We start from the raw sequence: 107,549 nt of genomic DNA, 5'->3' as shown, positions 1-107,549 counted from the left end.
AATCAATACTATTAACTTATAGTATAGTATACATAATTTGTGTCATTTTGACTATGTTATTCTATTTTACTTTTACATTTTACATTCCACACTGTACCATTAACTACTCTTGCGTTTCGAAATATGTATAAAGAGGAAATTTATACTATTACCCTTTTTTCGAAAATAGTTAGTCTAATAATTGACGTCTATGTAATAAGCCGTTACAATGGAGTTTGTGTAAAATAAACGCAGCAGTGGTATAAGCTTATTACTGTATTTTATTCCTCTATTCTATTTAGTATAACTAAACAAATAGATGGTGTATTGCGTAACCTAAAGGCTGCATAGGCGAAAATACATGAAAATAAAATGCGTATAAGAATGGGTACTACTGGTTTTTGTTTTACAACAAAAAAACCAAATTTAAAGGAGGAGACAACACTATGTCTCGTTATACAGGTCCATCTTGGAAATTATCACGTCGTCTTGGTATCTCACTAAGCGGTACAGGTAAAGAAATCGAAAAACGCCCTTACGCACCAGGTCAACACGGTCCAAACCAACGTAAAAAATTATCAGAATACGGTTTACAACTTCAAGAAAAACAAAAACTTCGTCACATGTACGGCATGAACGAACGTCAATTCCGTACTCTATTTGACCGCGCTGGTAAAATGAAAGGTGTACACGGTGAAAACTTCATGATCCTTCTTGAAACTCGCCTTGACAACCTAGTTTACCGTTTAGGTTTAGCTCGTACTCGTCGTGGATCTCGTCAATTAGTAAACCACGGCCACATCTTAGTAGATGGCAAACGCGTTGATATCCCATCATACAGCGTAAAACCAGGTCAAACGATTTCTCTTCGTGAAAAATCTCAAAACCTTGCTGTAGTAGCAGAAGCAATCGAAGTAAACAACTTCGTACCTGACTACTTAACATTTGATGCAGACAAAAAAGAAGGTACATTCACTCGCCTACCAGAGCGTTCTGAATTATCAGCTGAAATCAACGAAGCATTCATCGTAGAGTACTACTCTCGTTAATTAAATTGCTCTGCAAAGAGTAGTTTAGAAAACCCTAGAAAGCCTTTTACATTAAGGTTCTCTAGGGTTTTTGCTTTTTATCGACGATGCTAAATATTATGGTTGCTCCTTTATAAACAACTTATATTCATCCACAAATCTCTCTGATTCCTCCAAGAACGGATAATGGTTACTTTTTTCAAAAATAACTAATTTTGAGTTCGTTATTTTATCATGCATTTCAATAGAATATATTACAGGACACTGTACATCATATCTACCACACATTATTAAAGTTGGCGTTACTATAAATCCTAACTTTTTCGACACATCATATACTTGCAATTCTCGACTAAAAAAGTTCAAACGAATTGCAGATATTTCCTTACTTATACTTAGAGAAAAAAGTTCATCATATTTATCAGGCTCAAATAAAGATAGCTTCGTCCTTTCAGCTTTTAGTTTATTTCTTTTTTCTGTTAGTAAATCTGGGCGTTTTAAGATTTCAATCAGTTCTTGCATTCTGTTGAATTTAGGGTGTTCGGGATTATAAATACAATCTTTTGAAAATGTCATATATTCTCTTGCAGCTGCTCCGACAATTACATTGAAATCTAGGCTATTTGAAAAATATATTCCGTAAATTATTCCTAACATACCTCCAGTTGAATGCCCTGCAAATCCCCATTTAACAAATCCTAATTTTTCACGTATAGCTTCTAAATCGAATATCGATTCCAACATACTCAGTTGATAAGGCTCTACTGCTTTTTCTGAATGTCCTGCCTCTCTTAAATTTACTAAAAATACTTTGTTTGTTTTTGTAAATGTCTCCGCAAAATAATCTCCTGTCCGATTAAATACAGAGTAATGATGGGTCATACAAAGTGGTTTCCCTTCTCCCTTGATAAATATTTCAAAGGTCCCACGTGATGTATTAAGTAATTCCTTTTCCCAATATCCCACTGTTATCTCCCTTTCTTATTAAACTATCCTGCACCTGCATCGTTAGTTTAATAATACTCAAATTGAACCAAACTGGAAATTTTTATCTGGTTCCACCATTTCAACAGCTCTGAGAGAAAACGTCGTTCTAACGTAGTGGTAGTAACAATAATTGCTATAGACAAAATTAATTCGGTGCCAAAAAAATTCAAATTTTCACGATAACAGCCGTAGTTGATTTTGATACAATTTCCCTCTCCAGCTTTTTTCGTTTAGTTCGCAATAAAAGCCCTACCATTAGGTAAAGAATTGTAGTAATAATGCCTGCCGTTGGGGAAACAAGGAATTCTCTCCCTTGGGCAATTTTAATATAGCCATTAAGAATAAGCGGATTTACAAGTGCATCTTCTGTCGTATGCATAAGGACAAGTGGCCATATACTTTTCGTCATTAAATAAATTTCTGTATACATTACTGTCCAGCAAATCATCGTCACTATACCTATTAACGCAAATAGCCATCTATCTACAGGAAGTACACTGAAGATATCACTTTCTGATAGGAACACTAAAAAGTACGGAATATGCCACGCTCCCCAAACACCACCAACAATACAATATAACCGAAAATCACTTACTTTTAACGTTAAAAGTTTACTTGTCAAATACCCTCTCCAAACGGATTCCTCAAAAAAGTTTTTAATAAATTGAATAAGTAAACCACCAACGAAAACTGAAACTAGTTCAACTAAATTAAAATCCGAAAAATCCATCCAGCCAAATAGATCGCTTACTAACAATACTATAGAAGTGACGCCAGGAAAGACTAGGAGCGAGACAATATACCATTTTATGTTCCCTTTCAAATTAGGTAATAAGCCAATATCTCGCCAACCATCTCCCGCAAAGGCACGTAATAGTATAGTTGTCAACAGCGGAAACACTAGCCAAATGCCCATTCCAAGCGTGTCGCCTCTAGGCTGTTCAGGGATGAAGCGATCTACAAAAACACCAAGCCAACCACATAGCAAAACAACAACTATAAAAATTATTAAGTTGCGTTTTGTTTTCATTTTTCAATCCACCTCCCTGTTTTCAAGGATTGAAATAACCCACATCGTATTTGGACAAGGAGTTTCGGGATGCAGCGCAATGTATTGAGCGATTCCTTGAATAGAACACCAAAATGCTACGGCAAGGGCTTCAGCTTTACCCTGTTTAATTTCACCTAGCATTTGCCCTTTCTCTATTAATGGAACACTCTTTCTTATTACTTTATCTGCCTCCATAAGCATTTCTTTTAAATCTTCCGACAAGGAATCAAGATGTTGTGCATTTTCCATTAGGACAAACATTTTTGCTGCAGATGGGTTTGTACGAATCATGTCAAACAACTCCTCAGCAGCGGCTGTAAAAATAGCTAATGGGGATTCATTCGTAAAACTAAAATCCATTTGAAGCCTTTCACACCCTATACGAATAAGCTCTTCATAAAGCTTTTCCTTAGAGTCAAAATAATGAAAAAGCAACCCCATGCTCATATTAGCAGCTTTAGCAATATCAGCAACTTTCGTTTCACCATACCCCTTCCGAATAAACAAATCTAATGCAGATTGTAAAATCAATGCCCTTCGTTGTTCTTTTTGTTCATGTCTAATTGACATCTCCCCACCCCTTTATTGAATATACTTTCATTGAAATAGTATTCAATAAAAGGGCAAATATTCCTGCAAAGTGCCCAGAAAATAAAAACTTTAATAAGTTTTCATTCCAGTTTGTAAATATTAATTAATATTTACAAATGAAAAAGGAATTCTTTTATCTTTACGGAAGTCTAAATAGGAAAGATTAAAAATTCAAAGGAAGAAATATTGGGGGTTTCTGAACTTACTGTGCTCGATATAGTGGCATTATGTTTTTTTAGTTCCCTTGAAAAAAGCTTTAAAGCGTCCAATTATAAGCAGGAGGTATATCATTTTAATGCTCACAGCGGTTATCCTCCTATCTGTTTGGATTCAACGGCAATTTTCTATATGTGCACATTACTCGGATATACGGTCATTCTTTATGTAACTCTCGCATTATAGATTTCCTTAAACAATTTAAAAAGGAGGGTCAAATAATTTTGAATATACCTATAAATTATGACCAAAATAGTAATTACACAATAAAAAAACAACTTAACCACTACTATTATAGTAAAAACAAAATATCAATTATTTACTATTCTATTCTCCTTTAAAATAGAACACATTTCCAAAAAATATATTTTATTTTCATAGGAAAACAATTTTTAAATCTTTTTAAAATCAATACCCTTAGACAATTAAACCTTCTATCACCCAAAAACAAGACTAACTTTTTTGCAAAATAATAACACAACTAAAATTAACAATTTTAATAAAAATACGAGTTGAACTTTAACAAAGAATAGAATACTATGAATTTCGAAAGGTGGTTCGCCATCATTCAAGCAATAACAATTTTTTAAAAGGGGTTGGAAATATGTCAGACGTTCTAAAGCAATTTGTTATGCCGAAAACAAACTTATTTGGACCTGGAGCAATTCAAGAAGTTGGTAAACGCTTAAATGATTTAGAAGTGAAAAAGACATTAATCGTAACAGATGAGGGCTTACACAAACTAGGTCTCTCTGAACAAATTGCTAACATCATTATAGCTGCTGGAATTGATGTAGCAATTTTCCCGAAAGCAGAACCAAATCCAACAGATCAAAACATTGAGGATGGGATTACAGTGTATCATGCTGAAAACTGTGACTCGATTGTTTCTCTTGGAGGAGGTAGCGCACACGATGCAGCGAAAGGTATCGGACTTATTGCTTCGAACGGTGGACGCATTCATGATTACGAGGGCGTTGACAAATCACAAAACCCATTAGTGCCATTAATCGCTATTAACACAACTGCTGGTACAGCAAGTGAAATGACTCGCTTCACGATTATCACGGATACAGCTCGTAAAGTGAAGATGGCTATTGTGGACAAACATGTTACTCCACTACTATCAATTAATGACCCCGAGCTAATGATTGGCTTACCTCCTGCTCTAACAGCAGCAACTGGTTTAGATGCATTAACACATGCAATCGAATCATTTGTATCGACAAACGCAACACCAATTACTGACGCTTGCGCTGAAAAGGTACTTCAGTTAGTTCCTGAATATTTACCACGTGCCTATGCAAACGGTGCTGATTTAGAAGCACGTGAGCAAATGGTTTACGCACAATTTTTAGCAGGTATGGCGTTTAATAACGCTTCACTTGGCTACGTACATGCCATTGCTCATCAATTAGGTGGCTTCTATAATCTACCACATGGTGTATGTAATGCTATTTTATTGCCTCATGTTTGCCGCTTTAACTTAACAGCACGTACTGAGCGTTTTGCAAAAATTGCTGAATTGTTAGGTGAAAACGTTGAAGGATTAAGTAAACGTGATGCTGCGGAGAAGGCAATTGTAGCAATTGAAAATCTTTCTAGCGATTTGAACATTCCAAGTGGCTTCCGCGAACTAGGTGCGAAGGATGAGGATATTGAAATTTTAGCGAAAAATGCAATGTTAGATGTATGTGCTGCAACAAACCCACGTAAAGCTATTTTAGAAGACATTAAACAAATTATTACAAATGCGATGGGCCCTGTAGCGAAAGAAGAAGAATCACTCGAAGCTATCGCACTTTCTTAATAAGTCAGAAGGCATGTCTCTTGGCATGCCCTTTTTATTGAGAAAAACATTCTGTCATTGTATGTGATTCCAACACTAGCTATACTTTTCTTAAAAAGAATTGGAGATAAGAAGATGCGTTTAATATCAATTTGTCCTAGTAATACCGAGCTTGTTGCTTATTTAGGCCTGACTGATCAGCTTGTTGGAGTCGATGATTTTTCGGATTGGCCATTAACAGTAAAAAACTTACCTCAGCTTGGCCCAGATTTATCAATTGATATGGATGCATTAGAGGCGTTGCAGCCTGATCTTGTACTCGCATCCTTAAGTGTCCCTGGCATGGAAAAAAATATTGAAGCGTTACAATCTAGAAATATTCCCCATATTGTTTTTAATGCTAATTCATTGGAGGAAATCGCACAGGATCTCCATACTTTAGGTAAAGCCTGCGGAGTGGAAGGACGTGCACAAGAAATTTCTGAGGAATATTTACAATGTATCGATTGTCTTCGCACAGTTGCTCAAACGATTCCTAAAAAACCAACCCTCTATTGGGAGTGGTGGCCAAACCCTATCTTTACACCAGGTAACATAAATTGGCTAACTGAAATAAGTGCCATTGCTGGTGGGCAAAATCTGTTTCAAGATGTAGAACTAGCAAGCGTGCAAACTGATTGGGCTGATGTTGTAAGGCGCGACCCAGACTATATTATGATGGCTTGGGTAGGGGTTGCATTTGAGCGTATTCAACCAGCTAATTTATTAAAGCGTGCACAAGCGCAGGAGCTTCAAGCTGTTAAAATGAAACAGCTTCACGTAATGGAGGAATGGCTTTATTGTCGCCCATCACCACGCCTCATAGAGGGTGCATTAAAGCTAGCGAATATGCTCCACCCTGAAGAATATAAGCACGTTAAGCTTCCTAGTTTTTTTAACTAGCAAATTGTCAGTGGCATTGTCTTACTAAACAAAGTGCGGCTGTTCAGCAAAGTAAGGGGGTTATTTAGCGTGTATTTTCTGGCATATTACTTATTTATAGTGATAAAATGCAGCATCAGCGCATGCAAAGCTAGGATAGCAGCTAAATGTTCGCCCATAGAAGAGCGCTCCTTGACCATTTTTCAACCAAAAGAAAGAAACATCCCCTCAAATTTCGAGGGGATGTTTGACATGTTTGTTCGGATTAAACAAACTTCACCATATGGTATTTTTTCTTGCCGCGACGAACAATGCTGAATGCATCTTCTAAACGATCTTTGCCGTCAATTACATATTCTAATGCAGTGACTTTTTCACCATTCACGCTAATCGCACCATTTGTTACGTCTTCACGAGCTTGACGTTTGGAAGGTGAAATACCCGCTTCCACTAATAATTCCACAATGTTTTTATCTTCTTTCGCCAATTCAATAGAAGGAACATCTTTAAACGCATCCTTCATTTCATCAGCAGAAAGTGCTTTTAAGTCTCCAGAGAATAAAGCAGCTGTAATGCGGATTGCTTGGTCTAAAGCTTCTTGACCATGAATTAAGCGAGTCATTTCTTCGGCTAGTGCTTTTTGCGCCTTACGTAAATGTGGTTCCTCTTCTACAGATACTGCTAAAGCTTCAATTTCTTCACGAGAAAGGAATGTGAAGATTTTTAAGTATTTTACAACGTCAGCATCTGCAGCATTAATCCAGAATTGGTAGAACTCGTATGGAGAAGTTTTCTTACTATCTAACCATACAGCACCACCTGCTGTTTTACCAAATTTCGTACCGTCTGCTTTCGTTACTAAAGGAATTGTTATACCAAAAGCTTTCGTTTCTTCCTCATGTGTTTTGCGAATAACTTCTAAACCTGTTGTAATATTCCCCCACTGGTCAGAGCCACCTACTTGAATACGACAGTTGTAATGATTGTATAAATGATTGTAATCAATACCTTGAATTAAAGTATACGCAAACTCAGTAAATGAAATCCCTGTATCAAGGCGTGATGCAATCGTATCCTTTGCTAACATGTAATTCACGTTAATTAATTTCCCATAATCTCGTAAAAACTCAATCGTATTTATATTGCCAATCCAGTCACGGTTATTCACTAATTGTGCACCATTACCATCTTCTGCGAAGTCAAAAATACGCTCTAATTGACTACGGATACCTTGAACATTTTTATCAATTTGCTCAACAGTTTGTAATTGGCGTTCTTCCGAGCGACCAGATGGATCACCAATCATACCAGTCGCACCACCTACTAATAAAATCGGACGGTGGCCTGCTTTTTGGAATCGACGTAGCGTTAAAAGTGGCACAATATGCCCAATATGCATAGAATCCGCAGTTGGATCAACACCACAGTATAAAGAAACAGATTGATCATCTAATAATTTTTTCATACCTTCAGCATCAGTTTGTTGGTATAACAATCCGCGCCATTCTAAGTCTTGTAATAATTCGTTCGTCATTTTTATTCCTCCTAAGTGTTTAATATGTTGTGTAGGGAGAATTATTTTAGAAACAAAAAAGTCCCTACACGCAAAACATTGCATGCAGGGACGTTAATAACTAACGCGGTACCACCCGGCTTGAAGATGTCATCCATCTTCCTCTTCATTCAACCGCCTTTATCGCAGGCGCGCACGTCTAAGCTCCAAGCACGTAATTCGTCTCTACATTATGACCAGCTTTCACCAACCGCTGGCTCTCTAAACAGGGAATATAGACACTACTGCAAGCTCTTCATCACTAGAAAACTATAAGCATTATTCTATACGATTCTTTTTCATTGTCAATAACTATGTTCGACCTAAATCAATATGTGCTATAATAGACAAGATTTTAGGAGGTCGATACATTGAAAGATTGGATTGAGAAAATCAATGCAAAGATCGATGAATTAATTCAACAAAAATGGATGAAGAAATTACGTATTTCAGGAAGTGTTACCTGGAACTTATTTTTACTATTTTTAGTCTTTGCATTGGTAGGTACTGTATTTGCCGGGTCAGTTGGCGCTGGCTATTTTGCGTCACTTGTAAAAGAAGAGCCACTACGCTCAAAGCAAGAATTACGAAATGAAATTTTCAACTACGATTCAACAAGTGAGATTTATTTTGCCAATGATATTTATATCGGAAAATTACGGACAGATTTAGACCGTCGGGCAACAACATTAAACAATATCGCACCTGATGTTATAAATGCGGTATTAGCGACAGAGGATGAATATTTCCGTGAACATAACGGAATAGTTCCGAAAGCTGTCATCCGCGGGCTACTTCAAGACGTCACAAACTCTTCCACTCAAACTGGTGGTTCTACACTAACACAACAACTTATAAAAAACCAAGTATTAACAAACGAAGTATCTTATGAGCGAAAAGCAAAAGAACTTTTACTTGCTATGCGTTTAGAGCACTTTATGAAAAAGGAAGAGATTTTAGAGGCCTATTTAAACATAATTCCTTACGGTCGTAACTCTTCCGGTCGAAACATTGCAGGAGTTGAAACAGCTGCTGAAGGTATTTTCAATGTAAAAGCAAAGGATTTAACGCTTCCTCAAGCAGCGTATATAGCTGGAATTCCTCAAGCACCTTTTACTTACACACCTTTTACGAATACGGGTGCACTTAAAAGTAAAGAAGCTCTTCAACAGGGTATTGACCGTATGAAAACTGTACTTTATCGCATGAAAGACGCAGGTTACATTAACGAAGCTCAATATAAAGAAGCACTCGCTTATGATATTACCGCTGACTTCCGTTCACCAGAGATGCGCACAGAGGATCGCTACCCATGGCTAACATATGAGCTTGAAAGCCGCGCTACAGAAATTATTGCTGAAAAACTAGCAGTAGCAGATGGTATTGATCCAGAACGCTTAAAAAATGAAAAAAAATTAAAAGATAAGTATACGATCCTAGCAGATCGTGATGTCCGTTCAAAAGGTTATCGCATCTATTCAACTATAAATAAGGATATGTACGATGCGATGCAAAAAGCAGCGGAAAACTTCAAAAATTACGGTCATACTTACACCGTTAAAGACAAGGATCCTGCAACAGGTGAAGCAGTGGAAACTCAAATGCCTGTACAGGTCGGCAGTATTTTAATTGAAAATAATACTGGACGTATTTTAAGCTTTGTCGGTGGTCGTGACTTTGAATTGAAAAATTATAACTATGCTACACAGGCAAAACGCTCAAATGGCTCAACAATGAAGCCTTTACTCGTATATGCACCTGCAATAGAATACGGTGTAATCGGTGCAGGTAGTCCATTAGTCGACGTAAAATTCTCTGTTGGCAGTTGGAGTCCGAGCAACTATATTAGTAGCGATGAACGAGGACTTATACCTGCACGTGAAGCTTTAGCTAGTTCACAAAACTTATCTGCTTTACGTCTATATTATGATATTCTTAACAGACGTCCTGCCGATTATTTAGTAAAAATGGGGATCTCAACTTTACAACCTGATGACTTTACAAACCTTGCAGCTGGGATTGGGGGAGTAAAAGATGGTATTACTGTTGAAGAGAATACCAACGCCTATGCAACTTTCGCAAACGGCGGTCAATTCATCGACGCTTATATGATTGATAGAATTGAAGACCAAAATGGAAATATCATATATAAACACGAAGTTAAACCTGAACAAGTGTTTAGTCCTGAAACTTCTTATATCGTTACAGATATGTTACGAGATGTGTTAACACAAGGAACAGGTACAGTTGCAAGAAATTCACTTAAATTCTCTGCTGACTTTGCTGCTAAGACAGGTACTTCACAAAATTATAAAGACGTTTGGCTAGTTGGCTATAACCCGAATGTTTCTCTTGGTGTATGGATGGGTTATGATAACAATCAATCACTGTATACATTTAATAATACGTATCAACAGCCTAGTGTGCGAATTAACAAGCTATGGGGATCATTAATGAATTCTGTGTATGATGTCGATCCACAATTAATCTCCCCTAAAACTAGATTTAAGCAACCGAAAAACGTTGTTACTGCATCATTTTGTGGTATTTCTGGTTTAGCACCATCAGCAGCATGTGCTAATGCTGGTCTCGTACGCTCTGATTTGTTTAACGCGAAAGTATTTTTACCTTCGCAGCCTGATGATAGCTTAGCTTCCTCAAAGGTTGTGACGATTAAAGGTAAAACGTATAATGCACTCCCTAACACACCACCAGAATTTGTAAAACCAGGTGGCGCAGGTATTAATCAAGCATTTATTAAACGAATGTTAGGCAGACTTGGCGGTAACCCAGCAAGCTTATTACCAAAAAATTCAACATTATCGAATTCATCGGTATCAGCTGTTGATTTCCCGGCAGATCACAATTCGCCAGCAGCAGTAACCGCTTCAGTTAATGGCAATACATTATCTTGGACAGGCTCTTCAAATGATGTTGTCGGTTATCGAATATATAAAGTAACAAACGGTGGTAAAACACTTGTCGGATCAGTGCTTGAGTCATCACAAAGTATGACAGTAGCAAGTGGTCAAGCCTATGTTGTTGTCGCTGTCGATATTACAGGTTTAACTTCAGCGCAATCAAATGTCGTTTCTACTGGTGGTAGTGCGAATGAAAACCAGCCTGAAAAAGACAAGGAAGAAAAAGATCCCTCAACGACCCCACCGACTAACGGTAATGACCCGAACCATAACGGAAACGGTTCGGAAAATGGCAATGGGTCAGATGGTAGTAATAGCAACGGCTCAAACAACGGCAATGGTTCTGGAAATAACGGAAACGGCTCGAATAACGGCAGTGGTTCCGGAAATAACGGAAACGGCTCGAATAACGGCAGTGGTTCCGGAAATAACGGAAACGGCTCAAATAACGGCAGTGGTTCCGGAAATAACGGCAATGGCTCAAATAACGGCAATGGTTCCGGAAACACCGGGAATGGCTCTAACGGAGGAGACAACGGAAAACCAACTCCACCGACTAATCCACCGACTACCCAATAATCATCTTACACGGCATACTACAATTAAAAGTAATTGTAGTATGCCTGTTTTTTTGTCATTATAAAGGGGACTACTAATTTGAAGGGGTGGAAATAATTGAACATTTTAGTTTTAGGAGGCACTCGTTTTTTTGGTAAAAAGCTTGTTGAACTCTTTATTCAAAACGGTCATAGCGTAACTATTTTAACACGTGGACAAAGCGGGAATCCTTTTGGCACAAAGGTGAAGCAGCTAATCGTTAATCGAGATGATGCCGATTCGTTGTCACAGGCACTATCCAATACAACATGGGATATTGTCTATGATAATATTTGCTATTCTCCTAACGAAGCTCATAAAATATGTGAAATTTTGGAAGGTAAAACGAAAAAGTTCGTTTTTACATCTACTCTATCAACCTACGAAATAGACGGCATTGTCAAAACAGAAGAAGATTTTAATCCATATGATTATGAAGTTCGGATGGGGAACCGTGAAGATTTTTCATATGGAGAGGGTAAGCGTCAAGCAGAGGCAGTACTTTTCAAAGAAGCCACATTCCCTGTTGTCGCTGTACGTTTCCCGATTGTTATGGGGGAGAACGACTATACACGCCGTTTACATTTTCATGTTGAACGAGTTTTACAGGAACAGCCTATTTCATTACCAAATATCGAAGCAAAGATGAGCTTTATTACAGATGATGAAGCAGCTGCATTTTTATATTTTGCTGGCATTACACCAATTGAAGGACCTTATAATGCCACAGCTGCAGGTGCAATTTCGTTAAAGGATTTGCTCGGGCTTATTGAAGAAACAACTGGAAAGTCTGCAAAAATTTCTCTGGTAGGTAACGATGAAATGTCGCAGTCACCATATGGAGTTCCGGCAGATTGGTATATGTCTACTACAAAGGCAGAAGCGGCAGGCTTTACATTTAGTCACCTTCATGATTGGCTCCCTACTCTAGTGAAAACTTTAGTAAAAGAGCTACAATAGGATTTTACTAAACTACCCAAAAGTTGCGGATGACATTTTTTATAAAGTATTCTGATTGGAATGGAGGCTGAGCGACCCCTTGGGGATTAGCTGAGACTTTGGAGCGATGAAGCGCCCCAGGAAGCGTTGCTCTGTGTGAAAGCGCAGTGGCAGCAACATTTTTTCTGTGCGAAAGCGTAGTGTAAACGAAGCGGCAGAAACAATTTTTCCTGTACGAAAGCGTAGTGTAACGCAGCGGCAGCCACAACAAAGCGCCCAGCCAGAACGGAAATCAACCTCATTGTTAAGTCTTTTTTGATAAGCATTAAAACAATCTGCTAGATTTCTTACAAAGAAAGTCTAGCAGATTCATTTTTATCGTTTTAATAGTCCAGATACTATAACAGTATCGTTTTTAAAATCGCAATTGCCTCATCTATTTCCTCTTTTGAAACGGTCAATGGTGGTAGTAGACGAATAACATTTGGTCCCGCCCCTACTAATAATAAGCCATTTTCCTCTGCTGCAGCTATATACGAGGCTACCTCAGTATCGCCACAACCAATGCCAAGAAGTAAGCCTTGGCCTTGTACCGTATATGTAGACGGTAGATTCTCCTTCAACTGCTTAACAAAATACGAAGATCGCTCCTGCACATTTTGTAAAAAAGCTGGCTCAAAAACATGATTAAGCACGGTTTCAGCAACACTCATCGCAAGTGGGTTTCCACCGAATGTTGTCCCATGTGTGCCAGGACTAAATGTATCAAATAGCTCGGCTGTTCCTAGCATTCCACCAACCGGGAATCCTCCACCTAGCCCTTTTGCCAATGTCACGATATTTGGCTTTAAAATCGTTTGTTCATAGGCATATCTTGTACCTGTTCGTCCAATACCTGTTTGAACTTCATCGATTATTAGTAATATTCCTTTGTCGTCACAGGCTTTAGCGATTGCTGCAGCAAATTCTGGTGATACACTATTAACTCCGCCCTCACCTTGAATCATTTCAAGCATAATTGCTGCCACAGAATCGTCAATCGTTGCTTCAAGTGCTGCCACATCATTAAAAGGAAGAATCGTAAATTTTTCAACAAGCGGTCCGAAGCCATTATGTACACTGTCCTGACCTGTTGCGGACATCGCTCCAAAAGTTCGCCCATGAAAGGATTTTTCAAAAGTAATAATATGATTTTTTCCGGTATGCTTGCGTGCGAGTTTGATGGCCGCTTCATTTGCTTCCGCCCCACTATTACAGAAAAATGCATAAGAAAAATGTGTATCTGCTATTAATTTTTGCGCAACCTTTCCCTGACCGGGAATATCAAATAAATTAGAAATATGCCAAAGTTTTTTACTTTGATCATGAATAGCCTTCACGATTGCAGGGTGTGCATGACCAAGACTTACTACAGCGATTCCACTTGTAAAATCTAAATACTTTTTCCCAGCCGAATCTTCTACAACAGTTCCTTGCCCTTTGACAATTTGGGCGCGGCGCTTGCCATAGTTTCCAAATAAAGCACTCATTTTATCAACTCCTACTGAGTTTGCTATAACAATCATTTTCCCTAAACAACTATACTGCTCCTTATATACCACCTATCTATGAATTATTCGGATTTTCTTCAACTCCCGGATAAAATCGTCGTACCCACTAAGGATTCTCCAACAATTTGCACGGATGGAATACCTGCACTTAAGCATTCGAGAGCTCCTTGAACTTTAGGTATCATCCCACCATAAATATGCCCCTCCTCAATCCATTGATTGATAGAGGAGCGTGTTGCTTTCGGTTGATATTCATCATTAATTCGAATACCACTTACATCGGTTACTAGTAATAGGCTATCCGCATCTATCGCTAATGCTATTTCACTTGCTATCGTATCTCCATTAATATTTAATGCCTGACCATGTTCATCTGATCCCACGCAAGCAATAACCGGTACAACCCCGGCACTCATTATTGCTTCTAGCAAAGATGTATTGATGGCTTTCACTTCACCAACAAAACCGTATACATCTTTATCAAGAAAATCTGCTAAAATTAACTGACCATCAAAGCCGTTTAACCCAATTGCAGAAACTCCAGAAATTGTCAATTCATGAACAAGCGTAGGATTGACCTTCCCTATTAACGTTGACTGTACAATATCCATTGCAGCTTTGCTCGTGACACGAATACCATTTAAAGCATGTGATTCTATTCCGCGCACCGCTAGTTCACGGTTAATGGCTGGGCCACCACCATGGGTAATAATAAGCTCTATGCCGCTTTCTTGGAGTTTTTTAAAATTCTCAAAAAACGACTCATTTAAGCCATCTAACGTACTTCCACCAAGCTTAATGACCATTCGTTTACGAGCGGTATGAGGCATTGATTTGAACGTAGTCATAAGTGAGATCACATCCCCAAGCATGCCCTTTGCCTTCCCCAATACCAAGAGACACATAAATTTTCACTTCATGCATTTTTAAAATTTGAATTAACTCATCTTCCGAAAATGGCACTGGCTCACCATTTTCAACCATTGTTACACCGCCAATTTGAATCGTAATTTTTTCCGGATCAACCGTTGCACCACTATAGCCTACAGCGGCAATAATACGTCCCCAGTTTGCATCACAGCCAAATACAGCCGTTTTCACAAGTGGTGAACCAACTACTGTTTTAGCAATTTTACGTCCTTCTTCATCCGAAAATGCCCCTTCAACTTCAACCTCAATCAACTTCGTAGCACCCTCGCCATCTTTAGCAATCATTTTCGCTAAGTCCTCAGCTACTGTTTTTAACGTATAGTAGAAGTTTTGCCAATCTGGGTGGTCAGGAGTTAAAGCCGCGTTTCCTGCTAAACCGTTTGCCATGACAACTACTGTGTCATTTGTCGATGTATCCCCATCCACTGTAATTGCATTAAACGTCATATTTGTTATATCAGATAATGTAGTCTGTAGGACATCTGATTCAATATTTGCATCTGTCGTAATAAAACCTAGCATTGTTGCCATATTCGGTTCAATCATACCTGACCCTTTTGCTACGCCAGCGATAATAACCTCTTTACCATCAACAATAGTACTGTAACTTGTGTTTTTCATAACCGTATCTGTTGTCATAATCGCTTGTGCAAAATCAATAGCACTTTCTAAATTATCCTTTGGCTCTAACTGATTAATCCCATTTGCCAGTGGCTCCATATTCATCATTTCACCGATGACACCAGTTGAGCAAACACCCACTAAATTTGCCCCAATACCTAGCTTTTCTGCTATGAGGGCCTGCATTGTTTGGGCGTCTTTTGCACCTTGTTTTCCTGTACATGCATTAGCATTTCCAGAGTTAACAATCATCGCCTGCATTTTCTTCGTTGTGTACACAACCTCTTTCGTTACTTTTAATGGTGCTGCCTGTACAGCGTTCGTTGTAAAGACACCTGCTACACTTGCGGGTACTTCACTAACTAACACAGCTAAATCTTTTTTCTTATGCTTTAAACCACAATGTAAACCCGCAGCTTTAAAGCCCTTTGGTGAAACAATATTTTTACTCGATAATTTTTTCATAATACTTGTGGATGCCACTAATGTCATAAAATCTCCTCCTTAGTTAGTCAATTTCACAAAAATTCACTCCAAATAATTTACAAAAAGAACGGCACGACATCTAATCCTGTCGTTTGTGGTAAATCAAATTGAACGTTCATATTTTGAATGGCTTGCCCTGCAGCACCTTTGACTAAATTATCGATGACGCCAACGATTGTGGCACGATTCGTACGGCTATCAACCTTCACTAAAATGTCACAATAGTTCGAACCTTTCACACGGTTTGTTCCTAGACTATTTACATCTGTGACGATCCGTACAAACGGATGCTTTTCATAGGCATGCTGTAAGCAAGCTACTAGCTGATGCTCTGTAACACCAGACATAACAGGTGCATAAGAAGTAGATAAAATCCCTCTAGTCATTGGCACTAAATGCGTATTAAAAGAAATAGTTGTATTAATCCCTGCAAACATTGTAATAGCCTGCTCGATTTCCGGTATATGCTGATGTGTATTCATTTTATAGATTGAAAAGTTTTCGTTTACCTCACTAAAATGCGTTGTTTGCGATGGTTTATTTCCAGCCCCTGAAATCCCACTTTTCGCATCAATCACTAAAAAGCTTGAATCAATCAATCGTTCTTTTAGCAATGGTAACAGCGAAAGTAAAACGGCTGTTGGATAACACCCTGGATTTGCGATAAGAGAAGCATGTTGAATATTTTCTGCATTCCATTCAGTTAAGCCATAAACACTTTGTTGAATAAATTTTAACGGCGCCGCTTTTTTACCGTACCATGCTTCATAGCATGCTGGATCTTGTATACGGAAATCACCAGACAAGTCTATTAATTTAGGACCTTTCCCCACCAATGGCGGTAATAGCTCACTTGTCACTCCTGAAGGTGTACTTGTAAAAACAACATCAAATTCCTCCAAAGTCCTATAATCAATTTTTTGTAAAGGTGTATCGGCAATATGGACGAGATGACCAAACTTAGAAGAAAAAATGACGCCTTCTTCTGAAGATGTGAATAAATCGATCCGTTCCACCGCTTTATGATTATGTAAAAATCGAATAAGCTCTAATCCACCGTATCCGGTTGCACCAACAATCCCTACTTTCAATGCACTCACCTCTGAATTAAGTTAAAATTAGTATACGTCTGCATATTTATTAAGTCAACTGAATTTTTATTTATTTACTTAATTTTCACAAACTTCATTCAATAAATGATTTTAAAAAAGTTTGGATAACCCTATTCTTTCCGTCCCTCGAATTTCTTTCCGTCACTTCGACTCTTCCTTCCGTCGTTCTGGCTCTTCTTTCCGTCGCTTCGACTCTTCTTTCCGTCGCTTCGACTCTTCCTTCCGTCGCTCTGGCTCTACTTTCCGTCACTTCGACTCTTCCTTTCGTCGCTCGGATTTCTTTCCGTCGCTTTGACTCTTCTTTCCGTCGCTCGGATTTCTTTCCGTCGCTCTGGCTCTTCCTTCCGTCGCTCGGATTTCTTTCCGTCGCTTCGACTCTTCCTTCCGTCGCTCTGGCTCTTCTTTCCGTCGCTTTGACTCTTCTTTCCGTCGCTTCGACTCTTCCTTCCGTCGCTCTGGCTCTTCTTTCCGTCGCTTTGACTCTTTCTTCCGTCGCTCGGATTTCTTTCCGTCGCTTCGACTCTTCCTTCCGTCGCTCTGGCTCTTCTTTCCGTCGCTTTGACTCTTCTTTCCGTCGCTCGGATTTCTTTCCGTCGCTCTGGCTCTTCCTTCCGTCGCTCGGATTTCTTTCCGTCGCTTCGCCTCTTCCTTCCGTCGCTCTGGCTCTTCTTTCCGTCGCTTCGACTCTTCCTTCCGTCGCTCTGGCTCTTCTTTCCGTCGCTTCGACTCTTCCTTCCGTCGCTCGGATTTCTTTCCGTCGCTTCGACTCTTCCTTCCGTCGCTCTGGCTCTTCCTTCCGTCGCTCTGGCTCTTCTTTCCGTCGCTCTGGCTCTTCTTTCCGTCGCTCTGGCTCTTCTTTCCGTCGCTCGGATTTCTTTCCGTCGCTCTGGCTCTTCTTTCCGCCGCTTCGCCTAAAAACTATTCTTAAAGAAGATCCTCAAGCAGATATTTTACAAATTGATCAATTAATCTATATAAAAGCATCCGATCAAGAATCTCTAAAAAAGGGTGATTTTATAAAAGAAGACAAAATTGGAGAAATAAAAAAACGAGGACATCCACTCTATTTTTCAAAGATTTTTATGCTACTAAACTGCCAGCTGGATCTGAAATTTTCGCTACAAATGCTCATGACACTTACACGATTATTGTCGAAATAGATGGTAAGTAAACATTATATACGGCGCTAGTAGAGGCCTAATGCTCCCCTACATATAAAAAAACAAAGCAGGAATTTTTCGTCCGCCGAATAAATTCCTGCTTCTTATAATTAATCTTCCATCGTAGATAAATCACCAGTTGGTAAATTTAACTCCCATGCCTTTAACACACGACGCATAATCTTACCACTGCGTGTTTTTGGTAGCTTATCCTTAAATTCGATTTCACGTGGTGCTGCATGTGCAGATAAACCTTTCTTAACAAAATTACGAATATCCTCTATCAATGTATCTGAAGGTTCAACACCTTCACGTAATGATACAAAAGCTTTAATAATTTCACCTCGGACAGGATCTGGTTTTCCAATCACCCCTGCCTCTACTATGTCGGGATGCTCTAGTAGCTTACTTTCTACCTCGAAAGGACCTACCCGCTCACCAGCTGTCATAATAACATCATCAACACGCCCCTGGAACCAGAAGTAACCATCATCATCCATATAGGCAGAGTCCCCAGACACATACCATTCACCTTTTAAGAAATAGGATTCATAACGCTGTGGATTCCCCCAAATTTGACGCATCATTGCAGGCCAACCACGTCGAACCGCTAAATTCCCCATTGTAAAGGGTGGTACTTCATTACCAGCATCATCAACAATTGTCGCATGAATACCTGGTAATGGTTTACCCATTGAGCCTGGCTTAATATCCATAGAAGGATAATTACAAATCATATGCGCACCGGTTTCTGTCATCCACCACGTATCATGTATACGGTGACCTAGCTCATCAGTCCCCCAACGAATTACCTCTGGATTTAACGGTTCACCAACAGATAAAATATGGCGTACCGAAGATAGATCATAGTTCTCAAGCATACCACTACCAGCACCCATTAACATTCTGAAAGCAGTTGGTGCACTATACCAAACTGTTACACTATAATCCTCAATAGCTTGGTACCAAGCTTGTGGTGAAAATCTTCCACCAACAATTAGCATTGTGACACCATTTAACCATGGACCAAAAATGCCATATGCTGTACCTGTCACCCATCCTGGATCAGCCGTACACCAGTAAATATCGTCTTCACGCAAATCTAATACCCATTGTGTAGATTGATATTGTTGAAGCATTGCATTATGAACATGCAATACGCCCTTTGGAGCTCCAGTTGATCCAGAAGTATAATGAAGAATCATACCGTCCTCTCTGTCCACCCATTCAATATCAAATTGAGAAGGTGCTTCTTTCAAGCGTCTATTGAAATCTAAAATTTGTGGTGTTTCCTCTATATCAGATCCTACTAAAAAGACGTGCTGCAAATGCGGTAGCTTCGCTAAAGGTACGCGTTCAAGTAACTCTGGTGTTGTCACTAATACTTTAGCCTCGCTATCTACAAGTCTGTCATAAACTGCACCTTCCATAAATGCCTCGAATAGTGGACCTACAATTACACCCATTTTCAATGCGCCTAATAAAGAAAAATAAAGCTCCGGTGAACGCGGCATAAAAATAAATAATCGATCACCTTTTTCTAAATTTGTTGCTGCTTTAAAAACATTTGCTGCTTTATTCGTCAGCTTTTTCATTTCATTGAAAGAATAAGTCTCTTTACGGTTTCCATCATTAAAATAAAGTGCAACTTTGTTTTTTCGATGCGTTTCTGTATGACGATCAATTGCCTCATATGCCATGTTTACAAGCCCTGTTTCATACCAACTAAACCCCTTTTCTGTCTCTTTCCAATCATGAGTTGCCGCAGCTTTCTCATAATCAAGTAAATTATATTGCCCAGGTAAAGCATTCAACTTCTCCAACATTTTCATCCCCATGAAAATACCCCTCTCTTTGCTATTGCCTTAGTACATTAGTAAGCAAATTTCAAATCGTCGTAATGTCATTATTTTTCCCTTCAAAATCCACCACCTTCTCCAAAGACAACTACGTTATGTAGCATTTTGTTATACAACAGTTTAAGCAGTGTAAAAATAGTGAATGCCTATTCACACTACATTCATCTGTTGAATAACAGATGCGATATACAACTATTTTACACGAATTCATTAATAATGTCTTAATATTTATATTTTTCCGAAAACGCAGGTATATTTTGCAAAAGATAGCGTTTTTCCGCAGGAAATCAGCTATAATGAAACTATTAAACTCAGGTGGTGTCATTATGGAACACAAAAAAACTTTTTTTTCTGTCACAAAGGAAACAAAGCATGGTACTGTGTATGTGGAAGGACCTGTTCCTCCAGAAAAATTAGCTACATATTCATTCCACGAAGGCTTGGTTGCTTTTAGACCTCCAAAGCAACAGCAGCAAGCCATTATAGAAATTGCAGGACTTCCTGAAGGACGAATTATTATTATTCGAAATGAAAACATTATTGTAGGCTACGTCACTTATCTATATCCCGATCCACTCGAACGCTGGGCGGAGGATCAAATTGATAACATGATTGAATTAGGTGCTATTGAAGTCATTCCAGACTATCGTGGTTCAGGTGCTGGTAAAGCACTACTAGCCGTATCTTTTATGGGAGATGAAATGGAAGACTATCTTGTTATCACTACCGAGTATTATTGGCATTGGGATTTAAAAGGGACTGGTTTAAACGTTTGGGATTATCGAAAAATGATGGAGAAAATGATGGGCTCTGCCAACTTCGAATATTTTGCGACAGATGACCCTGAAATTACATCACATCCCGCTAACTGCCTGATGGCACGTGAAGGCAAACGCGTGCCTCCTGAGACAATGGAAAGATTCGATAGACTTCGCTTTAGAAATCGCTTCATGTATTAAAACCAACACAAAGGGGATGAGTATATGATCGTAGAAGAAATTATGAATGATGAGCCATACACGCTGGCTCCGACAAACACAGTGGTTGAAGCGCTGAAGTTCATGCGTGAGAAAAAAGTACGTCATTTACCAGTTGTAGATGAGGAGTATCATGTTCTTGGGGTGATCACTGAAAGAGATATTAAAGAGGCATTGCCTTCCTCGTTACGGGATGAGCCTAATTCTCCAGTTTTTAATGCAAAAGTGGAAGAGATTATGATTAAAAATCCAATTGTCGGTCATCCACTTGATTTCGTGGAGGAAGTAGCGCTTACCTTTTATGAATCTAAAATAGGCTGTTTACCAATTGTCTCCGGAGGAAAATTAGTTGGGATTGTCACTACTACCGATTTACTCTATACATACTTAGAGTTAACAGGTGCCACTGAACCTGGCTCAAAAATAGAAATTCGTGTATCCGATACACCAGGAATATTATTTGAGATTACTAAAATTTTTCGTAAACACCATGCAAATGTCCAAAGCGTCTTAGTTTATCCCGACTCTGAAAATACGCAAAATAAAATTTTAAGTATCCGAGTAAAAACTCTCAATCCATTAGCTATGATTGAAGAACTTCGTAAAGAGGGCTTTGATGTACTATGGCCTAATTTGCCAGGTGTTTCATTACAATGAAAAAAGCAGTATTTATATACTCACCAGAGCAACTCGGATATAAATTTTCAGATACCCATCCTTTCAATCATAAACGCTTGACGCTTACAATGGATTTGTTAAAAAATATTGATGCTCTTGATGATTTAAATATCGTGCCAGCTCGTGTCGCAACAGAGGAAGAACTTTTACTTGCACATGATCCAAAATATATTGAAATCGTTAAAAGAGCAGGACATGGTGAGCTTTCAGAGGCACAATGTGAAAGCTATGGCATAGGCACCGAAGATACACCCATTTTTGAAAATATGCACGAAGCAAGTGCACAGCTTGTCGGTGGAACATTAACAGCTGTCGATTATGTTATGGAAGGAAAAGCCGAGCACGCTCTCAATTTAGGGGGAGGGCTACACCATGGCTTCCGTGGCCGTGCATCAGGTTTTTGTATTTATAACGATAGTACAGTAGCTATTCGTTATTTACAGGAAAAATACAATGCTCGTGTACTTTATGTAGATACCGATGCCCATCATGGAGATGGGGTGCAATGGAGTTTTTACGAGGATCCAGATGTTTGCACATTATCTATTCATGAAACAGGGCGCTACCTTTTCCCCGGAACTGGGAATATTACGGAACGCGGAAATGGGCAGGGCTATGGCACTTCTTTTAATTTTCCAATTGACGCTTTTACAGAAGATGAGAGTTTTCTAGAAATCTATGAAAAAGCTATGCGAGAAGTCTTTGAATTTTTCAAGCCAGATGTTGTGTTAACGCAAAACGGCGCAGATGCACATTATTTTGATCCACTAACACATTTATATGGAACAATGAACATTTATAGAGAAATCCCAAAACTTGCGCATAAATTAGCACATGAATATTGTGGGGGGAAATGGATTGCCGTTGGCGGTGGAGGCTATGACATTTGGCGTGTTGTGCCTCGCGCATGGTCGATGCTATGGCTTGAAATGACAGATCAGCAATTACCAACAGGACCTCTACCTCAAGCTTGGTTAGATCGTTGGCAGCCTGAAGCACCTGTGCCTTTTATTCCAACTTGGGAGGATCCAAATCCATTGTATGAGCCAATCCCTCGCAAGGCAGAGATTGAAGAAAAAAATGCGCAAATGCTAACTAAAGCGCTTCATATTATTCGCAATGAAAAACACGGTTAACACTATGCCTCACGACAATCGTGAGGCTTTTTATTTTTACGTTAGTCCTCTATCTTCTGGCGCTTTCAAACCGTCTATAAAAAAACACGCAAATCCATTATCAGATTTACGTGTTAATTACTGTTATTTACTTTTGACAGATTGTCGATGTTCAATACGATGAGGCAAAATAACCGCTTCGTCCTCAACAGGCTCTTTGTTCATCAATTTAGTCAGCAAACGCATTGCAACAGCTCCGATATCGTACAGTGGTAACGCGACACTTGTTAGCTGTGGACGAACCATACGTGCTAATTTTGAATTTTCAAAGCTGATTACTTCGATATCCTCAGGTACATCTTTACCTGCATCCTGTGCACCATGAATCAAGCCAATTGCTAATTCATCACTACCTGCAAAATAAGCAGTTGGAGGATTTTCCAGTGAAGATAATGATTCCCACGCCTCTAAGCCCATATCATAGCTCGATTCTTCAGCAGCGATAAGTGATTCATCTATAGGTAAACCTGCGTCTTGTAAAGCTTTTTTATAAGCTTCAAGTTTGAATTTTCCATTAATAGTATACGTAAGTGGACCTGTTACGAAAGCGATTCGCTTATGGCCATTTTGAATGAGTAATGTAATCGCCTCATAAGCTGCTTGGAAATAATCAATGTTAACAGTCGCAATTGTTTGCGATTCATCTACTGAACCTGCAAGCACAATTGGTACAGGTGAATGATCCATAGTTTGTTGCATTTTTTCAGTTACTTCATCACTCATCATAACAATACCGTCAACCTGTTTTCCTAACATTGTATCCAGTAACTGAAGCTCTTTATCTTCATGTTGGTCTGAGTTGGCTAAAATAATATTGTAACGATACATTGTTGCAATATCCTCTACACCACGTGCCAGCTCCGCATAAACATTGTTTGCAATATCCGGGATAATCACGCCAACTGTTGTTGTTTTCTTACTTGCTAATCCACGCGCTACTGCGTTTGGACGGTACTCTAATCGTTCAATTACTTCTAATACTTTTTTCCGTGTTGCCGGTTTTACGTTTTGATTACCATTGACTACACGAGAGACCGTTGCCATCGAAACATTTGCTTCTCTTGCAACATCATAAATTGTAACAGTCATCGCACGTGCCTCCCTTTTTTCCTTTTATAGCCTTATCATACGATAATTTTCATATTCTTTTCAAGAAGCAGTATGTACATGAAAAGAAAAACCAAGTACAAATAGTACTTTTCTAGTCATTATTTTGTCACTATATAGTAAACACCGCCTGCGATTAAAGCAAGCGGTGTTTATCAACACATTCATTATGTCCCGGCATAATTGCGTCTGGCATCGGCTTTGTGCTTAAGCCTGCTAATGTTTTTTAAGAGAAAGCGTAGTGCTAACGCAGCGGCACAGCAACGTGTTTTTTGCCTGCGCGAAAGCGAAGCGGCAGCGACAACAACACCGATGTTGGTCACTCAGTCGTTGCCACAGGACGTGGCGTTGTTAGACTAAGTTCCTCTATTTCAGCGGGACACCCTTGAAATAAATTAAGCATTGATTTCATGGCTCTTCATGAATTTTTGTAATGTTTCGTAGAAAGCATCAAATGTTGGGATATCCATTTGTTGTTGTGAATCAGAAAGTGCTACAGATGGATCTGGATGCACCTCTGCCATTACGCCATCAGCTCCAATAGCAATTGCTGCCTTAGCACATGGTAAAAGTAAATCACGACGACCTGTTGAATGTGTTACGTCTACAAATACTGGTAAATGCGTTTCTTGTTTTAAAATTGGTACAGCAGAAATATCTAATGTGTTACGAGTTGCTTTTTCGTAAGTACGAATACCACGCTCACAAAGAATGATGTTCTCATTTCCTTTAGACATAATGTATTCTGCTGCGTGAATGAATTCATCAATTGTCGCTGCTAAGCCTCTTTTTAAAAGTACAGGTTTATTTGTTGCACCCGCTGCTTTTAATAATTCGAAGTTTTGCATATTACGTGCTCCAATTTGGATAACATCAATGTAATCTAAAGCTTCCTCTAAATGACCTGGTGTAACGATTTCCGTAATAACGCCTAAACCATATTCCTCTGACACACGTTTCAAAATTTTAAGTCCTTCTAATCCAAGACCTTGGAAGTCATATGGAGAAGTACGTGGTTTATAAGCGCCGCCACGAATTAACTTTTCACCTTTTGCTTTAATAGATGCTGCTACTGCTGCTACTTGCTCGTATGATTCTACAGCACAAGGTCCAAATACGAAAGATGGTTTTCCTTGGCCAATTAGCTCACCATTCACATTAATGACAGTATCTTCTGATTTTTTCTTACGAGAAACAAGTAATTCTTTTTTCTTATCCGCTTCAAGTTGTTTTAAAGCTGTTTTAAAGATTTGCTTAAATATATAGTCAACCGTCATTTGGTTTAACGGACCTTGATTGTGCTCTTTAATAAGATCAAGCATATGGCGTTCACGTAATGGATCATAGCGATTTACACCTTGTTTTTCTTTAATCTTACCGATTTCATCAACTACTGCTGCACGTTCGTTAATTAGACGAAGAATTTCTAAGTTTAAACCGTCTATTTGACTACGTAAGCTTTCTAAATCTTTTTGGCTCATGTTTCTTGCTCCTCTCCTCACGACAGACACTTTCAGAACTCTGAAATGTATGTTACATTTTTAGATATTAGCAACATTATAATCAATGTTGCACTGAATGTCACGCATTTTTAATTTAGCGCTTCAACTCGCTAAATTATCTTAACATATTACGAGAAAGGAAGCGAGTATAAAGACTCCTTTCCGCTTCGTGACATCCACCAGAGGCTTTATGCCAACACGATATTGGTCACTCAGTCGTTTTCACAGGATGTGTTTTTAGCCTGAGTTCCTCTATGCCAGTTGTATTTACTGAAAGCAAGTTAATATATTACGAGAAAGGAAGCGAATACATTGAGTTCAAAATTATTTGCACTTGATATCGGTACACGTTCTGTAGTAGGCATTATTTTAGCTGAAGATAATGACCATTTTCACGTGGAAGACATCTTGGTAAAAGAACATAAAGAACGGGCCATGGTTGATGGTCAAATACATAATGTCATGTATGTGGCAGATTTAATCAATGAAATTAAACATGAACTTGAAGAGAAGCATGGTCCTTTAAAAAAAGTGAGCGTCGCTGCGGCTGGTCGCTCCTTAAAAACAGAACAAGCAAGCGTGACGATCAATATACGTAATCGACCAATCTTTACGGAGGAAGATATAAGTCGTTTAGAACTGCAAGCTGTTCAACAGGCACAGCAACAGCTTCTTCAACATAAAGAAGACGCTAAAATAAGCCACTATTATTGCGTTGGTTATTCAGTTTTATACTACCGTTTAGATGGCGAAGAAATTGGTAGCCTACTCGATCAGCAAGGTGATGAAGCACAAATTGAAGTTATTGCTACGTTCTTGCCACGAGTTGTCGTAGAATCACTTATCGCGGCTCTTAAACGCGCGGAATTAGAGATGGATGCACTAACTTTAGAACCTATTGCAGCTATTAATGTACTTATTCCCCCAACAATGCGTCGTTTAAATGTGGCACTTGTTGATATTGGTGCTGGTACATCAGATATTGCCATTACCGATAAAAGTACTGTTGTCGCATATGGCATGGTACCAACAGCTGGTGATGAAATAACAGAGGCTTTAAGTGACCATTACTTACTCGATTTCCCTGTTGCTGAAGAAGCGAAACGTCAACTGCAAACAGAAGAAAACATTTTAATTCAGGATATTTTAGGCTTTGATCAATATTATCCGAAACAAGAGGTTCTTCAAGCAATCGAGTCTGCTGTTAAGCAACTCGCAAAAGCTATTGGGGAAGAAATTTTACGCCTGAATAATCAGACTGCTCCTAAAGCGGTAATGCTAGTTGGTGGAGGAAGCTTAACGCCAAATCTTCCAACTGAACTTGGACTAGTACTAGATTTACCTGCCAATCGCATTGCCGTTCGAGGGATTGACGCCATTCAAAACTTAACGAGGGAAGATCATATTAAAGCATCTCCTGAATTGGTGACCCCAATTGGTATTGCCATTGCAGCAAAAAAAATGCCTATTCAATATATGAGTCTAACTGTCAATGAACAAGTAGTTCGCCTTTTTGAATTAAAGGAAATGACCGTTGCAGATGCATTTTTAGCAGCCAATATTCGAGCAAAGCAATTATATGGAAAACCGGGTCATGGATTATCAGTGAATGTTAATGGACAAGATATTTTCATCCCTGGCGGTCACGGTCAACCGGCAGAAATTTTAGTGAATAGTCATCCGGCATCCACAAAAACGATGATTAAAACAGGCGATGCCATCCAGCTAATTGAAGGCCAAGACGGTCAGCCAGCTAATGCTACGGTGAGAGATATTGTAGATGATGCTGCCATTAAAACAATTACAATTCAACATACGAAATATGTCATCGAACCACAAATAACTGTTAATGGTTCTCCGACATCACTCGATAGCGCATTAAATGATCGAGATGTTGTGATGTTTGAAATAGCTGAAACAGTCGAGGATGTATTTAAGCTCACAAATAATTTGGAGTTATTAAAACAATTTGAGTCATTTTATATTCAAGTGGACGGAAAACCACTGTATTTACCTGAGTTTTCAGCTCAATTAATGATTAATGGTAAACCAGCTAAAATGTCATATGCTGTCCAAGACGGTGATGTACTTACTTTTCAGCAACAAACATTCCCTACTGTTCAACGGATTGCTGACCAAATGAATGTTTTACTTGAGGATAAAATTGTCATCCATTTTCAAAACGAGGTGTTAGAGCTGAAAAAGATGGCCAACGAAGTTCTCGTTAATCATGTAGTGGTTTCACCTCTTTCAACTGTTCCAAATGGAGCAATAATTTCGTTTAAAGAAAAAGATCGAAGTCGTTGGATATACCAGGATGTGTTCCGTTTTTCTAATTGGCAACTACCTACTACATTTAAAGGTAATTTTACAATTTTACGAAATGGCCAACCAGCAAGCTTTGATATGGAGATTTTCGGCGGGGATAAATTAGAGATTTTACTAGAAAAAGCGCCAATATCTTAAAAAAGGGATACGTTACATCTTATCTACGATGTAACGTATCCCTTTTAGCTATTAAGCGCGAACTTCTTCACTTTTTTCTTCAGCTTGTTCCTTTTTTTCACTAGCATCCTCTGCTTTAGGTTCTTCACTAGGAATGAAATCTTCCAGTGGTTCTTCCCCCTCAAAAGAAACAGTACCATCGTCAAAAACAGTTGGTGCTTTTGCTGATTTTAATGTTTTTACTTTCTCTACTAATTGTGTAGATTGTTCTTGAATTTGTTTAGATAATTGAACCGTTTTATCTTTAGCAGTTGTCGAGAAATCTGCACTCTTATCTTTTAAGTTAACAGCTTGTACTGCTACATCGCTACGTAAATCTTTTCCTGATTTTGGAGCTAGCAATAAGCCTGCAGCTGCCCCTACTATACCCCCAACTAATGCGCCAATAACAAAATCCTTCATGTTCACTCGCTCCTCTTCATAGATCGACTCTTGCGGTTGATAAAGCTGTGGCAATGAACTTTCAAGTTGTTGTTCCTTCACTTCATTATAATTTGGCTTTTGAGTTGTCATGCAACAATTCCTCCCCATCTTATTATTTAATTTGTTTAGACTAGTTGTCCATCTGCTTTCGCGGATGCATTCTACAACATATGCCTAAATTTTATTTTTATTCCGGTGACATTTAATGCCTACCGAATAATTATTATTTTTTACGGCCCCATTTTCTTCTCGATTTTTCCGACTGCTCTGATTCAGAAGAATAAACATCTTCTTGAATTACCTCATTGGCCTGATCAATAATTTTGCGTTTCTTCCACTTATCTGCAATGCCCATTGCAACATTACTCCATTGAACAACTTGTGCAATTTTCTCTTCATTTTGTTCCACAGTTTTAGAAATTGAAGAAGTAATTTGCTGTACAGATGTATTTAATCCATTCACAGAGTCGCCAATTCCTTTAACTGCATGAACAACGGAATTTAACTGTTCAGATTTTTCTTGAATATCCTCTGCCAAGCTATTTGTTTTGGATAGTAAGGAAGTCGTTTCACGTGTAATACCTTCCATTTGTCCTTCAATACCTGATAATGTTCCAGCTAAACTGTTAAGAATTGGTTTGAGCGAAAATAATGTCATCCCAACGCTCACACAAAAAATTAAAAAACCAATTGCTGCAATGATTGCTGCAATATACAAAATAACTTCCATAACTAGACCTCCTGCAAGTAAAAGTTCTCTTTACTATTACTTTCCTTATATTCGACAAAAAAAACTGAATTCCTCCTCATTTTGAGAAAAACAGCTTATTCCTTGCGGATTAAGCTGTTTCGTTATTCTTTAGCACGTCTTCAAAAGCATCCTGGAATTTGTGAACATCGCCAGCGCCCATAAATAAAAATACTGCGTCCTTATGCTTTGTTAACACTTCAATTCCCTCAGTGGTAATCACTGCACTGCCTTCAATTAAAGACGCTAAATCTTGGATTGAAAGTGCGCCTTGTGTTTCCCTTGCAGAGCCAAAAATATCACATAAATATGCTGTATCCGCAAGACTTAGACTATCTGCAAAATCCTGTAAAAAAGCTTGTGTACGTGTAAATGTATGTGGTTGGAAAATAGCTACTAGCTCACGATCCGGAAACTTTTGTCGTGCTGATTGAATCGTTGCACGGATTTCAGTTGGATGATGCGCATAGTCATCTATTAAAACATTATTCCCAATATTCGTTTCTGTAAAACGTCTTTTTACACCTTTGTATGTGTTTAAACGTTCTTGAACGATGTCTGGTGAAATACCTTCATATTGGCAAAGTGTAATAACAGATAACGTATTTAATACCGCATGATCCCCAAATAATGGGATAAAGAATGTGCTATAAAATTCATTGCGGACAAATACATCAAATTTTGTACCCTTAGTTGTTTTTTCAACATTACGAGCCTCAAAATCATTTTCAGCCCCAAAACCGTAATAAACAACAGGCACCTTCGCTTGAATACGTTGTAGATGTTCATCATCACCGCAAGCAATAATTGCTTTTTTAACCTGTAGTGCTAATGATTGAAATGCTGAATAAACATCCTCTATGTTTGCAAAGTAGTCTGGATGGTCAAAATCAATATTTGTCATTACAGCGTAATCGGGATTATACGCTAAAAAGTGTCGACGGTATTCACATGCTTCCATCACAAAGAAGTCAGCATTTTCATGTCCAGCTCCTGTCCCATCACCGATTAAATAAGAAGTTGGTTTATACCCACCTACAACATGAGCCATCAAGCCTGTTGTAGATGTTTTACCATGTGCACCAGTAATAGCAATCGACGTATAATTACCGATATATTCACCTAAAAATTTATGGTAGCGAATAATCTCTACACCGATTTCACGAGCACGCTCTAATTCAGGATGGTCATCAGGAAATGCGTTCCCTGCAATAACTGTCATACCTTCTTTAATATTATCTGCATTAAATGTAAAAATTGGAATATTACGATCACGTAACGGCTGTTCCGTGAAAAAATATTTATCAACATCTGAGCCCTGTACTTGTTCACCAGCATCAAATAAGATTTGTGCAAGTGAACTCATGCCAGAACCTTTAATGCCTGTGAAATGAAAAACTGTCATCAATTAAACCCCCCGGGAATTCAATATCCCTTCTATCATCTATTAGGTGTATCGTATTTTCCACCAATTATTAGGTATTAATACCTTTGTAAGTACTAAAAAATACGTACTAATCTTCATATCTCGTCTATTATAGCACTATTTATGCATAAGGATAAATGTGTAACTTTTCTAAAAATACTAATTTCGACGTTAATAAGATAATCTATACGAAAACAATGTAATTCTTATTCAAACATAGCAATTAAATCTTCTTCTGTAATATAACTTTCTCGTGGTTTACTGCCCCGTGCCTCGGACACAAAGCCATGTGATTCCAACATATCGATTAAACGAGCAGCACGATTATAGCCAATATGGTATTTGCGCTGAATTAAGGAAGTAGAGGCTCCTCCTTGCTCATAAACAAATCTACATACATCCTCGAACAGTTCATCTTGCTCAGCGGAAACCTCAGTCTTCTTTAAAAGTTCCTCTTGATCGAATATATAATCAGGCTCTCCTTGCTCACGAACATGCTCAATAATTGCTTCAATTTCATCATCTGTCACAAATGTCCCCTGCAAACGAACAGGAGCAGACATACCATTACCTAAATATAACATATCGCCTCGTCCAAGCAATCTTTCTGCACCTTGTGCATCTAAAATTGTACGTGAATCGATTTGTGAAGATACCGCAAAAGCAATACGTGTAGGAATATTTGATTTAATAAGCCCTGTAATAACGTCAACAGACGGTCTTTGCGTTGCAACTATTAAATGGATACCACAAGCACGTGCCTTTTGGGCAATACGACAAATCGCCTCCTCTACATCTGCAGGAGACATCATCATTAAATCTGCCAATTCATCAATGACAATTAAAATATACGGTAATTTTAAGCTATGTTCATTATTTTTATCCGCAATTGCATTATAACGTGTAATATCACGTGCGCCTGCATGCGCAAATAACTGATAACGACGTTCCATTTCCTCCACTGCCCATTTCAGTGCAGCTGTAGCAGCCTTTACATCGGTGATGACCGGGCTAACTAAATGCGGAATATGATTAAACGGTGCTAATTCTACCATTTTAGGATCGATAAGCATTAGCTTTAATTCATGTGGAGCAGCTTTATATAATAAACTAACCAAAATTGAATTAATACAAACTGATTTACCAGAACCTGTGGCTCCGGCAATTAATCCATGTGGCATTTTTCGCAAATCAATAGTTACAGGCTTCCCTGTTAAATCCAGACCCAATGCTGCTTCTAACGGTGAATCTGACTCGAGGAAAGAAGCACTATTTGTCACTTCCGATAATCGAACAGCGCGAGATACACGGTTCGGTATCTCAATGCCAATTGAGCTCTTCCCAGGAATCGGTGCTTGGATGCGGATGTCTTTCGCTGCCAATGCAAGCTTCAAATCATCTGAAAGATTGCGGATTTTACTAACCTTTGTACCATGACTCACAGTTATTTCAAATTGTGTCACGGCAGGCCCTTGCATAATGGATTCTATTTGAGCTGAGACTTGGAAATAAGACAAAGCCTCGACCAATGTATCTCCCTGTTGCTCCATCCACTCAGTATCTTGTGTTTTTTCCTCAGGTGGCTCTAAAAACTCATCATCTGGCTTTTGATACACATGAACAGGCTTCCGAGGCGTTTCCTGTACTTGATCTTCCACAAATGTTTCAGCTAAAATGGAAGGTTGCTCAAAATACTTCTCATTATCAATAGAATGTTCCTCAGGAATATCTAAATTCTCAGTAGTAACCTTCTGTTCAGTAGCCGTTGCTACTTCCATTTCGGTAGTCGCTGAAATTTCATCGAAGCTCTCTACATCAATCACTGTTTTTTCTAATGTCGAAACGTTAGACATTGATGTGACTGGTGCCATTGTAATGACTGATACACTCTCTGTTGCAGCATTGAATGGAACAGTATTTTCAATAGACACCTCGTTTTCTTCTGTCGACTGTGTAGCTGTTTTATTGTCCATCTCTACCTCGCTAATCCCTAAATCTATAGATTGTGGATTTTGTGCTTTTTCGGATGGAGTAGTATTTTCAATAGAAACCTTGGGTTCCTTCGTCAACTGTGTAGCTGTATTATTGTCCATCTCTAACTCACTAATTTCTAAACCTATAGATTGTGGATTTTGTGCTTTTTCGGATGGAATAATATTTTCAATAGAAACCTCGTGTTCCTTCGTCAACTGTGTAGCTGTTTTATTGTCCATCGCTACCTCGCTAATCCCTAAATCTATAGATTGTGGATTTTGTGCATTTTCGGATGGAGTAGTATTTTCAATAGAAACCTCGGGTTCCTTCGTCAACTGTGTAGCTTTATTATTGTACATCTCTAACTCACTAATTTCTAAACCTATAGATTGTGGATTTTGTGCTTTTTCGGATGTCACTATGTGCTGTTCTACTTCCGAATGATTAAGCTCAGATGAAGGCTCCTGTTTTGCTTGATTTTTGTCAACAATTGTTGATGTCGACTTCATATTTTTAAATTGCTGTTGGATTCTCCATTTCTCTTTGTCAGTTTTTAGCATTAAAACATTAAATGGAATGCCACTTTTTTCTTTCTTTTCTACCGATTGCTCTTCTAAAGGTAGTTCTTCTATAGACTGTTCTTGCAACACGTCTTGCTTTTCATCTTCCTTCATTGGTGGCTGGACTACTGTAACTTCACCAATGTGGATGGTCGAATTTTCGATTTGTACTTGTTCTACAACTACTTCTTTCACATGGATTTCTGATTGGTCAGATGAAAGTTGTTCAATATTCAGCTCCTGTTGAACGGCTTCTTTCATTTGATTTTCAAATTCTACAGCAAAAGAAGTTGTTTGCGGTACAGGTAATTCCGTTGTCGTTTTATGATGATGATTTGTTTCGTCCGTTAATTTATCTTCAAAAGTAATCGGTTGCTTAGCAGGTACTTCGATTTTTTCATTGATGTCAAGCTGTTCAGATTCATCTTTCCGAACTACGCTAATAGGCTCTTTTTCTTCTAGTATATTTTCAATAGCCTCATTTGTTGTCGTTTCTTTTAAAGCCTTAGAAGCTGTAGGTATTGCTAACTCTTTCTTGTCGTGCTCTTCCTTCCGTTTCTCTAATAATTGCTCAATTGGACTTGGCCTAGAAAAACCATAAACTGGTGACGGAACATCACTTGGTACAAAACGCTTGCGATTTTCAATTAAAGCACTTTCATCTGCTTTTTCTACTTGATAATTCGTAACTTTAGGTGAAGTCGGTAAATCATTTTGCGCATCTCGAAAAACAAGACTTGCTTTTGAACGATTCTCCTGTTCAGGCCGACTTCGTGTAATCGTTGTTCTACCAGTTCTCTTCGTCCGATTTGCTAATAAATCTCGAATACCTGAAACCTCAACATCGTAAACACTCGAATCCACAATATGATTATTTAAATGCTTCGGTAGCGATAAATCTTCAATTTGTCCGGAGTAAGTATCATCCATTTGATTAAATGCTGCCTTTGATGATGGTGATGGTGAAGCTGAAAATTCCTCATCCTCAATTAACGGAAAACGAAAAGTTTTTTGTTTTGCTTTAGGTGTTTCTTTATATGAATCCAACTGCTGTGATTGTTCTTCTTCATAGTCTTCATAAAACTCTTCATATTCGTAATCATTGTCATCTTTATTTAAAAATTTATTCATTTGTTTTTTTAACCAATTCACATTGTTCACTCATTTCTCTTACACTTCATTTATAGCATTAACTAAATCAATTATGCCTCGGCATTATTACGGCCAGAGGCTTTGCCAATAGATTTTTTTTGCGCGAAAGCGTAGTGTTAACGTTTAACGTCTGCCGCATGATGTTTGCCACTCGGTCGTTGCCACAGGACGTGGCGTTCCTAGACTGAGGTCTTCTATTTCAGCGGATATTTAGACCCCTGCTGAAAAGTAGCATAAATCTGCATTCATCTCACCACCTATAAAGGTAGAAGACTTCTGTAGCTGTAGCTACAGAAAATACTTGCTGAAAAAAGTTAAATGTCTATAACAAAAAGCATACCATAAAAGTGTAATAGAAACTTGCATTAAGAGGCTCATTCTAGATAAAAAAATCGTTATGTTACTAGCATAATAGTAGCATAACGATTTTAAGTACATATAATCAATTTTCACTTAGCAAATTGTTGCTGTCGCTGCGCTTTCGCACAGCTAAACAGCTTTCGAAGGCTTTATCTTGTTGGTGCCTCAAACGCACTACCAGTTATCGCATCTTCCGGTAATACTAAAATTCCTTTTTCAGAAGGTGCATTTGGTATTGCTAATTCGCGTGCTGAACATAACATACCGTATGATTCAACACCACGTAAATTACCTTCTTTAATAAGCATTCCAGAAGGCATTACTGCACCAATTTTTGCAACAACAACCTTTTGACCTGCTTCCACATTTGGGGCGCCACATACAATTTGTAATGTTTCTTCACCTACGTTTACAGAACAAATACTTAATTTATCAGCATTTGGATGCTTGTCCTTCGTTTCTACATAACCTACAACAAATTTTGGAGAAAAATCTACATCAAGGCTGATTACAGCTCCATTTTTTGATATAGCTGCCTCTAGTTGTTCTACTAATGCTGGCGTAACTTCAACTAGACCTTTTGCATCAGTTTGAATATAGTTGCTAGCATTAAATAAATTAAATGCTTTAATTTCTCCCGTTTGTGCTTCCTTTAAAATAGCGATATCACCCGCACGTTCTAACTCTGTCTTCACGATCGATTCTGTTGCTAATTGTACTAGCAATACATCTCCTACATGCTCTTTGTTGTAAAATACATTCATTGTTTCTCTTGCTCCTTTTTAACTCTGTTTTTTGCTAAAATAAAGATCGGTTCTAGCTCCCCGTCTTCATAAATAAAAGATAATGACGTAATCGGTACAGTACCGACAGCGAAGAAATGCATTGTCATCTGCGCTAATACATCATACCCTGTTTCATTACGAATATCACCTACTATTAATACATCCTGATGTGGTACAGATAACGTCATGTCACCTTCAATGTTAGTCTGCATTTCTTTCAAAAAGCTTTCATTTAAAATACGACTTGCATCGTAGCCATCATTAGCATTAACAAAATAAAAAATATTCCCTGCAACTTCATCTTTTTTATAAACGGTTGGCAGTTGCTTTACGGAAAATCGTGCCATTTCACGAATTTGCTCTACTGTTAATTGTAGTACCTCTAACATGGATTCATCAATAAAACGATAGGTTTTTCCTAAATCAAGCGCATAAAAAATACGTGTTTCGGCTGTATGTTCAGTAGTAATGAATGCATGCCCCTCCTTTGAGGCTTTAGGGTAGGATGTTGCGCGAATAACTGGATAAATTTTTGTAATAGCTTGGAATCCTTGTTCCATTTCTTGTTCCATTGCATTAAAGGTTTGCTCGATTGTATAAACAACTTCATCGATTGCAGCCCCTTGCTTATCATTATATTTTGCTAAAATGCCTGGTAAAGATAGCTCCATCCCTTTACCAATTTTTTTATGGTTAAGGCGTAATTTATCGTGCTTTTTATCAAATTCAAAATCAAACTTTTCCTCATTCAAATGTTGTTTTAATAGGGTCACAAGTTGTTCTGATTTAATTTGTTTCACCTAGCTCACATCCTTTCTTTTAAATTAATTTATTTTTGCGTAATGACCGCTGTCGCGCAGAAATAAATTGTCACAGGTTGTGACGTTTTACTCCAGCAAATCCGGGTATCCTTTCCCCTGATTTAGCGTTTTGAGTACAGAAAATAATTGCTGTAAGAAGTTTAATGAAGAGAAAACGGCTCACATGTTTGTGAACCGTTCTGTTCAAAACTATCCAATTATTTAATCTTAACCGAATGAACGATTTTCGTCATCTCATGTAAATTATCTTATATTTTTCTATTTTAAAAAAATTATTTTAAAGTTGCAACTTCATCATTCCAGTATCACTAATCAATAGAAACTAGTCATGTGCTAATGTGAATAAATATTGGCCAATAAGAAGCGAAACTATATGCTCGAACATCATCTGACGACTTACTAATCCTTGTGTGAAAACGCCTACAGCTCCCGCACCTTGTCGGATATCTCGACGTTGTGTATAGTGCTCCATTACAGGACCAAGTTCCTTCCCAGCTCTTATTTCCTGGGCAATTTCTTCTGGTAATATAATTTGTGCGCCAGCAGCTGTATAAGTTGTGCCATTTGATACTGTAAGTGCTCCCCAGTTACAAACGTACATAACACCATCAATTTCAGTCACTCCACCCTCTAATCCAAACGATAATTGAGCACCCGTCTCTTTGATTGCGTTTTTCGCACGGTTTATTGCGCCCAATCGTGTTTCTTCATGAGTCATCGGTTGATCGGATACTTGTGAAGCAGCCTTTACGTAAGTAAAATTTGGTTTATCAAAATATTTTCTAGCAATAACTTCAACCGCCTCTGTTTTTGCCTTGTTTGTTGTTCCAATAGTTATGTTCATTTTCTAATCCCTCTTTCTTTGCATAGAAAAAGATGCCCCTAAAGGCATCTTTTAACTTCTTTCAGCGGAATCACTTTACACATTAGCGCGAATCGTTGCTAATGTCGAACGATCTGCTTTTTTCACTAGTTCCACAATTAAAGCTTTTGCAGCTGCATAGTCATCAATATGAATAATTGAAGCTGATGTATGAATATAGCGTGAGCAAACACCAATTACTGCACTAGGAATGCCGTCATTTGCCGTGTGTACACGTCCTGCATCTGTACCACCTTGTGATACAAAATATTGATAAGGGATATTATTCGTTTCCGCAGTATCTAAGATGAATTCACGCATGCCTCTATGTGTAACCATCGTACGGTCAAGAATACGTAATAATGTCCCTTTTCCAAGCTGACCAAATTGATTTTTTTCTCCTGACATATCATTTGCAGGTGAAGCATCTAGAGCAAAGAATAAATCCGGTTTAATCATATTTGCGGACACTTGAGCACCTCGCAGACCAACCTCTTCCATTACATTGGCACCTGAATATAAATGCGAGGCTAACTTTTCACCTTTCACTTCTTTCATCAATTCAATTGCCAATCCACAGCCATAGCGGTTATCCCAAGCTTTGGCCATAATTTTTTTCGGATTTGCCATCGGTGTAAATGGGCAGACAGGGATAATTGATTGACCTGGACGAACGCCAAGTGCAATAGCATCTTCTTTATTGTCTGCGCCAACATCTATTAGCATATTTTTAATATCCATCGGTTTAGAACGTTCAGCATCTGTTAATAAGTGTGGTGGTATTGATGAAATTACGCCAGGAATGGCACCATTTTTAGTAAATACTTCAACTCGTTGCGCTAGCATTACCTGATTCCACCAGCCACCTAATGTTTGAAAGCGGATCATCCCGTTATCAGTAATAGAAGTAACCATAAATGCCACTTCATCCATATGACCAGCAACTAACACTTTTGGTGCATCAGCAACTTCACTATGCTTCACACCGAAAATACCCCCTAAATTATCCTGAACAATCTCATCCGAGTACTTTTCCAACTCAGAACGCATGAACGCACGTACCGCATGTTCATTGCCCGGTGCGCCTGGTAATTCTGTTAGTGTTTTAAATAATTGTAATGTTTCCTCATTCATGATGACTCTCTCTCCCCACGAAGTAGAATATTCTTCCTTGCCATTGTAACATATTTAGTTATATTCATCAGAAAACTTCCATTTTTCAATGAATAGCATGATAAATGAGAGTTATCGTTCATCTTCAAAGCATACCCAAAACTTGCTCTGTGCAAAAGTGAAGCACCAGCGTAATTTCCAAGTTCGTCATATTGATACATTTCCTAAAAAGTGCTAAAGTGTGAACGTGCATTCACTCTGTATGCTATGTTAAAATGGAGCTATAGAAAAAGGAGGAAAGAAGCATGAAATTACGTGATTTTTTAATTGGTGTTGCTACTGGCCTAGCTGCCGCAGTCATTGTTAAAGAAGCAAGCGAAAAGGTTTCTCCGTATGTACCTGCAGGACAAGTACTCGAAAACATAAAAAAGGAATTTAAAAAGGATTCACCGATTGACGGTTCTTGGATTTTTATGAAAACAGACAATTTCTCTAATGGCATTATGACTATCCCTGTATACCGTGGTGGTATCTCTCGTATGCATGAGGGCGAAATGCAAACATTTGAATTTGCTGCTGACGCTCGCTCAGGTGTAGTAGTAGAGCTAACAGAAGTATAACCTTACTCCGTAATACACGAACAAATATTATAAAACCCTACAAAAAAGAAGCCATCTTATTTATTTGAGATAGCTTCTTTTAATAGAGTTAAAAACAAAATGATCAAGTAAATATTTAAGAATGTTGAGCGAGATTTCAGTTCCTAACCACTCGCTATTCTGTGAAAAATCTTCAAGTTGCTTACGCTGTTGCAGCCACTACGTTAAACTACGCTTTCGCACATAAAACAATTTTTAAAAATTTCTTTTTATCACTATAAATTAGAGTGGCATACATATATACGCTATGTGAATAAGTTGATTGGAGTGGAGACTGGGCGACTCCTCGGGGATCAGCGTCACAGATGAGACCCTGCAGCGCAGCGAAGCGGCTCATCGGACGCCCCCAGGAAGCTTTGCTCTGTGCGATAGCGAAGCGTCAGCTACAAAGCGCCCAGTCGGAACGGAAATCAACCACTCTTTTTGCTGAAGAGCTATTTTTATTTAATAATACATCTTTATTTCATCGATATAATAGTTTTTTCAATAACTTGAAAAAGCCATCTCGTCATTGGAGATGGCTTCTTCGTTTTACTCAGACAATCCTTTATTGTTGAAGTATTTTTTGTATTTACGATAATAATTTAAATTATTTAACGTTAGCTTCACCCAACGTTTCGCATTCATATCTTGATTAAAGTAAAGAGAGTTTGTATATTTCCCTTCACGAATTAATTTTTTAGCTTCTAACTTAAGCTTTTCATTTGATGCATATTTGAATAGCACGCCTTTAGGAATGATCATCCATAAATGCTTGTCCTGAACATAAGTTACTTCCTGTTCAATATTTAACATATGGTCATCCGCTACATATTTCATTAAATTATGACCACTTGCCGTTACATAATAACTAGAGCGACCATTACGTAAGTTAATTTCAAACAACTTATACTGTTTGTCACGCATATCATATTTCATATCGAAGTTAGCAAAGCCTGTATAACCTATATCCTCTAAGAAGAAACGTACTTGATCCATTAATTCTTTATCGTATGTTGTAACAATTGCTGCATAACTACCGATTCCTTCAGGTGAATGCTCTTCTAAGATTGGGTTTCCTAGACACATTAGCTTTACTTTGCCGTCCTTCCCTACATACGCATTTAATACACGCATATACGAATCATCACCTGGAATGAATTCTTGAATAATCATTGTATCCTGATAAGTTGAGCTATAAATTGCTTTTAAAATAGCTGTTTTTTCCGCTTCATCATTCGCAACGAAAACTTTTTTCTTACCCGGGAATTTACATGCCCAATATTCCACCGAGTTCGATGCCTTTAAAATAATTGGGTAATCAAATGGTGGTGTAAAGTTTTCGTAATTGTCTGCTGTTACAGTCGTCGTACCAGGATATTTAAAATCGTACTTATCACACATTTTATAGAAATTTTCTTTTAATAAAATTTCATCCATAAGTGATTCATCAATGTATGGTACTGTAAAATGCTCCTGCAATGCTGGCTTATTTTTGATAATAAGCTTTGCATAATCATCTCCACAAGCTAACAACAGTAGTTTTTTATCTGAATATTTTTTTGCGACCTTTGCAAGTGCAGGTGCAAATACATCCTGTTCATTTAAGCGATCAATCTCTTCGAAGTTTATGATATGACTATCTTGCGTTGCCGTTAAATGTGAACGTCCTAATACAAGTGGTTTAATACCATAAGCCTCATAAAATGCACGTGCCATACCATATGCATTCATATCTGATCCTAGTAATACTGGTAAAAATGGTTGCTCAGTTGCCATGTATATTTCAACTCTCTTTTGTGTTTTAGTATAGCTTTTAGTGTATCATATTTTCCAAGATGTTCACGAAAAAAGTGTCAAAAAAATGGGGTATAGACAATTAGGCTCATCACCGTAACGTGAAGTTGATTTCCGTTCCGGCCGGGCGCTTTGTAGCTGTCGCTTCGCTTTCGCTACAGGAAACATTTGTAGCTGTCGCTTCGCTTTCGCTACAGAAAACACGCGAAAGCGTGAGTGCAACGTAGCGACAGCAGCACGATGTTGGTCACGAAGGCGTTATCACAGGATGTGATGCTTTTAGCCTTCGTTCCTCTATTGTTGATCCCCAAGGAGTCGCCCAGCCTCCACTCATAATCAACTTATATACATCGCATACGTTTTAAATAAATTAAACCTCCATTTTTGTAAAACCTAAAAATACCCACCCGTAATACAGGAAGTTCCCTTTAAATGTACCATGTCAGAGGTGAAAGTCTTCTGTAATCACGGTTGCACTTTCGTTTTCAAAGAACATTTGCTGAATAAAGATAAAAAAACGTGCGAACACAAAAGGTTCCCACGTTTTTTTATTAAAATGTAATAACAGCTTGTCTGCTGCGTTCTAATTTATCTACAACTTCTTTACCTGTTTCATCCCATTTAATCATGCGGTAATACGCATCATGGTAGAAGATAAAGCCGTAGCCATTTGCAAGTGCTTCTTTCATTATACGTTCCTTGGCAAAGACACTCGTCATTGGATAATCGTCATACGCTAAAACCCATAATGGATTTTGGTGTGCGTGTGTTGGCATAATATCTGCCATATGCAATAATACCTCGCCATTTTGAGTTAATTTTATAATGGCATGTCCATCACTATGACCACCCGTATGAATCATTTCAATGCCCGGAGCTACTTCCAACGTACCTTCATACGTTTCTACTAAGTGCTGAACTGGCTCCCAGTTTTCTTTCCAATACGTATTTTTCGAGCGAATATTTGGCTCACGCATTTCGTCCCACTCGATTTTCGTTACGAAGATTTTGGCATTCGGGAATGTTGGTACAAGGATATCATCTTCCCATTGCGTTAAACCCCCAGCGTGGTCAAAATGTAGATGCGTCATTAATACTGCATCAATATCAGCTGTTGTTAGTCCTAGCTCCTGTAAGCTAGCCGCTAATGTTGATTCTTCAGTTACCCCAAAGTTTCGTAGTTGTTTTTCATTTAATTTGTTAAAGCCAACACCTGCATCAACAAGATAGTTTTTGCCACCATATTGAATTAAAATCGGCTCAGTTGGTAGCTCGATTTGATTTTTTTCGTTGACTGGATATTTGCGTGACCAAAGTGGTTTTGGTACAACACCAAACATAGCACCGCCATCAAGGCAAGTGACACCCCCGTTTAGCCATGATAATGACATATTGTGAAACGTTAACTGATCCATCCATACTCCCCCTATTTAGTAAAGAATTGCGATTCTAGACGATAAATCGGCTGTCCTTTAGCAGAAAATTTCTGCTCATATTCAGTCATAACGTTATCCTCAGGCATATTCGCATGTAGGTCGAGTGATACATACTTAAGTAACATACCATATTCAGACATACTAATTAATGAATACTCAAACAAACCACGGTTATCCGTTTTAAAATGGATTTCCCCCTCATCCACTAAAATCGACTCATATAATTTCAAAAAATCCCCGTGCGTTAAACGTCGCTTAGCATGGCGCGTTTTTGGCCAAGGATCTGAGAAATTCAGATACACACGGTCTACGTCATTTTTCGCAAAAAATTTATTTAAATCTGCGCCATTTACTTTTAATAGTCGTAAATTCGCTGGAGATTTAGCCTCTATAATTTTTTCCAATGCACAAACAATGACACTGTCATAAAGCTCAATGCCAATATAATTTATATCTGGATTTTGTAAGGCCATACCTGTGACAAATTGTCCTTTCCCAGTACCTACTTCAATATGTAGTGGGTTGTCATTTCCGAAAACAGCCTGCCAATTCCCTTTAAAGTCTTCAGGATTTGGAACAATCACCTCTGGATGACTCGTAATCATTTCCTCCGCCCAAGGCTTATTTCTTAATCTCAATTTTTTTCCTCATTTCTTTCTCATGAAATTATTGATTTTTTATAGTATAACGTATAACTATAAAATTCGCATGAAATTATTGCGAAATGATATTTTAGTGATGGGCCATCTTTCAATGTTCCTTTGCTATAACCTGCCAAGCATTACGTTGCACTGTACAAGGGATATTCGTTCCCTCTCTAATTTCTCCAATATAGTTACCATCTGTATGACAATCAACGTTATTTGCTTGCACGAAAATGTTAAATTGATTGCCTTGCAAAAAAGTAATCTCTTTAAATTTTGTATGTTTTTCAAAAAACACAGTCACAAATACTAGTAGCAATTTAAGTCGTGAAATACCGTGAACGATTGTCAGTTCGATTCGTCCATCATTAGGTTTAGAAGATGGGGAAATTTTCATCCCCCCTCCGAAATAAGGTTGATTGCTCATCGCTACAAACCACGCCTGCTTAAATTGCCGTTCTTGATCGCTTGTTCGAATAGTTACATCAAAGGATTTAAAGCTAAATAGCCCTCTTACAACAGCCGCAGCATAGGATAGCTTGCCGAGCCCGATTTTATTGAGGTAAAGCTTCAAACGGGATTTATTAATACGTTTTGTGACAAATGCATCGAAGCCCACACCAGCATTATTGACAAATATTTCGTGCTGTTGATCTCCAAATTGAACGACACCAACATCCATTGGGAGATTAGCCATTTCATTATTTTGAATATAGCTTTCAATTTGAAAAGCATTTTGAAATGTAGTAAAGTACCGTGCGAAATCATTTCCGGAACCAGCACGGACTACACCAATAACGATAAATTTATTATGTACAACGCCACTAACAATCTCATGTATTGTGCCGTCACCGCCAACAATAACAATTAATTGTTTGGTTTGAGCATTTTGCGCCCAATTTTTTGCAAGTTCCTTTCCATGCCCCTCATATTCTGTAAAGGCGACTTCATAATTCATTGATAATTGTCGTTGCAAGTGATGCCAGACTTTCTTACCTTTGCCATGCCCTGCTGCTTCATTCACAATAAATAATACTCGCATGCACTATTCCCCTGCTGATTGAGAAGATTGCTTCCAAATATCTCGATTAAAAGATGTTGTTTGTACGTTGTTTAAAATCGTTTGAGACGCACGAATTTGCATATGTTTCATAGGAGAGGATACTTTCTTTAAATGCTCCATCCACTCTCCATAGTTTCGACGATCCACAAATTGAATTCCGTAAGGTGATCCTGGATAATCGAAATAGCCATTCTGTGTTAATATGACTTTACGAATTGGCATATTTATATCGTCCTGCGTAAATAATTGCGTTAATACAGACTCCATACGATTTAAACTTATCATTGGATTAAGGATTTTTGAATCCTTCGTTCCTACTTTTTTTATCCAGAATCGCTCACTGCCTCCTACATAAACAGCTTGATTTTCTGCTTCCAGCACTGTTATACAAATACATTCTGTCGGTGACATTAATACGACATCAAGCTCTATGGGTGCTTTTCTAATTTGTAAAATAGGATAGTAAAAAAGCAAATAATTGTCTGGTAATTTTTGTAATAAATTTCGTAGTAATGGATCACGCATAAAACGAGGATCTACATACGACTTTTCACGTAATGTTGAACTTGCCCATTTCATTTGAAAATGGAAAAATTGATCGATAAACATTCGTTTTAATTCATGAATTGATTGCGGTGCGTAGACAATTTTCGGTTCAAATGTTAAAGTCGTTTCTTCTTCAGGTATGATATCTTCATCACTTATTAGTTCATTCGATATTTCTATCTGTTCAACATCCACATTTTCTTCCTTCTGACGACCTGCAAATATCTTTTTGAATAAAGAGAATCTCTCTTTTTCTGTGAAAGAATCATTTTCTGAGTCGTCGTCGGTATGTTGCCACTCACTAATTTCTTCTCCTAACTCCCACTGTCGCTTAACACGCTCCCATTGACTTTTCTTTAAGCGTACAAATTGAGTTGGATATCTTGCTAAATCAATTTGATAGCGTGAAATATAATCTTGTATTTTCACCAATTGTGCCATGTGTTTTGGTCACTCCAATCTTACTCGCCCTATATCTAATTTGCTAATTTCCCTACTACTGCTTGGAAGGCAAATCGAAGTATCAATTTTCTCCTTGGCATAATGTAGTTGTAACGGTCGATACATAAAATATTTACTAAATAAAGAGAAATAGACATTTGTATTCATTACATCGATATTTGCTCTTTAACCTTAAATTACGATAGCAATCATTCTACAACTGCTTTCATCCTTTTTATTTTACATGACGTTTCACGATAAAACATCCATAATTTGTTCTATAGAAAAAGAGAACTACCCAAGTTTAGGTAGTTCTCTTAAAGGATTTATTTATTTTGCATTAATAGAAAGTGGTAATTTTGCTTCGAATGCTTGCTGTAATTTACGAGTCCATTCCCCAGGAACTCCAGCTCCAATTTTGTTACCATCCACATCGATAACAGGTGTTACTTCCGAAGATACAGATGACACAATTACCTCATCCATTGTTAATACATCAGCCTTCGTCATCGGTTCTTCAATAACTGGTAAATTAATTTCCTCAGCACATTTTAAAATAACTTGGCGTGTAATACCGTTTAAAATGAAGTTATTAGCAGGGTGTGTATAAAGCTTACCATCTTTAATGCCGTAAACATTTGCTGATGAACATTCTGTTACGATGTCACCGCGATGTAAAATAGCTTCATAGCAGCCTTTTTCAGATGCTTCTTGTTTCGCCAGTACAGCACCTAATAAATTTAATGATTTAATATCACAACGTAACCAGCGAATATCCTCAACAAAGGTAGCCTTAACACCTTTTTCAAAGTTTTCATATGAACGCTCGCCAGCTTTAACATTCCCTGTTAATACAGCTGGAACACTTGCATCTGGGAAAATATGATTACGAGATGTTGTACCTCGTGTAATTTGGAAATAAATATGGCCCGTTTCCAAATTATTTTTTTCAATAAGATCATGTAATAATTTGTGCAATACGTCTTTAGTATACGGAATGACAAGACGAATTTTTTCGGCACTCGCATAGAAACGATCAATATGTTCTTGTGCTGTGAACATGTTTCCGTTATAAACTTTAATTACTTCATAAATGCCGTCACCAAATTGGTAACCTCTGTCTTCTGGAGATACTGTAATTGATCCTTCTTCAACGATTTGATCATTCCATAATGAATATGCCATGCTTCGTTCATCCTTTTCATATTTAATTTATTTATTTCCCGCAAGTTCAACAATTGCTTCAGCATAAATTGCTGTTGCTTTTATGAGATTTTCAATGACGACAAACTCATCCGCACGATGCGCTACATCAGGTTCACCCGGGAACAGCATGCCAAATGCCACACCTTTTTTCATCACACGTGCATACGTACCACCACCTGTAGAAAGTAAAGGCGTTTCATAATCTCCTGTTTGACGTCTATAAATATTTGCTAGCGTCTGGATAAATGCATCGTCCTCGCTTACATAATGAGGCTTTGAGTCATCCTGAATATCCAATGAAAATCCTTTAGCCACAGCTAAGCGTTGTACTTCTGTGATTTTTTCATCAAATGGATATGTGACAGAATAGCGCATGCTAATAACCATGCTACCACCTTTCGCCACATCATAAGTTACAATACCTGGATTCAATGTAGTTTTACCAGACATTTCGTCCTCAAATTGTAAATTAAGCTTGTGACCATAATGGTCTTGATAAAAAACATCTGCGATAAAGTCGACAAATTGTTTACTTGCCTCTGTCGTCAACTCTTGTTGTAAAAATGCTGTAAGATAAACAGCTGCATTGACACCTTTTTCCGGCTCCATTGCATGAGCTGCTTTACCTTTGATAGTTATTATATAGCGAGAACCCTCGATTAATAAAGAGCCTTCTAGCTGATTTTCGCTTAAAAATGCGTGAAAATTCTGTGCAAATTGTGGGGAAACAAACTGCACTGTTGCTTTTGCAAAATCAGGTACCATATTTGGTCGCTTTCCAGCATTAAATAGTAATAGCTGTTCTTTCGAAGCATCACCTGTTTTATTTTGAGAGAACACTAGCTCTGCAATGCCTTTTTCAGCATTGATGAGCGGGAAATCCGCATCTGGTGCAAATCCAATCGTCGGCATTTCCTCATGTTTAAAATAGTGGTCGACACAGCGGAAGCCTGTTTCTTCATCCGTACCAATTATCATACGTACTCTTTTATGAAGCTTAATGCCTGCATCTTTGACAAGTTTCATGGCCATCCATGCCGCAATTGTTGGGCCTTTATCATCTATTGCGCCACGAGCAAATAGCTTACCATCTGCTACAGTGCCGCTAAAGGGTGGGTATGTCCAATCTGTTTCATCACCAACCGGTACTACGTCAACATGACATAAAATACCTAATAAATCATCGCCTTCACCCATCTGTATATGACCTGCATAATTATCAATATTTTTCGTTTGCAGCCCTTCAACTTGGCCTTTTGCTAATAACCATTCAAGAGCCTTTAGTGGACCATCACCAAAAGGTACTTCAGTAGTGATCGTATTCTCATCGAGAACACTATTTATTTGCACAAGCTCCTGTAACTCTTGTATCAATTCATCTTGCCTTTCCTTTGCAGCTTGTAACCAATCCATACGATGTACCTCCTTCAATGTATTAACATTATTCTACTCTTTACAACATAAATTACAATCATCTTTCTTACAACCTTTTCAAAATCTTACTTCGGACAATACCACATATAGCACGTTTTTCACTTATTCCCACAAAATACAGTGAAAATTTTATGTCTTAATTGTAAATTTCCCTTGCATTCACTAGAAAATTGACTAGCTTTTCTATATAATGAATTTATCAGAATGATTTTTCTGAATATAAAATTAGAAAAGGGGATGTCTAAGGCAGCTACTTATTAGCCTAAGTGCACTCCGCACATATTGTCGTCCGCTAGTCTTTGCCAAGAGAATTAAGATGAAGGAGTGGTTCATTTATGAAACCAACTACTGATCGAATGCTTAATCGTATTAAAGACGTGTACATGTTTATTTTAGACAAAGGAACCGTGTCTACACAGGATTTAGTCGAAGAGTTTAGTATCACTCCTCGCACCGTTCAAAGAGATTTGAACGTGTTAGCCTTTAACGATTTGGTGATGAGTCCAAGTCGAGGCAAATGGACAACGACGAAGAAAAAAGTAAAATTGACGTCTTAGTTTTTACGTGTAACACGTAAAGCATCTTGTATGGAAAAAGAATGACCTTTCGTCGTGGTCATTCTTTTTTTGTTTGGCTCTAAAAGATTTACATAATGTTATGTAGCGAATCCAATTTTATGCGAAGCACCGTGTTAGCAAAAACGGCAACTGCACTTCTTCAATTACTCAGCTATTTATCGCTTTTTAATTTTCCTTAGTCATTTCTTTAAGTAAAGAAATAATCTCTTTGTTTTGTTCAATTTGAATTTCACTATTCACTCGAATAATTCTAACCCATCTTAATACTAAAGCTACTAGCAAAATAGGTATTAACGCAAACAACGCTCCTACCATACCTACCGCATCCCCTGAAAAATTCATTTTGACAGCCCTCCCTTTCAATCAATTTTACCATAATAATACAACCGCTTTTGTTTAACTAGCCTAGCCCGTTAGCCATCCATCCCGAGCGCAAAAACCAGCGATACACTACAGAGAATGAAAGATTATTTCGTTCTTTCATGGGAGTTAAATAGCACACTGTATACGAAAACAGCCTTTTTGTTTTCTATCAGCTATCAAAAAAACACCATGCCTTTATCTTTAAAAAATAAAATAATAAATATTCACAAATTCCAAAATTTCATGCACTTCACTATTAACATAGCATTTAATAATTTTTATAGATGTTCCTGCACATCAGAGGTTTTCTGTTCAAACCACCACTCTAAAAATTACTGTATTTTTATAAAATTTGTTTCCTTGGCGTTATCTCTGAATATTTTCCCACTATTTACAATTGTTTAACAATCCGTTAAAATCGAAACATTCTTCATTTCGAGAGGACGATTCTATGAAACTTCCCAAACTGTTTCATCCACTAGTTTGGATTATTTTAGGAGGAACTATTTTCACACGTATTGCAAGTTTTATGGCAATGCCCTTTTTAGCAATTTACCTACATAATGAAATAGAAGCATCCCCTTTACAAATAGGTTTAACGGTTGGTATTGCACCGTTAATCTCCACTGTAGGCGGGTTCTTCGGTGGTTATTTAACAGACCGCTTTGGTAGAAAAAACGTCATTTTACTTACGATTATTGTTTGGAGTATTGTGTTCTTTGGCTTTGCAACAGCACAAACGATTTGGTTCTTTGTAGCATTGAACGCCCTTAATGGTTTATGTCGCTCCTTCTTTGAACCCTCAACACAGGCATTAATGATTGATTTTACTCCTGTAGATATACGAAAAAGATTATATTCGTTTCGTTACACAGCCATTAATATAGCGGCTGTAATCGGCCCTTTAATTGGTGTTTATATTTCTCAATTGTCCAGTCCAAGTATTCCATTCATGCTGACAGGGACTATGTATATTATTTACGCCGTATTTTTATTTTTCGTGTTAAATCGCTATGAAATGCGACAACCAAAAGCTTCAACACCAACTAAAATACTGCAAACCTTTACGATTCTATTAACGAATCGTGTATTACTAAGCTTTATTTTCGGGGCAATTTTAATAAATATCGGTTACTCTCAATTTGATTCAACACTGCCACAAATCATTGAACTTAAAATTGAAGATGGAACTAAGCTCTATTCTCTACTAATTTCACTAAATGCAGCAGTTGTGTTATTACTACAATTACCGATTAGCATACTTTCGGAACGTTTTTCATCCACAGCTACTCTATTAATAGGGATTTTGTTTTTGGCTTTTGGTCTTTTATTATTCGGCTTCTCAACTAACTATTCGTTATATATGATCGCTATGATTATATTCACGATTGGTGAAATTTTCGCCTTTCCAACGATGAGTGTCATGATTGATGAAATTGCGCCTGATACACAAAAGGGAACCTATTTAGGAGCAGCTCAATTTAAAAATTTAGGAGGATTTATTGGACCAATTATTGGTGGGTGGCTGTTAACACATTATATGAATGCAATGTTTGCAGTCATTGCTATCCTAGTTTTATGCAGTTGTATATTTTATAAATCAAAGCTTAAGACGCACCATGAATAAAGTGCTCAACAGGCATCTGTTTTAACAAATGTCATCCACAGCTTTTGGTGATGAGCCAATATAATGTAACCTTTTACGGACTTTAACGACAAAAAATCGCTCCATTTCTAAAGCGAATCTCAAGCCTATCAATTATGCCTCGGCAAATGGCGTTCGGAGGCTTTAACTTCTTGCTTGGACTCACTGTTAAAAATGGAGCGAGTATATTATGTTATCCTTAAAATTTTGAAGTGGCATTAGCTTTCTTTATTTGCAGGAGCTTCTTCATAACTGGTGTATTGGTCTTTACCAGCATTTTTCGATTGATACAACGCCTTATCTGCACGCTCAAATAAGCTTCTTTCTGACTCATCTGGATGAATGCAAATAGCTCCGCCCATACTGACTGAAAGTACAGACCATCTATCAATAGAAACATTATCCTCATACTTCAAGTGATGAATTTTCTCCAAAATGGAATTTGCTAATTTCCCCATACTTTCATCCTTCGTATCATATAAAACAATTGCAAATTCATCGCCACCAAATCTTACAACAAAGCCATTTTTCCCTACTTCTTGCTTTAATGTTCTTGCTGTTTCAATCAGAATTTTATCACCTTCAACATGTCCAAACCGATCATTTACTTGTTTAAAATTATCTAAATCTAACAGCAATAAACCAGGTTGATTCGTCTTCCTTTGTCTTAATAACTTATCCATTTTACTAACATAGGTAGCACGATTATAAACATTTGTTAAAGGATCATATGTTGCAAGATGAATCGTTTTGGAAAGGAGTTTGTTGATGACTAGTAACATGATGAACGAAGTTACTAAAGCAATACAAAGCAATACTCGAAACTGCTTTATATTTTTAGTTAGCGCTCTTATTTCTGTGAAATTACCATATTTCACATATACAACTCTTCTAGTGGATTCTCCCCGAACCGCTTCAGCTTCGTAAGGTATAAAACGGTATTTTTCGATATAACCATTTTTAAACTCCGTTTGATATTCCGTTGGTTTCATCGTTTTTTTTGCTAGCTCAAAATGCTCTTGAAACATTTTCGATTTATCATTTACAGTTATTTTTTTAGCTTTAGAATCATCAAAGAAAACACCACCCGCATTTATCGTTTGTACTTCTATCAAATCTGCATATTTATCTATTAAATAGTCAGCAGTTTTTCCGAAGTTAAACGTTTGGAATACAGGATCATCAAGTAAGTCTATACCTACCTCAAATAAATATTTCTTGTCAGGTGTTGCTAAATAGCCAAATTTTCGATATCCCCCAGTAGTTGTTGAAATATCTATACCATCAGAGTAGTATTCTCCGCTTGCTCGACGTTCGTCTAGTAAAGTAGAAAAACGGTGGCAACATTCTGAAAAAGCTAAACCTTTATCTTTTTCAAAAGTAGTATAAATTACGGTATTTGATTGGTCGAGTATGTACACGTCCATGTCATTTTCGCTTTTTATTTTCTGTAAATCCCACTTCGCTATATGTGGATTTTCTTTATAATAAGTAATCAGTTTTCGTAGTACTTCTTCCATTTTTTCAGAGAGATTTTTATCAAAATAAAAATGTGCATTATCTACAGCCTGCATATCCTTAAGAATATGATTTTCAATTAATGTTCTATTCATGACTTCTTGTTTTTTCATATCTTCAGTAAGTATTTGCCTATTAACGTAAAAAATAACACCAACTAGTATTAATGCAAAGGCAAATAAAGATATTAATAATTTAATTCTTAGGTTTTTCATTAACTTGTCCTCTACTTATTTTCACCATCAGATTTTCTGAAACATTTAGAGATTTATTAGTACGTTAGACTAAATAGCTTTTTACACAAAAGTTATTTCAATTATACAGTTACCGGTATAACTATGTATATAAAAAATGCCTCGATACTAATCTATATTAGCATCGAGGAATTCCTTAATCCCTATTTTGTAAGCAAGCTAGTTCTTCGGCCGTTAATGCTCGATATTCACCTAACTCTAGATTGTCATCTAGCTTTAGGCTGCCCATCGATAGGCGTTTTAAATACGTTACACGTTTACCAACAGACTCAAACATACGCTTCACCTGATGAAACTTTCCTTCTTGAATCGTTAACTCAATTTCTGATTGCTGAGCGGATTTTAATATGATGAGCTCTCCGGGTTTTGTTACATAACCATCGTCTAACTCAACACCTTGAGCAAACTTCTCACAGTCATCCTCAGTCACAATTCCTTCTATTTGTGCATAGTAAACCTTCGGTACATGTTTTTTAGGTGACAATAAATTATGTGCTAATATGCCATCATTTGTGATCAATAATAATCCCTCTGTATCTTTATCTAGGCGACCTACAGGGAAAGGCTGAAAATGTTGGTGTAATGGATCTAACAAATCGATGACAGTTTCATCTCGTAAATCTTCCGTTGCAGAAATAACTCCAGGAGGTTTATTCATCATAAAGTATACAAATTCTGTATAGTTCACACGTTCACCAAATACGGAGACATCCTGCTTGTCAGGATCAACATGTAATGCTGCATCCTTCGCATATGCACCATCTACTGTCACTGCTTTTTGCTTTAGAAGCTGCTTAACTTCCTTGCGTGACCCGTAACCCATATTCGACAGTAATTTATCTAAACGCATTCGTACCTCCTATTTAAGCCCTAGTTTGTTTGTAATTCTTGTCAATCGTTCACCGAGAAGCTTTTGTGCTAAGCCTAGGCGTAAAGACAAATAGCCATATACTGCTACACCTACTCCAGCACAAATAACAGAATAAACTAATGCAGAGAATTTACTACTTACTGGTCCCATTAATAACACTAAAAGTTTATGAACGATTAGTACACTTACCGCCATTGCCGCTGTTAAAAGAGAAATAAGCATGACACGACGAATAACCATTTCAGATTTATAGTTCAGTGTTTTTCTTAACACAAGCATATTAATAATAATTGAAACACTATAGCCAATAGCTGTAGCGAGAAGTGCGCCATCTGCCTCCATCCAACGAATTAACGGAATGTTAATCGCTAGCTTGACGAAAATTCCAGTTAATAAGCTTAAGACAATCCACTTTTGGAAGTCAATGCCCTGTAAAAGAGCTGCCGTCACTTGGAATAATGCAAATAAAATAGCAACAGGTGCATAATGGGCTAAAATCATAGCCCCCATCTCACTTTCAGTATAGAGCATAAAGTAAATTTCATTCGATAACAATGAAATTCCAACTACCGCAGGCAATGTAATAAAAATTAATATTTGATATGTTTTATCCATTGCATGTCGTAGCGATAAATATTCACCTTGCGTAAAGTACTTTGTAATCGTCGGTACTAGTGCCGACGAAAAACCTGTAGCTAACATTACTGGGATAATGACAACCTTTTGTGTTGTAAAGTTAATCATTGATAAATACTTATCTGTTACTTCCGCTAAGCCTATCGATATCATAGCTCCATTAAATGTTAGCATATCTACTAATTGGAACAACGGATTGGCTACGCCTACAAATACCATTGGAATTGAATACGTAATTACTTCTTTATATATGTTGGACATTGGTAGCTGTGTAGACGTCACACTTTGACTGCGCAGTAAATCAAATTCAGGTTGATACTTCTTCCAATAATAATAAAGTACTAGCAACCCACCAATTGCCCCAATAAATGCAGCAAATACTGCAAAGGAAACAGCTGTTTCTGGTTTCCCTTTGAAAACTACCACGACTAAGAAAGAACCACCCAATAACACAACAATGCGAACAATTTGCTCCACTAACTGAGAAACCGCTGTAGGCTCCATTTTGTCATAGCCTTGGAAAAATCCACGCCAGAGGCTCATAAATGGCACGACAATTAGCGCAAAACTCACCCAGCGAATAACTGAAGCAATTTGCTCTACCGTAAATGCCTGTTCATCACTTTTAATAACAAGCCCCGCTATTGGCGTGGCTAATATAAAGAGAACAATAAACGCAGCTAACCCCGTACACATCATAATAAGTATGCCAGATTTCATTAGCTTGCGGCCTGATTGATAATCACCCAATGCATTGTATTTAGAAACAAACTTGGATACAGCAATTGGCGCACCTGAGATGGCTATTGCTAGCATTATCGAATAGGGAATATATGCATATTGATAGAGAGCAACATTTTCCTCACCTACAATCGCATAAAAAGGAAAAATATAAATTAATCCGAGCACCTTCGATAAAAACATTCCCATTGTTAATATCGCAGTACCTTTCATTAAATTGGACATCGTACCCATCCATTCATCGTAAAATCAATATTTTCATTACCAAAACACTTATAAACATTTGCTATTAAAGGTATTTATTCCCATACAGCAGGGCATGCGTTTTTCAAAATGAGATTTAACCTGATTCTTGAACAGTCCTTTTTTGCTACCTTAGCGGTTTCTTCCGCTACCCGAGCCCTTTTACAGGATTGTTTCAAACGAGCTTTCTCTTTACTGTTTAAATCTTAATTCTACCGCCATAAAAAATTCAGTAGAATACTAGAAAGCATACCATCGCAAAATATTAAATAAGTAAACCAACTGTAATCTTAACATATTTATAGGTAAACAGACGCACAAATACATTAAAAAGTTCTAGAAGCTCTATAAAAAAAATAGTGGCTGTCCCTTCCTATAGAAAGTAGAAGGCTCAAAATAATCGGTGGAGATTAAGAAAACCCCCACCGATTTGATACTGCTCTATTTCATATCTACGAAAAATTGTTTATACCATACTAAGAACACATAGGCTGTCCAAATATAACGGCCACGATTTGCTTTTTCTTCATAGTGCTCATCGAGGTAGCCTACTAATTGTTTAGTATCAAAGAATTCATTGGCAAAGTCAGTTGTAAACATTTCTTTTACCATCTTATAATACTTTTCTTCACGTAGCCAGTGACGAATTGGTACTGGGAAGCCAAGCTTTGGACGTTTTGCCCATTCTTCAGGTAATTCCTGATGTGCAGCTTGACGAAGAACGTATTTCGTATCAATGTCATTTACGCGATATTTCGATGGAATGTTTTTCGCTAATTCCATCACTTCTTTATCTAAAAATGGAACACGTAATTCAATAGAATGGGCCATACTCATTTTATCTGCTTTTAATAAAATATCGCCTGGCATCCAAAGATTTAAATCAAGATACTGCATTTTAGTAACATCATCATCACCTGGAACTTCATCGTAAATGCGTTTTGTAATGGATTTTACAGATGGACCATTTTTATAATCCGGTTTCAAAACATTTAATGCATCTTCTTCGTCCCATACAACCGCTTCCCCAATGAAGCGTTCTTCTACGGTTTGACCGCCTTTAATAAGGAAGTGTGTATATTGATTTTTAGGTAACGCCTCTGCTAAGCCACGTAACGCTTTACGAATACCAAATGGAACTTTCTCATATTTTTGCATTTTGCCAGAGTTTTGGTACCATGAGTAACCACCAAAGATTTCATCCGCACCTTCACCTGAAAGTACTACTGTTACATCCTTCGATGCTAATTCAGAAAGGAAGTAAAGTGGGACAGAAGATGGGTTTGATTGTGGCTCGTCCATATGCCACTGAATTTTTGGTAATGCTTCAAAACACTCATCTGCCGAAATATATTTACGCTCATTTTGAATATTTAATGTATCAGATAAATCTTTTGCTAAATTTGTTTCATTAAACATATCCTCATAGTCAGAGAAACCAACAGAGAAGGATTTATCAGGGCGTAATAATGAAGTAATATAACTTGAATCAATACCACCTGATAAGAAAGAACCAACCTTTACATCGCTTATTTGATGCGCATCTACTGATTCTCTTACTGTCGTACGAATTTCTTCAACATATTTTTCAATTGGAGCTTCTTTTGCATGGAATTTTTTATCCCAATACTGCACAATTTGCTTTTGTCCATTTTGAATAAGCATATAGTGTGCTGGTTGTAATTTGTACACACCTTTAAAGAACGTTTCGTCCATTGAAGAGTATTGGAACGTCAAATACGGACGTAGCGCATTTTTATTTAATTCTTTAATAAATGATGGGTGTGGTAAAAATGATTTAATTTCTGAACCGAAAATAAAAGTACCATCTGTAGTATTTTCTGTATAATACAGTGGCTTAATACCAAAGCCATCACGAGCGATGAATTGCAAATCATTCTTTTTATCCCAAATACAGAATGCGAACATCCCGCGAAGCTTTTTGACAAAATCTACGCCATATTCAACATAACCATAAATAATAACTTCACTATCAGAGTGTGTTTTAAAGTTGTGACCCTTTTCAACCAAATCAGCACGCAGCTCTTGGAAGTTAAAGATCTCTCCATTAAATACGAGAACGATGTTACCATCCGCACTGTACAACGGCTGATTTGCCACGTCTGATAAGTCGATAATACTTAATCGACGGAATCCTAACGTTACTTTATCATCACTATGAATCCCACCGCTGTCTGGTCCACGGTGAATAATTGTATTCATCATATTTTCGATCGTTTGATGATGATCGATCACATTTGTTCCATTAATATAGCCTATAAATCCGCACATTCTATTTTTCACCTCATAATTTAGTGCTTAACCTTTACCATAATAGCATGAAAAGACATTCATTTCATACAGACAATACAGATATTGCAAAACTTTCATCAGTGAGGTTCTCCTACACTGATTATTCGTTCAAACACCGAGCACTTTATCTCATTTAAAAACACTTTAATTTTTCATCTTCCATCTAAATTTCACACTTGAAAGCTCATCACCGAAAGTTTTAGATGACATTGTATTAAAAAGTATGTCATGTGTATAAGTTGATTGTAGTGGAGACTAGGCGACTCCTTGGGGATTAGCGTTACAGATGAAACCCTGCAGCGAAGCGGCTCATCGGACGCCCCCAGGAAGCTATCGGACGCCCCCAGGAAGCTTTGCTCTGTGCGAAAGCGAAGCGTCAGCTACAAATGTTTTCTGTAGCGAAAGCGAAGCGTCAGCTACAAAGCGCCTAGTCGGAACGGAAATCAACTCCACGTTTTGGTGACAAGCTGCTTAAAGTTGAAGATAAAGAATTATAAAATACTTTTGTTTTATTTTCAATGTGAAAGAAGCCCCTCTATATAGACTTCATGTATAATAGGAAAGATTCCTAATTTGATAAGAAAGTGAGTTTAAATATATGTACGATGTTATCGTTATCGGTGGTGGCCCATCCGGTTTAATGGCTGCTATCGCTGCTGGAGAGCATAAAAAGAAAGTATTATTACTAGAAAAAGGGACGAAGCTTGGCAAAAAACTGGCCATTTCAGGCGGTGGTCGCTGTAATGTCACAAACCGTTTACCAGTTGAAGAAATCGTTAAGCACATACCTGGGAACGGCCGTTTTCTTTACAGCCCATTCACGGTTTACAATAACGAGGATATTATCGCATTTTTCGAAGGACTTGGCGTGGCATTAAAAGAGGAAGATCATGGGCGTATGTTCCCTGTGTCTAATCGCGCGCAAGATGTTGTAGATGCACTTATTCGTCAGCTTCAGAGACTACATGTTGAAGTTCGCTTAAACACACCCGTTAATAAACTTCTAATGGATGAGGATAAAATTCTTGGGGTACGTCTTACAGATGGCACAGAAATTCGTAGTAAGGCGGTAGTCGTTGCCGTTGGTGGGAAAGCTGTTCCACAAACAGGCTCAACAGGCGATGGTTATCCATGGGCAGAGCGTGCTGGCCATACAATTACAACTCTTTTCCCTACTGAGGTTCCTGTACTATCAAAAGAGGATTTTATTCAAGCTCGTGAGCTACAAGGGCTTGCTCTGAGAAATGTCGCTGTCTCTGTTTTAAACAAAAAGGGCAAGGTGCTCGTAACACATCAAATGGACATGCTCTTTACTCATTTCGGATTAAGCGGTCCTGCTGTTTTGCGTTGCAGTCAATTTGTCGTGAAAGAATTAATGAAAACCGGTTACGAGCCTGTGACAATGCGTATTCAAACTCTTGTTGATTATAATGAAGAAACGTGTCTGCAATATTTAAACAAACTTATTAAAGAAGATCCAAAAAAAGCGGTGAAAAATGTTTGGAAAGGAATTGCACCTGAAAGCTGGCTGCTATTTTTATGTGAACGCGCAGACATCGATGTCCAATTGACAGGTACTGAATTATCACAGGAAAAAATCCGCAATTTAGCTAAACTACTCGTCAATTTCACAATGACAGTTAGTGGTACGCAATCCCTTGAAAAGGCATTCGTCACTGGAGGTGGCGTTTCTGTTAAAGAGATTGAACCAAAGACAATGGCTTCAAAGAAAAAAGCTGGTTTATTTTTCTGCGGAGAAATACTTGATATCCATGGCTACACAGGTGGCTATAATATAACGTCAGCACTCGTTACAGGACGTATTGCAGGGATGAATGCAGCACTATAATATAATCTGTATCTCAGATTTCTATCAGCGATTTTTCGGGACTTATCAGCGATTCTTAGTCTTTTATCAGCGATTTCTGGCGACTTATCAGCGATTCTTAGTCTTTTATCAGCGATTTCCGGCGGCTTATCAGCGATTCTTAGTCTTTTATCAGCGATTCCCGGCGGCTTATCAGCGATTCTTAGTCTTTTATCAGCGATCTCCTGCAACTTATCAGCGATTCCGAGTCTTTTATCAGCGATTTCCTGCGACTTATCAGCGATTTCCTGCGACTTATCAGCGATTCCGAGTCTTTTATCAGCGATTTCCTGCGACTTATCAGCGATTTAAGTTACTCATCATCATATAAAAAGCGTGTCCCAAAACGGACACGCTTTTTTAACTATCTTTAGACATATATACTTCCTCAAATGGTTGAATGATGACAAATCCCTCACCTGAAAATGCCATTTGAATGGATTCACCGCTACCACGACCGATAAATGTTCGGAAGCTAATATCTGTTTTAAACTCTGGTGCCAGATTACCTGACCACGCTACTGTAGCATGCGGATCTGTATAGACCGTTTCACCAGGCTTCACTAACAATGTTAACGGCTCAAAATGAGTTGTGATAGCTACCTTCCCTCTTCCTTGTAAGGTTACATTAAACAACCCGCCTGACATGACTCCTGCCATTTTACGCATTAAATGAATATCCCAATTAATACTTGGCTCAAAGGCAAGTAAATCATTGCCGTTTACACAAATACTTTCATCCTTTAAATCGAAAACCGTTATTTTTTTCCCTTGATCGGCTAAATAAAGTCGCCCTTTACCTTTCGCTTTCATAAGTTGTGTACCTTCGCCTGTTAATGCTTTTTTAAACATTTTACCGAGTCCATGTTCCAGCACACGCTCACGCTCAAACTTAATATCTCCTATGTAAGAAATCATCGCGCCCATTTTCGACCAAACCTCGCCATCTAGGTTAACCTCTAATACACGCTCAGTTTCTAACTCGAAGTATTCATTTTCGTTGTCGTCTTGCTGTGTTTTATTGATAAATTCATTTAAAGAAAATTTCCCCATATTACATTGCCTCCTTATTTATTTTATATACGTTTTAGCATATGAAAAGATTCAATCAAATCAATAATTTAAAGGAGCGTATCTCCCTCTTGAAAATGAACCCCTCATTCGCTTTCCGTTGCAAAATTTCTCTTTTGGTAGCGAAATCACTTTATTTCCTGTAATGATATTGACAGCAGACATCGACTGTTATACATTAAACAAAGATTAATCAAGTGTTATATAACAACAGCTACAAAAAAAAGACCATACAAGCGTCATGTGCGAAATGACACTCATATGGCCTACTTTCAAGTGCGAATTGAAAGTATTATTTTATTGTGTAGCGGAGACGTCTCCAACCTTTTGAGAAGCTTCTTTTAATGCTGTTCGTTTACGTACATCTGCACGTAACGTTAAAGCAATAATTAACGAAGCTGCAATTAACCCTGTAAATACATAGAATACTGGAATATAACTTCCATAAGCGTTTTTAATTGTGCTTACTAAAAGCGGTCCAAAAATACCACCTAAAGACCAAGTCGTTAATAAATAACCATGAATAACGCCAAGTTGTTTCGTACCGAATAAATCACTTGCAAATGCAGGTAGATTCGAGAAACCTCCACCATAGCAACTAACAACTAAGAAAATAAGTGCTTGGAAAATAATAACGTTTGTAGTATGTGGTAAGACGATAAAAGTAACAAGCTGTGCGATAAAGAAAATGACAAAGACGTTCGAACGACCAATATAGTCAGACACAGCAGCCCATATTAAACGACCACCACCATTAAATAATCCCATTATTCCTACCATTGCTGCGGCTCCCGCAACTGATAATCCTACAATTTCTTGAGCCATTGGAGATGCAACAGAAATCATCATAATACCTGCTGTTACGTTTACTAAATGCATCGACCAAAGCATCCAGAAATGCTTAGTTTTCACAGCTTCACGTGCTGACATGACAGCTAAATCTTTTTTCACAACTTCTTTACCATTATCTGCAGCAGCCTTCATATTCGCTGGCATATAACCAGGTTTAGGCGGTGCTATATATGAAGCCCCTAAAATCATTAACGTGAAATAACTTGCCCCTAAAATAAAGTACGTTGTAGAAATACCTACAGCCTCCATTAAGTTAGCTGCGACTGGCGCTGTAATAAGTGCCCCTGAACCAAATCCAAGTACAGCCATACCCGTTGCTAAACCGCGGCGATCTGGGAACCATTTTACCAATGTCGATACTGGCGCAATATAACCAATACCCATACCCAAGCCACTTAGTAAACCATATGTTAACCAATACAATGTTACGGAATCCATTGAAATCGCTACACCCGCACCAGCTTGTCCTGCTCCAAATAGAACAGCTGCTATCATGGCAGATTTACGTGGCCCCATTTTTTCTACTAAGTTACCGAACAATGCTGCTGAAAAACCAGCAAGCCCCATCATTATTGTGAAGGCAACCGTTACGTTTGTTTCACTCCATCCCATCTCTTTGACAATCGGTAGCTTGTATACACTGTATGCATATGCTCCACCGATCGAAAGATGAATAGCGATTGCGGATAATGCAATTAACCATCTATTTTTATTCATAATTTCTCTTTTCTCCCCTCTTTTGCTACCTGTGAAAGTTTTATGAACGTCCCTGAAAACAATTTAACACTTAGAATTATTCAAATGCAAGATGTTTTTTTAAAAAATATTATTTCTCCAAAAAGTATTTTATTTTTCACCCTAGTGATTTTATAACAAAAACCCTACAGCCTCTAAGTAAATAGATGTTTATTAAACGAAAACCGTAACATTTTTTAGCTAATATTATTTTTCTACTCTATTATCAAGTTGCACAAAAATTATTTTGATATAATTAATTTTGTGCATATTTTCACATGCAATCTATGTATATTCCTTTTTCCCTTACTCTCATTAACCCAACATATTTCTTGGATAGGGCACAAAAAGGGAATCACTATGTAGAAATTTTTAGAATAAGAGAGAATTTTGCAGCTTAAATAAATGAATTTCTTCCTCGTAAAAGGATGCTAAAAAACACTGTTAAATGATCTATTTAACTTTTAATGGATATTCAATAAAATAAATCCAATACACTTTTTGTATATTTCAAAATGAATAATCACTACCCATTCATTTTTATTATTCAAATATATATTTTTTCACTTAAAATGAATCCTACAAATTTTTTAGACTCTAGCTAGTAATGCTTTTTAACTTAAAAGCAACTAAACCAATCAGTTATAACAAAAAACATACAAGTAAAAAAGTACTTTTTAGAACGATGTTAATTTAGTATTTTTGTCGGTATATTTCAAAACAAGTTTTCAATTTCTAGTCATCCATCAAAAAGAGATGCTCTCGAATAACGTGAGCATCTCTTTTCTTTCGTTTTTCCTTTTCTATAGAAAATAAATGATAAATATAATAATTAGTAGCACTAGTACAAATGACCCTATCGAAACATAATGTCTTTTTTCTTCACGTCCATAATAATAGTCAATCAAAAAATTGCTTACTATAGCGACAGTTAAAAATATCCAAAATGCAGCTGTATATAAAAACCACCCATTTATATTAAATAAAATTAAGGTCGCCCCTTGTATAAACTTAGCAATATACGTTGTACGTTGATGGCTTGTATTTATATATTTTGGTTCCTTTGGAATACTAAACTTCTTTCGAATAGCTTTTTCTAAAAGCCATCCTAGTAAGAGAGCCATTATTAAAAAAGTAAAGATCTTACCAAAACTAAAATCTTTTTCATCTTCCATAAGCGCAATAAACGCTGAGGCAGTATCGTCATCTTGCACTTTGTAAAAGACATTTGTATGTCGATCGCTGAAAGCTAGCTGCCCATCGTTTAAGAACATTTTTAGCTGCACAGCCTGCCCATTGTTAAACTCTACCCATACATCACGGTATGCATAGTAATCATCATCCTTCTTCGAAATAACTGCCTTTTGAAGCGTATTGGCAATGAGCTTTGTTTCCGAATCATTTTTATAAGACTGTTGCCCTAAAATCCAGCCAGTTCTTCCGGCCTTAAAGGTATCCTCCTCCCAATTATACGCACTAGTAAACTGTTTAACCTCATGCCGGGCTAGCTCAACAATCGAAGCATGCTTAGATGTCTCTACTTGATTCCATGGCCCAATTACAATTAAGATGAGGATCGTCACGACTGCTCCTATGAAAATCATTGGATATTGCCATCTACGAGGTTGTTTATTTTGCTGAACTACATCGTGCAAAATACGCTCCTGCAATTGTTGTGAGAAACGTGGGGCTTCTCCAAGCTCTTTATCCACTTTATCCTTAAAAGATGTCATCTTCTAGCACCTCCCAATGATTTTTGTCCAGTTTTTCCTGCAAAATTTGCCTTGCTCTACGCAGTCTTGTTTTCACTGTATTTTCTGCACATGCAAGTACTTCCGCTATCTCACGAACTTTTAATTCTTGGTAATAATAAAGAATAATTACTTCTCGATAGATTATAGGAAGTTCAAACAATGCTGCTGTCACAATTTTTCGTTCATCCTTTTCAAGCAAACTTGTTTCTGGCGATCGTTTACTCACCCCAATGTGCAGCTTTTCAAATAAAACGTGACGCTTATTTTTCCAGCTTCGTAAATAGTCATGACTTTTATGTACGGTTATTTTGACTAAATATGTTTTTAGTGAGGATCGTTGTTCAAAGCGCTCCTGCTGCTGATAATAGGCGAAAAATACATCTTGAACAATTTCTTCTGCAATAGCCCAGTCTTTAACATAAAGATAGGCTACACGAAGACAATATTCACCATGATCTTCCATAACCCTTGCTAAATGCTCACTCAAACAAACACCTCCTATTCAATCTATAGTCGTATCAAAATCTTAGATGGTTTCAGCAGAAAAGAAAAAAGTGCCCAAATATTGGACACTTTTCCGCATTATTATTTCACGACGATGTTAACAAGTTTGCCTGGAATGACAATAATTTTTACAACGTTTTTGCCTGCTATATACTCTTGTACTTTGTCATCTGCAAGTGCTACTTTTTCGATTTCCTCTTTTGAAGCATCTTTCGCTACGATGATTTTTGCGCGTACTTTGCCAAGTACTTGTACGACGATTTCCACTTCATCATCAACAAGTTTAGACTCATCATATGTTGGCCATTGCGCATATGAAAGTGTTTCACCATGACCTAATATTTGCCATAGCTCTTCAGCAACGTGAGGAACCATTGGAGCTAGCATTTTCACAAAGCCTTCAGCATATTCTGTTGGAATTACATCTGCTTTGTAGCAATCATTGATGAATACCATCATTTGTGAAATAGCTGTATTGAAGCGAATACCTTCATAATCCTCTGTCACTTTTTTCACCGTTTGATGATATGATTTTTCTAGTGTTTTGTCATCAGAAGCTTGAATTTTCCCAGCGATTGTGCCATCTTCTTCATTGACAAATAGGCGCCAAATACGATCTAAGAAGCGACGTGCTCCGTCCAAGCCATTTGTTGACCATGCAACAGATGCTTCAAGTGGACCCATAAACATTTCATATAGACGTAAAGTATCAGCACCGTGTGAAGAAATGATTTCATCCGGGTTCACGACATTCCCTTTTGATTTAGACATTTTTTCGTTACCTTCACCAAGAATCATCCCTTGGTTAAATAATTTATGGAATGGCTCTTTCGTGTGTACAACACCTAAATCGTATAATACTTTATGCCAGAAGCGAGCATATAGTAAGTGTAATACGGCATGCTCTGCCCCACCGATATAAATATCAACTGGTAACCAGCGTTTCAGTAATTCTGGGTCTGCGATTGCTTCTTTATTTGTTGGGTCAATATAACGAATGAAGTACCAGCTAGAACCTGCCCACTGTGGCATCGTATTCGTTTCGCGACGACCTTTTTTGCCTGTTTCAGGATCAACAACATTTACCCATTCAGAAATGTTCGCTAACGGAGATTCACCCGTACCAGAAGGACGAATATTATCTGTTTTTGGTAGTACTAATGGTAATTCTGATTCTGGCACTGGCGTCGTTGTACCATCTTCCCAATGAATCATCGGGATTGGCTCACCCCAGTAACGTTGACGAGAGAATAACCAGTCGCGAAGACGGTAAGAGATTTTCTTCTCTCCTACACCTTTTTCTTCAAGCCATTGAATTGCCTTAGCAATACCTTCCTCTTTGTTTAAGCCATCAAGGAAGTCAGAGTTAATATGTTTACCATCACCTGTGAAGGCTTCTTTGCTAATGTCTCCACCTTCAAGGACAGGAATAATTTCTAAACCAAATTCTGTAGCGAATTCATAGTCGCGCTCATCATGTGCTGGAACTGCCATAATTGCACCAGTACCATATGATACTAATACATAGTCCGCTACCCAAATCGGCATTTTTTTACCGTTAATCGGATTAATTGCATAGGCACCTGTGAATACGCCTGTTTTTTCTTTCGCTAAATCTGTGCGTTCTAAATCAGATTTCAATTTTACTTTATCTAAATAAGCTTCAACAGCTTGTCGTTGTCCAGCAGTTGTAATTTGATCCACTAATTTATGCTCAGGTGCAATCACACAGTATGTAGCACCAAATAATGTATCAGGACGAGTTGTAAATACTGTGAAGTTTTCATCTGTTCCTTCTATATCAAATGTTACTTCTGCCCCTTCTGAACGACCAATCCAGTTACGTTGCATATCCTTAATAGACTCTGGCCAATCAACTTCCTCTAAGTCATCGATTAAACGATCAGCATAGGCAGTAATTTTAAGCATCCATTGCTTCATCGGACGACGTTCTACAGGGTGACCACCACGCTCTGATTTTCCATCAATAACTTCTTCGTTGGCAAGTACTGTTCCAAGTGCTGGACACCAGTTTACAGCTACTTCATCTACATAGGCTAAACCTTTTTTATAAAGTTGGATAAAGATCCATTGTGTCCATTTATAATATTCTGGATCTGTTGTGTTAATTTCACGATCCCAGTCATAACTAAAACCTAACTCTTGGATTTGACGCTTGAATGTCGCAATATTTTTCGCTGTAAATTCAGCTGGGTCATTTCCTGTATCTAGTGCATACTGTTCTGCTGGTAAACCGAATGCATCCCACCCCATAGGATGTAGGACGTTATAGCCTTGCATGCGCTTGAAGCGTGAAAGGATGTCTGTCGCTGTGTAACCCTCTGGATGTCCTACATGAAGACCTGCACCAGATGGGTACGGGAACATATCTAATGCATAAAATTTCGGTTTTTCTGTTTCATTTTCAGTTTTGAAAGTTTTGTTATCAGCCCAATATTGCTGCCACTTTTTTTCAATTTGTTGATGATTAAAACTCATTATTTTTCCTCCTTTGAATGCGTCATACTTTTCACTTAAAGAATTGACAAAATATTTAAAAAATAAAAAAACTCGCCCCTTTCTTAGTCAGAAAGGGACGAGAGAATTCGTATCTCCCGCGGTACCACCCACATTAGTGATTACACTCGGCTCTTGCTTCCTTAACGCGGAAATGAACGGCACGCGCTATTTCACGCGGGCAGACTCAGAAGGCGAGTTCAATTTGCTTTCCTACTAGCTCCCACCAACCGCTAGCTCTCTAAAAAGAACCACAAATTTACTATTCCTAAATCGCTGTCTTTACAAGTATTGCATTTATTCTAATGGAAAGTACTAAAAAGCACAAGACTTTGTTTACATACTACCCATTTTTGAACAATTCAATGCCTATTTGTGAAACTGCAGCTATTTTAAACTACGAGAAAGCTCCGTAAAAATAACGCCTAGCGCATAAGCACCAGCATCCGGATAACCTAGGCTTCTTTCACCAACTGTACCAGCGCGACCCATACGAGCAACGATTTCTTTTGTATATTCCGCTCCTTTAACAGCAGCCTCTGCCCCTTTTTCAAAGGCAGTTTTAAAATCCACACAAGCAAACGCACTTTCTGCCCAAACATTTACACAAGGTGCAAGCGCATCTACAAGCGTTTTATCGCCTACCTCTGCCCCTCTTCCGAAAGAGCGCTCACCGATAGACTGTATACCTTTAAGCGCTGCTTGTAACATTTCAGCAAACTCTCCGACCGTTAATTTCATTTTTCCTGCTACAGTTTTCCCCGCAGCTCGGAAAGCCCCTCCCCAAATGGGTCCAGAAGCGCCTCCACAATGCTCCATAATCACCATAGAACACGCATCAAGGAAAGTCCCAATAGTTAAATGTTCCTGACCTACAATTGAGCCCCATTCTCGTTTTAATTGCTTAAATCCTTTAGCGACGCTCATTCCGAAATCGCCATCACCTGCATGTGTATCTAATTCGCAGAAAGGTACTTCGTTCTTGATAATAATTTCGCTCATTTTATCTACGAGATAAATCATATTATTTAAGGTGATGACCTCACTCTTGATAATAGCGTGTTCTTCCACTGTTTCCGTCTCAAAGAAAACTCGTTTCTCTTCTATATTGTCATGAATATCTACGTATTCTACACTATCAACGGGTCCCTCTACCTTAAATGCAGGTGTATTACATTCTTTCGATAGTAATGTTTTCAGCTCATTATCTAGTTTCATTACTGTTAAAGAAATCCCAGCCATATCAATACTAGTCATGTAATTGCCGACAAACGTTCTATTGATTCGTATCTTTCTTTTACTTAATTCTCTAGTAACTGCATTGTTAAACAGATAAAGTTCTTGAAGCGGTGTACCGCCAAAGCCATTTACTAGAACAGCAATTTCAACACCTTTATCTAATGCTAAATCTTTCACAAGGTCATTTGTCATACGAATAGCTAATTCATCTGCAGTCATAATTTTTTCACGTTTTCTCCCGGGCTCTCCATGAATACCGACGCCATATTCCATCTCATCTTCACCCAATTTAAAAGTCGGTGATCCACTAGCTGGAACCGTACAGGAAGTTAGTGCTAGACCAATTGTTCGAACATTTGCCGCCGCTTTTTCCGCAACAGCTTTCACCTGTAGCAAATTCATACCTTCTTCTGCTGCCGCACCAGCGATTTTATGCACTAACACAACCCCTGCAACGCCGCGTCTTCCTACTGTATAAAGACTATCCTCTACTGCAATATCATCATTTACGCGAACGTACTCTACTCGAATGCCATCCTCAGTAGCTAAGTAGGCACCATTTTTAAAGTTCATAATATCTCCGCTGTAATTTTTAATGATGAGCAATGTACCTTTTTTGCTGGCTGTTGCTTTAATGGCTTGATATACCTGTATTTGCGAAGGAGAAGCAAATACGTCACCGCATACTGCAGCATCAAGCATTCCTTTCCCTACCAATCCGGCATGTGCCGGTTCATGACCACTACCGCCACCGCTAATTAAAGTTACCTTATTGTCATTCATTTCTTTTTTCTTCATTATTTTATATTTTTTTAACAACTCAAGTTCCGGATGAGCCATAACCATCCCATTGCACATTTCCATAACGAGAGTTTCAGGTTGATTTATAATTTTTTTCATTTTTATTCCTCCCCAGTAAGCTTGGTTACATTGTTCATAACCTATCCCTATCCATACTTCTATAATTATTCATAAGCGATTTCTGCTATGATTTTGAAAGCATATTGTTATTCATTATAGTAAAATGAAAGCGCTTTATCTCAGAAGGACAAAATGAACGATTTGGCTAAAGACACTCGGCTTTTTTTATGTTGTAGAGATGATTGTCATGACCTCTCAAGCAGTTGAGGATCTTTGCGAAAGCCGAATTCTTTCAAATAAATTAAGAAAACCCAAACAATGGCAAAACACCGTATGAGTGTCTTGCCATTTATTCGGGTTTTACTTTAGCTAAAATACTTTTGCCCCAGCATGTTACTTCGCTTTCGGTGAGAATAATTTACTGCCCGTTAACGCGGGATAATTCCTGACATTCATGAAAAGCAAAATGCTTACATCCAATACATTTATTTGTATCTAAATAACTTAAAGCCTTATTAATCGCTTCTCCTGTACGCTGATAGAAATTATCTTCACCAATTTCAGCATATAAACCATTTTTTTGTAGTGTCAATTCCACTTCATCTTGCACACCTGTAACTAAAATAGTGCCACCTTGAGCTTTAAAATTCCGGATGACATTACCAAAATATGTCTCACCTGTCGTATCTAAAAAGGGTACTTTACTCATCCGTAAGATCAAAACTTTCTGTTGTTGTTGAATGGAACTTACTATGGCCTCCTCAAAAGTTTGAGCTGCGCCAAAGAAAAGAGGACCTTCAATTGTATAAATACTAATTTGTGGACAGTCACGTTTCTGATGAACAACATGTGATTGTACCTTCCCACTTTCTTTCGAATGATCCGGTAATACTTTTGTTACGACAAGCTTTTCGCTCATACGCTTCGCAAACAATATGACCGCTAACACAAGTCCAACCTCTACAGCTAATGTTAAGCTCGTAAAAACAGTCAGTAAAAACGTAATCATTAAAACGAGGGAATCGCCAGATTTTAATTTAACAATATGCGCAAAATGCTTTTGCTCACTCATATTCCAAGCTACAACCATTAAAACTGGAGCCATACTTGCTAACGGAATATGTGAAGCAAAGGGCGCTAGTATTAATAAAGTGACTAAGACAAATACACCGTGAATAACCCCTGATACCGGTGATACGGCACCTGTTTTAATATTTGTTGCAGTTCGAGCAATAGCCCCTGTCGCAGGGATTCCTCCAAAGAAAGGAGTGACGATATTAGCAATCCCTTGACCAACAAGTTCTCGATTACTATTATGTTTTGTATTTGTCATACCATCTGCTACTACTGCCGATAGAAGTGATTCAATGCCACCTAACATGGCGATCACAAAGGCTGGTCCAATAAGTAGCTGTATGCGTTCTAATGTGATATCTGGAATTGCAAAATTCGGTAATGTATTTGGAATTTGACCATAGGCCGTTGCGATTGTGGCAACTTGTCCAGAAAAAAAGAACGTTGCCACTAATGTAGAAACAACAATGCCAACTAACGCCCCTGGAACTTTGGGTAAAACTTTAGGTGTTATCAAAATAATGATAAGACTAATGATTGCTATTAAAACACTATAAAAGTTTGTTGTGCCAATATGCATAACAATTTCTTTTACATTGTCAATAAAATACTCATGCCTTTTAATATTAGTCAAACCTAAGAAATTAGCGATTTGGCCTGTAAAAATAATAACGGCAATTCCTGCTGTAAATCCTATTGTCACGGGTCGCGGGATAAATTTTATTAATGAGCCAAGTTTAAATATCCCCATTAAGCACAACATAATTCCTGCCATTAACCCAGCGATTAGTAAGTTTTCATAGCCATACGAAATGACTACCCCTAGCAGAATTGGCACAAACGCACCTGTAGGTCCCCCGATTTGATATTTCGAACCACCCAAAAGAGAAATAAGTATTCCAGCAATAAAAGCTGTATATATTCCATACTCAGGCTTAACACCTGACGCAATAGCAAAAGACATTGCCAGCGGTATTGCCACAATGCCGACAATGACTCCTGATATTAAATCTTTTTTCAAATGATGAACAGAATATCCTTCATATCGTCCTGTAAACAGTGACTTCATCTATAAATCTTCCCTTCAAAATAATAAGCAAGGTAAATGTTTCATAAGAACACAGTCTACAAAATTAATTTAATCCTCTTCATTATTTTCGTTAATCGTCATTTCTTCTAATCTTGAAATTGTATTTATCAAATGATTGTTGAAAATATCCTTTGCAACACCAAGTAATTCCCCAATCATCGGATCGCTTAAAGAATAGTAAACTTTTTTCCCCTCTTTCGTCCCATGCACAATATTTTTGCCTCGCAATACACTTAATTGCTGAGAAACAGCTGAGCCCTCTTTTTCTAAGCAGCTTTGAATTTCATTGACGTTTTTTTTACCATCTACTAGTAATTCTAGAATTCTGATTCGTAATGGATGTGCTAAAGCTTTAAAAAAATCTGCCTTAAATTGCTGCAAGCTCTCTTCCACATAAACCCCTCCAAGCAACTTCAATTTCATATATTCAAATATTTGAATATGTATGATAGATTGTACGCCACAATTTGTTAACTTTCAATATCAATTATTAAAAAACGAGCAAAAAACGTGTTTCCCACACATTTTTTGCTCGTTTTGAAAATATTTTCGTTAAATTTAACTACTAATTTGTCACTGTTTTCTTATTTCGTAAAGGATAATCATAGATAAGGCATGGAATAATCGCAAACAATACAATAATTACTAGCATTAATACGAGTGCAATCATGCCAAACTGGTCAACCATAATACCACCAAATAGAGGGCCAATCATACGACCTGTAGTTGCCGCACTATTAATAATCCCTTGATAAAAGCCCTGACGCCCTTTTGGTGCAAGATGATTGGCGATGGTAGGTAAAGCAGGCGTATAAAACATTTCACCAAAAGTTAGCACAACCATTGCTGCTCCAAACATTTTAAAATCACTCGCAAATGCAATGATGCCAAAGGATATTGCGATTAAGGTAACGCCAAAAACTAATTGACGCTTCAATTTATTTTCCCAACGTTTCACTAGCGGTGCAATTAGCGGTTGCCCTAAAACAATAAGTAGGCCATTAATTGTCCAAAGTAAGCTGTACTGTTTCAACCCTAATCCTAAATCTTGCGTATAGGAAGAAATAGTCGCACTCCATTGTGAATAAGCTAGCCAGCATAACACAGAGGATGAACTAATAATTAATAGTGCATAAAACGGTGCTTTATTAATAATTCGCTTACTTTCACTCACGACATTCTTCGGTGCAATGCTTCCTTCTTCAAATCGTTTAAAAGTAAAAAACGCTATAAAAAAGAACAATATATACATAGCTAAGTTGACAATAAAGACGTAGTCAAATTTATAATCAGCAACAACACCGGCAAGTGCAGGACCAATCGCCACTCCTACATTTTGAGCTAAATAAATTGCGTTAAAAGCCTTTCGTCCGCCCTCAGGCCACGCAGTTCCAGCTAAAGCAAACATTCCTGGGAAAACAATACCCCCACTAAAGCCAAGTATCGTTAAAATCCACACATAATGTGGCCAGCCGTGCCAAATCGTTAAAGCTACTAATGAGGAAATTGTCAAAAGAATGCCCAACATTGTTGATTTATAGCCACCTATTCTATCAAATAAGTAACCACCTAAGAGATTTCCTAATACGCCGGCAGCAGAATTCAGCATCAACACAAAGCCCGCCATCGCAAGTGATTTCCCTAAATAATCGTGCATATAAATGGCGTTTAAAGGCCATAAAAATGAGTTGCCTGTTGTGTTCACAAACATTCCGATAATTAAAAACCAAACACTTTTTGGCATAGAACGACCTCCATTGTTTCGCTACTCTAAATAGTTAGTTTATGTTGAAAAATACAAAAGCACAAGAAAAATAAATTTACTCTTTTTACTTAGGCTTTAGAATAATGTAGGTTTCGTTCGGTACTCCTCATGATTTGCTCGGAGTCATTCACATAAATCATGACGGAAGCACTAGCACGTGATAAAATATAATGTTAGAGGAGTGAAATAAATGACAGAGACAAACTTTCCTTTTCCTTCAGATGGGAAAAGATATTATACATGGAATCGCTATTTACGTGAGCAATTTGGTCATAAAGTTTTTAAAGTAGCACTAGACGCAGGCTTTGACTGTCCAAATCGTGATGGTACTGTTGCCTTCGGAGGTTGTACGTTTTGTAGTGCAGCAGGTTCAGGTGATTTTGCAGGCAATAAAGTTGATCCTATCGAGGTACAATTTGCTGAAATTCGTGACAAAATGCATCAAAAATGGAAAGACGGCAAATACATGGCCTACTTCCAGGCATATACAAATACACATGCACCACTTCCTGTATTAAAGGAAAAATTTGAAGCTGCGTTGGCTCAAGAGGGTGTTGTTGGATTATCCATTGCAACGCGCCCAGATTGTCTGCCAGATGATGTAGTTGAATATTTAGCTGAATTAAACGAGCGTACCTATTTATGGATTGAGCTCGGACTTCAGACTGTGCATGAAAAAACCGCAAATCTTATCAACCGCGCCCACGATTATGCAACATATGTGGAAGGTGTTAACAAGCTACGAAAGCATGGTATTCGCGTATGCTCGCACATTATTAATGGTCTTCCACTTGAGGACTATGACATGATGATGGAAACTGCTCGTGAAGTTGCAAAACTTGATGTACAAGGCATCAAAATTCATTTACTACACCTTTTAAAAGGTACACCAATGGTTAAGCAATATGAAAAGGGCATGTTAGAGTTTTTAGATCAGGACGTTTATACAAAGCTTGTAGCAGATCAACTTGAAATTCTACCACCGGATATGGTTATTCACCGTATCACAGGCGATGGACCAATTGATTTAATGATTGGCCCAATGTGGAGTGTTAATAAATGGGAAGTATTAAATGGCATTGATGCTGAGCTTGAGAAACGCGGAAGCTGGCAAGGGAAATTTTATCGTGCTGAGGTAGCCAAATGAAGCTACAACGTGTTTTACAATATGCACAACAGCTACTAACAGATACAGTTGAAGAGGGAGACACTGTCGTAGATGCCACAGCGGGTAACGGCCACGACACATTGTTTTTAGCACAGCTTGTCGGCGATGAAGGGCAAGTGTACGCATTTGATGTTCAAAAGAGCGCTGTTGATGCAACTCTCCACCGCCTTTTAGATAATGGCTTAGAGCACCGTGCCCTTGTTTTGCACAGAGGGCATGAAGAAGTAGCCAACTATGTACACAAGCCGGTAGCTGCTGCCATTTTCAACCTTGGGTATTTGCCTGGTAGTAATCACGACATCGTTACACAGCCAAATACAACGATACAAGCAATTGAAGATTTGCTAAAGCTGCTCAAAATCGGTGGTCTTATTGTCCTTGTCATTTATCACGGTCATCCAGGTGGTAAGGAAGAACGAGATGCAGTGATAGAATATGTCAGTCAACTTCCCCAAAAATATGTACATGTATTAAAATACGAGTTTCTAAATCAACAAAATGATCCACCCTTTGTGATAGCTTTGGAGAAAATGAAAGATTACTCGTAAAGTTAAATAGAACGTTTCGATATAAGGCGTGATTCCGATAGAACATTGGAATCAGCCTTTTAATTTTGACAAGAAAATATCCCCCGATGGCGCGGGGGATAGGGAGGAGTACTTAATTATTACTTTCATGTCAAATTACCTTAATTAACTTCGCTTAGTTAGATTTTAAAAGTGTTTGTTGTTTCATTGCATCCACATATCGTTGATTGACTTTATCCCAATCGACAGTATTCCACCAATTCGTAACAAATTCAGGTCGGCGATTTTGATATTTCAAATAATATGCATGTTCCCATACATCAATAACGAGTAACGGAATTTTCCCTTCTTTTAAAGGTGTGTCTTGGTTAGCTGTACTCATAATGGTTAATTGTTCGCCATCTAGCACTAGCCAGCCATACCCACTTCCAAAGCGGGCAATTGCTGCTTTAGAAAGCTGATCCTGAAAATTATCAAACGTTTTAAAATAATAATCAATCGCCTTTCCCATATCTGCAGTCGCTTTGCCACCACCACAGGGACTCATCAATTCCCAAAATAAACTGTGGCAATAGTGACCTCCACCATTATTTTGTACAGCTGTTTGAATGTCAGCTGGAAGTACATCAAGGTTGCGTAATAAATCCTCTAATGACCGATTTTGCAAGTCTTTATGACCTTCCAAGACCGCATTTAAATTATTTACATACGTAGCATGATGCTTAGAATGATGAATTTCTAATGTTCTAGCATCAATATAAGGCTCCAACTGATCATAATCATATGATAGTTTCGGTAAATGGAACACAGTCATCTTTTCACCTCCTCCCAAAAAGTTTCTTAAAGGAAAGATAATTTCCTTAAAACAAAATATACCTTCTTTTTCTATTGCAGTCAACAGAAAATTTATTTTCTTTTTATAAAATCAAAAAAGCTATCTAATAGACTATTAAAATCTATTAGATAGCTTTCTCTTTTTTATCTATTTATTTTTACGTTTGTCATTATAGTCTATCCAGAAATCTGCTCCTTTAATTCCTAGTTTACGAGGATCAAAAACAGGATCTTTTCCTTCTTTTTTCTGTTTCTCATAGTCCTTTAAAGCGACTATAGCAGGCTTCATAATAATTAATATCGCTAACACATTAATCCAAACCATTAGACCTAGCCCCACATCCCCCATTGCCCAAGCAAGATCGGATGTACGGATTGTACCGTAAAATGCAGAAATTAAAATTGCAAATTTAGCCAGCCATATGACGACTTTTTCTGTAGTTCCTGAGAATAGATAAGCTACATTTGTTTCGGCAATGTAGTAGTATGCCATAATTGTCGTAAAAGCAAAGAAGAATAAGGCAATCGCTACGAATGGTCCACCAAAACCTGGTAGTGAAGAGTCAACTGCATATTGTGTGTATGCTGCGCCTTCTTTAATACTTTTCGCAAATGTGATTTGTTCTTCTCCAGTTAATTCGCCTTTATTGAAATCGCCAACATAAACAAATGAATCAGCGCCCGCTTTTTCATCGTGTACATTATACATACCCGTAAATAAAATCATAAATGCTGTAGCTGAACAGATTAATAGCGTATCAATATACACAGAAGCTGCTTGAACGATACCTTGTTTAGCAGGGTGTGATACTTCTGCTGCCGCTGCCGGATGCGCGCCTGTCCCTTGACCTGCTTCATTTGAATAAATACCTCGTTTAACACCCCATGCAATAGCGGAGCCAATAATACCACCAAAAATTTCTTGCGCTCCAAATGCGCTAGAAAAAATTAACGAAAATACAGCTGGTACTTCTTTAATATTCATGACAATAATGACGATGGCCATCAAAATATATGCTAATGCCATAAACGGTACAATGACCTGTGCAGCATTGGCAATCCATTTTACACCACCGATAATAATCGTACCTAATAATACGACAATAATAAGTCCTGTTATCCAAGTTTTAACATCGAAAGCGTTTTCAACTGCTGTCGCAATTGCATTCGATTGAACACCTGGCATCAAAATTAACATGGCAGCTAATGCGGCAACAGCAAAAATAACTGCAAACCACTTTTGCCCCATTCCTTTTTCTATGTAAAAAGCTGGCCCGCCACGATATTCTGTATCTTTCTCTTCTTTATAAATTTGAGCCAACGTCGACTCCACGTAAGCAGTTGCCGCACCGATAAAGGCGATTGCCCACATCCAAAAAACAGCACCAGGTCCCCCCATCCCGATTGCTGTAGCAGTGCCGGCAATATTACCTGTACCTACTCGACCAGATAATGCAATAGACATTGCTTGGAAAGAGGAAATCCCCTTATCCGATTTTTCGCCTTTAAACATTAAAACAAACATATCTTTAATATGTCTTACTTGTAGGAATCGTGTAATGATTGAAAAGAAGAGCCCAATTAACAAAATGCCATAAATAAACCACGGTCCCCATAAAATCTCATTAATTTTCCCAACGATTGTTTCCATCTTACCCCTCCAATTTGAAAAGCATCACTTTAAGTCATTATAGTATTACACTTTTCTGAAAATTACAACATTATATTTAAGAAACAAAAAGTTAGTAATTTTTCTAGTTAATTGGAGAGGAAATTCACTATTCAATTATATAGCCAATTCTGCGCAGAGCATTATTAATAAAATCTCGTATATAAACAAAAATCTCGTCACGTTCTACTTCATGAAATAGATTATGATAACAGTTTGCCCATTCTTTGAATTGAAACTCTGTAAATTCCATCTGATAAAGCCAATTCCTTGTTTGTTTAGTTTCCGTAATATTATCTTTTTCAGCGGTCATAACTAACATCGGCCTATTTGGGAATTCAGCCTTAGGCAATAACACTAAATTGCGCATCATTTGTTGTAGCTCGCGATACCATTTCACTGAAACAACAGATGAAAAAGGAACTTCATCCTTCATCTCATCTCTACCTTCTATACTGCGCGTTAATGATTCTAATGTAATTTCATGGGTCAGTTTCACATTGGCAGTCAAGGCACTTAAACTTGTTAGAGCATTTGAGAGTTTACCTGGCAATAGCTTTAAATGAAGCCATGGTGAAGTTAAAATAATTCCTGCACATTCATATTTTCGTTTTTGCATGGTATGTAGTAATAGAGTCGCGCCAAGCCCGTGTCCTATTAAAATGACAGGTAAATTATACGAAAATGCATTCTCGATTAAATTTCTTGTATATTTGTTGTATTCTTTAAAATCTTCATCGTGAATTTTTGAATATCCTACATTTACTCCATGATTAGGTAAATCCCCCATGACTATGTGGAAGCCTTCCAATCTAAGTTTTTCTATAAGCCATGCATACCAACGGTGATTTTCATATGCACCATGAAGAATAGCAACCACAGCCTTTGCTTGTCCATCAGCTTCCCATTTCCACATTTCACATAGTCCTCCTAAAAAAATAATTACACAATGATTATATCGGAATATCTAGATCATTTTAATTTTATATTTCCATCATGTTGCGTATTTGATACGATAATATTACATCATAGAAAGAAAAGAGGCGATACTCATGATCTATCCATTTAAAGGTAAAAAACCCAATATCGATCCTTCTGTTTTCATTGCTGATTATGCAACAGTTACTGGCGACGTTACAATAGGTGCTGAAACAACCATTTGGTTTAACACAGTTATTCGAGGAGATGTATCACCAACAATTATAGGAAAAAGAGTTAGTATTCAAGACCTCTGTTGCTTACATCAAAGTCCCAAATATCCACTCATTATTGAAGATGAAGTAACAGTAGGACATCAAGTAACTTTACATAGCTGTACGATTCGAAAAAAAGCCTTAATAGGTATGGGCTCTATAGTATTAGACGGAGCGGAGATTGGAGAGGGTGCATTCATTGGGGCGGGTAGTCTAGTTCCTCCAGGTAAAGTAATTCCTCCAAATAGCTTAGCACTTGGCCGTCCTGCAAAGGTTGTAAGAGAATTAAATGATGAAGATAAAGAAGATATGGAACGCATCATACGTGAATATGTAGAAAAGGGTCAATACTATAAATCTCTTCAACCAAAAGATTAACTTAACTAAATCAAAGCAGCTCACGTTTTCTTGGGTAACCAAGCCCTCCATGATTATGATTAGGAGCTTTTTTTTTCGTTAAAAACAGTGAAAGGGGCTATAAGAATATTGAGCCCCTTTCTGTAATAGTATTTTAAAATATTTTTCCAAACACTTCATCGCTTTAGCTGAATAGTTTATAAACCTGCTTTTTCTTTTAATGCGTCAGCTTTGTCTGTTTGTTCCCAAGGTACATTTAAATCTGTACGACCAAAGTGACCATATGCGGCAGTTTGCTTATAAATAGGACGACGAAGGTTAAGCATTTTAATAATCCCCGCTGGGCGTAAATCAAATAGCTCGCGTACCCATTTTACAATTTCACTTTCTGTAACTTTTCCTGTCCCAAATGTATCAACAGCAATAGATACAGGTTGAGCAACACCAATCGCATAAGCAAGTTGTACTTCAGCTCGATCAGCTAAACCAGCAGCTACGATATTTTTCGCCACATAGCGTGCTGCATATGCCGCTGAACGGTCTACCTTAGTTGCGTCCTTACCTGAGAAAGCACCTCCACCATGACGTGCATAGCCACCGTATGTATCAACGATGATTTTACGTCCAGTTAAACCAGCATCCCCTTTAGGACCACCAATTACGAATCGGCCAGTTGGGTTGATGAAATATTTAGTATCGGCATCTAGTAATTCACTTGGAACAACTGGAGCAATAACGAATTCTTTTAAGTCTGCTTGAATTTGCTCAAGTGTAGCTTCTTCATCATGCTGTGTTGAAATTACAATCGTATCAACGCGTACTGGTACATTGTTTTCATCATATTCAACCGTTACTTGCGTTTTTCCATCTGGGCGTAAATATGCTAATTCACCAGATTTACGTACTTCCGTTAAACGACGAGCTAATTTATGCGCCAAACTAATTGGTAATGGCATAAGCTCTGGCGTTTCGTTACATGCATAACCGAACATTAAACCTTGGTCACCTGCACCAATTGCTTCAATGTCAGCGTCTGTCATAGAGCCTTCACGCGCCTCTAATGCTTGGTCAACGCCTTGGGCAATATCAGGTGATTGCTCGCCAATCGCAACAAGTACTGCTAGGTTTTCAGCATCAAAGCCATACTTCCCACGTGTATAACCGATTTCTGCTACAGTATCACGAACGATACCTTTAATATCTACATATGTAGAAGTAGTAATTTCTCCTGCTACTAACGCTAAGCCTGTTGTTACTGTTGTTTCACACGCTACACGTGCGTTTGGATCTTCTGCTAAAATAGCATCTAAAATGGCATCCGAGATTTGGTCACAAATTTTGTCTGGATGTCCTTCTGTTACACTCTCTGATGTAAACAGTCGACGGTTTGTCATTTGATTTTCCTCCTAATTACTTTTACAAATAATATTTGCGAATTAATACGGTACTCATTACCCATGTCAAGTTCGCCCATAAGGATTGAACTCTCAAGCCGTTGTTGCTGTCGTTGCACTTTCGCACAACTAAACAGCTGCTGCTGCTTTTAACACGAGGATTTTCGAAAGATCCGTCATTATAATAAGGAAAGGACTGTATACTTACCTTTAATTCGTTTAAAACAATAAAAAAATCCTTTTCTCACGCTTACTTAACATGAGGAAAGGAATAATGACTTCGTAACCTTTCACTCTTATCGTTCAAGGGAGTTTCCCCTTGCATCAGATTGGCACCAGCGCATGTCGTGAAATAGTTCATGCAGGTTGCCGGGTTTCACAGGGCCTGACCCTCCACCAGCTCGGGATAAGAGTATCCGTTCAATATCTCATAATACGTAAATGGTCGAACATTGTCAAATATTTTTATCTTCTTCCAGCTTTTATGCGAAAACCATTTAAAGTCTCTGGTCGAAATTATGCTGTGGCATAATTGATTGTATTCTTATAAAGAAAGTATGGGCTTTATCCAGCAAAGAATTTTCCTTATGCTGTAAATTAAAACAAAATAATCCCTACTCTCCACCTCACATCATGTGTTAACATATGTGTAACCCTTTACAGTACATTTTGTAGCAAAAGCAAGGCGTTAGCTACAGAACATGTGGTGGATGAAAATGATTGTAGCCCCTTTTTAGTCGAAGACACGCTCCAACTACAAAAACAAGCTAAAACTTCACATCCTGTGCGAACCCCATGTCAGCTAAGCTTCCAAACACAATTTTGCTGTGTCGAAAGTGAATGTGTGATCACTTATAAATAGGGTAAAAAGCATTATCAAAACGAATCAATTTACTTTTTGTCGTTTTCTTGAAAAGTAATAAAATCTGAAAAATAATTTCTGAATTAGTATAGATTATTTAAGCAATTGTGTTATACTATTTTTGAAATTAAGAAAATCTCCCTCAGACTCAAGGGAATACTATAAAAAAGGATGGTATTTAATCGATGAATTCAGTAGAAATTGCAAACGAACTGAAGGAATTATTAAACGGCGGTAACATTAATGTTCAACTTTCAGTACCACAATTAGCTGAAAAAGCAACATCTCGTGGTGAAGCTATGTTAACAGTAGATGGCGCAGTTCGTGCAGAAACTGGCAAATACACTGGTCGTTCACCTAAAGATAAATATACGGTAGAAGAAGAGAGCACAAAGGATAAAATTGACTGGGGAAAAGTTAACCGACCAATTTCTTCTGAAGTGTTCGATAACTTATATGTAAAAGTAGTAAAATATTTAAAAGAACGTGACGAATTATTCGTATTCAAAGGCTTTGCTGGTGCTGACAAAGATTCACAATTAAGCATCCAAGTAATCAATGAATACGCTTGGCACAATCTTTTCGCTCATCAATTATTTATCCGTCCAACTGCAGAAGAATTGGCTTCTCATGTTGCTGACTTCACAGTTATCTCAGCTCCTAACTTTAAAGCAGATCCTGCTATTGATGGTACTGCTTCTGAAACATTCATCATTGTATCACTTGAAAAGAAAATTATCCTAATCGGTGGTACTGAATACGCTGGTGAAATCAAAAAATCTATTTTCGGTATTATGAACTACTTGTTACCACAGCAAGGCATCCTTTCAATGCACTGCTCAGCAAACGTTGGTGAAGCTGGAGATGTTGCATTATTCTTCGGTTTATCTGGTACTGGTAAAACAACTTTATCAGCTGATCCTGACCGTAAGCTTATTGGTGACGATGAACACGGTTGGTCTGATAACGGTGTATTCAACATTGAGGGCGGTTGCTATGCAAAAACAATTAACCTTTCTGCTGAAAAAGAACCAGAAATCTACAACGCAATCCGCTTCGGTTCTGTTCTAGAAAACGTAGCTGTTGATCCAGAAACTCGAGTTTGTGACTATGATGATGGTTCATTAACAGAAAATACGCGTGTAGCTTATCCAATTCAATACATCGAAAATATTGTTGATCCATCTGTTGCAGGTCACCCAAAAACAATCATCTTCTTAACAGCTGATGCATTTGGTGTATTACCTCCAATCAGTAAATTAACAAAAGAGCAAGCAATGTACCACTTCCTAAGCGGTTTCACATCTAAACTTGCTGGTACAGAACGTGGTGTAACAGAGCCAGAACCAGTATTCTCCACTTGCTTCGGTTCTCCATTCCTTCCACTTCCAGCAACAGTTTATGCTGAAATGTTAGGTCAAAAAATTGACGAGCACGGTGCACAAGTATTCTTAGTGAACACTGGTTGGACTGGTGGCGAATATGGTACTGGTAGCCGAATGAAGCTTTCTTACACTCGTGCAATGGTACGTGCAGCCATTGATGGCAAATTAACTGCTGTTGAAACAATTCAAGATTCAGTATTCGGTTTAAACATTCCAACTTCTATTGAAGGTGTACCGACAGAAGTGTTAAATCCTCGTGATGCATGGGCAGACAAAGCTGCTTATGATAAAAAAGCTGCTGAACTTGCTGGTTTATTCAACGAAAACTTCAAGAAATTCTCAAATGTTTCTGAAGCTATTACTAAACTTGGCGGTCCATTAAAATAATTTACTAAGCAAAGGGAACGATTTCAGTCGTTCCCTTTTTTTATTTCCCTATTTTAGAAAATCTACTTTTCATATTAGTAACTTTGTGTATAATTCATAATAGTAGTTTTAGGGGGATATATATGAAAAAAAAATATAAAGTGATAATTACAATTGTTAGTCTGCTATTAGTATTGTTTGTGGTGGCTGGATTTTTTGCAGGGAATTATTTTTATAATTTTGCCTTAAATCCTAATACTGATAAATCAGATGTGTTTAATGCTCCGCACAATTCTATTGCTGTTAGTCCTAAGGATGCTAAAGAAAAAGAAGAAAGCGAGAAGTGGTTTAAAGACAATTACAAGGACTCTTATATACAGTCTTTCGATGATTTAAAATTACATGCCTATACACTTAAAAATACAAACGAAACAAATAAATGGGCAATTGTTTTCCATGGATATTCATCTGATGGCTCACAAATGACAAAGTATGCTAAGCATTTTTATGATACAGGCTACAATGTTCTCGTACCTGATGCAAGGGCTCATGGAAAAAGTGAGGGTGACTATATCGGTATGGGTTGGCATGATCGACTTGATGTAGTCTCTTGGATTAATAATGTGATCAGTGCTGATAAAAACGCTGAAATTGTTTTGTATGGTGTTTCCATGGGAGGTGCTACAGTGATGATGGCCTCAGGAGAGGATCTACCTGGCAATGTTAAGGCTATTATTGAGGATTGTGGTTATTCCTCAGTTTGGGATGAATTCTCCTATCAATTGCAAGCACTCTTTAATTTACCTGAATTCCCCATTATGCAGTTTTCTTCAATTGTAACGAAAATAAAAGCTGACTATACACTTGGTGAAGCTGATAGCGTCAAGCAAGTAGCAAAATCGAAAACACCTATGCTATTCATTCATGGAAGTAATGATACATTTGTTCCATCTGATATGCTAGATCAAGTATACGAGGCTGCCAATGTACCAAAGGAGAAATTTATAGTTGAAGGTGCCGGACATAGCCTTGCACAAAGCGTTGCTGGAGACGCTTACTGGAAAACTATTAATAACTTCTTAGCAAAATATACAGAGTAAATATTTTTTTCTACCGTACAGGAAGCACCTGTACGGTTTTTTAGTCTACCTGAGCCATTCTTCGGGCTCGCTGAGCAGTTTTTTAAACAAAAAAGTTCAAAGCGTCATCTACTGACGTTTCATCCATTCACACAGTGCATGTACTGTTGCTCGATTTTCGGCCGGTGGAAACTGATGAGCATGGCGAGGATCATACCATGTTTCATACCTTTTATTAGCATCCTTTAAATAAAATTCTAATTGTCTCGCATGCTCAATATCTACATTTTCATCACGATAGCCATGAATAATAAGTACTGGAGCCGTAATGTGCCCTATCTCAAAAAGTGGTGTTCGTGCATCATAAGCATCTGGTACACGATTAGGCGTCCCGCCAATAACCCGCTTCATCATCCTGCGCATATCTGTCCGCTCCCAATATGTAGCTGTTGCATCAGATACGCCTGCCCATGTCACAACAGATGTAATATCTCTACGTAAAATAGCAGTCCAAAGGGCCATAATGCCACCACGTGAAAAGCCAAAGACATGAATATTATCATTGCAAAACTGTTTTAGCACGTCTACTGCGTATACAGCGTCATACCGATCAGCTCCTGCAAATTCATCTCGACCTTCTCCACCTCGATTGCCACGGTAATATGGAGCAAAAACGATAAAGCCTTGAGCTGCAAATTGCGCGACACGCGAAGGTCTAACCATGCCAATGCTTTGCATGCCTCCCCGTAAATATAAAAAGCCATCATATGTACCCTCTGCCTTAGGTTCCGCTAGTAATCCCTTCACACGTAGGCCATGTGATATATACGTGATTTCCGTTAAACGAATAGCTGGATTAGGCGAAGGATAAGGACGTTTTCCAACGATCTTACCATTGATCATAATGCTTCAACTCCTCCAGCATTTTTTGCATTCCTGCATCCTTCATATGAAAGCTTAAATGTGGATGGTGAGCAAATTCTTCATCCGTTAGCCAAATCATCCCTGAAGTTTCTAAATCGAATTCAATGTCCTCCTGTCCCGCAAACTGCGCGGTAAAGACCGTTTTACAAAATAAGATGTCATCATGAACGGCGTATTGTGCAAACCATCTAAGATTTTTCACATGCACACCAGTCTCCTCGAATACTTCCCTAATTGCTGCCTGCTCCAATGTTTCCCCAGGTTCTTGCTTTCCACCTGGAACCTCGACACCACGTCGTTTATGAATCGTACATAACCACTTATTTTCATGTTTTAATAACACAAGTACATGCTTAGGCTCCGTGTCCAATTCGCCTCTTTTAAAACTTAAATCCACTTGTAAACCATTTAAATCTGTAAATGTAAACATGCTCTTCAACTCCTTATTCTAAATTCATACACTGAGTCGAATCAGCGTTACCATGATGACCTTTTATTTCACTATAGAGTATTCATGTATGTACAATCAACAAATAAAATCACTAATATTACTTCATTAAACGATGCGATAGGCGTCTATATAACAAGAGATAATACGACATCTACTATTATGTTCATTCGATCTCGAGTGCCCACAAACTATCATGTTTTTTGCCTAAAAACATGTGCCAAGAGAAATTAGCTTTCAACAATAAAAAAAGAGTCACTGATGTTTTTCAGTGACCCTACCTTTAGACACGTTTATTGAAATATGGAAGTTGTTCAACAAATGCCTTCGTATCCGCATCCCCATACTCATGAACAAGTGCATAGATTTTTTTTAATCGCAAATCAATTTCATCATTTTCTCTATCAAGATGATACTGTATATATGGCAATTGTGCTCGCCACGCATTCGCTATTTCTAACATTTGCATTTGCTGAAAAATCTTTTCAAATACATCTAATGCTTGGCGATCTATGTTGAGTTCAAAGTTCCACTGTCCTGCATATGGATTTGTATAATACGTTCTATTGGCAAGTGAAAAATATACACGTTGACGATCCATCTCTACAAAACACTCCTTTTATCATAGTATGGTGGTAAAAGGACTGTTTTATTCGCTGGAATGTCAAACTTCCTTCACAACTAAGTAAGATTATCTAATTTATAATAGAAAGTATGAATAAGGAACGGAGTGAATGCCATGAGTTTAATCACACTCTTAGTTGTAGCAGCAATCATCGTAATATTAGTAACGGTCGCGACTATTTTAAGTGTCAACCGTGCGTATGCTTTTAAACATACAGTCGATGATAAACCACAGCAAAGCTTTCATCAAGATGATGACTAGTTCATTTAGTACATTTTTTTAAGACATTCTTTTATAATATTATTAACAATAGAATTTGGAGTGAACGCAATGGGAGTACCATTACCAATAATTATTATGATCGCAATGATGATGCTTATGTTTGGCGTTTCTGTAATTGTCTTGTTGAAGAAAAAAAGCAATTTCTTTACCCAAACTATCGATGCTAAGCCTAAGCAAATCAACGCTCAACAAAAGGATAAACAACTATGAAATATCCCTTTATATGGCTCATTAAGTTTTACAGAAAATTTATATCACCTATGACACCGCCATCCTGTCGCTTCCATCCTACATGCTCCTCCTATGGACTTGAAGCTTTTCAAAAACATGGTGCCATTAAAGGATTCTATTTAACAATTAAACGTATATCAAAATGCCATCCGTTCCATCCAGGTGGCTTTGATCCAGTACCAGAAAAATGGCCTTCGAAAAAGAATTAATTTTCGAGGGTCATTTTTTCTTGTGCTTTTATCAGATGTGCGTTATTATAGGAACTGTTCTAAAAAATAAATCGTAATGATTACTATTTGAAAGAGGTATGCTATAAGATGAAAAAAGTATTTTTGTTATTTTTAGTTACAGTTCTTGCCCTATTCACTGCTGCCTGTGGGAATAAATCAGCAACATCCAAACAGTCAGAGACAAAGGATAAATTAACAATTTATACTACTGTCTATCCATTAAGTTATTTTGCACAACGAATTGGTGGCGATTTTGTAGAGGTTTCTTCAATTTACCCTGCCGGCGCCAATGAGCACACATTTGAGCCAACACAAAAAGATATGATGAAATTAGCAGATGCCGATATATTTTTCTATATAGGCTTAGGGCTAGAAGGCTTTGTTGAAAATGCTAAAAAGACTCTAGCTAATGAAGATGTAACACTGGTAGCAACTGCAGATCAGGTTTCAGATGAAAAATTAGCTGTGAGCACAGGTCACTCACATGATGATCACGAAGATGAAGATGAACACGGACATGAAGACCATGATCACGGACATGAAGATGGACACGGACATGAGGACCATGATCACGGTAATGTAGATCCACATGTTTGGCTATCTCCAACTATTAGTCAAGACTTAGCACTTTCCATTAAAAACACTCTAGTTGAAAAAATGCCAGCACAAGAAGCTACATTTACAGCTAACTACGAGGCATTAGTAAAAGAACTACAAGATTTAGACAATGAATTTAAAGCTATGGCGGATAAAGCGCAAGAGAAAACGTTCTTCGTATCTCATGCAGCATTTGGCTATATCGCAGGACAATACGGCTTAAAGCAAGTTCCAATAGCCGGGTTAAATTCACAAAACGAGCCTTCTCAAAAAGAACTTACGGCGATTGTTGATAAAGCAAATAAATTGCATATTCACTACATTTTATTCGAGCAAAATGTCTCTTCTAAATTAGCTGAAGTTATCCAAAAAGAAGTTGGAGCAGAATCTCTTGTTTTGCATAATTTAAGTGTTTTAACAGCAGATGATGTAAAGAATAATGAAACTTACTTCACCCTTATGAAGAGAAATATTAGAACTTTAAATACTGCAATGAAATAATCGTTTGGACATGAACAAAAATAAATGAGTAAGGAGGTGCCCCGAACAAAATAAGGCACCTCCTTTATTATGACGTACTTTTCTTGTGGCATTCTTTTTTTCACTCTATAAATACTACTTAGCCCTTTTTTCTTATGGATAGCATTTTGTATTATCTTTCGATTACCCTTTACTTGGGCTATATTACTTTTTTCTAAAATGATTGGTTCCCATTCATTTAAATGCACCTGAACAGCATTATCGCTGTTATTACTTTTTAAAAGCAGTCTAGACTGTTCAATTAATTGTTTTACTGTTTGTTTATTGTTACTTAAAATGAATAGCCCTTTATCAAAGGCAAAATGACTATCCAGTATTGGTTTCGTAACAACTTCAACCTTATCCGTTTTTTGTAAATCAACATAAGCTTCACTTGTAGCAGCTGGGAAACTCGCATAGTCCCAAGAGTGATCCTGAGCTAATTGGCGATCAGACACTAAAAAATAATGATAACGGACCTCACCCTTACGATCAGGCAATGGATCATCCCATGTAACATCGATATGATACCATTCATTATCAAGCTTCACTAAAACCCAGGCGTGTAATTGTTCCCCTACATTTCCTGGTACATATTGTACTTCAAAGCCTAGCTTCTCTAGCATTCGATAAAGCACTAGAGCGTATGCCTGACAAACTCCCTTGTTCTCCGTAAGTAATGTGTAGGGAGAATATTGACTTCCTTTCGTGTCCTTCGAATATTCAGCAGATAGAACGATAAAATCATGTGCAGCCTGTATTTTCTGCAATTCACTTAATCCATGCATAGGTGTAATAATATTTGTCAAAGTCTGTTCTACGAATGCCTCCTCTTCCTGTGTAATATGATAGGTAAACACAAAACTAATGACAATATTATTGGCATAACCATCATATTTCCATTTAAAACTAGAAATATTGGCGTAAATATATGGATCCCGAATAGCTTTTTTTACAAGCTCTGATAGTTCATCTTTTATTTCTGACGTATTACCAGTATAACGAATATCAAATTCAGTAGATAATTGCATAACTTGTTTTTGAATGAGATGTTGTAGTGTTTCTATTGTATTGGCCGTTGCGATATTCTTTTGTTCATAGTTTGCGAATACTTGCACATGACTCATTTGTAGAACAAATAATATAATGACAACATTATATATATATTTTCTCATATGAGTCTTTCTCCTTTAATAACTAGTTTATGCGTGTTATTTCTTATTATGTTAATGAATGATTAATTTAATCGTAAAAATTTACTAAAAATGACTTATCAAAATTATGCCTCGGCATAATTGCGTCCAGAATCGGCTTTGTTCTTGCACAAAGCCGATTCTGTGACATCCGTCGGAGGCTTTTGGCCAACAAATGTTTTTTGCGCGAAAGCGAAGCGGCGGCGGCAACAGTGATGAGGGTCACTCGGTCGTTGCCACAGGACGCGGCGTTCTTAAACTGATTTCCTCTATCTCAGCGAATGTTTGGACACCCATTGAAAGAAGTTAAAACGATTAAAAGAAGCCTTCTTTGAAACTAAATTTATATAGTAAAGCCTGTATCGTTGATTACCAAGTAATCATTGATACAGGCTTTTTTATAATACTTATTCAATTAACCCTTTAAGTGCAAATTTCACAATTTTATTTTTTATAAAACATGAGTTGTTAAGCCAACCCTGCTTACTTAAATTTCCAAAGCAGGTTTTAATGCTTCCCATTCTTCTCTTAAAATGCCCATACGAATAGAATCATAATATTTGTCTTCATAAAAGCGTACTTTTCTGATACGAGCTTCCATTTGCATACCTAACTTCTCTCCAACCCGAATCATTCTATCATTCCCTGACCAAGTAGTTAAACCTACTCTTTGAAGTGGTAATGAATTAAATATATGGTTAAGCCAAAGTTTTAGTGAACGAGTTCCTATTCCTTTATTCCAATTTTGACCTTCGTGTATAACAATACCTATTTCCAACCAGACAGATTGTTCATCTTCAAAATAATAAGAAACAATCCCACATACAGCTTCATCTACTGTGATAACCCACATATTTTCTTTACCAACCCATGTTGGTGCAGTTTCCATAAATTTTTCAAATGGAATAGATTTATGCGGAAAGTAAGGTGCATCCCATTTCTTCCATTCTGGTGCATCTTCTTTATAAATTAACTCCCATAGTTTCGATAAGTCTTGCTCCTCAATTGGACGGATTATTAATTCGTTATCTTTGTACATACAATTCCTCTTTCCAATATTTTTTTAATTCATTGATTGAAAAGAAGATTTTCCTCTACTTTTCAATCACCTTGTTGAAATGATTATGTTTCATCGTTATCACACCTTTCCTCGTTATGTTGCAATTGTATCATTTATCCAATTTTGATATAAATAAGTTTTTTAAAAAAAGAGAGCGCATTAATCTATTACTAACCCCCATAGACCTAAGAAAAACTAATTCTGTTGGAGAGTATCAAGCAACTCCCTCCGCTTATATTAGCCTACACTTTAGCGAAAAAAACATGTTGGCCCAAAGTGACTCATCGGATGCCCCTTGAAGGCGCCATATGGAACCGAAATCAACCAATTCATATAATGAATCCATTTAGAGGGTTCATCTGTGCAAAAGCGAATATAAAGATCCCCTCTCTCATTTTATTTTCAATGACAATTACAAAGGAACCTTTTTAACTAATGCTAATGGGTTCACTTGAAGGCGAGTTATTTTAAACCCACAAATTCTTTCATTACTTTTTAGCAATATTTCATAATAAAGAGCATCGATTCCGATGCTCTTTATTGTGAAAATTTATTAAATTCTTTTTGTCTCAGTAATTTTAGGTTCATCATATGAAATAATATCGATTGTATGGTTTAAACAAGGAATTTGATAGTGATAGTGAACAAACTGCTTTTCAGGAAAAATAACTTCAACAATTGTTCCCTCTTTAATAAAATCCACATATCTTGATTTAGAGTAAATTCTAAAAAGATTACCATCGGAAATTTCGTAATCATCCATTACCGTAAAAGATTCATTAATAATGGAGTAAGCAATATATGTTTCAAAATCCAATTGCAAAATTGGTAGATTATCATCAACATCAATTGAGGATGCTTCTATTTCAACTTTATCTGTAATTTACACGAACTCCTTGGTATTGTTCACATTACACCTATCGATAAGTACTCTCATTCTGGTTCAAACAATTTGTTTAAATAAATAGATCCTTTAAATTTCATCAAATCTTGAAAATTCATTGCTTTACCCCTATTTTGTTAAATCCTTAATGTCAAACACTTATAACGGAGGCTTCTTTTTGTTATTCGTGCATTAATTTTCTACGAAGTAGCTTATTGGCACCGTTTCGAGGGAGCTCGTCCGTAACAATAATATCTTTTGGTATTTTATATTTCGCAAGCTTCTTTTGACAAAATGCTCGTATTTGCTCTACCTGTACTTCTTCTTTTAATACAACAAAGGCGATTGGTACTTGCCCCCAAGCATCATCATCAATCCCACATACTCCCGCTTCTTTAACAGCAGGGTGTGTAAGTAGTACATTTTCGATTTCAGCAGGATAAATATTTTCGCCACCTGAAATAATTAAATCAGCCCGACGATCAATGACAAATAAATAACCATCTTCGTCTATATAACCAATATCCCCGGTATGAAGCCATCCATCAATCGTTGCAGTTTTGTCGGCAAACCGACCAATATACCCCGGTGTAACATGTGGGCCACGTATGCAAATTTCTCCTTCACCTTTGTCATTCGGCTCAGCAATGCGAATTTGATTGAAAAATAACGGTTTTCCCGCAGAACCAATTTTTCGCATCGCATCCTCATTAGCTAATGTTGCAGTTTGTGACGAAGTTTCAGTCATACCATACGTTTGAGCTACAGCTAAATTTAATTTATGTGCTCTCTTTAAATAATTTTCTGGCACTGGTCCACCACCTGCTAGCATCATTTTAAATTTCGGTGAGGCTTGTGCGTTTTTCTTTTCAAGGGTATGTAAAATCCTTTCCAATGTGACAGCGACTACCGACATATGTGTAACCTCGCCATCCATAATATTTTTGGAAATGGCTTCTGCATCAAATTGATCATATAAATGCACTTTATTGCCGTACAATAGTGAGCGCACTAAAATAGAAAAGCCACTAATATGAAAAAGGGGTACAGCACATAACCAAGTATCATCCGCATGCAAACCAATATTTAAAACGGATGCCGTTGCACTTGCCTGGTGATTTCCGACAGTTTGACAAACGCCCTTTGGAAAACCAGTAGTGCCAGATGTATACATAATCGATGTCGTTTGGTTTAAAGACCATTCTTTCGTAATATCAATAGCCGCTTCCGTACTTTTTTCTATAGTAGAAAATAAATAATAAGACGTATGTGATGGTAATTTTTCAACATCCTCATCTGCAATTAATACTGCCATAGCTTTTGAATCCTCTAGCTGATAGGCAATTTCATTCTGTGTTAGCCTACGATTTAGCATGACCATTTCACATTGTAAATGCATACACGCGTACATCATAATGACCAAGGAAGGCTTACTCGGCCCCATTATAGCAATACGGTCTCCTTGCTTAATATCCAGTGCTGTAAGTTGACGTGCACGTTTTAACGATAAATCATTTAATTCTTGAAATGTCCAAGTCTGCCCATTATATGTTAAACCGTTTCGTAAAGGTGTTAAATACGCTCGCTGTAAAATCCAATTTAAATACATCTCATTATTCCTCCAATCAGCCTAATCTTACCGCTTTATCGCATCATCCGTCTATTCGGTACTCCGACACGATTTTCTGCTACTTGATTATGCAATTTAAGTCACTTGACATGCTGTTCCGCTGCTAAAGCATGAGTTTCCGTCGCTAAAGCATCTTGTTCCGTCGCTAATACATCATGTTCCGTCGCTAGCCATAACTTTCCATCACTCTAGCAAGTTTATCCGTCTCGTTCCTTTAGATATACAAAAAGCTCGTATCTCATTAAGATACGAGCCGTTCAACGTTTCAGATAATCAAGGGAATCTTGGGAATTGACCGAAATCTGGTTGACGTTTTTCTTTGAATGCGTCACGACCTTCTTTAGCTTCATCTGTTGTGTAGTAAAGAAGAGTAGCGTCGCCAGCCATTTGTTGAAGACCTGCTAAACCGTCTGTATCTGCATTCATCGCTGCTTTTAAGAAGCGTAGAGCAGTTGGAGACATTTGTAGCATTTCTTCACACCATTGTACAGTTTCATCTTCTAGTTGCTCATAAGGAACAACCGTGTTAACTAATCCCATATCAAGTGCTTGCTGTGCATCATATTGACGGCAAAGGTACCAAATTTCACGCGCCTTTTTATGTCCGATAATACGTGCAAGATAGCCTGAGCCATACCCAGCATCGAATGAACCAACTTTTGGTCCAGTTTGTCCAAAACGAGCATTGTCAGCAGCAATTGTTAAGTCACAGACAACGTGTAATACGTGTCCTCCACCGATTGCATAACCTGCAACCATTGCTACTACAGGTTTTGGAATAACACGGATTAAACGTTGTAAATCAAGAACGTTTAGACGTGGGATTTCATCTTCACCAACGTAGCCGCCATGGCCGCGTACTTTTTGGTCTCCACCTGAACAGAAGGCATGCTCACCTTCACCAGTTAAAATGATAACCCCAACATTTTTGTCATCACGTGCACGTGAAAAAGCATCGATCATTTCCATTACCGTTTTTGGTCGGAATGCGTTGCGCACTTCTGGACGGTTGATCGTAATTTTTGCGATACCGTTATAGAACTCATACTTAATGTCTTCATAAGTATGTAAACTTGTCCATTGACGTGTCATTGAATTGCCTCCTAATAATTAAATTCGTCTCGTTCAAAATCGAGGCGATAACGTAAAAATTATATTACGTTAAATACTCCTCTACTATTGTAGCAAACTCAGCGGGATTTTCCACATGAATTGCATGTCCTGCGTCATTTACCATCGCATGCTTGGCATTTTTTAATAACGCTTTCATTTCTAGTGCGATTTTACAAAATTTCTCATCGAGTGAGCCTGTAATTAATAGTACAGGCAATTCAAGCTTCTCCAATGACATCCAATTCGATGTCTGACTGCCTGTACCAATCCCTCGTAAGCTACCTGCTAAGCCTTCCTCCTTCTGAGAAAGTCGTTCTAATCGAATAGCTTCTTGTACACTATGTGATAAACGCTTTTGAGATTCAAACAAAGGAATGTTTTCCCACGCATTAACAAATGATAACAAACCGTTACTAATTATTTTTTCAGCTAGAGCGTTATCTCTCTGACAGCGTTCAGCACGCTCCTTAGTAGTTCGTAAGCCTGGAGAAGCGCTTTCTAAAATGAGCTTGTCAATACGTTCTGGGTAGAAGGTTGAATACGATAACGCAACTCTTCCTCCCATTGAATAGCCTAGTAGTGTAAATTTCTTGAGCTGTAGCTGGCCAAAAACTTCCTCTAAATCTTGGATTTGTTCTTGCATAGAGAAACGACTAATTTGTTGAGGTATAGCTGTTTGGCCATGGCCAATTAAATCAATGGCAATAACTCTTACACTTGGCAGAGCTTTCGCTAAATTTCGCCATGTAGCTGTACTACCTGTAAAACCGTGCAATGCAACGAGTGTTTGCTCCGCTTCTTCATTCCAGATTTCTACGTATGTTTCAAGCCCTCGAATCATTAGCTTTGCCATGCTTTTAACCCTGCGTTTATGCGATTCCATAACGCACGATGCGCATATACATTTTCCTCACGATTCGTGAAAATTTCTATTAAGCGCATTGGTCGTTTTTTCATCGTAGTAAACTTTACTGATAGCTCTGAAATATCATCTACTCGTATATAATCCATATCGTACATATTGGCAATATCATTGAATTTAAGGGCTGTAGGCGTACCAAATAAATCTTCATAATGCGCCTCAACTGTAGATTGTGGTAAATAAGAGAAAATACCGCCACCATCATTATTCATAACGATTATTGTCAAATTGCATTCCTGATATCTTGAAGCAATGAGACCGTTGACATCATGTAAAAAGGCTAAATCGCCAATAAGCAGGTAGGTTTCACGGTTATTCCCTTGACTAAAGCCCATTGCAGTTGATACGACACCGTCAATACCATTCGTTCCACGATTCGCAACAATCCGAATATCCTTCGGTGTCGCCATTAAAAACGTATCAATATCACGCACTGGCATACTGCTACTAACAAAAATATCACTGCCATTCGGAATCAATTTTAGTAATCGACTTACCATTGCACCCTCATCAATCGCACCGTCAGCATAATGTTCAATATACTCAAGTGCAATATCATTAGCATCCTGCCACTCAGCTAAATACGCTGTTTCTAGTGCTGTTTCAGAGATTGCTAATTGCGTGAGCCACTCACCAACATTAGCATGAACAAAATGAGTAGACACACCTGTAGAATCACGGAACATCGGATCTTCATCGACAACAATATAAGCATCGGGCTGACATTTCGTAATAAATTGCATGATAAATTTAGAAACAGGCTGTGCTCCTAAACGTAGCACCGTATCTGGTTCAACTAATGCTTTAAAATCTTCACTTTTCATAATGGCATCATACGTCGTGATCATATAAGGCAGACAATCTTCTGGGACAGACGACCGCATATTAGATAAACTCTCGACAATGACCGGCCATTTTAATTGGCGAATAAAGTCCCACATAATTGTTAAATCTGTACCGAGTGCTAGCTCACCAATAATAATAAAACCTCTTTTGGTTGCACGTAAAATGTCCGATAGCTCTTGTTGAGTCTCCTTTGAAGGTACTAACTGACCCATACTGCTCTGCTTAAATATCGCTTCTGGAAGTTCCTCTTGAAAATCAATCAACAAAGGTTCTCTGAACGGTACATTAATATGCACTGGTCCAAATGGTGCGCTCATTGCCACTGCCACCGCACGTGCAGTATGACGCTCAATAAACGGCAAGGTTGGTGCGGCACCATCTGCCAAAGGGAAATCCACGCTCCATTTGACATTCGTACCATATAAATTCGGTTGATTAATAGCCTGAGGTGCACCTACCTCTCGCAATTCATGAGGACGATCAGCTGTAATGACGATTAACGGTACACGAGCATAACTTGCCTCAACAATGGCAGGAAAATAGTTTGCCGCAGCTGTTCCCGATGTACATAAAAGAACAACAGGTTTTGCTGTAGCCTTTGCAATTCCTAGCGCAAAAAAGGCAGCTGATCGTTCATCAACTTGACGATACATATGAAGCTGTTTCGTTGAAGCAAATGCATAAGCTAAAGGTGTCGAACGTGAGCCAGGGCTGACAACAACGTTTTCAACACCAGCTTGTACTAGTGATGCTACCATTTTATAAACATAATCCGTTAAAATTTTCCGTTCACTCATGTAATTGTCCTCCTAGCGCACGAAGCATTGGACGGAATTTTACTAATGTTTCCTCATATTCAGATTGTGGCTCTGAATCTGCTACAATACCGCCACCAGCATATAAATAAGCTTTGTCCTTAAGTAAAGCAGCCGAACGAATGGCCACTGCAAATTCCCCATTGCCATCAGCATCTACCCAACCAATTGGAGCAGCGTAAAGCCCACGATTCATAGGCTCATACTTACGTATAGCTGCCATTGCCTCTTTCCTTGGCACACCGCCTAAAGCTGGCGTTGGATGCAAAGATTTTGTCAGTTGTAATATTGTTGCCTCATTATTTAACTGACCTTCAACAGGTGTATATAAATGTTGTATATCTCTAATTTTTAGTAAGCGTGGGCCATCAGGTATTGTCATCTCTATACAATTTTTACGGAATGTTTCCTCAATCATATCGACAACATATTGATGCTCGCCACCATTTTTCGAATCATTTAATAAGCTTTGTCCAAAGGCTTCATCTTCCTCTGCTGTCTTACCACGTTTAATAGAGCCTGCCACACAAGATGAAAAGGCTCGTCCCTCTTCTACTTTTACAAGACGTTCAGGGGACGCACCAAAGAACAATAATTGTTGACGTTCTAAACCAAATAAATAGCTCTCTGGCTGCTCATGAATAATTTGTGAGAGTACCTGTGGTGAAGAAACTTGTTCTTTAAATTGCAATGCTAGTGAGCGTGCAATAACGACTTTATCTGCTTTCTTCTGCTTAATCAATGCTGTTACTTGGTCAATCGAAGCTAAATACGGCTCCTTGTATGGCTCAAAGTAACTTGTGATTTCAGGCTTTGAATACGTTTTCACTTCTTTTACTTGAGCTGCATGAATTAAATGATCTCGCTCTTTACGTAACGCTTCAAATTGAGATGCTGCTTGCTCATTTTTTGAAATAAGATGAATACTTACAAACGCTTTGTCATCACGAATAACAAGCTGGTAAGTTGCAAGTGCAAAATAAGCCTCTGGAAAGTCTGTCCATTCCCCAGTTACTTCATTTTGTGGATCGAATGTAAAGCCGCCAAACAAAATTGGCTGTAGCTCGGTTTGTCCCTTCACACAGTTTTTCGTTAAATTTTTCCACTCTGCTTCTACAGCATCGAAGCGATCATTTTTGGCGTTATTTTGAATTGTATAGGCATGTCCTAGCCCTACTAATGTCATCGTTTTTTCTCTATTTTGCCAATAAAATCGTTCACCTTTATAATGCTCCTCGCCCGCTGCATAAAATGCGAGCGCCGATAAGCGACTAACTTCAATTGTTTCCATATAAAAATGAAGGCTTTGGCCCAAAGAGTCCACTTCTACCTCTGTGGCTTGGTACCACTTCTGTTGCATGAAAATTACCTCCGTTGTTGCAATGTACATAATGAATGATGCATGTTTTGTACTCGTTCTTAGTAGACGTTTTAACAAATGTCATCCAAACTTTTGGTGATGAACTTTTTCTTTAGAACAATTGACCAAAACTTTGTAGAATGACATGAGCATTTGTACTTTTTCGCATCATATTTTTTCTTAAAATAGCCGTCATTTTTTATTTGCTAGCCTATTCTTCGTACTGTTGCTATTATCTTAATGATTGTTTTCAGTTCATAAATGCATGTTCTATTGTATCATTTTTTTTAACTTCTTTCAGCAGAAGACTCCCTCCTCTATAGGTGGTGAAATGAATGCGGATTTAAGCTACTCTTCAGCGGGTGTCCAAACAGCCGCTGAAAGAAGTTAAAAGCCTCCGGCGGATGTCACGTAATCGGAAAGGAGTTCTTTGTGCAAGCACAAAGCCGATTCCGGACGCAATTATGCCAAGGCATAATTGATCTGAACTGTATGTAATAAGCTGTGAACCTATCCATTTTCTCATTCTTCGTATAAAATAAGAATAGTCTACAACATTCGAAGGAGAGAAAGACCTTATGACCAAAGTCATTGAAGCTGATAGGGGTTTTAAAGTTTGGTGGCATTTAACACGTCCACATACTTTAACCGCTTCATTCGTTCCAGTATTTTTAGGAACAGCGATTGCTTTAGCAATTGAAAAACAAACAATTGATTTTGGACTATTTTTTGCTATGCTCATTGCAAGTATGCTTATACAAGCAGCAACAAATATGTTCAATGAATATTACGATTACAAATTAGGATTGGACAATGAAAATTCTGTCGGTATCGGCGGAACGATTGTGCGTCACGGTGTTCAACCAAAAACAATTATGATGATTGCCTTAAGCTTTTACGCAATCGCTATGCTGCTAGGCATTTACATATGTGCCTCAACCTCTTGGTGGCTTGCTGCTGTTGGGCTTGTTTGTATGCTTATTGGTTTTTTATATACTGGCGGACCATACCCAATAGCCTATTCACCATTTGGAGAAATTGTATCTGGCGCTGTTATGGGAATGGGAATTGTTTTAATCGCATTTTATATTCAAACGCTTACTGTGACATTAGACGCTGTTTTGCTTTCAGTACCGAGTATGATTTTAGTTGGAGCTATCATGCTGTCCAACAATATCCGTGATATCGTTGGCGATACAGAGGGTGGTCGAAGAACGCTTGCTATTTTAGTAGGTCGAGATAATGCCATTTCTGTACTATCTGGCTTTTTTATCGTTTCATATTTATGGGTAATTGCTCTTGTAGCAATTGATGGAATTACTTTTTGGGCTCTAATCATTTTCTTAAGCGTTCCAAAACCGCTTCGTGCAATCCAAATTTTCCGCGATAAAAAAGAAGCGAAAGAAGTTATGCCTGCGATGAAATTTACAGCGCAAACAAATACATTCTTCGGCTTCCTCTTAGGAATCGGTTTATTAATTCAATATTTCTTTTATTAATATTAATCAATTATGGCTCGACATAATTGATTAAAAATGCAGCAGCTTTAACGGGCTGCTGCATTTTTTACATAGCATCTAAAATTTTCACTTGCAATACCTCGAACTTCTTCGGTTGAAAAATGTTCACGTAACGCCTCTAACAAATTTTGTACCTCTCCTGCGTGTGCTAATCCTTTTACAGTTGCATCTATTCCATCGAAGTCTGAACCTAATCCAAGGTGCTCTACCCCTACTATATTCGCTAAATGCTTCATATGCGCTACTAAATCATCTATTGTAGCATTGTCATGGATAAAAGGCGGGTAGTAAACAACATGAATATGCCCTCCATGCTCGACAAGTGCTTTTGCCTGCGCGTCCGTTAAATTTCTTGGATGATCACAAATCGCACGTGCATTGCTATGACTCGCAATAATATGCTTCGCTAGTGGTAAGACATCCCAGAAACTCTGTTCATTTAAATGCGAGACATCGATAATAATATCTCGCTCATTTAGCAAGTCTATAACCTCTTTACCAAATGATTTTAAACCAAGGCTTGCATCTTGATCAGCACCGTGGGCCACAGCATTTTCTTCATTCCACGTTAAGCCGACTAGCTTCACTCCTGCATCTAATATTGCAGAAAGCTTTGCTAAATCTTCACCGATTGGACCACAGCCCTCTAAGCTCAAAATTGCACCAATTTCATGCGGAGCTAAAGCATCTAATTGCGACCAATCCGTAATATGCACCATGCCCTCAGTTTGTAATACATGTGAATGGAAGGCTTCAATTTGCCGCACTGCTTCTAAAAATCGCATACTTTGCGGAATTTTAGGATTAATAAAAATAGCAAATACTTGTGCCTTAACACGCCCTAATTGTAATCTCTGTCGATTAGCTTGCAAACGTACATCATCTTCAAATTTTGCCGCTTCTAAAGTTGTTAATTTCAAAAGAGCATCGCAGTGTAAATCAATTATGTCCATATCCTCACCCCATACAGCTATTATACTGCCTGTGAGCGAAATTGCTTACTAACTTTTATCTTGAGGTGTATCAGAAGAGCCAAATTCCTCAAGTTCTATGAAATCATCCGATCTTGGCGTAGAAGACAACACATCTTCCTCTACTGGCCTTAAATTTTCTTCTTTATGCTCTGCGTGCTCAACACATGTCAATGCTTTCGGCATAGCTTCTAAGCGACCAATAGGAATCTCTTCACCACATACAGCACATTTACCATACGTACCGTCCTCCATCGCTTGTAGTGCAGCTTTTATTTCTTCAGCATCGTCACCCCGGTGCTCGTCAATCGCCATTTCCGTTAGCTGATCTGTTAGATCACTCGCATTGTCAGCTGGATGATTATCATAATTAGATAGCTCTGTCGCTTGTGGACGCTCGGATTCCTCAAGTCGCTTCTCTATTTCCTGTAATTCTTGCTCTAACTGCTTTCTTAATTTTTCCATTACTTGTGGGTTCAAAAAAATCTCCTCCTCATGCCTTCATTTTTTCCTAAATTAATATTTCTAAAACATGAAAGCATGTGGATGAATCACTTATTTTTTTATCTTCATTCAGTACATTTACGCCAGAGTATAATTGATGATGGCATCATGTAAAAATTGTGCTGCTCCTTTAGAAACACGCTCATCGTAATATGCTGAAAAGCGTTCATCCGCTATATACATCTGAGCTATACCTGCATGTGCCTCTTTAGAATATTGTGACCATGTAAAGCAAAGCCAACGCTTATGAAGCTCTGCAACCTCCATTGCCACATCGTTGTTCGTATCGCCGATTTCCATCGCTTCTTTTAAACGATTAAATAATTGCTGTTCTAGTTGTTGCATTGCTTCATACTGTTCCTCTGTCATATTCATTACCTTTGCATTCGATGCATCAACTGTTTTATCACCATATTTTGCACGAATTTCTTGACCATATTGCTTTTCATTTTCCTCGATTAACTTCTCTTTTAGTCCATTAAATTTCTCTTCATTTGCCATCGGTTGTTCCTCCTCAATTGATTGAATAGTTTTTTCTACTGTTTGTAATATCTTTTCCAGCTGCTCCTTGCGTTTCAGTAAAGCAGTACGATGTGTTTTGAGTGCCTCTGTATGTTGAAAATCAGGCGCTTTAATAATTTCCTTAATGGTTGCTAGCTTCATATCTAATGCTCTATAAAATAAAATTTGCTGGAGCATATCAACTTCAAACTGTCCATAAAATCGATAGCCAGCCTCATTCGTTCTTGCAGGCTTTAGTAATTCAATTTCATCATAATAACGCAGTGTTCTTGTGCTAACCCCGGATAATTGAGCAAGCTCTTGAATTGTATATTCCATATTTTTCACCTCCATTAATGCTACTGTAAATGTTTACGCAACGTTAAGGTCAAGAAGAAAATTAAGAAAAAACGTTAGGTTGATTTCCGTTCCGACTGGCGCTCGATAATCCAACCCAGTAAATAAAAAAAGCAAACTAGAACGTTTTATAAACACTAGTTTGCTTTTTCTTTAAAATCAATTATGCCTCGGCATAATCCGTTGGGTTTAGGCCAACAAAAGTTTTTTGTGCGAAAGCGCAGCGCCAGCAACATAGTTCTCTGTGCGTATGCGTAGCGACAGGTACAGATGTTTGGACATCCACTGCAAGAAGTTAAATTTTTGCATACTTGCCATGCCACACAATATTTCTATAGTTTTCTACATCTGTGTCACCTTCAGTGTTAATAAACAACACTCGAGAATTTTCATCTAATTGTAATGTTTCCTTCAGCTCTGTATATTGCTCATTCGTCATCAATTCATAAAAACATCCAACTGGGGCAGCTCCCGATTCTCCAGCAATAATTCGTGCATCTGTCGCTAGTGGATGTCCTAAAATGCGCATACCTATTGCAGCAACTTCTTCATCACAGCAAATACTTACCTTCGTATAAGTCTTTAACAGGTCCCAAGCAAGTGGATTCGGCTCACCACAAGCAAGACCTGCCATAATTGTTTGCATCTCTCCACCGACCGTTACAAACTGGTCATCTCCTGCTTTAAAGCTTTCATAATAGCAATTCGCTACAAAAGGCTCAACTAAGACAAATGTAATTTCTTGCTCATAGTATTGTTGTAAGAAAGCTACAACGGCCCCTGCAAAAGATCCAACTCCAGCTTGCAAAAATACATGGGTAGGTGCTTTTTCCAACTGTAGAGCAGCTTCGTTTATTAGTGTTGTATAGCCTTGCATTATCCATAATGGAATTTCTTCATAGCCTTCCCACATCGTATCTTGAATAACGACCCATCCATTTTCTGTTGCTAGTTGTGATGTATAGCGAACGGTATCATCATAATTCATTGTTGTTATTTCAGCATATGCACCTTCTTTTTGAATATTTTGGAGGCGCTCCTCTGCACTACCAGCAGGCATATAAATGCGTGCTTTCAAACCAAGCTCTCTAGCAGCCCATGCCACTCCTCGACCATGATTGCCATCTGTCGTTGAAATAAACGTTACGTCCCCTAACTGCTCCTTTACCTCTGGTGATTTAAGCTGGTCAAACGATAGCTCATCAATATTTCTATCTAACTTTTTAGCAACGTACTGCCCAATTGCATACACGCCACCAAGTACTTTAAATGCATTTAAGCCAAATCGATAAGATTCATCTTTTACCACAATACTTTGTACCCCTACGAATGATGCAAAAGAATTTAAGCATCGTAATGGCGTACTTTCAAATTTCTCATATGTACGCTGAAATTTACTAACGCGATTTACTTGTTCTGGTGAAAAATGACGTAGAAAAGGTACTACTTGTTCTACATTCTTCTGTAACAAATATTGTTGGTTGTTAGTCCACAATAATTTCCCCATCTATATCCCCCTAGTTTTTGTACTATTTTCATCTTAGCTTATAGATTTGCAAAACAAAACTATATTACATACTTTAGTAAAAAAAGAAAAATTTGAATCCTTTTGATAGGATATATCGTATATTTACCAACATATTAAATAGGAGGTATATAATGGATAATTCATATAAGATAGCGATAATAGGAGGAACAGGGAAAGTAGGAAGGCATATAGCTGCTCAAGCCATACAAAAAGGATATCATGTTCGGATGCTTGTTAGAAATCCTGAAAAGTTACTGTATAAAAATGATGCAATTGAAATAGTGAAAGGACAGGTACAGGATATAGAAAACATCCGAGAACTTCTTAAAGATAGTCAAGTTGTTATTAATACATTTGGTCAACCAACGAAAGAGGAACCTATATATAGCAAAGTTACAAATAATATTTTTAATGTGATGAAAGAATTAAACATTAGTCGTTATATAGGTGTTTCAGGTGGTTCTCTAACGATTAAAGAGGACGAAAAAAGCATAATGAATCGTTTAGGGGCAAAGATATTTGAAGTTTTCCTTTCAAAAATGATGCAAGATAAAAAATTGGAATGGGAATATTTATTAAATAATAAACAGATCAAATGGACACTAATTAGATTACCATTTGTAAAAGATAGCTTAATATCCAGTCAGATAAAGGAAAACCTGACGGATATGCCTGGTACAAAAATTACGAATCAAGATATAGCCACTTTTATCATTGATCATATTGATAATACAAAATACGTGCATAAAGCACCGTTTATCTCGCATTAGTGGAATCGCAATAAAAAGATAGAAAATAGCATGCTGAGGATATATCCAGCATGCTATTTTTTTATTAAAGATAAATTATCTTTGTACTGTAATTGTTTGAGATATGAAATCTAATTTATTCCCATTGACATCCATAATGTCATTACGAGGTGAAGCTTGAATCGTAACACTTCTGCCGTTTTCAAATAAATAGCTATTCTGAGGTATTGTAATTAATACTCTATCATTACCTTGTGGATAGGTAGTTGCTGCTACCGAAGAACCATTCACAGTAATATTAAAATCCAAATTATTAACGTTTATTACTGGTTCACTGAAAACAAGCTCTAATGTTTGTGAATTACTAACATTAACAGTTACAACCTTTGGTGCATTATTTTCTTTAAGGTTAATAGATGTACGCACCTCATCAAATGGTTCCATAGAGTTTGCTGCTCTTAAGCCTTTAATCGTGAAGTTGCGTGTGCCATTAAAATAATTTGAATCTTTTTTCAATGTGAGCTTAATACGATTTAAATTGGATCCCTCTACAACTGCACTTTCTACCTGAGCATTATCAATACTATAATTTTGAACATTTTGAGCAAGAGCTGGATCAACAGGATAATTGAAATTTAAATAAACAATATTATTATCTTTAATAGAATAATCTGTTGCAGATGTTTGAATTGCATTGTATTGCGATAAAGCTAATTTATTGCCATTTATATTTAAATCACCGTTACGTGTAAATTTAACGTTTGGCACTTCAGTGACTGGCACACCGTATAAATTAGTAACATTATATAAATTTAATTTGCCGTCGTAAAGAGCTCCCTTTGTATCATACATGCCTAACAGTCCTGCCATTTTAACACGTAATTTCGTAGGTTGATCTTTTACAATCTGAATATCACTTTGAGGTCCTCTTGATACCTCATATAAAATGTAATTATTGACGAATTTCCCAGTAAATGACGCTTTAGCGTTTACGCCTAACTGTACTGGCTTATCGAAAGTTAATTGTAAATATTCTACACTATCACCGTAAACAATTTCAGAATTCATTAGCGCTGGCGCTTTGTCATCTCTTATAAAGTTATACGCTGTTGAGAACGTTGCCGTTTCACCTGATAAGTCGGTTATTACACGACTAGAAGCTGTCCCAATCGTTGTAATTCCTTGAAGCGAGCTTTTTGGATCCACCGTAACATTAAATAAACGACCATTTTTAGGATCTTTCTCTACAGAATTCACAGAAATTGAAGTCTGGCCGCTTTTCACTGAAAGGTCATATGAATAAAGTGGTTGAATCTCCTCTGAGAACAATAGCTGGAACGTATTTGGTCCAGTTTGTGTAACAGAAGATAGTGTCGGCGGAACACCATCCTTATCTCCCTTTTTCACTGTTACAGTAGAAGGGTTCGGTGAAATTATATTCCCTGCCATATCTGTTGCCGCTACGAATGTAATTTGAACAGCTGTACCAGGCGCTAAATACACACCATTCATTGTTGCAGCTGATAAGTCAAATGTTGCTTCAGTTGAGTTTTGCTCAATGCTTCCAACTACATTCGATACCTTTGTACCATTTGCTAATGTAAATTGAATGCGCTCATTTGGAAATGCTGCCATTGGCTTAGAAAACTGCACTTTAACGATTGAAGAATTTTTTCCTTGCGTTGTGCCTAAAATCGTAGGCGCTTGTGTATCTCCAGCAATAACAAAATTCGCATCTACTTTTTGAAGCACTGTGCCCTTTTCCGCTTTGATGTTACTGAACACATAACGATGTGTACCTTTTAATGGTTCATTCATTGTAAAGATGATTGATTTTTTATCAGCACTGATTTCTGTTTTTATAACCGATAGTGCTCTTAAAGTATCGACATTAGAGAAAGCTACAACATTATCCTGTAATTTCCCATCTGCTTTTATCACAGAAAGTGGATCAATCGCTTGGTTGAAAACAACTTTAATCTGTGAAGCATTAATACCCTCAATTGATTGTACATTTAACTCATTTACTTCATATGTAACAACAGCGGAATATGGCTTGTCATTAATTTTGAAATCTACCTTCGTTTCCACATTTTCAGTAAGCGGTGTCGCTAATGTTACCTTATGGCTTGTCCCATCTGTTAATGTTACCTGTAGTGTTTTTGCATCTATAACTTTAACTGTTTGGATGGACACTTCAGGCCCTCTTACCATTTCACCGATATTCGTCATTGAACGATGTAAAAATGACGAAAATTGACCACGTGTTAGTGTTTTTTTCGGATTAAATGTCGTTACATTTGTAATTTTTGCATATTCTAATGCGATGATAGCCTCATGATTTTCTGGTGAAGCTACTTTTAAATCTGTAATAGATGATTTAAAGTTTTCTTTTTTATACATTGCAATTAAATCGATATCGTAAACTTTTTCAATTGCACGTACTAAAATAGAAGCCATTTGTTCGCGCGAGATATACTCGGAAGGTAATAACTTATTGTTAGTCCCTTTGAAAATACCATTATCATTTATAAGCGCTGCATACTGTAGTAATTCTTTATCTTTTGAAGATGTAGGCATGTCTGTAAAACGTACTTTTTTATTGTAGTCTGCTGGCACTTGGAAGTGTTCTAATACTAGCCATTTCCCTAAAAATTTCGTTACATTGCCTTTCGTAAGGACCCCGTTTGGCTTAAATGAACCATCTGGATATCCAGCTACAATTTTTGCATCTGCTAGTGCCAAAATGGCCTCTTTATGGTCACTTTTTGCTATGTCTGTAAAATTAGCCGCACTTGCAGTAGGAACAACTGCTGCAGCAATTAAAGCAGCAGAAGCTGCACTCATAATCCATTTACTCTGCTTTTTTTTCACATTTATTACCTCCTATGAATTCTATTCATTCCCATTATAAAAGAAAGATAGATATATTCCAAAGGATATACCAATATTATGACCATTTACCATGGATTATTTGTCCAATTCAATAGTGAACACAAAGCAAATACTAAATATATTAATTTTTTCTAAATGAATTGCCTAATTTTATTGTTTTATTTATGAGAGGGACGCGGATCTTAAGGTTGTTTTTTAGCTTTTTAGAAAGTGTAGAGCCAAGGCCAAATGAAGGTTATACACGATTATCTCTAAACGTGATAAGCAGAAGAATAATGATTTCAGTATGACCCGTACGGGATTCGAACCCGTGTTACCGCCGTGAAAGGGCGGTGTCTTAACCACTTGACCAACGGGCCAATGGCGGAGAAGGAGGGATTTGAACCCTCGCGCCGGTTACCCGACCTACACCCTTAGCAGGGGCGCCTCTTCAGCCTCTTGAGTACTTCCCCACAAAAAAATGGCTCCGAAGGCAGGACTCGAACCTGCGACAACCTGATTAACAGTCAGGTGCTACTACCAACTGAGCTACTTCGGAATAGTGGTGGGCCTAAATGGACTCGAACCATCGACCTCACGCTTATCAGGCGTGCGCTCTAACCAGCTGAGCTATAGGCCCTTGGAGCGGGTGATGAGAATCGAACTCACGACATCAGCTTGGAAGGCTGAGGTTTTACCATTAAACTACACCCGCAAATATGGAACCGCTACACCACGGGACCATTTTGGTTGCGGGGGCCGGATTTGAACCAACGACCTTCGGGTTATGAGCCCGACGAGCTACCACTGCTCCACCCCGCGTTAATAATATATTCTTTTCGAGTTTTTCAAGCACCATTTAACTATAAAATGGAGGAGGTAGAGGGATTCGAACCCCCGCGCGGTGTTACCCGCCTGTCGGTTTTCAAGACCGATCCCTTCAGCCAGACTTGGGTATACCTCCGTAATATTATATAAATGGTGGACCTTGCAGGACTCGAACCTGCGACCGGACGGTTATGAGCCGTCTGCTCTAACCAACTGAGCTAAAGGTCCTTTAAGATGGCGGCAGAGGGGATCGAACCCCCGACCTTACGGGTATGAACCGTACGCTCTAGCCAGCTGAGCTACGCCGCCAGGATCTTTATACTGGTTATCTTTTATGGTGGAGCCTAGCGGGATCGAACCGCTGACCTCCTGCGTGCAAGGCAGGCGCTCTCCCAGCTGAGCTAAGGCCCCATAAAATGGTCGGAATGACAGGATTCGAACCTACGACCCCTTGGTCCCAAACCAAGTGCTCAAAATGGTGCCGAGGGCCGGAATCGAACCGGCACGGTAGTCACCTACCGCAGGATTTTAAGTCCTGTGCGTCTGCCAGTTCCGCCACCCCGGCACATTTGGAGCGGAAGACGAGGTTCGAACTCGCGACCCCCACCTTGGCAAGGTGGTGTTCTACCACTGAACTACTTCCGCATGTGCATAAGATTTATTTATCCTGGCAATTATGAAATTTTAAAAATGGTGCGGGTGAAGGGAGTCGAACCCCCACGCCTTGCGGCGCTAGATCCTAAGTCTAGTGCGTCTGCCAATTCCGCCACACCCGCATATTTTGTTGGCAATTTAAATGGTGAGCCATGAAGGACTCGAACCTTCGACCCTCTGATTAAAAGTCAGATGCTCTACCAACTGAGCTAATGGCTCAAAATGGTGCCGGCGATAGGAGTCGAACCCACGACCTACTGATTACAAGTCAGTTGCTCTACCAACTGAGCTACACCGGCAAATGGTGGAGGATGACGGGCTCGAACCGCCGACCCCCTGCTTGTAAGGCAGGTGCTCTCCCAGCTGAGCTAATCCTCCTGGGTATTATGCCTAGCGAC

General features: G+C 37.9%; 85 protein-coding genes, 16 tRNA genes, 1 pseudogene, 1 riboswitch and 2 other annotated features. Of the genes and pseudogenes, 26 read left to right on the top strand and 76 right to left on the bottom strand.

Annotated elements, in window-relative coordinates; all coding sequences use genetic code 11:
• The first annotated feature begins 425 nt into the window (after nucleotides 1–425).
• Nucleotides 426–1,028 (top strand): 30S ribosomal protein S4, encoded by a 603-nt coding sequence (gene rpsD / locus PVA17_RS14465; protein WP_132357222.1) that lies wholly within the window; start codon nucleotides 426–428, stop codon nucleotides 1,026–1,028.
• Nucleotides 1,029–1,124: 96 nt separating this feature from the next.
• Here rpsD and PVA17_RS14460 read toward each other — a convergent pair whose 3' ends face one another.
• The 3 genes from PVA17_RS14460 to PVA17_RS14450 form a co-directional block, all read right to left on the bottom strand.
• The gene (locus PVA17_RS14460; protein WP_274068062.1) at nucleotides 1,125–1,973 is read right to left on the bottom strand and encodes an alpha/beta fold hydrolase; all 849 of its coding nucleotides are present in this window, start codon (nucleotides 1,971–1,973) and stop codon (nucleotides 1,125–1,127) included.
• 187 nt (nucleotides 1,974–2,160) lie between these two features.
• Nucleotides 2,161–3,024, bottom strand: a complete 864-nt coding sequence (locus PVA17_RS14455; RefSeq protein ID WP_132357223.1) for a CPBP family intramembrane glutamic endopeptidase — start codon at nucleotides 3,022–3,024, stop codon at nucleotides 2,161–2,163.
• A 3-nt stretch (nucleotides 3,025–3,027) separates the two neighbouring features.
• A complete protein-coding gene (locus tag PVA17_RS14450; protein ID WP_132357224.1) occupies nucleotides 3,028–3,615 on the bottom strand; it encodes a TetR/AcrR family transcriptional regulator in 588 nt (195 codons plus the stop codon).
• 841 nt (nucleotides 3,616–4,456) lie between these two features.
• Between PVA17_RS14450 and PVA17_RS14445 the strand changes: the two genes are divergently transcribed.
• The gene (locus tag PVA17_RS14445) at nucleotides 4,457–5,662 is read left to right on the top strand and encodes an iron-containing alcohol dehydrogenase (protein WP_132357225.1); all 1,206 of its coding nucleotides are present in this window, start codon (nucleotides 4,457–4,459) and stop codon (nucleotides 5,660–5,662) included.
• A 114-nt stretch (nucleotides 5,663–5,776) separates the two neighbouring features.
• Nucleotides 5,777–6,583, top strand: coding sequence for a cobalamin-binding protein (locus tag PVA17_RS14440; RefSeq protein ID WP_274068061.1), 807 nt, complete (start codon nucleotides 5,777–5,779; stop codon nucleotides 6,581–6,583).
• A gap of 244 nt (nucleotides 6,584–6,827) precedes the next feature.
• On the opposite strand, the gene tyrS is transcribed toward PVA17_RS14440, so the two are convergent.
• The gene (tyrS, locus tag PVA17_RS14435) at nucleotides 6,828–8,096 is read right to left on the bottom strand and encodes a tyrosine--tRNA ligase (RefSeq protein WP_274068060.1); all 1,269 of its coding nucleotides are present in this window, start codon (nucleotides 8,094–8,096) and stop codon (nucleotides 6,828–6,830) included.
• An 83-nt stretch (nucleotides 8,097–8,179) separates the two neighbouring features.
• Nucleotides 8,180–8,383: a binding site (T-box leader), on the bottom strand.
• 102 nt (nucleotides 8,384–8,485) lie between these two features.
• Between tyrS and PVA17_RS14430 the strand changes: the two genes are divergently transcribed.
• A complete protein-coding gene (locus PVA17_RS14430) occupies nucleotides 8,486–11,614 on the top strand; it encodes a transglycosylase domain-containing protein (RefSeq protein WP_132357228.1) in 3,129 nt (1,042 codons plus the stop codon).
• Nucleotides 11,615–11,710: 96 nt separating this feature from the next.
• The gene (locus PVA17_RS14425; protein ID WP_132357229.1) at nucleotides 11,711–12,592 is read left to right on the top strand and encodes an NAD-dependent epimerase/dehydratase family protein; all 882 of its coding nucleotides are present in this window, start codon (nucleotides 11,711–11,713) and stop codon (nucleotides 12,590–12,592) included.
• 377 nt (nucleotides 12,593–12,969) lie between these two features.
• Here the strand turns inward: PVA17_RS14425 and PVA17_RS14420 are convergent, their stop codons facing one another.
• The 4 genes from PVA17_RS14420 to argC form a co-directional block, all read right to left on the bottom strand.
• Nucleotides 12,970–14,100 carry an acetylornithine transaminase gene (locus tag PVA17_RS14420; RefSeq protein WP_274068059.1) on the bottom strand — a complete coding sequence of 377 codons (1,131 nt, stop codon included), beginning with the start codon at nucleotides 14,098–14,100 and terminating at the stop codon, nucleotides 12,970–12,972.
• A 98-nt stretch (nucleotides 14,101–14,198) separates the two neighbouring features.
• Nucleotides 14,199–14,969, bottom strand: a complete 771-nt coding sequence (gene argB / locus PVA17_RS14415; RefSeq protein WP_274068058.1) for an acetylglutamate kinase — start codon at nucleotides 14,967–14,969, stop codon at nucleotides 14,199–14,201.
• A complete protein-coding gene (argJ, locus tag PVA17_RS14410) occupies nucleotides 14,932–16,164 on the bottom strand; it encodes a bifunctional glutamate N-acetyltransferase/amino-acid acetyltransferase ArgJ (protein ID WP_132357232.1) in 1,233 nt (410 codons plus the stop codon). Before argJ ends, argB begins: the two co-directional genes overlap by 38 nt.
• A gap of 50 nt (nucleotides 16,165–16,214) precedes the next feature.
• Nucleotides 16,215–17,249: an N-acetyl-gamma-glutamyl-phosphate reductase gene (gene argC, locus PVA17_RS14405; RefSeq protein ID WP_274068057.1), complete on the bottom strand. Its 1,035-nt coding sequence runs from the start codon at nucleotides 17,247–17,249 to the stop codon at nucleotides 16,215–16,217.
• 121 nt (nucleotides 17,250–17,370) lie between these two features.
• Here argC and PVA17_RS14400 point away from each other — a divergent pair, with 121 nt between their 5' ends.
• Entirely contained in the window at nucleotides 17,371–17,565 is a 195-nt protein-coding gene (locus tag PVA17_RS14400; protein ID WP_274068056.1) for a hypothetical protein, read from the top strand.
• A gap of 181 nt (nucleotides 17,566–17,746) precedes the next feature.
• On the top strand, nucleotides 17,747–18,430 hold the full coding sequence (locus PVA17_RS14395; RefSeq protein ID WP_274068055.1) for a hypothetical protein: 684 nt from the start codon (nucleotides 17,747–17,749) through the stop codon (nucleotides 18,428–18,430).
• Nucleotides 18,431–18,540: 110 nt separating this feature from the next.
• On the opposite strand, the gene acsA is transcribed toward PVA17_RS14395, so the two are convergent.
• On the bottom strand, nucleotides 18,541–20,268 hold the full coding sequence (acsA, locus tag PVA17_RS14390; RefSeq protein ID WP_483308025.1) for an acetate--CoA ligase: 1,728 nt from the start codon (nucleotides 20,266–20,268) through the stop codon (nucleotides 18,541–18,543).
• A 347-nt stretch (nucleotides 20,269–20,615) separates the two neighbouring features.
• Between acsA and PVA17_RS14385 the strand changes: the two genes are divergently transcribed.
• From PVA17_RS14385 to PVA17_RS14375, 3 genes are read left to right on the top strand one after another with little or no spacing between them, the layout of a single operon-like run.
• Entirely contained in the window at nucleotides 20,616–21,248 is a 633-nt protein-coding gene (locus PVA17_RS14385) for a GNAT family N-acetyltransferase (RefSeq protein ID WP_274068054.1), read from the top strand.
• Between the two features lie 24 nt (nucleotides 21,249–21,272).
• Nucleotides 21,273–21,923 (top strand): acetoin utilization AcuB family protein, encoded by a 651-nt coding sequence (locus PVA17_RS14380; protein ID WP_132357235.1) that lies wholly within the window; start codon nucleotides 21,273–21,275, stop codon nucleotides 21,921–21,923.
• The gene (locus PVA17_RS14375) at nucleotides 21,920–23,080 is read left to right on the top strand and encodes an acetoin utilization protein AcuC (protein ID WP_132357236.1); all 1,161 of its coding nucleotides are present in this window, start codon (nucleotides 21,920–21,922) and stop codon (nucleotides 23,078–23,080) included. Before PVA17_RS14380 ends, PVA17_RS14375 begins: the two co-directional genes overlap by 4 nt.
• Nucleotides 23,081–23,203: 123 nt before the next feature.
• On the opposite strand, the gene ccpA is transcribed toward PVA17_RS14375, so the two are convergent.
• Both ccpA and PVA17_RS14365 read right to left on the bottom strand, forming a co-directional pair.
• On the bottom strand, nucleotides 23,204–24,208 hold the full coding sequence (ccpA, locus tag PVA17_RS14370) for a catabolite control protein A (protein ID WP_132357237.1): 1,005 nt from the start codon (nucleotides 24,206–24,208) through the stop codon (nucleotides 23,204–23,206).
• A gap of 413 nt (nucleotides 24,209–24,621) precedes the next feature.
• Nucleotides 24,622–25,707: a bifunctional 3-deoxy-7-phosphoheptulonate synthase/chorismate mutase gene (locus PVA17_RS14365; RefSeq protein ID WP_132357238.1), complete on the bottom strand. Its 1,086-nt coding sequence runs from the start codon at nucleotides 25,705–25,707 to the stop codon at nucleotides 24,622–24,624.
• Nucleotides 25,708–26,040: 333 nt separating this feature from the next.
• Here PVA17_RS14365 and PVA17_RS14360 point away from each other — a divergent pair, with 333 nt between their 5' ends.
• A complete protein-coding gene (locus PVA17_RS14360; protein WP_132357239.1) occupies nucleotides 26,041–28,194 on the top strand; it encodes a cell division FtsA domain-containing protein in 2,154 nt (717 codons plus the stop codon).
• A gap of 51 nt (nucleotides 28,195–28,245) precedes the next feature.
• Here the strand turns inward: PVA17_RS14360 and PVA17_RS14355 are convergent, their stop codons facing one another.
• The 8 genes from PVA17_RS14355 to PVA17_RS14320 form a co-directional block, all read right to left on the bottom strand.
• Complete coding sequence (locus PVA17_RS14355) at nucleotides 28,246–28,746, bottom strand: YtxH domain-containing protein (RefSeq protein ID WP_053485032.1); 501 nt, start codon at nucleotides 28,744–28,746, stop codon at nucleotides 28,246–28,248.
• 133 nt (nucleotides 28,747–28,879) lie between these two features.
• Nucleotides 28,880–29,386 (bottom strand): DUF948 domain-containing protein, encoded by a 507-nt coding sequence (locus PVA17_RS14350; RefSeq protein WP_132357241.1) that lies wholly within the window; start codon nucleotides 29,384–29,386, stop codon nucleotides 28,880–28,882.
• A gap of 109 nt (nucleotides 29,387–29,495) precedes the next feature.
• Nucleotides 29,496–30,809, bottom strand: a complete 1,314-nt coding sequence (gene murC, locus PVA17_RS14345) for a UDP-N-acetylmuramate--L-alanine ligase (protein ID WP_132357242.1) — start codon at nucleotides 30,807–30,809, stop codon at nucleotides 29,496–29,498.
• Between the two features lie 227 nt (nucleotides 30,810–31,036).
• A complete protein-coding gene (locus PVA17_RS14340) occupies nucleotides 31,037–34,516 on the bottom strand; it encodes a DNA translocase FtsK (RefSeq protein ID WP_274068053.1) in 3,480 nt (1,159 codons plus the stop codon).
• A gap of 509 nt (nucleotides 34,517–35,025) precedes the next feature.
• Nucleotides 35,026–35,640 (bottom strand): YtpR family tRNA-binding protein, encoded by a 615-nt coding sequence (ytpR, locus tag PVA17_RS14335; protein WP_132357243.1) that lies wholly within the window; start codon nucleotides 35,638–35,640, stop codon nucleotides 35,026–35,028.
• The gene (locus PVA17_RS14330; protein WP_248716915.1) at nucleotides 35,637–36,461 is read right to left on the bottom strand and encodes a DUF1444 domain-containing protein; all 825 of its coding nucleotides are present in this window, start codon (nucleotides 36,459–36,461) and stop codon (nucleotides 35,637–35,639) included. Before PVA17_RS14330 ends, ytpR begins: the two co-directional genes overlap by 4 nt.
• A 343-nt stretch (nucleotides 36,462–36,804) precedes the next feature.
• On the bottom strand, nucleotides 36,805–37,326 hold the full coding sequence (locus tag PVA17_RS14325; protein ID WP_132357245.1) for a DUF84 family protein: 522 nt from the start codon (nucleotides 37,324–37,326) through the stop codon (nucleotides 36,805–36,807).
• Nucleotides 37,327–37,401: 75 nt separating this feature from the next.
• Complete coding sequence (locus PVA17_RS14320) at nucleotides 37,402–38,478, bottom strand: M42 family metallopeptidase (protein ID WP_132357246.1); 1,077 nt, start codon at nucleotides 38,476–38,478, stop codon at nucleotides 37,402–37,404.
• Nucleotides 38,479–38,762: 284 nt separating this feature from the next.
• On the opposite strand from PVA17_RS14320, the gene PVA17_RS14315 reads away from it, so the two are divergent.
• Nucleotides 38,763–39,077 carry a hypothetical protein gene (locus PVA17_RS14315; RefSeq protein ID WP_132357247.1) on the top strand — a complete coding sequence of 105 codons (315 nt, stop codon included), beginning with the start codon at nucleotides 38,763–38,765 and terminating at the stop codon, nucleotides 39,075–39,077.
• A gap of 570 nt (nucleotides 39,078–39,647) precedes the next feature.
• Here PVA17_RS14315 and PVA17_RS14310 read toward each other — a convergent pair.
• The 7 genes from PVA17_RS14310 to pepV form a co-directional block, all read right to left on the bottom strand.
• Nucleotides 39,648–40,874, bottom strand: coding sequence for a carboxylate--amine ligase (locus PVA17_RS14310; RefSeq protein WP_248716918.1), 1,227 nt, complete (start codon nucleotides 40,872–40,874; stop codon nucleotides 39,648–39,650).
• A gap of 569 nt (nucleotides 40,875–41,443) precedes the next feature.
• Nucleotides 41,444–42,307 carry a YtnP family quorum-quenching lactonase gene (locus PVA17_RS14305; protein WP_132357249.1) on the bottom strand — a complete coding sequence of 288 codons (864 nt, stop codon included), beginning with the start codon at nucleotides 42,305–42,307 and terminating at the stop codon, nucleotides 41,444–41,446.
• 11 nt (nucleotides 42,308–42,318) lie between these two features.
• Nucleotides 42,319–42,966, bottom strand: coding sequence for a tRNA (guanosine(46)-N7)-methyltransferase TrmB (gene trmB, locus PVA17_RS14300; protein WP_248716920.1), 648 nt, complete (start codon nucleotides 42,964–42,966; stop codon nucleotides 42,319–42,321).
• A gap of 112 nt (nucleotides 42,967–43,078) precedes the next feature.
• On the bottom strand, nucleotides 43,079–44,014 hold the full coding sequence (locus PVA17_RS14295; protein WP_274068052.1) for a diacylglycerol/lipid kinase family protein: 936 nt from the start codon (nucleotides 44,012–44,014) through the stop codon (nucleotides 43,079–43,081).
• Nucleotides 44,015–44,017: 3 nt separating this feature from the next.
• Nucleotides 44,018–45,022: a nuclease-related domain-containing protein gene (locus PVA17_RS14290; protein WP_274068051.1), complete on the bottom strand. Its 1,005-nt coding sequence runs from the start codon at nucleotides 45,020–45,022 to the stop codon at nucleotides 44,018–44,020.
• A gap of 330 nt (nucleotides 45,023–45,352) precedes the next feature.
• A complete protein-coding gene (dat, locus tag PVA17_RS14285) occupies nucleotides 45,353–46,207 on the bottom strand; it encodes a D-amino-acid transaminase (protein WP_132357253.1) in 855 nt (284 codons plus the stop codon).
• Between the two features lie 27 nt (nucleotides 46,208–46,234).
• Complete coding sequence (pepV, locus tag PVA17_RS14280; RefSeq protein ID WP_274068050.1) at nucleotides 46,235–47,641, bottom strand: dipeptidase PepV; 1,407 nt, start codon at nucleotides 47,639–47,641, stop codon at nucleotides 46,235–46,237.
• Between the two features lie 356 nt (nucleotides 47,642–47,997).
• On the opposite strand from pepV, the gene PVA17_RS14275 reads away from it, so the two are divergent.
• Nucleotides 47,998–48,219, top strand: coding sequence for a DeoR family transcriptional regulator (locus PVA17_RS14275; RefSeq protein ID WP_049667439.1), 222 nt, complete (start codon nucleotides 47,998–48,000; stop codon nucleotides 48,217–48,219).
• 186 nt (nucleotides 48,220–48,405) lie between these two features.
• On the opposite strand, the gene PVA17_RS14270 is transcribed toward PVA17_RS14275, so the two are convergent.
• Nucleotides 48,406–48,582 (bottom strand): hypothetical protein, encoded by a 177-nt coding sequence (locus PVA17_RS14270; RefSeq protein WP_274068049.1) that lies wholly within the window; start codon nucleotides 48,580–48,582, stop codon nucleotides 48,406–48,408.
• A 472-nt stretch (nucleotides 48,583–49,054) separates the two neighbouring features.
• Here PVA17_RS14270 and PVA17_RS14265 point away from each other — a divergent pair, with 472 nt between their 5' ends.
• Nucleotides 49,055–50,230, top strand: a complete 1,176-nt coding sequence (locus PVA17_RS14265; RefSeq protein ID WP_274068048.1) for an MDR family MFS transporter — start codon at nucleotides 49,055–49,057, stop codon at nucleotides 50,228–50,230.
• Nucleotides 50,231–50,466: 236 nt separating this feature from the next.
• Here the strand turns inward: PVA17_RS14265 and PVA17_RS14260 are convergent, their stop codons facing one another.
• The 4 genes from PVA17_RS14260 to asnB form a co-directional block, all read right to left on the bottom strand.
• Nucleotides 50,467–51,981 carry a GGDEF domain-containing protein gene (locus tag PVA17_RS14260; protein WP_274068047.1) on the bottom strand — a complete coding sequence of 505 codons (1,515 nt, stop codon included), beginning with the start codon at nucleotides 51,979–51,981 and terminating at the stop codon, nucleotides 50,467–50,469.
• A 175-nt stretch (nucleotides 51,982–52,156) separates the two neighbouring features.
• Nucleotides 52,157–52,870 carry a pseudouridine synthase gene (locus tag PVA17_RS14255; protein ID WP_132357257.1) on the bottom strand — a complete coding sequence of 238 codons (714 nt, stop codon included), beginning with the start codon at nucleotides 52,868–52,870 and terminating at the stop codon, nucleotides 52,157–52,159.
• 9 nt (nucleotides 52,871–52,879) lie between these two features.
• Complete coding sequence (locus tag PVA17_RS14250) at nucleotides 52,880–54,493, bottom strand: putative polysaccharide biosynthesis protein (protein WP_132357258.1); 1,614 nt, start codon at nucleotides 54,491–54,493, stop codon at nucleotides 52,880–52,882.
• A 459-nt stretch (nucleotides 54,494–54,952) separates the two neighbouring features.
• Nucleotides 54,953–56,803, bottom strand: coding sequence for an asparagine synthase (glutamine-hydrolyzing) (gene asnB, locus PVA17_RS14245; RefSeq protein WP_132357259.1), 1,851 nt, complete (start codon nucleotides 56,801–56,803; stop codon nucleotides 54,953–54,955).
• Between the two features lie 619 nt (nucleotides 56,804–57,422).
• On the opposite strand from asnB, the gene PVA17_RS14240 reads away from it, so the two are divergent.
• A complete protein-coding gene (locus PVA17_RS14240; protein WP_274068046.1) occupies nucleotides 57,423–58,673 on the top strand; it encodes a BaiN/RdsA family NAD(P)/FAD-dependent oxidoreductase in 1,251 nt (416 codons plus the stop codon).
• Between the two features lie 378 nt (nucleotides 58,674–59,051).
• Here PVA17_RS14240 and PVA17_RS14235 read toward each other — a convergent pair whose 3' ends face one another.
• The 9 genes from PVA17_RS14235 to PVA17_RS14195 all read right to left on the bottom strand — a co-directional run bounded on the left by PVA17_RS14235 (nucleotide 59,052) and on the right by PVA17_RS14195 (nucleotide 72,132).
• A complete protein-coding gene (locus PVA17_RS14235) occupies nucleotides 59,052–59,744 on the bottom strand; it encodes an AIM24 family protein (RefSeq protein ID WP_132364559.1) in 693 nt (230 codons plus the stop codon).
• Between the two features lie 315 nt (nucleotides 59,745–60,059).
• Nucleotides 60,060–61,331, bottom strand: a complete 1,272-nt coding sequence (locus PVA17_RS14230) for an L-lactate MFS transporter (protein ID WP_132364562.1) — start codon at nucleotides 61,329–61,331, stop codon at nucleotides 60,060–60,062.
• Between the two features lie 821 nt (nucleotides 61,332–62,152).
• On the bottom strand, nucleotides 62,153–63,082 hold the full coding sequence (locus tag PVA17_RS14225; RefSeq protein ID WP_274068045.1) for a hypothetical protein: 930 nt from the start codon (nucleotides 63,080–63,082) through the stop codon (nucleotides 62,153–62,155).
• Complete coding sequence (locus PVA17_RS14220; RefSeq protein ID WP_132364567.1) at nucleotides 63,069–63,590, bottom strand: sigma-70 family RNA polymerase sigma factor; 522 nt, start codon at nucleotides 63,588–63,590, stop codon at nucleotides 63,069–63,071. Before PVA17_RS14220 ends, PVA17_RS14225 begins: the two co-directional genes overlap by 14 nt.
• Before the next feature lie 98 nt (nucleotides 63,591–63,688).
• Nucleotides 63,689–66,106: a leucine--tRNA ligase gene (gene leuS, locus PVA17_RS14215; RefSeq protein WP_274068044.1), complete on the bottom strand. Its 2,418-nt coding sequence runs from the start codon at nucleotides 66,104–66,106 to the stop codon at nucleotides 63,689–63,691.
• 90 nt (nucleotides 66,107–66,196) lie between these two features.
• Nucleotides 66,197–66,410 (bottom strand) — a binding site (T-box leader).
• Between the two features lie 101 nt (nucleotides 66,411–66,511).
• Nucleotides 66,512–68,263 carry a dihydroxyacetone kinase subunit DhaK gene (gene dhaK / locus PVA17_RS14210; protein WP_132364572.1) on the bottom strand — a complete coding sequence of 584 codons (1,752 nt, stop codon included), beginning with the start codon at nucleotides 68,261–68,263 and terminating at the stop codon, nucleotides 66,512–66,514.
• Between the two features lie 379 nt (nucleotides 68,264–68,642).
• Nucleotides 68,643–70,367, bottom strand: a complete 1,725-nt coding sequence (locus tag PVA17_RS14205; RefSeq protein WP_274068043.1) for a SulP family inorganic anion transporter — start codon at nucleotides 70,365–70,367, stop codon at nucleotides 68,643–68,645.
• 69 nt (nucleotides 70,368–70,436) lie between these two features.
• Complete coding sequence (locus tag PVA17_RS14200; protein ID WP_132364576.1) at nucleotides 70,437–70,781, bottom strand: ArsR/SmtB family transcription factor; 345 nt, start codon at nucleotides 70,779–70,781, stop codon at nucleotides 70,437–70,439.
• A gap of 172 nt (nucleotides 70,782–70,953) precedes the next feature.
• Entirely contained in the window at nucleotides 70,954–72,132 is a 1,179-nt protein-coding gene (locus PVA17_RS14195; protein WP_274068042.1) for an MDR family MFS transporter, read from the bottom strand.
• Nucleotides 72,133–72,343: 211 nt separating this feature from the next.
• Here PVA17_RS14195 and mnmL point away from each other — a divergent pair, with 211 nt between their 5' ends.
• Both mnmL and mnmM read left to right on the top strand, forming a co-directional pair.
• Nucleotides 72,344–73,300, top strand: coding sequence for a tRNA modification radical SAM protein MnmL/YtqA (mnmL, locus tag PVA17_RS14190; RefSeq protein ID WP_132364580.1), 957 nt, complete (start codon nucleotides 72,344–72,346; stop codon nucleotides 73,298–73,300).
• Complete coding sequence (gene mnmM, locus PVA17_RS14185; RefSeq protein ID WP_132364582.1) at nucleotides 73,297–73,869, top strand: tRNA 5-(aminomethyl)-2-thiouridylate-methyltransferase MnmM; 573 nt, start codon at nucleotides 73,297–73,299, stop codon at nucleotides 73,867–73,869. The genes mnmL and mnmM overlap by 4 nt, the downstream gene beginning before the upstream one ends.
• Nucleotides 73,870–74,023: 154 nt before the next feature.
• Here the strand turns inward: mnmM and PVA17_RS14180 are convergent, their stop codons facing one another.
• The 3 genes from PVA17_RS14180 to PVA17_RS14170 form a co-directional block, all read right to left on the bottom strand.
• On the bottom strand, nucleotides 74,024–74,662 hold the full coding sequence (locus PVA17_RS14180) for a superoxide dismutase (protein ID WP_274068041.1): 639 nt from the start codon (nucleotides 74,660–74,662) through the stop codon (nucleotides 74,024–74,026).
• Between the two features lie 168 nt (nucleotides 74,663–74,830).
• Nucleotides 74,831–76,333, bottom strand: a complete 1,503-nt coding sequence (locus PVA17_RS14175; RefSeq protein WP_132364586.1) for an alanine/glycine:cation symporter family protein — start codon at nucleotides 76,331–76,333, stop codon at nucleotides 74,831–74,833.
• A gap of 127 nt (nucleotides 76,334–76,460) precedes the next feature.
• A complete protein-coding gene (locus tag PVA17_RS14170; RefSeq protein WP_132364588.1) occupies nucleotides 76,461–77,267 on the bottom strand; it encodes an alpha/beta hydrolase in 807 nt (268 codons plus the stop codon).
• A gap of 136 nt (nucleotides 77,268–77,403) precedes the next feature.
• On the opposite strand from PVA17_RS14170, the gene PVA17_RS14165 reads away from it, so the two are divergent.
• A complete protein-coding gene (locus PVA17_RS14165; RefSeq protein WP_132364590.1) occupies nucleotides 77,404–77,922 on the top strand; it encodes a gamma carbonic anhydrase in 519 nt (172 codons plus the stop codon).
• A gap of 176 nt (nucleotides 77,923–78,098) precedes the next feature.
• On the opposite strand, the gene metK is transcribed toward PVA17_RS14165, so the two are convergent.
• On the bottom strand, nucleotides 78,099–79,295 hold the full coding sequence (gene metK / locus PVA17_RS14160; RefSeq protein ID WP_132364592.1) for a methionine adenosyltransferase: 1,197 nt from the start codon (nucleotides 79,293–79,295) through the stop codon (nucleotides 78,099–78,101).
• 293 nt (nucleotides 79,296–79,588) lie between these two features.
• Nucleotides 79,589–79,708, bottom strand: a riboswitch (SAM riboswitch).
• Between the two features lie 634 nt (nucleotides 79,709–80,342).
• On the opposite strand from metK, the gene pckA reads away from it, so the two are divergent.
• Both pckA and PVA17_RS14150 read left to right on the top strand, forming a co-directional pair.
• Entirely contained in the window at nucleotides 80,343–81,929 is a 1,587-nt protein-coding gene (pckA, locus tag PVA17_RS14155) for a phosphoenolpyruvate carboxykinase (ATP) (RefSeq protein WP_132364594.1), read from the top strand.
• A 122-nt stretch (nucleotides 81,930–82,051) separates the two neighbouring features.
• Nucleotides 82,052–83,008 (top strand): alpha/beta hydrolase, encoded by a 957-nt coding sequence (locus PVA17_RS14150; protein ID WP_132364596.1) that lies wholly within the window; start codon nucleotides 82,052–82,054, stop codon nucleotides 83,006–83,008.
• 108 nt (nucleotides 83,009–83,116) lie between these two features.
• On the opposite strand, the gene PVA17_RS14145 is transcribed toward PVA17_RS14150, so the two are convergent.
• The 3 genes from PVA17_RS14145 to PVA17_RS14135 form a co-directional block, all read right to left on the bottom strand.
• Nucleotides 83,117–83,893 carry an alpha/beta hydrolase family protein gene (locus PVA17_RS14145; protein WP_274068063.1) on the bottom strand — a complete coding sequence of 259 codons (777 nt, stop codon included), beginning with the start codon at nucleotides 83,891–83,893 and terminating at the stop codon, nucleotides 83,117–83,119.
• On the bottom strand, nucleotides 83,877–84,341 hold the full coding sequence (locus tag PVA17_RS14140) for an NUDIX domain-containing protein (RefSeq protein ID WP_274068040.1): 465 nt from the start codon (nucleotides 84,339–84,341) through the stop codon (nucleotides 83,877–83,879). The genes PVA17_RS14145 and PVA17_RS14140 overlap by 17 nt, the downstream gene beginning before the upstream one ends.
• A 301-nt stretch (nucleotides 84,342–84,642) precedes the next feature.
• Entirely contained in the window at nucleotides 84,643–84,960 is a 318-nt protein-coding gene (locus PVA17_RS14135; RefSeq protein WP_132364602.1) for a transposase, read from the bottom strand.
• 138 nt (nucleotides 84,961–85,098) lie between these two features.
• On the opposite strand from PVA17_RS14135, the gene ytzI reads away from it, so the two are divergent.
• The 4 genes from ytzI to PVA17_RS14115 all read left to right on the top strand — a co-directional run bounded on the left by ytzI (nucleotide 85,099) and on the right by PVA17_RS14115 (nucleotide 86,825).
• On the top strand, nucleotides 85,099–85,245 hold the full coding sequence (gene ytzI, locus PVA17_RS14130; RefSeq protein WP_132364604.1) for a YtzI protein: 147 nt from the start codon (nucleotides 85,099–85,101) through the stop codon (nucleotides 85,243–85,245).
• Between the two features lie 69 nt (nucleotides 85,246–85,314).
• Nucleotides 85,315–85,476 carry a hypothetical protein gene (locus tag PVA17_RS14125; protein ID WP_248716946.1) on the top strand — a complete coding sequence of 54 codons (162 nt, stop codon included), beginning with the start codon at nucleotides 85,315–85,317 and terminating at the stop codon, nucleotides 85,474–85,476.
• Complete coding sequence (gene yidD, locus PVA17_RS14120; protein ID WP_082172819.1) at nucleotides 85,473–85,706, top strand: membrane protein insertion efficiency factor YidD; 234 nt, start codon at nucleotides 85,473–85,475, stop codon at nucleotides 85,704–85,706. The genes PVA17_RS14125 and yidD overlap by 4 nt, the downstream gene beginning before the upstream one ends.
• 108 nt (nucleotides 85,707–85,814) lie before the next feature.
• The gene (locus PVA17_RS14115) at nucleotides 85,815–86,825 is read left to right on the top strand and encodes a metal ABC transporter solute-binding protein, Zn/Mn family (protein ID WP_274068039.1); all 1,011 of its coding nucleotides are present in this window, start codon (nucleotides 85,815–85,817) and stop codon (nucleotides 86,823–86,825) included.
• Here the strand turns inward: PVA17_RS14115 and PVA17_RS14110 are convergent.
• From PVA17_RS14110 to PVA17_RS14075, 8 genes and pseudogenes are all read right to left on the bottom strand, one after another.
• Entirely contained in the window at nucleotides 86,771–88,018 is a 1,248-nt protein-coding gene (locus tag PVA17_RS14110; protein WP_274068038.1) for a transglutaminase domain-containing protein, read from the bottom strand. The two genes, PVA17_RS14115 and PVA17_RS14110, sit on opposite strands and share 55 nt — an antisense overlap.
• A gap of 505 nt (nucleotides 88,019–88,523) precedes the next feature.
• Entirely contained in the window at nucleotides 88,524–89,075 is a 552-nt protein-coding gene (locus PVA17_RS14105) for a GNAT family N-acetyltransferase (protein WP_132364610.1), read from the bottom strand.
• A 574-nt stretch (nucleotides 89,076–89,649) separates the two neighbouring features.
• A pseudogene (locus PVA17_RS25290) lies at nucleotides 89,650–90,098 on the bottom strand (hypothetical protein).
• Nucleotides 90,099–90,160: 62 nt separating this feature from the next.
• Nucleotides 90,161–91,588 (bottom strand): o-succinylbenzoate--CoA ligase, encoded by a 1,428-nt coding sequence (locus PVA17_RS14095; RefSeq protein ID WP_132364612.1) that lies wholly within the window; start codon nucleotides 91,586–91,588, stop codon nucleotides 90,161–90,163.
• A gap of 294 nt (nucleotides 91,589–91,882) precedes the next feature.
• Nucleotides 91,883–92,701: a 1,4-dihydroxy-2-naphthoyl-CoA synthase gene (menB, locus tag PVA17_RS14090; RefSeq protein ID WP_132364614.1), complete on the bottom strand. Its 819-nt coding sequence runs from the start codon at nucleotides 92,699–92,701 to the stop codon at nucleotides 91,883–91,885.
• Nucleotides 92,702–92,765: 64 nt separating this feature from the next.
• Nucleotides 92,766–93,575, bottom strand: a complete 810-nt coding sequence (gene menH, locus PVA17_RS14085; protein ID WP_132364616.1) for a 2-succinyl-6-hydroxy-2,4-cyclohexadiene-1-carboxylate synthase — start codon at nucleotides 93,573–93,575, stop codon at nucleotides 92,766–92,768.
• A complete protein-coding gene (menD, locus tag PVA17_RS14080; RefSeq protein WP_132364618.1) occupies nucleotides 93,563–95,287 on the bottom strand; it encodes a 2-succinyl-5-enolpyruvyl-6-hydroxy-3-cyclohexene-1-carboxylic-acid synthase in 1,725 nt (574 codons plus the stop codon). Before menD ends, menH begins: the two co-directional genes overlap by 13 nt.
• Nucleotides 95,280–96,665: an isochorismate synthase gene (locus PVA17_RS14075; RefSeq protein ID WP_274068036.1), complete on the bottom strand. Its 1,386-nt coding sequence runs from the start codon at nucleotides 96,663–96,665 to the stop codon at nucleotides 95,280–95,282. The genes menD and PVA17_RS14075 overlap by 8 nt, the downstream gene beginning before the upstream one ends.
• 578 nt (nucleotides 96,666–97,243) lie before the next feature.
• Between PVA17_RS14075 and PVA17_RS14070 the strand changes: the two genes are divergently transcribed.
• Nucleotides 97,244–98,164, top strand: a complete 921-nt coding sequence (locus tag PVA17_RS14070; RefSeq protein ID WP_132364620.1) for a 1,4-dihydroxy-2-naphthoate polyprenyltransferase — start codon at nucleotides 97,244–97,246, stop codon at nucleotides 98,162–98,164.
• Between the two features lie 47 nt (nucleotides 98,165–98,211).
• Here PVA17_RS14070 and PVA17_RS14065 read toward each other — a convergent pair whose 3' ends face one another.
• From PVA17_RS14065 to dpaL, 4 genes are all read right to left on the bottom strand, one after another.
• Nucleotides 98,212–99,138, bottom strand: a complete 927-nt coding sequence (locus PVA17_RS14065) for a dipeptidase (RefSeq protein WP_132364622.1) — start codon at nucleotides 99,136–99,138, stop codon at nucleotides 98,212–98,214.
• 48 nt (nucleotides 99,139–99,186) lie between these two features.
• Complete coding sequence (locus tag PVA17_RS14060; protein ID WP_132364624.1) at nucleotides 99,187–99,636, bottom strand: TraR/DksA C4-type zinc finger protein; 450 nt, start codon at nucleotides 99,634–99,636, stop codon at nucleotides 99,187–99,189.
• Nucleotides 99,637–99,738: 102 nt separating this feature from the next.
• Nucleotides 99,739–100,500 (bottom strand): MerR family transcriptional regulator, encoded by a 762-nt coding sequence (locus tag PVA17_RS14055; RefSeq protein ID WP_274068035.1) that lies wholly within the window; start codon nucleotides 100,498–100,500, stop codon nucleotides 99,739–99,741.
• Nucleotides 100,501–100,813: 313 nt separating this feature from the next.
• Nucleotides 100,814–102,025 carry a diaminopropionate ammonia-lyase gene (dpaL, locus tag PVA17_RS14050; protein ID WP_132364628.1) on the bottom strand — a complete coding sequence of 404 codons (1,212 nt, stop codon included), beginning with the start codon at nucleotides 102,023–102,025 and terminating at the stop codon, nucleotides 100,814–100,816.
• 152 nt (nucleotides 102,026–102,177) lie between these two features.
• Here dpaL and PVA17_RS14045 point away from each other — a divergent pair, with 152 nt between their 5' ends.
• Nucleotides 102,178–102,816: an NAD(P)H-binding protein gene (locus tag PVA17_RS14045; protein WP_132364630.1), complete on the top strand. Its 639-nt coding sequence runs from the start codon at nucleotides 102,178–102,180 to the stop codon at nucleotides 102,814–102,816.
• Nucleotides 102,817–102,891: 75 nt separating this feature from the next.
• On the opposite strand, the gene PVA17_RS14040 is transcribed toward PVA17_RS14045, so the two are convergent.
• From PVA17_RS14040 to PVA17_RS13960, 17 genes are all read right to left on the bottom strand, one after another.
• Nucleotides 102,892–105,669 carry an S-layer homology domain-containing protein gene (locus tag PVA17_RS14040; RefSeq protein ID WP_132364632.1) on the bottom strand — a complete coding sequence of 926 codons (2,778 nt, stop codon included), beginning with the start codon at nucleotides 105,667–105,669 and terminating at the stop codon, nucleotides 102,892–102,894.
• Nucleotides 105,670–105,977: 308 nt separating this feature from the next.
• A tRNA-Glu gene (locus tag PVA17_RS14035) sits at nucleotides 105,978–106,049 on the bottom strand.
• Between the two features lie 2 nt (nucleotides 106,050–106,051).
• Nucleotides 106,052–106,142 (bottom strand) — tRNA-Ser (locus PVA17_RS14030).
• Between the two features lie 9 nt (nucleotides 106,143–106,151).
• Nucleotides 106,152–106,228, bottom strand: a tRNA-Asn gene (locus tag PVA17_RS14025).
• 4 nt (nucleotides 106,229–106,232) lie between these two features.
• Nucleotides 106,233–106,309: transfer RNA gene (locus PVA17_RS14020), tRNA-Ile, on the bottom strand.
• 1 nt (nucleotide 106,310) lies between these two features.
• A tRNA-Gly gene (locus PVA17_RS14015) sits at nucleotides 106,311–106,384 on the bottom strand.
• A 32-nt stretch (nucleotides 106,385–106,416) separates the two neighbouring features.
• Nucleotides 106,417–106,491, bottom strand: a tRNA-Met gene (locus PVA17_RS14010).
• Nucleotides 106,492–106,540: 49 nt separating this feature from the next.
• Nucleotides 106,541–106,633: transfer RNA gene (locus PVA17_RS14005), tRNA-Ser, on the bottom strand.
• A gap of 15 nt (nucleotides 106,634–106,648) precedes the next feature.
• Nucleotides 106,649–106,725: transfer RNA gene (locus PVA17_RS14000), tRNA-Ile, on the bottom strand.
• Nucleotides 106,726–106,732: 7 nt separating this feature from the next.
• Nucleotides 106,733–106,806 (bottom strand) — tRNA-Met (locus PVA17_RS13995).
• Nucleotides 106,807–106,832: 26 nt separating this feature from the next.
• Nucleotides 106,833–106,908, bottom strand: a tRNA-Ala gene (locus PVA17_RS13990).
• A 65-nt stretch (nucleotides 106,909–106,973) separates the two neighbouring features.
• A tRNA-Leu gene (locus PVA17_RS13985) sits at nucleotides 106,974–107,062 on the bottom strand.
• 5 nt (nucleotides 107,063–107,067) lie between these two features.
• Nucleotides 107,068–107,142: transfer RNA gene (locus PVA17_RS13980), tRNA-Gly, on the bottom strand.
• Nucleotides 107,143–107,188: 46 nt separating this feature from the next.
• Nucleotides 107,189–107,273, bottom strand: a tRNA-Leu gene (locus tag PVA17_RS13975).
• Between the two features lie 21 nt (nucleotides 107,274–107,294).
• Nucleotides 107,295–107,370: transfer RNA gene (locus PVA17_RS13970), tRNA-Lys, on the bottom strand.
• A 4-nt stretch (nucleotides 107,371–107,374) separates the two neighbouring features.
• Nucleotides 107,375–107,450 (bottom strand) — tRNA-Thr (locus tag PVA17_RS13965).
• A 3-nt stretch (nucleotides 107,451–107,453) separates the two neighbouring features.
• Nucleotides 107,454–107,529, bottom strand: a tRNA-Val gene (locus PVA17_RS13960).
• Nucleotides 107,530–107,549: the final 20 nt, after the last annotated feature.

The sequence above is a fragment of the Lysinibacillus sp. CNPSo 3705 genome, assembly GCF_028674935.1.
Taxonomy (GTDB): Bacteria; Bacillota; Bacilli; order Bacillales_A; family Planococcaceae; genus Lysinibacillus.
Note: the sequence above shows the minus strand (reverse complement) of the source record. Positions and strands in the feature narration are given on the sequence as shown.

What these genes read in the sequence shown, in the direction of transcription:
- PVA17_RS14105 (WP_132364610.1), bottom strand. Translation starts at nt 89,075, where the DNA reads ATGTACAAAGATAACGAATTAATAATCCGTCCAATTGAGGAGCAAGAC.
- PVA17_RS14140 (WP_274068040.1), bottom strand. Translation starts at nt 84,341, where the DNA reads ATGTTTACATTTACAGATTTAAATGGTTTACAAGTGGATTTAAGTTTT.
- dhaK (WP_132364572.1), bottom strand. Translation starts at nt 68,263, where the DNA reads ATGAAAAAAATTATAAATCAACCTGAAACTCTCGTTATGGAAATGTGC.
- PVA17_RS14205 (WP_274068043.1), bottom strand. Translation starts at nt 70,367, where the DNA reads ATGAAGTCACTGTTTACAGGACGATATGAAGGATATTCTGTTCATCAT.
- PVA17_RS14320 (WP_132357246.1), bottom strand. Translation starts at nt 38,478, where the DNA reads ATGAATGAGGAAACATTACAATTATTTAAAACACTAACAGAATTACCA.
- murC (WP_132357242.1), bottom strand. Translation starts at nt 30,809, where the DNA reads ATGACAGTTTTTCATTTCACAGGCATTAAAGGTTCTGGCATGAGTTCA.
- PVA17_RS14180 (WP_274068041.1), bottom strand. Translation starts at nt 74,662, where the DNA reads ATGACTGTGTTCCATTTACCGAAACTATCATATGATTATGATCAGTTG.
- dat (WP_132357253.1), bottom strand. Translation starts at nt 46,207, where the DNA reads ATGGCATATTCATTATGGAATGATCAAATCGTTGAAGAAGGATCAATT.
- dpaL (WP_132364628.1), bottom strand. Translation starts at nt 102,025, where the DNA reads ATGGGGAAATTATTGTGGACTAACAACCAACAATATTTGTTACAGAAG.
- PVA17_RS14440 (WP_274068061.1), top strand. Translation starts at nt 5,777, where the DNA reads ATGCGTTTAATATCAATTTGTCCTAGTAATACCGAGCTTGTTGCTTAT.
- PVA17_RS14045 (WP_132364630.1), top strand. Translation starts at nt 102,178, where the DNA reads ATGGATAATTCATATAAGATAGCGATAATAGGAGGAACAGGGAAAGTA.
- pckA (WP_132364594.1), top strand. Translation starts at nt 80,343, where the DNA reads ATGAATTCAGTAGAAATTGCAAACGAACTGAAGGAATTATTAAACGGC.
- PVA17_RS14375 (WP_132357236.1), top strand. Translation starts at nt 21,920, where the DNA reads ATGAAAAAAGCAGTATTTATATACTCACCAGAGCAACTCGGATATAAA.
- PVA17_RS14250 (WP_132357258.1), bottom strand. Translation starts at nt 54,493, where the DNA reads ATGTCCAATTTAATGAAAGGTACTGCGATATTAACAATGGGAATGTTT.
- PVA17_RS14230 (WP_132364562.1), bottom strand. Translation starts at nt 61,331, where the DNA reads ATGAATAAAAATAGATGGTTAATTGCATTATCCGCAATCGCTATTCAT.
- PVA17_RS14135 (WP_132364602.1), bottom strand. Translation starts at nt 84,960, where the DNA reads ATGGATCGTCAACGTGTATATTTTTCACTTGCCAATAGAACGTATTAT.
- PVA17_RS14055 (WP_274068035.1), bottom strand. Translation starts at nt 100,500, where the DNA reads ATGGAATATACAATTCAAGAGCTTGCTCAATTATCCGGGGTTAGCACA.
- menH (WP_132364616.1), bottom strand. Translation starts at nt 93,575, where the DNA reads ATGGCAAAGCTAATGATTCGAGGGCTTGAAACATACGTAGAAATCTGG.
- PVA17_RS14150 (WP_132364596.1), top strand. Translation starts at nt 82,052, where the DNA reads ATGAAAAAAAAATATAAAGTGATAATTACAATTGTTAGTCTGCTATTA.
- PVA17_RS14305 (WP_132357249.1), bottom strand. Translation starts at nt 42,307, where the DNA reads ATGGATCAGTTAACGTTTCACAATATGTCATTATCATGGCTAAACGGG.
- PVA17_RS14070 (WP_132364620.1), top strand. Translation starts at nt 97,244, where the DNA reads ATGACCAAAGTCATTGAAGCTGATAGGGGTTTTAAAGTTTGGTGGCAT.
- PVA17_RS14315 (WP_132357247.1), top strand. Translation starts at nt 38,763, where the DNA reads ATGAAATTACGTGATTTTTTAATTGGTGTTGCTACTGGCCTAGCTGCC.
- mnmM (WP_132364582.1), top strand. Translation starts at nt 73,297, where the DNA reads ATGAAGCTACAACGTGTTTTACAATATGCACAACAGCTACTAACAGAT.
- PVA17_RS14450 (WP_132357224.1), bottom strand. Translation starts at nt 3,615, where the DNA reads ATGTCAATTAGACATGAACAAAAAGAACAACGAAGGGCATTGATTTTA.
- PVA17_RS14095 (WP_132364612.1), bottom strand. Translation starts at nt 91,588, where the DNA reads ATGTATTTAAATTGGATTTTACAGCGAGCGTATTTAACACCTTTACGA.
- PVA17_RS14355 (WP_053485032.1), bottom strand. Translation starts at nt 28,746, where the DNA reads ATGACAACTCAAAAGCCAAATTATAATGAAGTGAAGGAACAACAACTT.
- PVA17_RS14240 (WP_274068046.1), top strand. Translation starts at nt 57,423, where the DNA reads ATGTACGATGTTATCGTTATCGGTGGTGGCCCATCCGGTTTAATGGCT.
- PVA17_RS14380 (WP_132357235.1), top strand. Translation starts at nt 21,273, where the DNA reads ATGATCGTAGAAGAAATTATGAATGATGAGCCATACACGCTGGCTCCG.
- PVA17_RS14290 (WP_274068051.1), bottom strand. Translation starts at nt 45,022, where the DNA reads ATGGCACAATTGGTGAAAATACAAGATTATATTTCACGCTATCAAATT.
- PVA17_RS14455 (WP_132357223.1), bottom strand. Translation starts at nt 3,024, where the DNA reads ATGAAAACAAAACGCAACTTAATAATTTTTATAGTTGTTGTTTTGCTA.
- argJ (WP_132357232.1), bottom strand. Translation starts at nt 16,164, where the DNA reads ATGACATTAGTGGCATCCACAAGTATTATGAAAAAATTATCGAGTAAA.
- rpsD (WP_132357222.1), top strand. Translation starts at nt 426, where the DNA reads ATGTCTCGTTATACAGGTCCATCTTGGAAATTATCACGTCGTCTTGGT.
- PVA17_RS14165 (WP_132364590.1), top strand. Translation starts at nt 77,404, where the DNA reads ATGATCTATCCATTTAAAGGTAAAAAACCCAATATCGATCCTTCTGTT.
- PVA17_RS14065 (WP_132364622.1), bottom strand. Translation starts at nt 99,138, where the DNA reads ATGGACATAATTGATTTACACTGCGATGCTCTTTTGAAATTAACAACT.
- menB (WP_132364614.1), bottom strand. Translation starts at nt 92,701, where the DNA reads ATGACACGTCAATGGACAAGTTTACATACTTATGAAGACATTAAGTAT.
- pepV (WP_274068050.1), bottom strand. Translation starts at nt 47,641, where the DNA reads ATGGATTGGTTACAAGCTGCAAAGGAAAGGCAAGATGAATTGATACAA.
- metK (WP_132364592.1), bottom strand. Translation starts at nt 79,295, where the DNA reads ATGACAAACCGTCGACTGTTTACATCAGAGAGTGTAACAGAAGGACAT.
- PVA17_RS14170 (WP_132364588.1), bottom strand. Translation starts at nt 77,267, where the DNA reads ATGTGGAAATGGGAAGCTGATGGACAAGCAAAGGCTGTGGTTGCTATT.
- acsA (WP_483308025.1), bottom strand. Translation starts at nt 20,268, where the DNA reads ATGGGGATGAAAATGTTGGAGAAGTTGAATGCTTTACCTGGGCAATAT.
- menD (WP_132364618.1), bottom strand. Translation starts at nt 95,287, where the DNA reads ATGAGTGAACGGAAAATTTTAACGGATTATGTTTATAAAATGGTAGCA.
- PVA17_RS14275 (WP_049667439.1), top strand. Translation starts at nt 47,998, where the DNA reads ATGAAACCAACTACTGATCGAATGCTTAATCGTATTAAAGACGTGTAC.
- mnmL (WP_132364580.1), top strand. Translation starts at nt 72,344, where the DNA reads ATGACAGAGACAAACTTTCCTTTTCCTTCAGATGGGAAAAGATATTAT.
- PVA17_RS14445 (WP_132357225.1), top strand. Translation starts at nt 4,457, where the DNA reads ATGTCAGACGTTCTAAAGCAATTTGTTATGCCGAAAACAAACTTATTT.
- PVA17_RS14195 (WP_274068042.1), bottom strand. Translation starts at nt 72,132, where the DNA reads ATGCCAAAAAGTGTTTGGTTTTTAATTATCGGAATGTTTGTGAACACA.
- PVA17_RS14115 (WP_274068039.1), top strand. Translation starts at nt 85,815, where the DNA reads ATGAAAAAAGTATTTTTGTTATTTTTAGTTACAGTTCTTGCCCTATTC.
- yidD (WP_082172819.1), top strand. Translation starts at nt 85,473, where the DNA reads ATGAAATATCCCTTTATATGGCTCATTAAGTTTTACAGAAAATTTATA.
- PVA17_RS14325 (WP_132357245.1), bottom strand. Translation starts at nt 37,326, where the DNA reads ATGAACATAACTATTGGAACAACAAACAAGGCAAAAACAGAGGCGGTT.
- PVA17_RS14075 (WP_274068036.1), bottom strand. Translation starts at nt 96,665, where the DNA reads ATGCAACAGAAGTGGTACCAAGCCACAGAGGTAGAAGTGGACTCTTTG.
- PVA17_RS14175 (WP_132364586.1), bottom strand. Translation starts at nt 76,333, where the DNA reads ATGGAAACAATCGTTGGGAAAATTAATGAGATTTTATGGGGACCGTGG.
- PVA17_RS14235 (WP_132364559.1), bottom strand. Translation starts at nt 59,744, where the DNA reads ATGGGGAAATTTTCTTTAAATGAATTTATCAATAAAACACAGCAAGAC.
- PVA17_RS14420 (WP_274068059.1), bottom strand. Translation starts at nt 14,100, where the DNA reads ATGAGTGCTTTATTTGGAAACTATGGCAAGCGCCGCGCCCAAATTGTC.
- ytpR (WP_132357243.1), bottom strand. Translation starts at nt 35,640, where the DNA reads ATGAATGTATTTTACAACAAAGAGCATGTAGGAGATGTATTGCTAGTA.
- tyrS (WP_274068060.1), bottom strand. Translation starts at nt 8,096, where the DNA reads ATGACGAACGAATTATTACAAGACTTAGAATGGCGCGGATTGTTATAC.
- PVA17_RS14310 (WP_248716918.1), bottom strand. Translation starts at nt 40,874, where the DNA reads ATGGCAACTGAGCAACCATTTTTACCAGTATTACTAGGATCAGATATG.
- PVA17_RS14350 (WP_132357241.1), bottom strand. Translation starts at nt 29,386, where the DNA reads ATGGAAGTTATTTTGTATATTGCAGCAATCATTGCAGCAATTGGTTTT.
- ccpA (WP_132357237.1), bottom strand. Translation starts at nt 24,208, where the DNA reads ATGACTGTTACAATTTATGATGTTGCAAGAGAAGCAAATGTTTCGATG.
- PVA17_RS14270 (WP_274068049.1), bottom strand. Translation starts at nt 48,582, where the DNA reads ATGAATTTTTCAGGGGATGCGGTAGGTATGGTAGGAGCGTTGTTTGCG.
- argB (WP_274068058.1), bottom strand. Translation starts at nt 14,969, where the DNA reads ATGACTACGTTCAAATCAATGCCTCATACCGCTCGTAAACGAATGGTC.
- PVA17_RS14125 (WP_248716946.1), top strand. Translation starts at nt 85,315, where the DNA reads ATGGGAGTACCATTACCAATAATTATTATGATCGCAATGATGATGCTT.
- PVA17_RS14385 (WP_274068054.1), top strand. Translation starts at nt 20,616, where the DNA reads ATGGAACACAAAAAAACTTTTTTTTCTGTCACAAAGGAAACAAAGCAT.
- asnB (WP_132357259.1), bottom strand. Translation starts at nt 56,803, where the DNA reads ATGTGCGGATTTATAGGCTATATTAATGGAACAAATGTGATCGATCAT.
- ytzI (WP_132364604.1), top strand. Translation starts at nt 85,099, where the DNA reads ATGAGTTTAATCACACTCTTAGTTGTAGCAGCAATCATCGTAATATTA.
- PVA17_RS14260 (WP_274068047.1), bottom strand. Translation starts at nt 51,981, where the DNA reads ATGAAAAACCTAAGAATTAAATTATTAATATCTTTATTTGCCTTTGCA.
- PVA17_RS14265 (WP_274068048.1), top strand. Translation starts at nt 49,055, where the DNA reads ATGAAACTTCCCAAACTGTTTCATCCACTAGTTTGGATTATTTTAGGA.
- PVA17_RS14365 (WP_132357238.1), bottom strand. Translation starts at nt 25,707, where the DNA reads ATGAGCCAAAAAGATTTAGAAAGCTTACGTAGTCAAATAGACGGTTTA.
- PVA17_RS14255 (WP_132357257.1), bottom strand. Translation starts at nt 52,870, where the DNA reads ATGCGTTTAGATAAATTACTGTCGAATATGGGTTACGGGTCACGCAAG.
- PVA17_RS14225 (WP_274068045.1), bottom strand. Translation starts at nt 63,082, where the DNA reads ATGACATCTTTTAAGGATAAAGTGGATAAAGAGCTTGGAGAAGCCCCA.
- leuS (WP_274068044.1), bottom strand. Translation starts at nt 66,106, where the DNA reads ATGAGTTTTAATCATCAACAAATTGAAAAAAAGTGGCAGCAATATTGG.
- PVA17_RS14110 (WP_274068038.1), bottom strand. Translation starts at nt 88,018, where the DNA reads ATGAGAAAATATATATATAATGTTGTCATTATATTATTTGTTCTACAA.
- PVA17_RS14295 (WP_274068052.1), bottom strand. Translation starts at nt 44,014, where the DNA reads ATGCGAGTATTATTTATTGTGAATGAAGCAGCAGGGCATGGCAAAGGT.